This window comes from Sphingobacterium lumbrici (assembly GCF_006476045.1).
GTDB lineage: Bacteria > Bacteroidota > Bacteroidia > Sphingobacteriales > Sphingobacteriaceae > Sphingobacterium > Sphingobacterium lumbrici.
Window position 1 is genome coordinate 1 of the sequence record NZ_SRZY01000029.1, and the last position, 115,343, is coordinate 115,343.

Consider the following 115,343-nt stretch of genomic DNA (forward strand, 5'->3'; position numbering starts at 1 on the left):
GAAATAAAAACGAACGAAATCAACAAAAGAAGACAGTTGTATAATCAAGAAAAATTAATAAATTTATAACACGAAATCCTCCTTAAGGTTTTGAACAAAAATGTCCAATTTAGTTTGAAGACGTACACAACGACCAATTTGATTAAAAATTTGGACACAGCTTTCGAGCGTCGCTTTTTATTCAAAGTACAACTCAACAAGCCATCAGCTGTTATCAAAGCACAGATATGGAAAGCAAAGTTGCCTTTTCTTTCTAAGTCAAGCTGTCAGAGTTTGGCACAGCAATACGATTTTTCGGGAGGACAGATAGACAATATTGTCCGTAAGGTAGAAATACATCAGGTCATTCACAACGAAAAACTAAAACTCAGTTCTATCATAGAGTTTTGCGAAGCTGAACGTTGGGAAACTGCCAAAGTCGTTCAAAAAATCGGGTTTATCAACTAAGGCGACGTTCTATGTCGCTATGTTTTACTATCTTCATCGTCAAATTTAAGTATTATGTCAGTCAGAGAAACTCTTATCCGTCACAATTTGGTAATCAATAAATTACGAACTCGTCCGATGAGTTGGGAGGAATTGGATGATTTTTTGGCACAAGAATCAGAATTGCAGGAGTATAAGCTTCAAGTAAGTCAAAGGCAGTTCCAACGGGATGTCAATGATATTTTCGTTTTGTACGGCATTGAAATCAAAAACAACAAATCTTCAAAGAGATATGTGATTGTTACTTCTCATGAAACGGAAGCTCGCTCGTTGGAGGCTTTCGATGTATTCAATCTACTTAAAATGGGTGGTAATACGACCAAAGAAGTTTCCTTTGAAAAAAGAAGACCGTTAGGCACCGAACATCTTGCGGGTATTGTCCATGCAATCCGCAATACACTCTATATTAGTTTCACATATCATAAGTTTTATGAAATCGACAAAAAGACACGCCGAATAGAGCCTTATATGCTCAAGGAAGTCAAAAATCGGTGGTATGTTATCGGAAATGATGTAGAGGTAAATAAAATACGGATTTTTGCCCTCGACCGCATTGGAGAACTACACATTTTAAATAAAAAATTTACTCGCCTTAACTCCATCAACGTAGAAAGTATGTTCAATTCTTGTTTTGGCATCATCTTGCCCGAAGAAAACCAAAAAGTCGAAGAAATCACACTTTCATTCAGTGCATTTCAGGGGAAATACATCAAATCGTTGCCCATTCATCACAGCCAAGAAATTCTTGTCGACAACGAAAAAGAGCTACGAGTCAGACTGCACCTTTATATTACATATGATTTTGTGATGGAGTTGCTCTCTTTGGGACGTGAAGTAACTGTGTTAAGCCCCCCTTCTCTTCAAGAATTAGTAATCAAAAGGCACAAAGAGGTGTTGGGAAATTATAGTGATATAAAGAGAGAACCTGAAATAAGATGATATTTATCTATGTTTTTTATTGACCGTTCCAGTACCATTGGAAATTGACCAGTTTCCATCTTCCTTTGAGCGGAAGCTGAAAGATTTTTCGTCAACTATTGCATACTACTGACCACTATAATCATAGGCTTGTAATGATTGACGGCACATAAGCAAATGTTGCTTCTATTGGTCCTTTTAAATTTCATACAAAAAACCGACTTCGGAGGTTTTTTATACCTCTGCAAGAGCAAGTAGTTTTGAGGTACTAAATTCTATTTAGAGTGCCTCAAAACACAACTTGCTCTGAACAGGAGTTCAGAAAAATCCGTCCTGAGGAACGGATTGGGGTTAGCCGAAAAAACTGACCGCTTCCATTACAAAGTTCGCTCATACCATTTGAAATACAGCTATTTACATCCGTGACTTTGAACGCCAAATAGTGCCACTGACTGCCACCCTGATTAAGATTAGAACTGCTTTTATTTCCTTTGTGTATGGTTAGTTGGCTGATTGGTTACAGTCTTAATGATGCAACTAATCAGCATAAATCCCGACAGCAAACTTGCGTGATTGATTGCAGATGAATTACGGATTTTTCAGCTAATGAAACAGTTAATTAAGAGTATGGAGGTGCATAGGTACAACAGTATATGCAACTGACTATTCAGGTAACCAAACAGCTAATTTGAGATAACATTTAAAGCGAAAGATATGATACACGAAGAAAACAAAAAACAGCAACCCGAAGAACAGGATTTTATGGAAATGATTATCGGTAGCGACAAGAAAAATCCCCAACAGGAACAGCAAGCCGTAACACATCGGGACGACTTTACCGAAGACGAAAAATCCATAGAAACGGAAGATACAAAACCGACTGCAAGTAATACCAAAAGAACGACCTCAAAGCCAAAGAAGCTGACCAAAGAGGATTACTGCGGACAGTTCTTTAAAATTCCTAGGACAACGGCAAGCAAAGGCAAATCGGTCTATGTACGACAGGAACACCACGATACGTTCAATAGACTTACAAACATTATGGGCATTGACAAGCTGACGATTTATGCGTATCTGGACAACATTATCGAATACCACTTTCAGGAGTTCGGGGAGTTGATTAAGGAAATCTATAACGAGAAGCACAAGCCGTTGTTTTGATAACGGTGTGTTGTTGGTGGGCAGTGCGTTTCTTCCTCTTAAAATTGTTTTCAAAAGAAAAAAACAGAAAAAAAGAAAGCCATTCAATCAAGGCGGACAAGCGGAAAAACCAAAAGGAAACGGAATAAGTCCCGAAGGGTGGCAGGGCACGGCGAAGCCACCTTATTTGCCCTGCCATTATGCCGTAAGCTTTTGGTTGGGCGGTGCGGAGGGTGTCCGCCTTACCTTTGCTACCTTTTTGTTCTTTTTTTGGGTACAAGAATACAAAATAAAAGCCCCGATTTTTTTTGGGGGGCTTGATTTGTTGTTTTGTTAAATGCTAATCTCTTTTCAAAACTTCCCTTATTTCAATATTTCCGCCTACTTGGTCAAAAATCGGATTAGCTTTTGCGATTTCGACCGCTTCATCAATGGTTTCGGCTTTTACCACAACATAACCGCTAACAAATTCTTTGTTTTCGGTGTAAACTCCGTCAGTTACTTCCTTGTTGGACTTTACGATTTTTGCACTTCCTGCAAATGGCAAAAGCGTGTTGCCTTTGTCCACCAATTTGCTTTGTGAAGCAATTCCTGCTAACCAATTCATACGTTCCTGCATTTGTTCAGGTGTTGGTCTGAAGTCGGAAATGTCTTTTAATCTGAAAATCAATACAAATTCTTTCATTGTCTATAAAATTTAATTGTTTCTTGTAAGACAATTTCAAATTGCGGAACGTGACAGAAAGTAGAGAAGTTTTTAAATTTTCATCAATTTATCGGGGTCAACGACAGAAAAAATACTTGTGATTTTTCCGTATGGGTTTAGCTCAAATATCTGACAGTTTATCAAGGTTGTACCTCTATAAAATAGTAATGCAGATTGATGATTGATTTCTTCGATTTTGATTTCAAGGTCTTTTTGATGATTTTCATAAACGTAGGTCATCAGTTTAATGGTGTTGTCAATTCCCGAAGTCAGTTCAGCAATGACCTGTAATTTATTTCCTGCATCTGCCAAAACCTGCACTTCATCAGATAGCATTTGCTCCAACGTTTTTACATCGCCTTTACGGATTGCGGATACATATTTTTCTAAATATTTTCGGTCTTTTGCAGACGAAGTTGCGATTTCGGGTTTCCGCAATTTCAGTTTCTTTTTGGCTCTTGTGAGGATTTGTCGGGAATTTTCTACCGAAATTTCTAATATTTCAGCGATTTCATCGTGTTCGTAATCAAACGCTTCTTTGAGCAAAAAAACGGCTCTTTCTTTGGTATTCAAAGTATCGAGTAAAACGAACATTGAATAGTTAAGTATTTCGTCTAATTCAATTTTGCTTTCGCCTTGATTGGTAACGATTGGTTCGGGTAGCACAATTTTTTGTTGCCTTTCTCTGTCGTTTTTCTTTTTTAGGTTTATGGCTTGGTTGATGACCGATTTTATCAGATACGCATTTGGATTAGAAATTGAACTGACCTCTTTTGCATTGAATTTTATTAAAACGTCCTGAATTACGTCTTGACAATCGTCAATATTTCCCAAAATGTTGTAAGCATAAGGAAATAGTTTTTTGTTCAATGTGTTTAAATCGTCCATTTTTTGATTTTAGAGTTAGACAATTTCAAAGGTAATAATGTGACAGGTTTTGAGAAAATCTTTCAACTGTATTGTTTTTGCGTTTCGGTTTGCGTGAGGGATAGAAGCGGAAAGCCCACAGTGAAGTGCAATGGAGCAAGGACTTGTAGCGGATAGCCCGACCCGCTTGCATTTTTTGTGTTGGTTTTTGAGCGTTGGCAAAAATGCAAAGGGACACGCCCAAAACATAATAATCCCAAATCAAGTATTTAGCATCTGAACGCCAAATGCAACCTCTCACTGCAACAACTACAATCTATGTTCCTCTTCAAGGTAATTTTAAGAATGAAGCTGATAATCAGCTTTATTTTTTACGAACATAAAGGAGTATAGCGATGGAAAACAGTGAGAACAAAAAGGAAACTCCCGAAATCGACAAGACCATTTTGGAAATTAACGAGCAAAGGGAGCGTGAGAAAGAGGAAAAATTTGTAGATTTAATCATTGAGATTATTGTGTCTGCAACATTAAGGAAATACTATGAAAAGAGCGATAAGATACCTACGGTTCAGCCAACTCGGACAAAGTAACGGTTCCATCGAAAGACAGGAACTCTATACCGACCAATGGTTGAAATTCAATAATGTCGAACTGGTGGATACCTTTATCGACAGGGGCAAGAGCGCACGGACATTCGACCGCCCCGACTTCATTAAGCTGAGGGAGTTCATAACCAAGCATCATAAAACAGTAGATTACCTTTTGGTTGACCAACTCGACCGTTTCAGCCGTGATGCGGGGGAAGCAATGAGTATGGTCAAGCTCCTCCAACAGAAGTACAGCATACAGGTGGTAAGCGTGACCGAGGGGATTACCTTTGATTATGACACGCCCGGAAGTTTCTTCCGTGCAGGATTGCAGTTGTTGCTTGCGGAAGAGGACAATATTAATAGGAGTATCAAGGTCAAGGGCGGTATCTATACCGCAAAAGCCAAAGAGGGAAGATTTGTTTACAAGAATGCTCCGTTCGGGTACAGGAAACAGGGAGAGCGCAAGGAAAGACGATTGGTAATCGAGGAGACCGAAGCCAAGATCGTACGCTTCATCTACGATGCTTATCTAAGGGGTACACCGCTTTATCTGATAAAGGAGCAAGCTGGGCGGTTGGGTTTTCCAACAAAGGGTAATATGGCTATCGAACGTGTGCTTAAAAACCCGACCTATGCAGGCTTGCTGAAAGTGGAAGCCTATAAAGAGTATTCAGGTGGATTATTTGAGGCTATCCACGAGCCTATCGTTGACAAGACGACGTGGATGATGGTACAGGAGAAAATGAAACGCCCCGAAAAAACAAGGACGGTCATCGATGACGAAATCCCGTTGCGTGGCGTATTGAAGTGCCATTGCGGAAATCCGTTGTCAGGCGCACCGTCAAGGGGCAAATCGGGCAAGTATTTCTATTACTACAAGTGCAGGCATTCCAAGCACAATAATATCAGTGCAATAAAAGCCCACAATCAATTTTTGGAAGCCTGTGAGCTGATGAGCCTGCCGAGTGCAAGGGTAAGGAAGATCAGGACAGTGACCAAAAGTTCGCTCGATTTGGAAATGGAGAGCAACCGTAAAAAGGCAATCGAAAAGAAAAGACAATTGCAGGAGGTCGAGGAAAAACTGTTTTCTGTCGAGGAGAAATGGATAAAGAACGAAATCAATAAAGATACCTATGACCGTTGGTATTCGATATACAATAACGAAATACTGAACCTCAAAGGTGCAATAGAAAGGTTGAGCAATGACCAAAGCAAGGCGTTCAGCATCTTGGAAGATAACCTGAACCTATTGACCGATATGCGCCATGTATATTCCAAGTCCGACACCCTGCAAAAGAGGCAATTTGTAAACATGGTGTTCGACAGCAACCTGTACTACGAAAGCGGCATTTATCGAACACCCACCATGCTCGGCATCCTGTCACATAACCATCTGAAAATGAAAGAAAAGGGATTGCTGATTTACGAAAAAAAAGAGGGTCTTCTCGATGAAGACCCTCTCAGCGGAGAGGGCGGGATTCGAACCCGCGGTACCGTTAAGTACACACGCTTTCCAAGCGTGCTCGATCGACCACTCTGACACCTCTCCGATCGCGTGTGCAAATATATATATTTTTAGCTTTTATTTATATCTTTTTTCTATCACCATCGACAAACAACTATCTTCAATCATAACTATCTCCATATAATAGGTTTTAATAAAGATATTATTGTATGCGATTAAATTTATTTTTCTTTAGTCATATATCAAAAAAGCCGATCATTTCGATCGGCTCCCTATATCTGTATTAAAACAGAATTAAGCGTTATCCAAGTTTAATCCTTGTTTGTAGATAGCTTTTTTGATTTGCGTACGACGAGTTACAGATTTTTTCTCGTATGCTTGACGTGAACGTAGTTCGCGTAAAACTCCCGTTTTCTCAAATTTCTTTTTGAAACGTTTTAACGCCCTGTCTAAAGATTCTCCTTCTTTTACATTTACGATGATCATGCTGCTTATATACCTCCTTTCGTAGCCATTTATTTGTGAGCCACAAAGATAGAATTAAAATTTAAAATTTAAAAGTAAAAAACAAAAATACTTATAGTAATCTGTAACGTTCAATCAGATATGACAGTGGTTCTTCTTTTGTGCACAATGCAGTCTGCATTCCGCAAATCCGAGCTGTCTCCAAATGTTGCGGACTATCATCAATAAAAAGAGTCTCAGCGGGTATTAAATCGTTCTCTTCAAGTACTTCTACAAAAATATCCGAATTAGGTTTACGTTTACCCATCAGATGTGAATAGTAAGTCTTTTCAAAAAATGGACTATTATCTGATACACCATATACTGTCATGATATGATTCATGCACCAGGCATAATGCAACTCGTTATTATTACTTAGGAGAAACGTTCGATATTTTGCCTTGAGCGCCAATAATAACTCATGCGTTCCTTCGGGCACCCCCACTAACAGTGAATTCCACGCCACATCAATTTGTTGATCGGTCAATTCCGGCTTACCGACTTTTTCTCTTATTCCTTTTCTAAACTGTTGAACACTGGTTTCTCCCTTATCAAAAGCGTCAAAAAGTGAATCTTGTCCTCGATGTCCAAAAAAATCGTCTACGTTTTTGATTCCCAATGAAATAAATGCTTCACGCACCCGCGCAAAGTCAATCATAAAGATTACATTGCCGTAATCGAGTATAATATTTTTAATTTTTTGCATCTAAAAATTTTGTTTTCTCGTTACAAATATCGATAATTGCATCGTCAAAAGGGAACAACGTTTCAAACTTGACATTATATCAATACCCTGCGCCTATAGCTCAGTCGGTTAGAGTAGAAGACTCATAATCTTTTGGTCCCTGGTTCGAGCCCAGGTGGGCGCACTGGAAAATCCTCATAGAAATATGAGGATTTTTTTGTTTAGAACCTTATCTATTAGCGTTTTAATACAATCTTTGGAGTAAATGAACAGTTAAACATTTATGTTAATTACTCTTTTCTTTATATTCCAAATATAGCAAAAAATATGCTGTTTTTGGTTCAATCTTGGTTCACTTTTGGTTCAAAATATCATTTTGTTTCCATGTCCAACCCTCAATATCCTTTCTCTCATAAACCATTTTAAAGCTTTCTAATCCTCCATAATCCTAAACTCAACAAAAAACCTGCTTCCAATCTCAAACCTCTTTATATAGCTTATATTCCATCCAACTCACAGCGTGAAAATTTACACAGGTATACTCATGTAAATTTTGACGCCGTAATTTTTTAAAGATCTTGGGATAACGCTTTAAATCTTTCAATAAGAATAGGAAATCCTCGTTCCAACCAAAAATCACAAGACACATAGCCACTTGACATTCCTCCTTCATCATATCGTCTTACAAAGATATCGGTGCTTTTTTCAAGCTTCGAATTAGTGAGTTCCACAAATAGATTATGAAGTACTTTTTCTAAATCGTCTGTTGTCTTAATATTAATAAACGACACAATTCTTTCTTTCATCTCTTTCCATAACAATGGATCGCCACGTAAGCCCCATTGAAATGGTTCTATTTCAAAAATATTTGCGATAGTAATTTCTTTCATTTAATAAAATGTTATTCTTCTATAACAGATCCATCTTGTGAAACCCAAAAATGTCGAATACCCATTGATTTTAAAAAGGGCGTTAAATGACCAATTGATTTCCTGATGTTTAAATCATCAGGATGAGCGATAGCAAATGTACAATTTGGGTTTAGAAATTTGTCGTCAAGAATTTTAACTATGGCTTTTCCAAAATGAGTTTTGATTTGTCCACTATCGAAGTGCTTCCTTTTTTTTGTCGGAGAGTTATCTCCAGCTCTGGCTCCTTTGACTTCAATTAGGAGCTTGGTTTCGTTTTGAGTCGCAACAATGTCACAACCTCTTGTCTGACCTAAGCAATGGCTATCGATATTCCAACCAGTCTTAGTTAAATGCCCTATTAGCAGAAGAATTGTTTCGTCTTCTGTAAGCTTAATGTTATTATCCATATGTTACCTTATGTTTATAAAAAGTTCGGTCATATATTAGAGCGCAACCAATCCCATACACAATGCGTATTTTATGCTCCTTAGGCTATTTATTATTCAATAATAAAGAAAAATACTGATAATAGAGTTTTATCCCATAAGTGACGAAGAAATATCCCTCATAATAACCTATAATTTATCCACCCACGGCGTGAAAATTTACATTACTATACCCATGTATTTTTTCGTGCCGTCCTTTCATTTTGCATTATCCCATATTTTCCGCTCGCCGTCTGCGAGTTGAGCAAAGGTCGTTGAAGTAAAGTCCGCAAGGACGATTCAACGATATCTATGAAATAGACGAAGCCTGTTGGCGGTATTTTTGACTTATGGGATTGTGTGATGGGTATTTCAAAAATAGTGACAACAGCGAAGCCTTTGCGATCCGCAGGCGAGCCAAACTCTAAAAACATTTGGATTTTGAATGTTTATAAGGAACGCCATAATCATTCAAAAGACAAGATTGTTTTTATGGAGTGCAGGGATTACCAAACCATTAAGTATGACAAACAGCGAAGCTATAAATATGGAATTGTATGAAATACTATTTCATATTTATGAAGTTTGGCGTATCTTAATGGCGGTAATTCCGAAACGGAATGCCTTATTTCCCCCATAAAGTTTGTTAATTTGATTATGACTTATAATATCGAGTGGATAAATGATTGTATATCACAGAAGCCACTAAGCTATATTTTTTTCTGGAGAGAATTTCCATCAAATGGTGGAGAATTAACCGAAGCATGCTTTAGCCAATGGTAGTATTCTCCATTTATATTTAATAACGTAACTTTTAATACAGCAGAGCATTGGATGATGGCAAAGAAGGCACTGTTATTCGATGATAGTATTTCTTTTCAGAAAATAATTAAGGCAAACTCACCATCGGAAGCTAAGCAATTAGGCAGAAATGTTGTTAACTTCGACCAAAAAATTTGGGATCAGCATAAGTTTGAGATAGTAGTGAAAGGTAATTTCTTAAAATTTACCCACAATAAAGAATTACAAGATTTCTTACTTGGAACAAACGATAATATTTTAGTTGAAGCGAATCCTTATGATAGAATTTGGGGAATAGGTCTGAATGAGAATAGCCCTAACGTAAAAAATCCTTTAAGATGGAGAGGTCTAAATCTATTAGGATTTGCTTTAATGGAAGTAAGAGACATAATTAAAAATAGAATTAATCAGAAAAACCAATGAATTATCGGGCAATTTAATTCGTTGGGCACAATAAATCATCAACACTCACAGAAACCCTCAAAGTTTCAAGTGATGTGTTGATGATTGGTTATAGGTAGAGACTTCAAAATTATTTAATTTAAGGTATAAATCCCCCTATTGAGTTGCTGTATTATTCAATTTTTCATGATTTATACTTCTTTAAATCTTGTGTAAGTGGGTCTAAAACCATAACATAATCCTGAAATTCATGCAACAATTCAGACATGGTCTCTTCCCACATTATAGTGTACCAATCTGGATCTTTTGGTTGTTTAAGTTGTTGGTCTGCGGTTGCGACAATAAAAACTATTTGGTCGACAAAGAAATATAGGTCATCAATCACAAGACGGTTGTGCTTATTTAAGTGCTTGTTAATTATATCAATAGCAGCGTCTTCAACATATGAGACGTTTAAATACTGTAGACTAACTCTCCCATGTTCCCGAAACACTCTTTCTAAAATGGATGTTACATCTTTTTTGAAATCATTTATATCCATAAAAGTTGATGGACTAGTTGGTCTTATTTCCAAATCCTCCGGTCTGAACACATCCATTACGACAGTATCTCCATTTATTAAAGGGATAACCATATTAATTGACAATGCGTTAAAATGAAATGAGAGTGTTGCGTTTTGTATATTCATGTGTATAAAATTATAGACCGAATGCCCTAATCGATCTGGTTAATAAATAAAAGCGTGGGGCTATCATGTTTGTTACACATGACACACTTTTAAACTTCAATAATCTATCGCGTAAGTATAGTCTTTGGAGTCCATTGTGATAATAAAACGTATTTGTTTAGGTTTTTGTAAGGAATGCTCTGTTTTTAGCTCAAGGTCTAAGTTTAAATTTTTATCTGGTTGTAGGTTGACAGAAGTAGACGTAATTCGTCGACTAATATTTCTTTCATCCAATACAGAAGCGCTTTTAATAGAGACAGCTTTTCCAAAGTCATTAAAAAGATTAAATGCCAATTTGCCTGTATAAACCCCATTTTCATTGGATAGCTCGTCTTTCGTGATTGAAGCTAAGATGTAATCTTCCGGTTTCTTAACAAAAACAACACACCTGTCTCTTCCCTCTCCGAGACTTGCATCAATATAAACCTTTCCCTCATCCAAAGCGTAACATGTTGCTCCTGTCGTGCTTACAATCTGACCCCATTGACCAAGCTTGATAACATCGTTCCCCGTGTAGTTGGGATAATATACATCATACAAGATTGACTTATCAATCACAAAAGAAGGAGATGCGGTAGCGAGTATTTTGAAACTATGGTTTCTCAAAGTCTTTATGGTGTCTGGTGTTGTAAAACGTACCTCCTTAGCTCTAGTAGGAATGATCTTATAGGAATAGGTATATTCATATCCTTCATGCATTGATTTAGTTTTGGCTGTAACATAAAAAGTTCCTTCGGTTAGATATTGCTTTATACGGATAGTAGGTTCGCCATTAATAGGATTGCTTAAAGTAGCATAAGCATTGTTTGGCATGCTATATGAAAAAGCGGTATCGGTCGCATTAGTAGGTAAATAAGATACAACTTTGATTTTATAATCATATCCAGATTCGAGTTCTGCTCCGTAGCTTGGTTCAAGAGAGAGTTGTGTAGTTCTAATATGCTTAATGTCAAGCTGGAGTTGCTACCTTTGAGTGGAGACAGATTTGAGAAATAGATTTAAATTTGTTAACACATGAAAAGAGTATTTGACGATTCCTTTAAGAAAATGGCAGTAGAGCTTTCTTACAGCAAAGGTTCGGTATTAGAAGCAGCAAAAGAACTGGACATGGATGCCAGTAGATTAAGTAAATGGCGCATGGATCCCAGATATAATGGTGGTACCGTATTGCCTAAAAACGACAAATTGAGTCCTGAGGAGCAAGAAATCAGGGAACTAAAGAAGAGATTACGGGATGCAGAATTAGAGAACGCTATCTTAAAAAAGGCGGTGGCCATCTTTTCCAAGGGAGACTGAGAAAATACGAGTTCATACGTGAACATATAAATACCTTTCCAGTTGAAAAGATGTGCCATACGATCAAAGTTAGCAGCAGCGGATTTTATAAGTGGCTTATCAGACCACAAAGTATGCGGGAGAAAAGGACCGCGGAACTGTCTGCTCTGATAAAACAGGAATATGAGAACAGCCATCAGATATACGGAAGCCCCCGCATTACCCAGGAACTGAAGAAAAAGAACAAGCAGGTATCCAGGTCCTATGTAGCGCGCTTAATGAAGAAATTGAATTTAAGGAGCAAGATACGAAGGAAATATAAAGTGACTACCGATTCCAGCCATAAGTACGGGGTAGCTGAAAATCTCCTCGGTAGAGATTTTTCAGCGGGTGCATTATCCCAAAAATGGGTTGGTGATATTACCTATATAAAGACTGCTTCCGGGTGGACTTACCTTACTACGGTTATTGATCTGGCTGATCGGAAAGTTGTTGGATGGTCATTTAGTAATGACATGACTGCAGGTAATACCACGGTTAAGGCATTGGCAATGGCTATAAAAAATAGGGGAATAAAACCGGGGCTGATATTTCATTCCGACAGAGGGATCCAATATGCATGTGATGAGTTTAAGCTTATGCTAAGTAAAAGTGATATAAAACAGAGCATGAGCCGTAAAGGTAACTGCTGGGATAACGCTGTAGCTGAAAGCTTTTTCAAAACACTAAAAACAGAATGTATATACCATCATAAATTTGTCAACAGGGAGATTGCAAAGCTAGAGGTGTTCAGGTACATTGAAGGATTTTACCACGCCAAAAGGATACATTCTGCGATTGGATATAGAACTCCAAATGAAATGGAAATGTTCTACCGATCAAAACAGAAATTAGCAGCATAAAAAGTCTCCACTTTTAAGTTGCAATTCCAGACAAAGTATACTCTCTTTATCGTAAACTCAGAGTAATCTGAGTTCCTGTTACACAGGAAAACCAGCTACAGAACCCTGAATTCAATATACAAGCCAGGAAATCACTAACTTAAAATACTGATCTTCAAAAATTTAATACCCCATATATTTCGCGTGTAAGATCCGCTGAATAACACACCATTCTTGATATTCCGCTTCATTCCAAACGGTACGGAACTTATTCAACAGCTCAAACGAGTATTTTCGCAGTGCATCTAAATCTCGTTCAAGCGATTCAATATGCGGATACACACAATTTGTATCTTCTCTTTGTTTAGTGAATTGCATTTCCATAACTATTTATTAACTGAGTTAAAGTTAACAAGTTACCAATACACTAACACTTCATTACGATTAAATAATCATTAAATTTCCAGTATTCAGTGCCACTTATAATCTGTATCTTTTAACATAATTCATGAATATCGTGATATTAACAGCTATCAAATTATCTACTTCAATAGCTCCCTGTATCGCATAAGCGCTTCTACATAATAATAGTCTGCGTATGTCAGTGGTACATCCACTTCTGAATTAGCTAAAAGGTGTCCGACCGAGTGCATGAGGATAAAACCTCCATTACTACCTTTTTTTGCTTTATAAACATCCGAAGAAAGATTAGTTAGCATATTTTCAGCTGCCCGCAAATACTGATTTTGTTGTTCTCCGTCTACATATATTTGTAACTCAAGTAGTGCAGATGCAATAATCGCAGCCGCAGATGCATCTCGTTTAGCATCTGGAATATCGTCAGCATCAAAATCCCAATATGGCACACCGTCTTTTGGAAGATTTGGATGGTTAAGGATATAATTTGCGATGTTTACTGCCTGATTTAGGTAAATAGAATCCTGCGTATCCCGAAACATCATTACATAGCCATACAATCCCCATGCCTGTCCGCGTGCCCATGCAGTTTCATGTCGAGCACCCTGTGCAGTATGACGATGGCGCACAGCTCCCGTAATTGAGTCATAATCTACTACATGATAGGAACTGTAGTCTTCTCGGAAATGATTTTTAAGTGTCGTATTAGCGTGGATTTTAGCAATATTTGCAAATTTCGAATCACCGCTTTCCCGAGAAGCCCAATTTAGAAATTCCAGATTCATCATATTATCGATGATAACCGGAAACTGCCACTGATCAGTATGATGATCCCATGATCTGATAGCCTCAACAGCATCTTTATATCTCGATATTAAGGATTCTGCCCCCTGCAACATCACAGTTCTATAATTTGAATCGGGCATGATACGATTGGCATTTCCAAAACTACAATACAACATAAAACCCAGATCATGAGTACTTCTATTATCTTTTTCTCTTTCGAGCAACTGCAGTTTTTGCTTAGCAGCGACAGCTAAGGTCGAATCGCCAGAATATTCGTATAAATAGAGTAATGTTCCGGGGTAAAAGCCGGATGTCCACCATCTGGTTGAGCTGGTTGCCAGAGAATCTTGCTCTTTATAATAGGTCTTTGGTAACACTTGAGGAGGCAATCGCTTAGCCATAACTTGATATTGTTCTACGGCATTCCTAAGTTGTTGGTCTACAAAGTCAGCTGTCAAAAGTAGCTGACCTTCATTCATTGATGAGGTAGACTGGCATGCCAGTAATATCCCCGTTAAAGCTAAAAGTAAAACTGATTTTAATTTTTTCATAATCTACACACCATATAGTTTTGGTTAACAGCAACCAAGATAAAGAAAAATTAACTAGCATTCAAAGGATTTTATTAAAACATTTCTTAACGAACTCCTAAAGTATTTACTACCAAAAATCCCTGCATAACTTCCTCCAATGATAATGATATCAAAATTTTTAATTTCTTTCATCGTGAATTTGTTACTGCCTCTGTCATCCCTATCTCGTTAGGATTGTGACATTGAATATCTATCTTGAGTTACTTAAAGAATAGCAATTAATTCCATTTGGAAAATTAGTGTACAATTGCCCCCGGATGTATCTGTAAGGGGTTCAAAACCATAGGCCAACTGGTGTGGAATATATAACTTCCAAACACTACCAACCGGCATTAGTTGCAAAGCTTCCTGCCAACCGCGAATAAGTTCATACACAAAAAAGGCTTCCGGTTTATTACGCTTGTACGAGCTATCGAATACAGTGCCATCCAATAATTCTCCTTTATAATGGCAAATAACCTTGGATTGCATTTTTGGAATATCGCCCTCTCCTTGCGATATTACCTCATATTGCAATCCCGAGGACAAAACAATAACTTCTTTGCGAGCAGCGTTTTCCGTTAAAAAGAGTACGCCTCTATTTAAGTTTTTTTCCGCTAAATCCTTTATATGTTTTAGATATTTATTTGATTTCGCCATTTTTATCACTATCACTATAATCCATCCAATTGGAACCTTCATGATAGGCTACAATAGGAACAGCATTATTATAATCAGAAAGATCTGATAACAACTTTTTGATATCCATTTCCACATGTTTAAAGCTATTCTCAAACAGATCTGTGCGAAATCCTTTCTCTACCATGAGATCTACATACTGTAGACATACTAAACGAGCGATTACCTTACCAAGTACTACCATCTGTCTTTGCACCAGCGTATGTTTCAACGAAAAATTAAGATGTTTTTTTAAACGAGAAGCTATACGATTTGTGCTTTCAAACTGAGACATGAATAGATAGAAGTTTTCTTCCTTCTGCTTTTTCATCTGCTTAATAACGATTTCGGATATTTGTGTGTACAGCATCTCATTAGAACCTTCAAAAATTTGAAAAGGTCGACTATCTACGATACCCCTTCCTGCAATGTGATCGATCTTATAGCCACTAGAACCTGATAGCTGAACACATATCTGAGCCGATTCTTGCATAAGATCTGTTACGAGCGCTTTCATACTATTTGCTTCTAACCCTTTTGAAGACAGGTCGTATGATATTCCACTCATAGTGGCGCTGTGTGCACACATTCCTGAACACAACGTATAAGAAGACTGTATACGAGATAACTGGAATTGTACAGAATCTAAATCAATTAGTTTTTGTGCTCCAACCTTTCGGGCAATACAATGTGATAGCGCTTCGTCCAACATCCGTTGAATAAAGCCCATCCCCATACCTGGAAATTGTAAGCGGCTACGATGCAGAATATCAAGCATCATCTTAATACCTGTACTCGGCGGTTGCAACTTTTGATTAGCTGGGACAGTAAGATCAATTGTATTTAATCCATAAGGAATCATATATAGCCCAAGGTTATTGAAGTATTGTTCGACCTTAATCTTTTGTTCTGTCTTACTATTATCTGTAACAAAGAACTCGATATCACGAGCTAATTCTCCATTAGACAACTGTTTTCGGGCAGCAATTAACCAAAAATCGGCCATTCCTGTAAGTCCTTGCCAATGTTTCTGCCCTTTAAGCTTATATTCCCCATTATCCAATGTGGTAAAATTCGTACGCATATTCAATGCATCGCTACCAAAATCGGGTTCTGTTATCATTAGTCCACCCATAGCTCCATGTTCAATAAACCGTTGGAATATATCAGTCTGTATCTCAGGTAGACCATATTTTGCTAAGGGTTCTAAAAAAAGGGCAATATTTATCCCGAATGTTAGAGACAATGGAAGCGACTCATAAGAAGCTGCAGATAAGATACCCAAACACTCCTTCACTTTAATTCCACGACCATTAAATGCTTCTGGAACCGCAACAGATAACGGATTCAGTTCCATAATGTCCGTCCACACTTCAGGTGGTAAACCTCTCTCAATACTTAACTCATTTATATTAGATTCTTGGTGGAATAGCTCCACTAGCCGTTGCTTAAATCGACTAATAAAATCTTCATATCTTTCACTCATAAACTATAATCTTTCATTGTTTAATAACACGTTTTTAAATTTATAAAAATCTAACCAATAACACGATCAAATTTCGAAAAGACAGCAGAATACTCTGGAAAACCTTTCCCTTAAGGGCAGATAGATTTACAATGAGCACCCACGATTGCAAAATGAAATCTGCGATAACGAAACATGTACCCCGGTATATAATCCTAGTAAAGTGTGAATTCTACATGTTTCCTGAAAATGATATAACGTAGTTGGTAAAAAAAACGAGATCTTTATGCAATACGCTCCTCAACATTGATTCCCACCTTATTCACTGCATTCATCATAGGGTTATTTATGAAGCAACGGGAAAATACGCTGCTAATGCATGGGACAATAAAACTCACCCTCAAATAAGATATATGAAAAATACATTATACGAAAAAAAAAATGAAAAGGTAGAAAAGCTAGACATTTCTAAAACAGGTTTATTGTTTCTATCTTCCTTTCCTCCAAGAGAATGTGGTATTGCTACGTATACGACAGATTTAATCGTCGCTTTACAAAATAAATTCAATGGTTCTTTCGACATTCAGGTAGTTCCCTTGGAAACACAGGAAGAGCATTATCTATATGACAATGACCCAAAATTTATTCTCGATACGTCCAATAAAGGTTCCTATATCGAACTAGCAGATCACATCAATACTTCTCCAGAAATCGATATTGTATTCGTACAGCACGAGTTTGGTCTGTTCAGTCAGCAAGAAGATATGTTCACACTGTTCCTTCATCTTCTGAAAAAGGATATTGTCGTCACCTTTCATACCGTACTTCCTCACCCCTCAGCAGAACTGAGAGAACAGGTTAGGGCCATCACCCATGTCTGTAATTCTGTCATCGTCATGACAAATTCCTCCGCTGAAATCCTAATAGGAGATTACGACATTGAAAAAGAAAAAATAGCAATCATCCCCCATGGTACACATCTTTTGCCAGCACGGGATAAAGTTGAACTGAAAAAGAAATATGGATTAACCGATAAAAAGGTACTTTGCACCTTCGGTTTACTAAGTTCGGGCAAGAATATTGAAACCACGTTGAATGCACTTCCAGAGATCATACGCAAAAATCCGGACGTAATTTTTCTAATCATCGGAAAAACACATCCTTCCATCATAAAAAAAGAAGGCGAAGTTTACCGTGACTCGTTAGCTGCAACCGTCCAAAAGCTGCAATTGGAAGATCATGTAATTTTCGTTAATCAGTATCTTGCTACCGAAGAATTACTGGAATACCTTTTACTTACTGATATTTATCTATTCACCTCAAATGATCGAAATCAAGCAGTAAGCGGAACATTTTCGTATGCAATCAGCAGTGGTTGTCCCATTATCTCTACGCCTATACCTCACGTGTTAGAAGTATTAAAGAAGGATATGGGCATAATCATTGATTTCGAAGCAGCGGATCAACTGGCCGAAGCTGCCAACCGAATCTTGGAGAATAAAGGGATACTCGAACAACTCGGTCTTACTAATTTACAGAAGATGGTATCCACTTCCTGGCAAAATGCGGCACTATCTCACGCACAGCTTTTTGACACCTTCAACATCACCAATTCACCTTTGCAATACACCTTGCCAGAAGTCAATCTGGATCACATAAAGCGGATGACAACCGATTTTGGGATGATTCAGTTTTCAAAAACAAGTACACCTGACTTATCTTCCGGATACACATTGGATGATAATGCCCGGGCATTAATAGCCGTATGCCAACATTATGAACTGTATTCGAATAAAAATGATCTTCATTTAATAAAGATCTATTTGGACTTTATTTCATTCTGCTTTCAGCAAAATGGAACATTCTTAAACTATGTAGACAGTGATAAATTGTTTACCCCACAGAATGATGAAGTGAACTTGGATGATTCGAATGGCCGTGCTATGTGGGCATTAGGATATGTCATGTCGTTAACAAAAATATTGCCTAAGGAAATCTCCGATAAGGCGGGTGATTTGTTCGATAAGGCGTTACCCATGCTCGAAAAAATACATTCGACTCGATCCATAGCCTTTATTTTAAAGGGGCTTTGTCTAGTAGATACATTAGATAAAACAAAAAGCGTGAAAATGCTAGCTGATAGACTAGTAGCTATGTACACGAATGAAGCCGAAGAATCCTGGAATTGGTTTGAAAGTTACCTTACTTATGGTAATAGCGTATTGTCTGAATCGCTCCTCTGTGCGTATGCCTACACTGGCGAACAAAAATACAAAGAAATTGCACAGTCGTCGTTCGACTTTCTGCTCTCAAAAATTTTCAGGGATGACGAAATACACGTCATTTCAAATAAAGGATGGGCGCATAAATGGGAACCTGAAAACAAAAGTATTGGCGGTGAACAGCCAATAGACATTACCTATACCATCTTGGCTTTGAATAAATTTTATAACGTTTTCGAAGAAGAAGAATATGCGATTAAACTTAAACAGGCCTTTAACTGGTTTCTCGGAAAAAATCATTTAAAACAGATCGTGTACAACCCTGTTACCGCTGGTTGTTACGACGGTATTGAAGAGAAATACGTTAACCTTAATCAGGGTGCAGAATCTACTGTAAGTTATTTGATGGCGCGGTTAGTCATGGAGAAAAATACGCCTCATTTATTGGGTTCATAATGCGGTTTGACTTACTTCACACATCTTCGAGATTAATCCGCTTTTTATACCTCATATTCTTAAAGAAGGTTGGAGTAAGTCCCGTAACCTTTTTAAATTGAGAAGAAAGATGCGATACGCTGCTATAGTTGAGCATAAAAGCAATTTCCGTTAGACTTTTTTCATCATACATCAATAGCTCCTTCACGCGCTCAATCTTATGGAGAATGATAAAATGCTCGATAGTCATACCCAGAGATTCCGAAAAAATATTAGCTAAATAAGTATAATCGTATTGAAGCTTTTGACTTATATAATCGGATTTACGAATACTAGGAAAATCTGCGGTGTAATGTACAAGTTCAATCACAACATTCTTGATACGCTCAATAAGAATTGCCTTTTTATTGTCCATCAACTCAAGACCAGATCTTAATAATGCGGCACCTAAAAACGTTAACTCTTCCTGACTGAGCACTTGCTTAATTTCAATCTCACCTAGATCTATATTGCCATATAGAATACATAACTTATCCAGCTCTGCCCTTACCATCATCTTGCAGCGATTACTAACCATATACTTCACAAATATTTTCAAAGGCAACAACTTTAATCATTCAATATAGATTCTAAAGACACCAATAATAAAAGACATATATAACAATAAATACCTGAAAACCAATATATTTAACTATATTTACTAAACCATCCTTATAACAACGACAAGAACGGTATATATGACATCAGTCACCACATTATTCAAGCAAGAAAATACTACTTTCCCCTGTTATCTTTAAATATAGAGATTATATAAATATCAATACCGTCACAGAAAAAGCTAAAAAGGAATTATCCGCTGTAGTAGAAAATTGGAACACGATTAGAAAAATAATTAAAATATAAAAACCATGAGTAAAGAGAAGAAAACACCGAAAAATCCCAAAGATAAAGAAGTGTCAAATTATCAGAAAGAGAAAGACAGTACAACTAAAGAACCTCTCGTGTTAAACGTGAAAAAAGGAGGAAAATCATCTAAATAAAATAATACTGGAGGACTTCACGAAGTCCTCCAGTATTATTTTATTTAGATGATTCGGCAAGTTACTAGCTCGCTTAATGGGCAACCGCATCGGCTATAGCATCCCATAGTGCTATTCTTCTTTGAAGTGCTGTTTTTGCGACAACACGAATATCATTCCATTTTTGTGGATCGTCATTAGCCAACTCTTCAATCATCTGCATGGCTAATGGTCCATGTTCGTCACCATCTAGCTCAATATGACGTTTGAAATAATAGATTAGTTTACTCAAATCGGTTTCCGGAAAACTATGCTGAAATTCCGTTAATATCGAGGTAAACATATCCGGTATTAAATCCTCCCTTCCAAACGTAAAAGCAGATGCAATTTTATGCGCCTCACCTGTTTTAATAATTTCAAAAGTGAACCGCAAAAAATCCTTGATCCGGAGGTCCAAATTGGACCGTTCAATTGAATCAAAAATTTCACCCCCTTGCTGAATACGAATGACAAAATCTTCTATGCCCCTTACATCAGCGCCAATGGCCTGCATAGCATCTATATACATTTCATAATGACTGAGTCGCCTTCCATCCAAGTACTCGTCTGACTCTTCCGCTAAAACTATTTCATTAATAAGATAGCGTGTATTTGGTAAACGGCTTGCAAACCAAGGCACAGATGTGCAGGTAAGATTAATCTGCAAAGCTTTTAATAGTGACATAAAATCCCAAACAGCGTATACATGATATTCTGTAAACTGTTGTAAATCTTTAATGGTCCGTATTTCCTTATATAAAGAATGATTCAACAAGACTTCCTTCTGCTCTCTTATAAAAAGATGAATGCGCTCAATTTCGTTCATGCTACAAAATTATATTTTTTGAGGCAGATGCTCTACAAAAATAGCATATATTAAAGCAACCATTTTAACAGCAAATACCTAAACATTATTTTTCAGAGAGATTGACATAATAGCAATGTGAAATTTTATCTTTTGCCCATTCGTAGGCAATTTTACTACGAATGCCATTCGGACATAAGAAAACAATTTTTTTGGATTCATGTCCTAGATGAGTTTCCCAGCAATGCGGCAGATCATAAACCGAAATATGGAGAGCAGCCAAATTATTTTCCTCATGTTCGTGTTGTTCCTGCACATCCACCAGCAATAGTTCTTCCTGTTCTTTCCATTCCATTAACGTACGGAAATTAATCTTTCCGGCAGATACCTGCGATTGTGATAGTGTGCTATCCGACTGTATATTAATAACCTGTACCTGATTGGTAAAACTATCGATGAGCAGCATTTTTCCTGCTAGGCTATCACCAATACCGACAATAAGTTTAAACGCTTCGCTAACCATCCAACTTCCAACCACACCGACCAGCGGTGACCATACCCCCGTAATGGCACAGGGCGGTTGATCGCTTGGGTCGGGAAAGATATCCCGATATCCAATACGTTGTGAGGGGGTGAAAACACAAATCTGTCCTTCATAAGTTCCCAGGGCCCCACTGATTAAAGGTATCCGCATATCCTTACTGATATCGGCCAGTAGATACCGGGTATCAAAATTATCGCTTCCATCAATAAGGAGATCCGCTTGCGGAATGATCTCCTTAAAATTAGTGGCGGTAAGTCTTGCTTTTTGTGCAAACACGATCTGTTGTTGATATTGTTCATTCAACTTGTCCGCTAATATTTCTGATTTAAATAGCCCGACGTCGTGATAACCAAAGCTGGTCTGCCGAGCTAAATTAGACACCGACACACAATCGTCATCTATCACGGTAATCTTTCCTACACCTCCTGCAGCGAGAAAAGGAATCACCGCATTTCCGAGACCACCGGCGCCAACTACAACGACGTGAGCTGCCTCCAACTTTTCCTGTCCTACTAACCCAAACTCAGGGAGCGCTATTTGACGGGCAAAGCGATTATTATTGCTACGTAGCATAACACCTTTCCCAATCTTTCCAGACGGCTTCGTAACCCTGTCTTTCAATTACCTTAACCATTTCAAATGCAGACCGTTCGTCCGAAATTTCAAATTGTTCCAGTGCTTGGGGCTCCACTATATAGCCTCCAGGATTTGTTTTAGATCCAGCACTTAAACTTGTAATACCCAATGGGATAACATGATCCCTAAAATAAGGCTCCTCCCGTGTGGAAAGAGAAAGTTCAACCTGTTCATTGAACAATCGATACGCACAGATTAATTGAAGAAGTTCCCTATCCTTCATGTAGAATTGCTGTGTTTCTATTGTTCCGTCAACAGCATCTTTCGTTGAAATAGGCCGCAGGCGCGGAAAAGATAATGAATATTTTGTTTTCCAATAATGCTGTTCGAGGTACTGCAAATGCAAACCCGTAAAAAAAGCTTCTGTACGCCAATCTTCTAACCCGATCAATGTACCTAGACCGATCTTGTGAATTCCGGCCCGACCAAGACGATCTGGGGTATCCAAGCGGTATTGGAAGTTGGATTTTTTTCCCTTGGGATGATAGTTTCTGTACACGTCCTGGTGATAGGTTTCCTGATATACTAAAACTGCGTATAGCCCCTCCTTAATTAACCGTTGATAATCTTCCTGTTCCAGAGGCTGCACCTCCATAGAGATATTTGCAAAATGAGGTTTCAATTGGCGAATCGCCTGCTCCAGGAATTCTACACCTACAATTTTGCTCGCCTCTCCCGTTACCAATAAGACATGCTCATATCCCATACTTTTAATGACTTCTGCTTCCATATAGATTTCTCCCGGGCTAAGTGTACGACGCGGGATTTTGTTATCCATACTAAATGCACAATACGTACAGATGTTCTGACATTCATTACTGAGGTACAGCGGAATATACAATTGTATGGTTTTTCCAAAACGCTTCTGTGTGATCGCCTGACTTAATGTTGCCATCTCCTCCAGGTAATGAGCTGCAGCTGGAGAAACAAACGCTTTGAAATCTTCCAAAGATCGGTCATTTTTGGTCAAGGCGCTTTCAACATCCTTAGCAGTTTTTTGGTAAATACTTGATTTTACCGCGTCCCAATTATGATTTTGAAATAGTTCATGAAACATTTATACCCCCTCATTTCTTAAAAATGACGTCAATGGACTAGATGGCTGTGCAACCGTAGAGACTGCAGCAAGTTCGGCTTCGTATGCCTTTCTGCCTGCCTCAACCGCTAGTTTGAAAGCTTGTGCCATGCCAACAGGATCTGTCGCAACCGCTATAGCTGTATTGACTAATACCGCATCTGCCCCTAGCTCCATGGCAAATGCTGCATGTGAGGGGGCTCCTAACCCCGCATCTACAATAACGGGCACTCGACTTTGCTCAATAATAATAGACAAAAATTCTTTTGTCAATACGCCTTTATTACTTCCAATCGGTGCTCCCAGCGGCATCACCGCTGCAACACCTACTTCTTCAAGTCTTTTGCATAATACCGGATCAGCATGTATATATGGGAGCACAACAAAACCTTGTTTAACTAACTCTTCTGCTGCTTTTAATGTCTCAATTGGATCAGGTATCAAATATTTAGGATCGGGATGAATTTCTAATTTTACCCAATTAGTCTCCATGGCCTCTCTTCCTATTTGTGCCGCAAAAATCGCCTCTTTAGCGTCACGCGCTCCGGATGTATTAGGTAATAGGGCAGCTTGCGATTGTGGAATATGCTGCAGCAAATTATCTGAATGATCGGCTAAGTCTACCCGTTTGAGTGCTACCGTCACCAATTCACTCCCTGATGCTTCTATCGCATGCTGCATCAATTGAAGACTGCCAAATTTCCCCGTTCCGAGAAAAAGTCTGGATTGAAATATTTTATCTGCTATGTGCAACATCATCATGTGCTTTAAATTGTGAAAGAATCTGCTTCATTTGTACTACCTGTGCGAAGTTTGCATTTAAAAGTTCGGTAGAGAGGGCGACACCATACACACCCGTGGACTGAAGTGATAACAGGTCTGCCGTCTTAATACCTCCTACCGCAATAATAGGAATGTTCGAATATTCCAATTGACTCAAGATAGTAAGATAACCCGTAGAACCTAGAATTGGACTGAGGCGCTCTTTAGTCGATGTATAGGCATAGGGGCCTAAGCCGATATAGTCACAGCCTTCGGAAATTCGCTGCCGTACGTCTGCAATTGTATTTGCAGTTCCGCCGATAATTACCCCCTCCCCTAATTGTAACCGAGCGGTTGAAATATCGATATCTTGCAATCCCAAGTGTACACCATCTGCATCTACGTGTTGAGCCACCGATACCCAATCATTTATTATACATTTAGCGCTATACTGAATGCATAAGCGTTTTACCTGTTCGGCCAACACCCGAACTGCTTTTTCTTCTTGGTTCTTAAAACGTAACTGTATCCATTTAACACCTGCATCGAGCGCTTGATGAATACTTATTATCTGTTGTTCAGCTGTATCCCCTTGTGATATAAACTGTAATCGTTCTATATTCCTTTCCATAGTTTCCTAATTTTTAAGAATGTGGTATGTATGTTAGCTACTTGCCACAATCCCGACACCAATGCTATACCATCAAAGGGTTGAACAATTTCTGGAAACTGTATTATGCGTTCCAGGTTAATTCCTCCTAAGCCAATTTTTCGGATGCTATCTGCGTTGTTTTCAAATTTCGTCCGTTCGGATGCAGCCATCGCTGTATAGCCTGATTTACTGATGCTATTAAACAGCGGACTTACCAATATCATTTCGTATCTATCATTTAAGGTTTTCATGTCCGAATAATCATGTATAGCCGTTGAAAACCTATAATCACCTATTTCTTCTTGTTCAAAATATACTCCTTCTACACCACGCTGTTTTTCTTTAACGTGGTATCTTTTGAAACCCGTTTCATGGCGCCACTGTGCTGTGGTAAGCGGGAAGATGAAGCGATTATGAAAACGGGAAGGGATATGTTCATACACATACAGAATCTCTTCCCGAGTCATCTCCCGACGGAAATAAAGATCATCTAACCCCGATTCGAATAGGGTCAAAAGTACTTCATGTTCGTTGTCGAGCAGATGATCCGGAAGAATGGCCATTATAGATCCCATACACGTCTTTTATCCATAAATTTCGCTTCCCTGTTCTTTAAAAGCCGACGCCTTTTCAAACATACCTTCATCCGCCGCATCACGAATTTCCTGCGTAATTTTCATGGAGCAGAACTGAGGTCCGCACATGGAGCAAAAGTGTGCTATCTTAGCACCTTCAGCAGGAAGCGTTTCATCATGATAGGCACGTGCCGTATCGGGATCCAACGCCAAATTAAACTGGTCTTCCCACCTGAATTCAAATCGTGCTTTGCTCAAGGCGTTATCTCTATATTGCACTCCAAGATGTCCTTTTGCAAGGTCTGCTGCATGTGCAGCTAATTTATAGGTGATCACACCGTCTTTAACATCATCTTTATTGGGTAATCCCAAATGTTCTTTTGGAGTCACATAGCACAGCATAGCCGTTCCAAACCAACCTATCATTGCTGCACCTATGGCGGAAGTGATATGGTCGTAACCAGGTGCTATATCCGTAGTCAGCGGTCCCAATGTATAGAAAGGGGCTTCTTGACAATCCTTCAGCTGCTTCTCCATATTTTCCTTGATAAGATGCATCGGAACATGGCCTGGCCCTTCTACCATCACCTGTATATCGTGTTTCCAGGCAATTTTGGTCAATTCACCCAACGTTTCCAGTTCGGCAAACTGTGCCGCATCATTCGCATCGGCGATGCTTCCTGGGCGTAACCCATCTCCCAACGAAAATGCCACATCGTAGGCTTTCATAATTTCGCAGATCTCTTCAAAATGGGTGTATAAAAAATTCTCCTTATGGTGTGCCAAACACCATTTGGCCATGATACTGCCTCCTCTGGAAACGATCCCGGTTACACGTCTCACGGTCAATGGAATATAACGCAATAAGACACCCGCATGAATGGTGAAATATGACACGCCTTGTTCGGCCTGCTCGATAAGTGTATCCTTAAAAATTTCCCATGTCAGATCTTCTGCCTTACCGTTTACCTTTTCCAGTGCCTGATAGATCGGAACGGTACCAATTGGAACCGGAGAATTGCGAAGAATCCATTCACGCATCTCGTGAATATTTTGTCCGGTAGAAAGATCCATTATGGTATCGGCTCCCCAGCGACATGCCCATACCGCTTTTTCGACTTCTTCTTCAATACTTGAGGTAACAGCACTATTCCCGATGTTGGCATTAACCTTCACCAAAAAATTGCGTCCGATGATCATCGGTTCGCTTTCTGGATGATTGATGTTATTCGGTAAAATTGCCCGGCCCGCAGCAATTTCATCGCGCACAAATTCAGGTGTAACCATCCCCTTAGGTGTATTAGCCCCAAAACTTTCTCCTGTATGCTGCTGCAACAGGTCATGATCTTCCACCTGCTGTATGCGTTGATTTTCGCGGATGGCGACATATTCCATTTCTGGAGTAATAATACCTTGCTTAGCATAATGCAATTGCGTTACATTCTTCCCACTTTTTGCCCGAAGAGGCGGGTGCTGTATTGGAAAGCGGATAGCATCTAGTTGCGTATCTACTAATCGTTCCTGCCCATAGACTGAACTGATCTGCGGCAACTGCTCCACATCATCCCGATCGGCTATCCATTGTGTACGAATACGGGCAATACCTTCATAGATATTTATGGCAGCCTGGTCATCAGTATAGACACCGCTCGTATCGTACACGGCGACAGGGGCATTAGGAGAAACTTTGCCATTGCTCAATTTCGTATCGGAAAGTACGATTTCCCGCATACCGACCCGAATATCTGGTGTAGTTCCTTCAACATAAATTTTACGTGACCCCGAGATAGCTCCCGTTGTCAGTGCTCCTGATTGAGGTAGATTTTCTTTTTTCTTAGCCATTTCTATCCTCCCTGCGCAGCTTTTATTAATAAAATACGATCATTTTCCTGCAGCCTATAGCTGGCATGTTGAGATCTCGGAATAAGGTTGTCATTGACGGCAACACCTATCCCTTGGATAGCATCGCCTAATAGGGACTGCAGCAACTCTGTGAGATAGCATGTGCTGTCCACTTCGTGAATCTTGTTGTTTACATTTACTTTCATTTCCTGAATTTTTAATTGAAATCTTCAGAAATGAACTTGAATGGAGAAGGTATGTATGGGTTTAGAAAATAACCCTTTGATCAGTACATTTATATCAAAAACTCAAATTTTGATACACCTATCTTTTCCCTTCGCCGGTACTAACCGGATCAAGTTCTAAGGGTATAATCTCAGCACTAAGGCACCCCTAAAGATTTTGACCAAGTTCAGTGTTTTATTTAAGTTTTCAAAATTTTATTTAAAAAACATTTTAAACATTAAAAAAAATAGCCGTCAATAAAAATAAAAACGGAAATTTGTAGAAGATTAAAATTTGAGGTTGACATTCTGTTTTATTTTTAGTATCCTACCGATATATCAACTTTAAAAATAACTTATGGATACAAATTTCACAGTTAATGATGTTAGTCGATTTACTTATGACCTATTAATAGAATGGGGTGTTTCAGAATACATTGCCAGCTATCTCAATGCCGTATTATTATTAGTCACTACTGTTGTCATTACTTATGCTGTTCAATATTTTGTGCGACGTATACTACGTATCGTTCTTATTCGTATCATTAAAAAGAACAGGACTCCCTTTTTTCATTACCTTTTACAAAATCGATTCCCTCATTTCTTAGCACTCGTCGCTCCTTTAATTGTGATAAAATGGAGCATACCTGTCATCTTTGCCGATTTTCCTGCTGCAATAAGACCGCTAAATATTCTTTCCGATATATTTATGGTCTTCATGGTGATATGGATGATTATGAGCCTACTCCGTGCCGGAGGAGATTCTTTACGGATAAAGCCTGCTTTTAAAGAGAAACCAATAGACAGTTATCTGCAAATTATTCGAATTATATTATTCTTAATCGGGGCGGTTGTTATTTTTTCGACCTTAACCGGTAAATCTCCTGTCGCATTTTTCACAGCAATGGGAGCACTATCCGCGGTCCTACTTTTAATGTTCAAGGATACTATCATGGGTTTCGTAGCCAGCATACAAGTTAGCTCAAATGACCTGGTACGTATCGGGGATTGGATTACGATGCCCAAATACGGTGCCGATGGCGACGTAATACAGATCAACCTTACCACTGTAAAAGTTCAAAATTTTGATAAGACCATTACCACCATTCCGACGTATTCACTGATATCAGATTCCTTCCAAAATTGGCGTGGCATGCAGGAGTTTGGTGGCAGAAGAATCAAAAGATCCCTCTATATCAGGCAATCGAGTATACGATTTATAAAGCCGGAGGAAATAGACACATTCAAACAGATCCAATCCTTAAAAGGGTATATCGAACATAGACAGCGCGATATCGACAGAAGTAATGCGAGGAACGCGGTAGATAAATCGCTCCTGATCAATGGACGAAACCTGACAAATGCGGGGTTATTTCGAAAATATATTGATAACTACCTAACAGGTCATTCCGGAATCAACAAAGAGAAAACAATGATGGTAAGACAGCTTGCTCCTACTGCTACTGGGTTGCCTATTGAAATTTACTCTTTTGCCGGGACTACCAAATGGGTAGAATATGAACACATCATGTCAGATATCTTCGATCACATCATAGCTTCTGCTCCATATTTCGACCTACAAATTTATGAAATAGAAGGCGTGATGCCTACAGTAGATATGAGATAGGTGTATAAGAAAACTCTACATCTACAATAAAAAAGAGCCTTTTGGTAAAAAGGCTCTTTTTTATTGTCAGAATAATAAGACTACCACTTAATGATATCGTTCCCTAAGGTAAATACCATTAGCGCTACTAATATAAAAAAACCGACCATTTGCGCACGTTCCAAAAATTTATCACTTAATGGTTTACCTTGAATCATCTCTACTAATAGAAAGATAACGTGTCCCCCATCCAATGCCGGAATTGGTAGAAGATTCATGAATGCAAGAGCCATGGAGAGCATACCCACTAGATTCCAAAAGCGGTACCAATCGACATCAGTACCGAACATTTTAGCAATACCGACAGGTCCCGACAAGGCCTTATCCGCACGAACATCGCCTTTAAATATTTTACCAAAACCTTTGATATTGTCTGTAATGACCGAGAACGCTTTCTTTGTTCCTATTGGTAGTGCCTGCATAAGACTATATTCGGAAGTAATGAGCACCAAAGAAGGATCAGGTTTAATCCCAAATCCTAGTGTACCATCAGCAGAAACTTTACCATCCAAAGCTACTAATTGACCATCCCGAAAAACTTCCAATGCAATTGATTTTTCAGCCTGATTCAAAATAGCATCTTTAAATTGATCAAAATAAACGATAGACCTACCATTTACACTGACGATACTATCATTCTTTTGTAGCCCCATTTTTTCGGCTTCCGAAGCACCTTGAATTTGATCTATTCCCATCATTCTAAGACGCGGTTCCACGAATTCATTCGTTTTATGGTCGGCAACTTGATTTAAAATATCAGACGGAACCTGAATCTCCTGTGGAGTACCATCCCGTTCAATAGTCAATATCGCATCGCCCATTAGGACTTCAGAGCTAAATAAATCCTTATAATTAACGACAGGTCTATTGTTAATTTCTATTATTTTATCTCCGGCCTGAAGCCCGATTTCTTTTCCAATTATTCCTGGTACAATACCATTTGTCAATTTAGAGTTATCTATATCAGTTTGTCCATATTTGAAGGTCAACATCCAAAAAACCAGAACCCCTACAATCACATTGATGATTATACCGCCTAACATGACGATAAGGCGCTGCCAAGCCGGTTTGGAACGGAACTCCCACGACTTTGGTTCTTCTTGAAGTTGTGCCGTATCCATGGATTCGTCTACCATACCTGCAATTTTCACGTAGCCACCCAACGGCAACCAACCTATCCCATATTCACAACCTTTATAATTGAACTTAAACAACTTAACACCCCATGCATCAAAAAATAAATAGAATTTCTCTACTTTAATCCCAAACATGCGTGCCGCCAAGAAGTGTCCAAGCTCATGTAATATTATTAAAATTGACAGGGCTAGTATTACCTGTCCAACCATTACGAATGTTCCCATCTAAATATTTACTTTTTACTCTTTAGTATTAAATCTCGTGCCACAATCCTACTTTCGGAATCATAGGCAATATAATCGTCCAAATGGAGCGTTGTACTATTTTTCACCTGACATAATGTCTCTTCAATCACATCACTCATGCCCAAAAATGAAATTTCGTCCTTCAAAAAGGCATCCACTACGACTTCATTTGCCGCATTCAAGACACAAGCTCTATTACCTCCCTCACGCAAGGCTTGATACGCCATCTTCAAATTTCGAAATGTGTCTAAATCGGGCTTTTCAAATGTCAACGATCCGTGGTTCATAAAATCAAAACGAGGAAATGAGTTCGAAAAACGAGCAGGGTAAGTTAATGCGTATTGAATAGGAAGTTTCATATCAGGAAGCCCCATTTGTGCTTTCATCGACCCATCCTGAAACTGTACAATCGAATGTATAATAGATTGTGGATGAACAATGACATCTATTCTATCAACTTCCAAATCGAACAACCATTTCGCTTCGATCACCTCAAGTCCCTTATTCATCAATGAAGCCGAATCAATGGTAATTTTAGCACCCATTGACCAATTGGGATGCTTCAATGCCTGCTCCCGTGTTACATTTTCTAAAAAAGAACGGTCTTTCCCGCGGAAAGGACCTCCAGAGGCCGTAAGATATATCTTCTCAATAGGATTCAATTCCTCTCCGGCAAGACATTGAAAAATAGCAGAATGTTCTGAATCCACAGGGAGTAGTTTAACACCATGTTCTTTTGCCAATTCTACTACTAATGCTCCGGCCACCACCAATGTTTCTTTGTTGGCCAAAGCAATATCCTTACCATGACGGATAGCATTCACTGTAGGATGTAATCCAGCCGAACCGACCACTGCATTTAGAACAACATCAATCTCTTCTAATTCGACTGCTGCTTGCAATGCCTCACTTCCACTAAAGACTTCAATAGGTAGTCCTGCCAGAGATATTTTTACACGGAGATAATGCAATTCATTAACGATGACAACAATTTTTGGCTTAAATTCTAACGCTTGTAGAATTAATTGGTCGACATTATTACTTGCGGTCAATACAGAAACTTGAAAATTCGATGGAAACGCACGAACCACATCTAATGCTTGCGTACCTATGCTTCCGGTAGATCCCAGAATAGCTATTCTTTTTTTCTCCAATGCCTTTTATTCTCCTTTATATTATATTTTTGAATAGCTCAGGATCATCACCCCCTTTATATTCTTCGACCATATCCGTATAAGCAACGGCCATGGCCAAACTTACTAACGGAACTATTAAAAAAATACCAATTGCCGTAAAAAATAAAGCAATCATACCATAACTAAGATTCAAAAGTACAAAAGATATAATAGAGGTTAATGCCAAAAAGAAAAACAGTGTAACGATTTTGAAAAAATTACCTTTTGTAAATGCAACACTTAGTTTTACCGCCCTAAAGACATTCACATTCTTCTCCAATATAAAAAAAGGAAAAAATGTTATTCTCAAAAGCAAAACAGTGACAATTATCCCCGTCATAACCGGAACTATCTCAAAAGTGACGAAGTCCTTGTCCAAACCTAAATAAATCAAGGGAAAACAAATAATTCCCGATACCACTGTCACAATACCGGTTAATAGGGAACATAAAACAAGTCCGAATAAAAAATTGACAAATTGTTTTGTAGAAGGAATATAACGCATCAACGAGCTATGTTCCACACCCTGCGAAAGTAATATCGCCCGTTTAATCAGCACCAATTGCAGTCCAAAAAACAAAACAATACTCAACAGCATTAAGGTGACTTTTGCTATCAGATTTGACTCTAAGAAGTACGCAGGAAAATATGTAGCCAGCTGACTTATTACAAACAGAATAAAACACAGGCCGGCAATAGAAAAATAATGTTTTTTTAAGATATCTAAAGCTCTAAAAATAACATCGTTTGCTTTAAAAGTACTTTCTTTAAGGAACTCTAACATGTTGCTAAATAATAGTGCAAAGATGATATAATTTTTGGAATACAACAATCTTAAAACAAAAAGTTTAGAAGATTCTAACACATTTGTTTACTTCAGAATCGTAACAGTACAGTCCCCACCTATAGTCTAAATTATAGAACTTTCAGGCTTCCTAATTAAAGAAGCCTGAAAATTCTATTTAAATTCCTTTGGCACCGGCTTTTCCAATAAATATTGGTAGTAAAACCGTACCCTCTCATTAAAGTCATATTTTGATTTAGAACGTGCAAATCCGTGTCGGCTACCCGGGTATATCATTAACTCAAATGGCACCGCACGATCCGTAAGTGCATCCACCAATTGCATAGTATTCTGCATATGCACATTGTCATCCATATCACCATGCATAATGCGCAGTCCGCCTTTATATTTATCTACATAAGTTAAAATCGAACCATTTTTATACCCTTCAGCATTATCTTGAGGTGTGTCCATCCATCTTTCTGTATAATGAGTATCGTACAATTCCCAACCCGTAACCGGAGCGCCTGCAATACCATAATCAAAATAATCCGCTCCTTTTGTCAATGCCAGACAAGTCATATATCCACCATAACTATGTCCTGTAATCAATAATTTGTTTTTTGCAACCCAAGGTTTCGCTTTTAACCATTTTGCTACGGTAATGTAGTCTACCAGCTCCCAATTCCCCAGATTTCGATGCATTAACGCAACCCCTTGTTTACCGTAATGCCCCGATGCTCTATGATCACAAGCGATTTGGATTATTCCTTCAGCAGCCCAATATTGACTAGATGTACCTTTCCATGTGTTGCGTACAGATCCTGCATCAGGACCACCATAAATACTCATTACGACCGGATATTCGATTGTTTCGTCAAAATCGGTTGGATACGTAATAATTATAGGGAGGTCAAACTTACCATCATCAGATTTTATCGTAAAATATTCCGTTTTTCCAATTTTATAATCATCGAAATCAGCAGATTTAGTATCAGCCAACTCTTTTAATACCTTACCTTGATTATCCAATAAGGTAACCTTGTTCGGTGTCTTTACATTCGAATAGTTTGTGATGAAATATTTACCATCCGGAGAAACCTGCACATGATGTGTAAACTCACCAAAAGTCAACCTTTTGAAGTTTTTGCCAGAATAATCTACCCGGTATAAATCTACTGTTGCCGAATTTTCTTTACGGGCGGTAAAATAAATAACCTTATTCTTTTCGTCAACATGTTGCAAAGAAGAAACTTGCCAGTCTCCGCTAGTGATCGGATTCAATAATTTACCAGCTAATGTATAGAGGTAGTAGTGTGCCCACCCTGTTTTGTCAGATTTAAGAATATAATGCTTATTATCCGCTAGATAGGTAATTCGTTCATCATGATCCAGGTTGATCCAAGAAGATTGCTCTTCATTATAAAATTCATTCTTTGTTCCGCTCGTCGGATTTACGGCATAAAATTTTAAATTGGTCTGCTCCCTATTCATCCATTGCACCATGATCGTCTGGCTATTGAAACTCCAGTAAGGCTGACCGAAGTATTGGTCATCTTTCTCATTAAAATCTGCCCAAACTATTGGAGAACCCTCCACTTTTACAAAACCGATTTTCACCTCCGGATTATCCTGTCCTGCTTTGGGATAGCGAGTCTCTTCCAAGTAACCGTTTTGTCCTTTCGAAACATAAATTGGAAACATAGGCACCTTTGTATCATCGAAGCGCATAAAGGCTATTTGCTTGCTGTCTGGCGACCACCAAAAAGCTTTATAATTTGTGGGGCGTCCTAAAATTTCTTCATAATATACCCACGATGACCAACCATTATAAATTACATCTGTACCATCTGTAGTGTACTGTATTTCTTTTGTTCCCGATACATCGATACTAAACAAATTACTCTTACGTGTAAAGGCAATGTATTTTCCATCCGGTGACAATGTAGGATTCTGTTCTTCTACATCAGGTGATTGCGTTACTCTCTTCGCCGCTTGCTGTCCAAATTGAATGTAAATATCTTGCTCTTTGATAAATACCTTTACGTCTGAAGAAGGAGCTCGCTCATAGGCACTTCTTTCTCCCGTCTTTACATTGACCTTGTACGTTTTACGGTCATCTTTATCTATCTCTAAATAATGTTCAGTATCCGCCCACCCCGTATATTGATTAACAGGCTTTGTAACAGTATGACCATTGCCCCATGACTCATTAAAATTTAAACGCTTGGTTTGTGCTTCTAAGGAATGGACTACCATAAATAATGTCGCAACACAAATGCTGCATATCAATTTCTTCATAAAATCGAGTATAATATATTGAAAAACGAAATTAACAATTGTATTTCTATTACCATGTAACATATTTACAATAAAATTCTAACGAAAGATCTAATTCGCCTGAGATATAGTTCATGTGCAAACGGTAATCAAGATATCTTGAAATAAAAAAGCCACTTAAAAAGTGGCTCCATATCTAATTGATCGAATTACATTAGAACGAAAAATCATCTTTTTCTACTAATGCTCTATTACTTTCGTAGGCAGAATCATCTTGACTAGGCTCATATCTCTTCTCAATCACCTCTTGATTAGATTTAATGTACGCGACTACGTCTGTTAGTCCTTCTGCAAATTTCTCAAAATCCTCTTTGTATAAAAAAATTTTGTGTTTAATAAACTGTCCATCCTCAAAACGCTTTTTACTTTCTGTGATCGTCACATAATAATCGTTTGATCGCGTCGCTTTTACGTCAAAAAAATAAGTACGTTTACCCGCCCTCACCTTTTTTGAAAATACCTCTTCACGCTCTTTGTTTTCAAAATCTCCCATTAGTCTAGTAAGTATTTAAGTTTAAATCCTAATATTTTATGTTATAAATATATAATATTTAATTTCAAACGTCCAAATTTTATCCAAAAAAAGTGTTTTTTTATTTACTTATTTTAAATACAAAAGAAGTATGTTATTTTCACCGATGTTTTTAGGTCATTGACCGAAGTATAAATGAGGTATACCTAAATGCTATTAGTCATATCTGTAGCTATTTCTACATTTGGACAATAAACAACTAGCAAATGAAAACAAAGAGAAATTATCAGACACCTTCCCCCCCTCCAAATAACAGTAAAAGTGCCACCATTGTCGGGGCCTTTATTGTGTTATTTGGTGCATTTTTATTATTGAAGAATTTGAATTTAGGCTTTTTGATACCTTCCTGGTTGTTCGGGTTCCATTCGATATTGATTATAGTTGGACTTATAATAGGTGTTAATTCAAAATTTGAAAAGAAATCATCTTACATATTGATCGCAATCGGAGTCATTTTCTTGTTGAAAAATTGGATGGATTTTTCAACTGGGAGAGTACTTATACCATTATTGGCGATCGTATTGGGAATTTATATAATCCAACGAAACAGAAAACTGCCACCTGTACCGGACGGCTCTGACATACCTCCACCTCCTGCCACTCCATCCTTTAGAGATGAATTCGACTGGGATAAAAGAGTTGATGAGAATGACCCCATAAACGTCAATAATCCAGATCAAAGAACAGCCCCGCCCTTTTTTGCCCATACCAATGAGCAAAAGGAACATTCGAATAATCGATACGCAGAAAACTACCTTAAAGTAGATTCCATCTTCGGAAGTTCGAAAAAAATTATTCTATCCAAAAACTTCTTGGGAGGAAGTATGACCAATATTTTTGGCAGTACAGAAATAAATTTACTTCAGGCAGATCTTACCCAACCCATAGTCATTGATGTTTTTCAACTATTTGGAAGCACCAAAATTATTGTTCCACCACATTGGATGGTTTCGACAAGTATTTCGTCCATTTTAAGTGAAAATGACGACCGTAGAGTCATTATAAACCATCCATTTGACGAAAATAAAAATTTGTATATCACGGGAACTTCCATCTTAGGAAATGTAACAATAAAAAACAGCTAATTTGAAAAATGTCAAACTCTACTGAGGTATTAAAAATAAACAAAAAGCGTCTTATCCATCTGAGTTCATGGATAATTTTTGCTTTATACTTCGTTGTTTCGTATATGTTACTTTGGCTAGAGCACAGGTCTACCGACATATCTATTTACGAACCTCTCTTTGGTGCTTTATGCATTACAATTTGCTCATACCTAATATTCAGTTCATTACAATTTTATTTACCCAGAAAAAACCAATATCTTAAGATCTTATTCATCTGCTTATTTTTGACAGCAGTGAGCGTTTTTTTGCCCCTATATCTTATCAATCAAATATCAGATACTTTTTCTATTGCACATTATTATAAAATTCTTCCCTACCGTACGATTATCAATTTCTTGCTTTTATTCTGTATTCTAATAATCAATATCACCTGGAATATACAGGAAGAATATGAAGAAAATAAAAAACGTAAAGAAGAATCTGAACGTCTGGTACGTGAAGCTGAGCTTTATAACCTTCGCCAGCAATTACAACCGCACTTTTTGTTCAATAGCTTAAATTCGATTATTGCGTTAATTAGCACAAAACCGGATATGGCAAAAAAAATGACTTTTCAGTTGTCGGATTTCCTCAGGGGAACGATGCGAAAAGACGACAAACAACTTATTTCCCTTTCAGATGAAATCAAACATCTGGAACTCTATCTAGAAATCGAAAAAGTCAGATTTGGTCATAGATTGAATACGGCTTTCTATTATGAAGACAGTGTATTACAAGCAAAGGTTCCTGGCATGATCGTTCAGCCTTTAATGGAAAATGCAATTAAACATGGCCTGTATAATGTAACAGGCGATGTATTAATTGAAACTCATATCGCATTAGAGAATAAAATCTTGACCATTGAGATATCAAACCCTTTTGAAGCCGATCAGTACCAGAATAAAAAGGGAAACGGATTTGGGTTGACCAGTATCCACAGAAGATTATTTTTAATCTACAGCCGTACAGACCTTTTGAGTGTAAATAAAACAGAAACTAAATTTATTGCCCGCATAAAAATTCCTCAAAATGATTAAAGTAATAATAATAGACGATGAGCCTCTTGCTCGGATGATCATTCGCGATTATTTAGAACACGAAAACGATATAGAAATCATCACGGAATGTGGTGACGGTTTTGAAGGAGCTAAAGCCATTCAACAACACAAACCGGATCTGATATTTCTGGACATTCAAATGCCAAAATTAACGGGATTCGAGATGCTTGAGATTATCGACGAGCTTCCACACGTTATATTTACGACAGCCTTTGAGGAATTTGCAATACGTGCTTTTGAAAAAAACACCGTTGATTATCTCCTAAAACCCATCAGTCAGGAGCGCTTTTCAAAGGCACTGGAAAAACTCCGAAATATCCATAGCAACCAGCAACCGAAACAAAGTCTTCAGCAACTAAAGACAGATATTGAAGAAGAAACATTGGAACGAATCGTCGTTAAAAATGGAACGCAAATCAAATTGATTCCGGCACAGCAGATCATCTTTCTAGAAGCTTACGATGACTATGTTAAAATCCATACGCAAGACGGCATGTTCCTGAAAAACAAAACCATGTCATCTTTTGAGAAACAATTAGATAGTAAGCAATTTGTGCGTGTACACCGATCATTTATCATCAAAGTAGATCAGCTTGCAAAAATAGAACCTATGGAAAAAGAAAGTTACCGAGGTATATTGCTGAACGGAGAAAAAGTAAGTATTTCCAAATCCGGATACGCACGACTAAAACAAACGATTGGTTTATAGTACATTGTTTTTGTACTTTTGTATTATGAAACGAATAGTCAGTACACTGCTGTGTATAGTGGGATTTACTATATTAATAAAAGCACAATCCATCGAAGAGAGACATAACAGGGCCGTTTACAATCAAATTGAATACTTATTCAATACGAAGCAAATGGACTCCATCTATAATATGGCCGATGAAAATTTTAAAAAAACCATATCCTCTGTTCAGTTAAATGGAATATTAAACCAACTGCATTCGTTAGGCACAATAAAAAATGCAACCCCAGAAAAATATCAAAATGGTATAGCGGGATATAAAATAGAGATCGGAAACCAAAAATTATTATTCGTATTGGGTATAGATAGCAATTTCAAGTATCACACCCTCGCTTTTCAACCCTTTGAAGAAAAAGTAATAGAAAAAAAAGAACCGGTAATATCCAAAGTAGAAGTACAGAATCCCTTAGATTTTTTTATCGACTCTGTAGCACGCACGTACATCCAAAAAGAGAATACGCAGTCTTTGGCAATCGGTGTGATTCATAGAAACAAGATAAGTACATTTTTTTATGGAGAGACTGAAAAAAATAATGATACCCTCCCTACTGCGACCACCTTATATGAACTAGGATCAATTACGAAAACTTTTACCGCTACACTCCTGGCTGATTTAGTAGAAAAGAATATAATCAGCTTGGATGATAGTATCAGTAAATTTTTACCTGATTCGGTAAAGTCTAATCCCGACATACAAAAAATAACCTTTAAATCACTGGCAAACCATACTTCCGGGTTGCCACGTATGGCGTTAAACTGGAACACAGGCAGCAAATTCGTAGAAAGCGATCCTTATGCACATTATGACCAAACAGAGCTCTTCTGTTTCCTGAAAAACTTTAAAGCGACCAAGGAGGTCGGAGAAGAATACGAGTACAGCAATATTGGATATGGCCTATTGGGTGAGTTAATCACTATTATTACAAAAAAAACATACGCCCAAAATATTGAAGAGATCATTACCAAACCGCTACAGATGATAAATACCGTAGAGAAGGTAAATTCCAAAGAGCAACAACTTGTCAAAGTGTACAATGTAAAAGGAGATACTGTGCCTGCGTGGAACTTTATTTCTCTTGCGGCGACTGGTTCTTTAAAATCGACCATTCAGGATATGCTGTTATATGCCCGATCTCAATTTCAGATGCCTTTGTCCCCGTTGGAAAAAGCGATGGCTCTGACCAAACAATTCACTTTTTTCGTACCACCTAATACCGATATCGGGCTTGCGTGGCACATGTCGATGGTAGACGATATCATCTATTACAATCATAGCGGAGGCACCGCCGGAAGCAGCTCCTTTATCGGCATCGCTCCCGACGCCAAGTCGGCCATAGTTGTGCTGTCAAATTCCACGATTCCTGTAGAGGTTATCAGTGAAGAAATACTGAAAAAGGTAATTTTGACAAAGTAACTGTAGTACATATAAAAGTCAATCACCCGTAAATATTTTTTTACGTTAGGTATTGGCGAATGCAAAGCATTTTATCTAAGTTTGGTAAGAAAAGTTTTAATCTGAATAAATCGAATAAAGAGTGAAAAAACGTATAGCGATTTTTGCTTCCGGATCCGGATCCAATGCACAAAAAATAATGGAACATTTCAAGTATTCCAATGAAGTAGAGGTGGCACTTATATTGAGCAATAACCCTGATGCCTATGTACTTCAGCGTGCTGATAATTTCGAAATTCCCTCACATGTTTTTGACAGGCACGATTTTTACCAAACAACTGATATCGTAGAACTTCTGAAGAAGTTAGACATCAATCTCGTTGTATTAGCCGGTTTTTTATGGTTGATACCACAAAGCTTATTACAGGCATTCCCCAATAAAATCATCAATATTCATCCGGCACTTCTTCCGAAGCATGGCGGAAAAGGTATGTACGGCGATCGGGTACATCAAGCTGTCCTCAACGCTGGCGACATTGAACACGGGATCACTATCCATTTTGTAAATGAAAATTTTGATGAAGGCGAAGTGATTTATCAAGCTCGATTTAGAGTTGAACCCGACGACACATTGGAGATTATAAAATTCAACGGTCAGCAGTTAGAACATTTACACTACCCAAAAGTGATCGAAAATCTATTGAAAAAGTATGATTAGGTAATTGAACCAAGTCGCAGCAAACTCTCGTTCCAAAAAACTCATTCATCTTTTAGTATTCTATCCTGTTCAATATATAGATTCGTACTTCTTCGTATGCAAGGCTGAGGCTTCAAACTATTAAATTATTAAATTGATTAACAAACCCAGTACAGGTTCCATGATTTTTTGTATCTTTGCGGCTCCAAATAAAGAACAATGAATCATCCTGTTAAGATTAAAAATGCACTGGTTTCTGTTTATTATAAAGACAACCTAGCCCCTCTTATTCAACTTCTAAATAAATATGGAGTTACTTTCTACTCTACAGGTGGCACAGAAGCTTTCATCCGTGATTTAGGTATCGACGTAGCACGTGTTGAAGATCTAACGAGCTACCCATCTATTTTAGGTGGTCGGGTAAAAACGCTTCACCCAAAAGTATTTGGCGGTATCCTTTCCCGTCGTCCTTTAGAAAGCGACCAACAACAATTAAAACAATACGAAATTCCGGAAATTGATCTGGTTATCGTAGATCTGTATCCATTTGAAGCTACAGTTGCTTCTGGGGCTCCCGAACAAGATATTATTGAAAAAATCGATATTGGTGGTATTTCGTTAATCCGTGCTGCTGCAAAAAATTTCAATGATGTTGTCATCATATCTTCGAAAGCAGATTACACCGAACTGGAACAAATTTTAGCATCACAAGACGGTGTAACCACATTGGAACAACGTAAATCTTTTGCTAAACGTGCTTTCAATACATCTTCCCATTACGACACGGCTATTTTTAATTATTTTAATCAAGAAGAGCCTTTAGCCGTTTTTAAACAATCCCAACAAAAATCGCAGGTATTACGCTATGGAGAAAATCCACATCAAAAAGGAATTTTCTTTGGCGATCTGGATGCCATGTTTGACAAATTGAACGGGAAAGAACTATCGTATAACAATTTAGTAGATGTAGACGCTGCCGTTGCTATTATCGATGAATTCGAAGAGCCAACATTTGCGATCTTAAAACACACCAATGCCTGTGGAGTAGCTTCTCGTCCGACCGTAAAGCAAGCTTGGATAGACGCATTAGCTTGCGATCCGGTGTCCGCTTTTGGGGGCGTATTAATTACGAATCAAGAAATAGATGCCGAGACTGCCGAAGAAATCAACAAATTATTTTTCGAAGTATTAATTGCACCCTCATATACCGAACAAGCTAAATCAATACTTACAGCTAAGAAAAACAGGATCATCTTGGTACGAAAAGAAGTTAATCTACCTACAGATCAATTCAAGACGTTATTAAATGGTGTTATTCTCCAAGATAAAGATCACACTATCGAAGGACCAGAATTGATGACTGCAGTAACGAATATAAAACCAACGGCAGAGCAACTAGAGGATCTGTATTTCGCCAATAAAATTGTAAAACACACAAAATCAAACACCATTGTATTTGCAAAAAATGGAACGTTGATTGCATCTGGAGTAGGCCAAACCTCAAGAGTGGACGCTTTGAAACAAGCCATTGAAAAAGCCCATACATTTGGCTTTGATCTGAAAGGCAGCGCTATGGCTTCCGACGCATTCTTTCCCTTCCCCGACTGTGTAGAAATAGCAGGAGAAGCTGGGATAGCAGCCGTGTTACAACCAGGCGGTTCAATTAAAGATCAATTGTCTATAGATATGGCTAATGAAAAAGGATTAGCTATGGTCATTACAGGTGTACGACACTTCAAACACTAAAATTTAACATTGGCAAATAAAGAAAGGAGCTTGAAAAAATCAAGCTCCTTTCTTTATTTAACTAAACTTAACACCTTTGCTATCAATAATATTCCTTATCTTTAAAACGGAATAACGTTACTTATATTCGATTTGTTAATAATAATAGAAAATTAAACCCACTCCCTAGTAACAGAGTACTACAACTCTTAATGAAATCTACAATTAAATTCAACAACGTCAACACATTATTTTCCAAAGTATTAAAGGAAAAAATAAATACATATTTTAAAAATAATAATCTCAACAAAACTGGGGGTCGGAAAATTTTAGCTAAGGGAATTATACTTTTCTCTAGCTTTTTGGCAATTTACAGTATATTACTTTTAGTACAGCCACATTGGTCAATCAGCATTATTTTATGCGCTCTATTTGGGGTTAATCTTGCTACAATTGGGTTTAATGTAATGCACGACGCCGGTCACGATACATTCTCTAAAAACAAGAAATTCAACGACATCCTCTCCTATAGCCTCAATTTGATGGGGGGAAATATCTATTTTTGGAAGCTCAAGCACAATATAGCACATCACACCTTTACAAATATTGAAGGTGAAGACCATGATATCGATGTTAAATTCATGCGCTTACATAAAGAACAGAAGCATCAAAAACATCATAAATTTCAACAATATTATTTTCTTGCGCTATATGGCGTTTCCTATCTTGCCTGGATTTTTTATCAAGATTATGAAAAGTACTTTAGAGTCGCATTAGGAAAGAATAATAATATATTCAGTTTTCCACTACGTGAAAAAGTTATTTTTTGGATAAGCAAAGTCATCCATTTAACCCTATTCATTGTTTTACCCGTCATTTTCGTAGGATGGATCAAGACTATAATTGGTTTATTAATATTAGGCGTAGTTTGCGGACTGATCCTAGCTATTGTATTCCAATTGGCACACGTGGTTTCCGAAACAAGCTTTAATACAGTAGAAGACGATAATCGCAAGATAGAGAATGAATGGATGATTCACCAATTAAATTCCACGGCGAACTTTGCAACGAATAACAAGTTTTTAACTTGGCTATTAGGCGGACTAAATTTTCAGGTAGAACATCACTTATTCCCAAAAATAAGCCACATCCATTATCCGGCAATCAACAATATTATTCGTCAGACCTGTGTAGAATACAAAATTAACTATATCGAGTTCCCGACATTTGCAAAAGCCTTCAATTCACATATCAATGTGATAAAAGAAATGGCATCAAATAAATAACAAAAGGAAAAACTCATAAAACAATAAAGAAGCCAGTCTAGATTAGAGACTGGCTTCTTTATTGTTTTATGATAGTAAGTAAATCGAAATGATCTACGGCTCCAAAATAACTTCCGAGACCTGATTTCCTTGTTTAGAACTTCTATATTTATACTTAACCTTTTGATCTATTTTCAATACAAAGCCAACTAAATTATCATTAAAATATACTGTTTGCCTTGATAAATTATCGCGAATAAATCCATAATGACCAAGGTCATTATAATACGATACTTTGCCGAAATTGTATTCGTCTTCTACTTCCGGACGCAACAAATCCTCTTCCTTAAATTCATATTTCTTTAAAGGAGGAGTATCTGATATATTACCGTACTCGTCAACATATGCAAACATTTCTTCAAAAGACTTTCCCTTGTCGTTGTTTTGTTTGTTGAACTCTTTTTTCTCTTGCTTGTGTTGCTTTTTTAATTGCTTTTTCTTTGCTTGTTCTTTTTTTCTGAATGTAATTTGGCTTTGCCCCATTAAACGTGTATAATGTAAATAAATAAATTAAGATATGTCTTAGCGACCAACGGGCTTTATGAAACTTGTTGAAGACAGTTAAAGCGAGGTGATGTATAAGGCTTTCATACAAAGATACGGAATGTAAATGAAAAATCGAAAACTTTGCTATAGTATGTTATATATGTCTTAAAAGTTTTGTCATGTCAAAATACTTTTAACATGAAAATAGTGTATTACAAATAATTATCCCTATCCTTGTGATAATACTAATAAAAAAAATAATGAATACAGGAACTGTAAAGTTTTTTAATGAAACTAAAGGATTTGGTTTTATTACTCCAGAAAATGGTGGCGCTGATGTGTTTGTACACACTTCAGGATTAAAAAACCAAGTTAGAGAAGGTGATACCGTAACTTACGAAGTTGAGCGTACTCCTAAAGGTCTAAATGCTATTAATGTGAAATTGAGCTAATCGAATTTATATTTAATACTAAAAGCAACGGCTACCTAAATAGGTGGCCGTTGCTATTTAGTGCATTTTGATATCCCACACCTTCCCTCCTTTCAACACATCACATCCAATAACAATCAACAACTAGTTAAAGATCTGATTTTAACATTAAACTTAATTTAGTCTTAATGAGTCTGTCAAAGCAAATCTTTAGAATATTGTCTTTATTTTTATACGTAATACTCGTCCGATTTTCTAAAAGCAATATGCTTTTGCTAACCTTAAACTATTCTTTAAAGAAATAAAATATTTTTAAAATAAAAATAATCATAAAATTCACTACAAAAGAGAAGCTTTTTTATTTAAGGCACGTCATTTGTGCAGGTGTTAACTTAAAACAAACTAAAACTAACACGTAAAAGAATTATGAGAAGAACACCTTACACCACTTTTCTCGTCTTGCTAGTCATAACCTTTGTTCTGATTTTTGCAACGACATGTGCGGGGGCATTTTAAAGATTTCATATCGCGCACCTATTATCAATCACACTATTTTTTTAACAGAACCAATTACTGACAATATAGCTATTAATATTGTCAGTATATTGGTTTTTATTATTTGCGGTTTTCCCAAAAATCAGCATTCTTTATCCCCAACTCCTTCGGGTTAAAATCCGGGTTCATTATCCCCTTCTTACGCTTCGTTGTATAATCATTCCACACTTTAATTGCGGTTTTACTCATTAGCAGTATAGCAATTAAATTGACCCATGCCATCAGTCCGACGCCGATATCCCCAAGATCCCATGCCAGATTTGCACTTCTAACGGTGCCAAAATAAGTTGCTGATAAAAATAAAATACGAAGTGTCCAAATAAAAAATTTGGCACGTGTACCTCTAAATATATATGCAACATTTGTCTCCGCATAATAATAATAAGCCATAATAGTTGTAAAGGCAAAGAAAAACAGTGCTAAAGCCACAAATTGATTTCCGATAGCCGGAAAGTGATGTGATACGGCAGCCTGCGTAAATCCATCTGGATTTATGCCAGGAATATTGTCAACGATATAAGCCGTTGCATTCCCTGCGGTATCAAATGTCTCACCTACATTATACATCCCTGTAAACAAAATCATCAATGCAGTCGCGGTACATACGAATAATGTATCCACATATACGGAAAAGGCTTGAACCAATCCTTGCTGAGCCGGATGCTTTACTGCTGCCGCTGCTGCCGCGTGAGGTGCGGTACCTTGGCCAGCTTCATTGGAATATATACCTCTTTTCACTCCCCAGGCAATAGCCATCCCGATAACGCCCCCAAATGTTGCATCTATACTAAACGCAGCGTTAAAGATCAGTTTAAAAACAGCCGGAACTTGCGTAATATTAAGGGCAATAATTACAATAGCCATCAATATATAAGCCCCTGCCATAAAAGGCACAATAAATTCTGATGCTTGTCCCAAACGCTTTACGCCCCCTATGATAATTACAGACAGCAATATGACAATTCCGAGGCCTACCCAACTTAAGGTAAATTCAATATTTCCAATTTCAAAAACTGGATTTGTAAAATTAAATGCATTAGACAATGTACTGCTTACTGCGTTACTCTGTACACCAGGCAACAATAATCCTGTACTGATAATTGTTACTACTGCAAAAAGAACCGCATACCATTTCACACCCAACCCCTTTTCAATATAGTAAGCAGGCCCACCTCTAAATTCCCCGCCATCTTTCTGCTTATACACCTGAGCTAGTGCTGCCTCTACATAAGCAGACGCAGATCCAAAAAACGCAATGGTCCACATCCAAAACACGGCTCCTGGCCCTCCCATAAAAATTGCAGTGGCTACACCTACGATATTCCCCGTTCCTACCCTTCCGGAAATTGCTAAAGCAAATGCCTGGAAGGAAGAAATCCCTTTGTCGGATTCTTTTTTAGCGAAAAGCAGCCTCAGCATATCCCGTAAATAGGTAACCTGTAAAAACCTCGTGCGTATAGAAAAATATACGCCTGTGAATAAGCATAGAAAGATAAAAACATCACTCCATACCAAATTTGAAATCGATTTAACAATATTTTCCATCGTGTTGGCTATATCAAGTATAATTTTATAATTACTGTAAAGAAACTATTTTTTTAACAGAAATCACAAATAATAATTAGACGATCTAATCAAGCAAACGATTTAATATCGTTCCATAATTTAGAGAATAAACCCTATCTTTGCGGCATGATTAATGTGTCTAATTTATCGCTTCGCTTTGGCAAACGTGTGCTATTCGAAGACGTAAACTTAAAATTTACTACGGGAAATTGTTATGGTATCATCGGCGCAAACGGAGCCGGAAAATCGACATTCCTAAAAATTATATCCGGCGAAGTAGATCCAAGTACGGGATCGGTTGCCTTCACTCCCGGCGAACGCATGTCGGTGCTGAACCAAAATCACTATCAATTCGATGAATTTCCTGTTATTGAAACAGTAATGATGGGAAATCAAGAATTGTATAAGGTAATGAAAGAAAAAGACGCGATCTACATGAAAGAGGACTTCTCTGATGCAGATGGCGAGCGTGCCGGAGAACTAGAGAGCTTATTTGCCGAAATGGATGGATGGAACGCTGAAAGTAATGCCGCTACCCTTTTGAGTAACTTAGGAATTAAAGAGGATCTTCATTACAAATTAGTAAAGGAACTGGACGGTAACGAAAAAGTTCGTGTTTTACTAGCGCAGGCTTTGTTTGGAAAACCAGATATCTTAATTCTGGATGAGCCAACCAATGATCTAGACATTAACACAATTGCTTGGTTAGAAGATTTCTTAGCCAGCTATGAGGCTATTGTGCTAGTTGTATCCCATGATCGTCACTTCCTGGATGCTGTATGTACACATATCGTAGATATTGACTTCAGCAAAATGTCGATCTACTCGGGTAACTACACATTCTGGTACGAGTCTTCTCAATTAGCACTAAAACAACGTACCGATCAGAATAAGAAAATGGAGGATAAGGTCAAGGAACTGCAAGAGTTTATCCGTCGTTTTTCGGCCAACGCTTCTAAATCAAAACAAGCCACCTCACGTAAAAAAGCGTTAGATAAAATCAACATTGATGAAATCAAACCATCTAATCGGAAGTATCCGGCGATCATGTTCAATACGATGGATCGTGAGCCGGGAGATCAAATTTTACAAGTACAGGGTTTAAGCAAATCCATAAATGGTGAAGTCTATTTCAAAGACATCAGCTTTATGATTAATAAAGGAGATAAAATTGCTGTTCTCGCAGAAAATTCACTTGTTACTTCCGCTTTTTACGATATACTTGCCGGTCGTGACCAAGATTACAAAGGAGAATTCAAATGGGGGATAACCATTACTCCGGCCGATATGCCAATCGAAAATGCAAGCTTTTTTGATGGTAAAACAGACAATTTAATTGATTGGCTACGCGACTATACTGTGAAACCAGATTCTGATGAACAATTTATTAGGGGTTTTTTGGGTAAAATGTTATTTTCGGGTGAAGAGGTGCTAAAGAAATGCTCCGTACTGTCCGGAGGTGAAAAAATGCGTTGTATGTTCTCCAGAATGATGTTACAAGGAGCAAACTTCTTACTATTTGACGAACCTACCAATCACTTGGATTTAGAATCGATCACTGCATTAAACAATGGAATGAAAGACTTTAAAGGATCTATGTTATTCACATCTCGTGACCATGAATTAACAGAAACGGTGGCAAACCGTATTATCGAATTAACACCAAATGGTATTATTGACAAGTTAATGAGCTATGATGAATATATCAATTCGGACGTAGTAAAAACACAACGCGAAGAATTATATGCAAAAAAATAGATTTTAGCCTTATCTAATTCATATAATACAATTATAGTAGCCCTGCTGACAATATCAGCAGGGCTACAGTGCTATACATATCCGTGTATTTAATAATTACACGATATCTTCCAAAATGGATCGACAAATCTTAGCGTAAAAGATATTATAAATTGCTATCTTCGCAATCTTTTAAATTTATTTGCGGACGGAACTTCAGGATTACACATTAAATATTGTCATCCTGGAGGATCTCTCAACTGCATAGTTTTTTAGATCGTTATTCATTCGTGTTTATATTAAATTGCATAGAATGATTGCTTCGCAATTCCTATCGTAAGGATGACAAAAAATGCTAGCTTAACGATATGAACCACAGGCAGGCAACCGATCAATGAGTTAAAATCAACTAGGATGAAAACAATTATTCAGTTATATATAAAATCTTACCAAGGCCTATCCCCCGCTGCCTGGTTACTGGCATTAGTCATGTTAATCAACCGTACCGGATCCATGGTAATTCCTTTTTTAGGGATTTATATGTCCTCTGAATTAAATTTCAGTAAAACTCAGGTGGGATTAGTTTTAGGTTGTTTTGGCTTGGGATCAGTATGTGGATCATGGTTGGGAGGCTGGCTAACGGATCGTTTTGGCAATTTCAAGGTACAGACCTGGAGTTTAATCCTCACCATCCCCTTATTTCTGATCACGCCTCAGTTCCGAACATTCGAAAGTTTGGCACTGATGATATTTATACTAACATTAGTCGCCGATATCTTCAGACCGGCTAACTCAGTATCTGTCGCTAAATATGCCAAACCTGAAAATATAACAAAAGCATACTCGTTAAATCGTATGGCTGTAAATTTGGGATTCTCTATAGGCCCTGCTTTAGGCGGCTTTTTAGCTACCATTTCTTACGATTGGATATTTTACGGAAATGCGATAGCCGCTGGTGGTGCTGCCCTCGTTTTTATCTATTTTTTTAAGGATAAGAAAGGTAATAATAAAATTGAGCAATCGGTTAGAACAGAAATACCACACGACAAACCTGCTAAAAATGCGTACACCGATAGCTTATTTATATTATTCAATATCCTCTGCTGTCTTTTTTCAATGGCTTTTTTTCAGCTATTAAGTACTTTACCGCTATTCTATAAAGATGCTTATGCCATGAACGAAAGCCAAATCGGACTTATTCTAGGTTTTAGCGGTTTCGTTATTGTATTGTTTGAAATGGTGTTAGTCCATCTCGTAGAGCACCGTTTTACCGTAAAACAAATCATGTTCTGGGGAACAGCCATAGCTGGTTTCTCGTACTGGATGTTGAATTTGGATTTTGGAATCATCTGGCTCTACCTCGCGATGTTCTTCCTATCCGTTGGTGAAATGTTGACTTTACCATTTACTGCTACTATCGCGATACAACGGGCTTCGTTACAAAATCAAGGAGCTTATATGGGGTTCAATTCTCTGGCATTTGCAGCAGCGAATATTGTATCCCCCTTTCTAGGCACATTTACGGCAGAACATTTTGGTTATAATACACTATGGACTATCACCGGGATTATTCTTTTATGTACCAGTTTCGGATTCATCTGGGTCATTTCAAAAATGAAGAGCGAGTAAAAGATCTTATTCCTTAGCCCACATTTCTTTCATACGGCACTCGCGTAGCAATAGATCTACCCAATGTAATTTCATCCACGTACTCCAATTCACCGCCAAACGCAATACCTCGTGCAATTGTACTTACCTGGACATTGAATTCCTTCAGTTTGCGATACAGATAGAATATCGTTGTATCCCCCTCCATCGTAGCACTCAAGGCTAAAATAACCTCGCTAATCTCCCCATTTCTTAGTCTCTCAATCAACCCTTCTATCTTAAGATCGGCAGGCCCTATCCCATCCATTGGAGAAATCAGTCCGCCAAGCACATGATACACCCCCTGGTATTGATTTGTATTTTCAATAGCCATCACATCACGTGTATCTTCTACCACACATATTGTTGATTTATCCCGCTTTAACGACTGGCATATCTCACATATAGCTTCATCTGATACATTGAAACAAGTGCTACAATATTTAATATTTTCTTTAAGATTATTTAGAGACTTCGTAAAGCGGGATACCTCGGTATCCGATTGCTTTAGCAAATGCAAAACCAATCGCAATGCTGTCTTCCTTCCAATCCCTGGCAGCCTACCAAACTCATCAACAGCTTGCTCTAATAATTTCGACGAGAAATTCATGCTGTAAAAGTAAAAAGTAAATACTCAAAAATCAAAAGTAAAAAGTAAAAAGAGCACCTTTATTCTTCACTTTCAACAGTTCGCTAAAATTTATTATATTGTGAACATAACATTACTTTACAAAGAATGGCTAAAGAAAATAAAATAAGGAATTCATTTGCCAATAAAACTTGGCAAGAAATAAAAGTAAAAGACTCTTGGCAGATTTTCAAAATCATGTCAGAGTTTGTTGATGGGTTTGAAAAGTTGGCTAAAATAGGTCCTTGTGTATCGATATTTGGGTCCGCACGTACGGCAGACGAAAATAAATATTACGAAATGACAGTAGAGATAGCCCGATTACTAGCAGAAAAGGGATACGGTGTCATTTCGGGTGGCGGTCCGGGGATTATGGAAGCTGCCAATAAAGGTGCATATAATGCCGGAGGGAAATCAGTAGGCTTGAACATAGATTTACCCTTCGAACAATTTCACAATAAATACATTGACCGCGACAAATTATTGGAATTCAATTATTTCTTCGTCCGTAAAGTCATGTTCATGAAGTACTCACAGGGATATATTGTTATGCCTGGCGGCTTTGGTACGATGGACGAATTATTTGAGGCCATTACATTGATTCAAACCGGAAAGATTGCACGGTTTCCGATTGTATTAGTTGGCACAGCATATTGGAGTGGATTAATCGCTTGGATTAAAAACACTATGCTTACCGAAAAGAATATCAGCGAAGAAGATCTAAATCTTTATCGTTTAGTAGATACTGCTGAAGATGCAGTAGAACATATCTTCCGCTTCTACGATAAATATTTGTTGAAGCCAAATTTTTAATGACAGAGAGGGAATTATTCTGCACCTAAAACTCCATCGCAAGAAATATTAGAGAAACATGGCAGTCCGATCATCGATCGGGAACCGGGTAGATTACGGTAATCTAATGCTAAAAAAAGAGGCTGTATCATTGATAAAATGATCAGCCTCTTTTGGTATTAAATTTATTTAAGAATTGATCCAAATTTTTAGTTGAAACTGAATTTTAGACCAAATTGCATATAATATGTTGATGAAATCGTCTCGGTGGGTCGTTGTAATTCACGGACGATATCGCCGTTAGCATAACCCATGCGGAATGTTGGAACAGTGGATCCATTAGGATCAATACTCGAAGTATTAGCTGGTGTTAACAATATGTTATTGTTGATTTTGTAAATACCCCAGGAAGAGTTAAACAAGTTTCCGATATTAAACACATCCCAGAAGAATTCTAATGAGTTATTTCCACCAGTAATATTGCTAACTATTTGCTGAGATAATCTGAAATCAAATTGATGTCTCCAAGGAGCAATCGCACCATTTCTCTCCGCATATTTTCCTTTTCTGGATCTCAGGTAATCATCTCCTTCAATTAGAGCGAAAAATGCATCTGATTGCTCCTGTGCTGTAAATGCCTGATTACCGTAGTTACTGTTTCCTCCAGCAATAGGAAGGAAAGTGATTTCACTTGGATCATACGGAACGTAGATCAAATCGTTTGATTGACCGTCACGGTTGAAATCCGATCCGTAAGTGTATGAATATCTACCCATAGAACTGCCCGAGTAGAATAAGGTCATTGACGTTTTAAGGTTTCTAATCCAATTATTACTATAACCAACCACACCTGTTAATCGGTGAGGTAGAATATTAGACGTATAACTCAATTCTGGATTATTAGAATTACCATTGGATTGGGGAGGGATCGACCATAAATTTTGAATTTGGTCACCAGCACCGTCTCCATAATTTTTCGCTCCACTGCCAGTATAAGCTATCATTCCATTAAATCCACTTTCAAAGTTCTTTTGCAGTTGTAATGTAACCGAATAATAATGGCCTCCCTTAGCATTAGTCATTTGCGTCGGAATAAAAGCACTGCCACTAGGAACGATTTGTCCCCCAGAGTTAATGTTGTAGATATATTTATCAGCATTAGCATTCGGGTAGATAAAACGATGATCTCCATAACCTGATATATTCATCGCGGTTGGCTCTACAAGATTTACATTTTTAGCAACCACTGCATTGATATCTTGATTATAGATACCTTCAACTGTTCCGATAACTCCCCATGGCAATGTATAATCTACCGCTAAACTAGATTTCCACGTGGACGGGAATTTTAAATTAGCATCCATAGCAGATACGTTTGCTGGTAAAAAGGTACCTGCTTCTGGTAATGTAGCTGGATAATTAGCTCTGATATCGGGACTAAAGCTTGGCATATTCGGATCGCCTGCTGCGTAAGTTACTGTACTTTGTAACATGCCCGCGTCACTAGATTGAGCAACAATCCAAACAAATGGTATCCGACCTGTGAAGACACCTGTACCACCACGTACCATTAATGAACGATTCCCAAGCAGATCATAGTTAAATCCAAAACGAGGAGATACCAATAAACGAGCTTTCGGCATTGCTCCGGTGTTAAGTTGCAAACCGTTAGCAAAGGTTAGATCCGCAATCATCGGGTGTGTTTGCATTTCGGAAACATCAGGATATGTAGGCAGTTCTAAACGTAGCCCACCTGTTAATTTCAACTTAGAATTTACCGTATACTCATCCTGCAGGTAGAACGAATACTGGTTGAATTTGAAGCCGGGAAAAGCTTGTGATCCATCGGCTGTTAATGGAAAAGTTAATGCGTAATTAACTGGTTTAGCATCACCTGTAAAGTCTTCCCACGAATTAAACATATAATATCCCGCTCCAAAGCGTTGAAAGCCATTTACAGTTCTACTTGTTTCGAACTGTAAACCTCCAGTAAAATAATGATTATCTAAGGTGTAGTTAACATCGTAATTAGCTATCCAGGTTTTTACAGAACGCAAATTCCCGTAAGTAAACGGATCTGTACCAAAACTCGTTAAAACATTTCCATCTGCGCCAAAAATACCATCACGTATATCTACCAAAGGAAATACCTGACCGTCAAAACTTCTTGGTTCATCCTGATTCACATAAGAAGCACGTAATGATTGATATACATTTCCTATTTTACCTGTGTATTCTAATGTTCCAGAATAAAGATTTGTTTCCTGAAAGTAGTTTGAATTGCCAAAATGCAGAGCGTTTGAACCAGTCCTGTTAGTTGGATACGTCCCTGTATTAATATTGGACCCGGAGATCGAACTACTTAGAAAAGAAGGAGATTTACCTTGTACTTGGTTATATCTAAAATTAATTTTGTGATTTTCGGCAATATTCCAATCAAAACGAGCAAATAACTTATCGTTATTACTTTTACTAGAATAACCTTGGTAAGCACCCGGATCATAGCCATACGTATTTCTCAGATAGTTTGCAACGGAAGTCATAAAATCCGCTGTAGGTCGCGCGATATCACCTGTTGCGATACCATCCAATGACGCGACTTTTGTAGGTCCAGGCTCTGTTGTCTTATTTTGTTCTAAATTGACAAAGAAGAATAACTTATTTTTAACGATAGGTCCCCCCATACTAAATCCGTATTGCTTAACAGATAAATCGTTAATAGAGGTACTAACATCGTTTACACGAGTTCCCTGTTGCTGGTCAGAGCGACCTGTATAAAAAGCAGATCCGAAAAATTCATTTCTGCCAGAGCGCGTAACTGCATTGATCGCCGCGCCTGTAAATCCAGACTGTCTCACATCAAAGGGAGTAACATTTACCGAAATCTGCTCGATTGCATCGATTGATATCGGAGATCCATTTGCAGGAATATTCTGTCCAATTCCGAATTGATTGTTAAAATTAGCACCATCTACCGTAAAGTTGTTTGCACGATAGTTACCCCCTCCAATAGCGGTTCCGTTGGCTTGTGGAGTTAAACGTGTTAAATCGTTAACACTTCTTGTAATGGAAGGAAGGTTATCAATTTGCTGACGACCTACAACAGTAGAAGCGCCATTTTTTTCACTCTTCAATCTACGCCCCGTCACCGTGACCTCATCTAACGCAGTGGTGGTATCACCGAAAATTGGATTTAAAACAAATGGCTGTCCTAACTGTAAATATACATCTTCATATACAATGAGCTCCTGACCTACATAGGTAACTTCAATACGGTAAGGACCACCTACACGCATATTTGCTAAATTAAAACGACCCGCTACATTCGCCGAACCTGAATAGGTTGTTCCTGAAGGTAAGTGGGTCGCTTTAATCGTCGCTCCTGCTGTCGCATGACCAGTGGATTGGGTAACCACCCCCGTCATACTACTTGTTGTCACTTGAGCCTGAATCCTAACATAGCTGGCAAGAATCAAAGCGAAAAAAAGTAAAAGTTTTTTCATATTTCTTTTTAGATAGTTATATCAAGCACAAAATTAAGAAGAGATTTTTCAATATTACCCACTTGATATAGACTTAATATATACTTCACAAGTATTTAATCTCATTATTTTGACAGAGATCCTACTTACTTTCCAAAAACAAACAAAACACTTACACTTTTATCAGTTAAAACGTGATAAAATTTTACCATTATGAATTATGGAAAAGGTTTTTTTTAAAGATTACGAAAATGCGCTACATAATCTAACGCCACTATTTCTTCGCTCGCTCTACGGATGTTCTTCCGATTACCTGTTACTTCATATACAACGGTTAGATGTCCGTCATTCTTCTCGATCCCCTTACGGTTTAATTTCACACTATGCCTCGACATGAATTTTTCAAATTCATCCAAGTAGTCTATTTTGATATCTCTAAATGTCACATGTATTGTCCTCAGGTGGTAGATATTGGCCATATACAGTTCCAATTTTTGGAACAGTGAGAGAATAATAACCATACAAATAGTCAGCGCTATGCCAAATTGGAACTCGCCAAACCCAACAATCATTCCTATAGAAGCCATGGTCCATATCACCGCTGCCGTGGTTAATCCCTGCACACTGAACTTGCCTTGATAAATAACACCTGCTCCTAAAAAGCCTATCCCCGTAATGATATTAGCCGCTATCCGATCATCCGAAATATTACCCATTCTAGAGAGCAAGGTAAAAATCGTTGATCCAAAACAGATTAAGATCACTGTTCTGAAACCGGCAGATTTATTTTTAAATTCACGCTCAAACCCGATTATACTCCCGCAGAGAATAGAAATTAAAATAGCTTGGGTATTGTCATTGAATGTCCAGTCAAACATATCTGTTAATTTTAATTAATATACGCATAGGTAATTCCATCTCCTCCCCGATCAGCATGTTCATCTTCAAATCTATTCACATGGGTATACTTTCGCAAATAATCCCGAATAAACTTGCGCAATATACCATCGCCTTTTCCATGCACTATTTTTAGCGTTGGATACCCTATCATCACCGCACGATCCAACACCAATTCTATCTTGTGCAATGCGTCTTCCGTACGCATACCACGTACATCGACCTCCGGTTGAAAATCAGCTACCGAATCCGTAGAAAGGTTACTCTGCCGCTTTATAGCTTTCGACTTTTCCTTACCTCGCAATTTGGTAATACGATTCTTTTTCACTACCGTACGAAGTTCACCTAAAGCAATTATCAAGCTACTGCCTTTTGTGATTTCCAGAATCTCTCCCTCTGAACCTGAATCGTCAATCCGCACCCAATCCCCTATTTGCAGTTCTGAGTTTTCAACGTTCACAGGTTTAGGTTTACTAACTTTTTGAATTAAATCCGACGCATGTTTATCCAATTCTTGATTTAATTTGGATCGTATCTGTTTCGTTTTATCTTTCTCTGCCTGAGCCGATTTTATTTCAGAAATTGTATTCTCCACCAGCTTATTGGCATCCTTCAAAATAGATTTTGCTTCCTCTTTCGCTTTACGGATTATCTCTTTTTTATTCTCCTCCATATAGGCCTGCAATGACTCATATTTAGCCTTTAACTCCTCCAGTTCCTTTTCCCTCCGGTTTACAGCCTTTTTGGTGTCGTATATTTCCTGTTTATCCCGCTCTAGGTCTACCAAAAGGGTATCCACTTTCTTTTGCTGAACACCGATCTTCTGTTTTGCAGATTGGAGAATTTCCTTGGGTAAACCAATTTTTTGGGCAATCTCAAACGCATACGAACTTCCGGGTTTGCCCGTCTGGAGAATATACAGTGGTTTCATCTGTTGATTATCAAAGAGCATAGACGCATTTTCCAACCCTTCAGCATGACTTGCAAACAATTTTAGATTCGAGTAGTGCGTCGTGATTACCCCTCTTACCCCCTTTTTATTCAATTGTTCCAGCACAGCTTCTGCTATCGGCCCGCCAAATTGCGGATCCGTACCTGTACCGAATTCATCTATGAGCACTAATGTCCGTACATTTGCGAAGGTCGCAAAGTGCTTCATTTTTGAAAGATGTGCGCTATAGGTACTCAAATCACTCTCAATAGATTGATCATCGCCGATATCCGCAAAAATTTGTTTAAATATGCCTATTGACGTAGTTTCATCTGCGGGAATTAAAAGACCGGACTGCAGCATCAACTGCAATAGCCCGACCGTCTTCATACAGACAGACTTTCCTCCTGCATTAGGCCCGGAGACGAGAATAATGCGATCCGTACCATCAATTTTAATATTCAAAGGTACTACCGGATGTTGATTATCTTTTTTAGCGTTTAAAAACAACAAGGGGTGTCTGGCATTGACTAAATTGATATCTGCCCCTTTCGAAAGAAGAGGCATCACCGCGTCAATATCTATTGCAAATAACGCCTTAGCTCGTACAAAATCTAACTTGGTAAGCAGACCGTGGTAAGACATTAAGAGCGGTACATGTGGGCGCAGTTCACTTGTCAGATCGGTCAGGATACGGATCACTTCCCGCCGCCTCTCAAACTCCAAATCCCTAACCTTATTATTCAAGTGAAATACTTCTTCAGGCTCAATATAAGCAGTTTGACCGGTTGCTGACTCATCATGAATTAACCCCTTTACCTTCCGCTTATTTTCTGCAAGAATAGGAATACACAATCGGCCATCCCGTATCGTCAACCCACTATCGGCAGTCCATCCATTACTCTGTGCCTGTTTAAAAACAGTATCCAAACGTTTACGCGCTTCTTGCTCACTTTTCAAAATTTGCTGACTTAAATCTAGGAGTAAACGTGAGGCATTGTCTTTCATCTTCCCCCGATCATCCAATACCATTTCGATTGATCGTACGATTGATTTTTCAATCGGGAGATGTTCAAACAACAATTCGAGATGAGCATATTGACCTTCACGTTCATTGAAGTATCGGATAATGGCGTACACCGTACGAAGTGAGAGTAACATTTTGTACAATTCTTCTTCGAACAGAAAACTACCCTCTATCTTCGCCTTCTCTGCTAATGGCTTAATCGGATAAATATGATCTACAGGCAAAGGCGCATCGTGCTGCAAGATATTCTTAAATTCTTGAGTCTGACGTAAGAAGCGATCTATTTGATCTATTTTTACTTGAGGTTGAATTTTTTCAACCATCAATTTTCCGGCTTCACTCAGACATTTTTCTTTTATTAAATTCCGAATATCTGTGAAGCCTAACTTATCTGTCACATTTTGAGGATAAATCATACTTCTTACAATATTTTGGGCCGTTGCAAAGGCTTCAGCCTATGTGGAATATAACGCGGAACATTTCGACTGGTATCCGACCAAGGTTGTAGTGTCTCCAGATGCATTTCAACTGGCAACGTATCTACCGGAGATTGTTTAACGGGTTGATCTCTATTAAGCCGATCGTCATTAATCGGCGATATTGTATCAGTAAACGGTGTTTGAGGTACGGTCACAACCGGTGGTAAGATATGAACGCCATATACCTGGATACCGACACCAGAACGGGTATAAAACACCCTTGCAGATTCAATATATGTCATTTTGGTCGTATCCAATACCACATTGGAAATGAGGTTTCTCATATCATCCGCATTTTTTCGCAAGCGGTATACCCTATTGATACTATCCTGCAGATACGCATTACGCAACGAATCCTTGACCATAATCTCTTTATTATATCCTTCAAGTATTTCCTTCACACCAACATATAGTTTTTCCGTCAAATTGGGGTTCCCCATGTAGTGAGTAAGGTTATCAGCAAAAGTAGTCGAATCCAGGCCATATTTTTTGAAAATATCCTCATACAATACAGGTAAGACTTTCACCGCACTATCTTTGTTCAACGTAGAAAGATAACCGTCTATCAAATGCACCTCTGTCATCAGTTTGGTCATTTTCCGTTCAGACAATCTATTGTCAGCCCTCTTGTTGCAAGAAACAGCTAAAAGAAGCATCATAGCTAACGGCAACGCCAACAACCATGAAAATGGCACGAAGGTTCTTGAAGACAATTTAAAACATACTCTTTCTGAAAACACCTTCATAACTCTAGGTAATGCCAACAACCACGACAACCTCATGAAGGTTCTTGAAGACCATTGAACACAAACACTCCCTGAAAAAAACGAAGATATTATAACAAATAATAAGCGTTTCATTTTGTAAATTTGTACAAAAATACAAAAAGGCATTGTAATCATTGCTTTTAGATAGATCATTCCCAAAATATTATTGTATACATGAGCATCACGACGAATATAGAAGAAATACAACAAGAATTGGCTCCGCTAAGTGTGACATTGGTTGCTGTTTCCAAAACAAAATCCAACGAAGATATACTAGAAGCCTACAACACCGGACAGCGAATATTTGGAGAAAACATGGTCCAAGAGCTTGTAGATAAATACGAAGCACTTCCAAAAGACATCAACTGGCATTTATTAGGTCATCTTCAGACCAATAAAGTAAAATACATAGCACCATTCATTTCATTAATTCACTCCGTGGATTCCTTCAAGTTATTAAAGGAAATCAACAAACATGCAGCGAAAAACAATCGTATAATTGATTGTCTTTTACAGGTATTCATCGCAGAGGAGGAAACCAAATATGGGTTTGACCATGCTGAATTGATTGAAATGTTTCAGGAAGAGGAGTTTACCGAACTTAAAAATGTGCGCATTAGAGGTTTGATGGGTATTGCGACAAATACCGATAAAGAAAAAGAAATCAAGGAAGAGTTTTATGAATTAAAAATGCTTTTTGATGGTGTAAAACTGAGCTACTATCGTAAAGAGGATACGTTCGATACACTTTCGATGGGCATGTCGTCGGATTATAAGTTAGCAATAGAACGAGGTAGTAACATGGTACGGCTAGGGAGCACCATATTCGGGAAGCGTGTCGTTAAACATTTTAAAACAGTATAGATGGTCATTCCGTGGATGTATAAACTCATCTATATATTTTTAGTTTTTTTTATCTGGTCTTGTGGTATCGAGAATAACGACAAATCAGCTAAAAATAAACTGCCCTTTTCGGAAGACACCTTGCAATATAACTATTTATATTTCAGAGAGATCAGCCACTATTTCACCCTCAGAAATGACACCATCGATACGGCATTTTATTCCATCAAGTATCCTCAATTTAGTATTAACAAGTACAATGACATATTAAGATCCTATATACTTATTGAAGGAGAAAACAATGCTCAAGAGGCAGCGGGTAGCTTTATTATGGGGTACAATGAATTTGTAGAAGATGAAGCTACCATACAACATCACTTTGCCTGGTATCGCAAAATTGAGTGTTTGATAACGATGAATACACCATTATTTTTTTCCATGAAAAATAAACTCTCGGAATATACTGGAGGAGCACATGGAAATAATTACGTATTTTGGTCCAATTTTGATATTTTGAAAGCCGAAAAAATTGAGCTGAATGATATTTTGGCAAAGAATAAACAAGAAGAATTAACTAAAATTGCGGAACGGTATTTTCGAGAGGCAGATTCCATCCAAGATACCACATCATTGGACAGCTCCTATTTCTTTGAAGATGGCAAATTTAAACTCAATGACAATTTTGGTTTCACAGACAATCATCTTGTCTTCTATTACAACGAATATGAAATCAAGCCCTATTCGGAAGGTACAACGGAAATCCGTATTCCTTATCAAAAAATACACGGCTTATTAAACATTCGAGGCAAGCAGTATATCGAAAGTATTAAGAAAAATTAAAAAAACATATTATATTTAAGAATTAATGCAAGTATTCAAGTTTGGAGGCGCATCAGTGAAAGATGCAGAAAGCATAAAAAATGTAGCTGCTATCATTTCAAAATACAAAGATCAAGAGCTTCTTGTAGTCGTATCTGCAATCGGAAAAACGACCGACAAACTGGTGGAAGTAACTAAAAACTATGTGAACCAAACCGGAAATGCCTTTGTTCATCTCAATACCGTTAAACACGATCATTTCAATATATTAAAGCAATTATTCGAAACAGAGAATCACCCTATATTCGATGAAATTGCAAATTGTTTTGTTGAAGTGGAATGGATTTTGGAAGAAGAGCCCCAAGATTCTTTTGACTATCTATTTGACCAAATTGTTTCACTGGGTGAAATTCTTTCCTCTAAGGTATTAGCAGCCTACTGCCAGTTGAGCGACATCAGTACAAGATGGGTAGACGCACGCGATTATATCCTAACCGACAATACCTATACAGAGGCAAACGTAGATTGGGAAAAAACAGAGGATAAAATCCGCAGAGATATTCCATTTATATTAGATGAGCATGTCATTATTACACAAGGTTTTATTGGCTCCACATCGGAGAATTTCACGACAACATTAGGTCGAGAGGGTTCGGATTATTCAGCAGCCATCTTTGCGTCCTGTTTGAATGTAGAAGATATTACCATCTGGAAAGATGTTCCAGGAGTACTTAATGCAGATCCGAAATGGTTTGACCAAACTGAATTAATCCCCGAATTATCCTATACTGATGCGATCGAATTGACGTACTATGGCGCAACGGTAATCCATCCGAAAACAATAAAACCATTACAGAATAAAAAAATCACATTAAATGTACGTTCTTTTATTAATCCTGAAAAAAATGGAACGAAGATCCGTACAACTAATCAAACTTTACCGATACCTTCTTTTATTTTCAAGGTCAATCAGGTATTCATCAACATTCAGCCCCGCGATTTTTCTTTCATCGTTGAAGATAATTTAAGTCATATTTTTAGCTTATTCCATCAAAGCCGTATCAAAATAAATATGATGCATAACAGTGCAATCAGCTTTTCAGTGAGCATAGATGATACCGGCGAAAATGTATTGAAATTATTGGAAGATCTCGAAAAACGCTATAAAGTAAGCGTAGCTTCGGGGCTAGAATTGATAACAATTCGCTATTACAATCAACAAACTTTAGATAGAGTATTAGTAAATAAGGAAATAATTCGCGAACTTAAAGACAGCTATACCTGCCAATTGCTAGTGAAAAATATAGATGAATAAACGCATTTTAGATAAGGATATACAGCAGTTCATCAAAGAAAACAGAGAGAAATCACCTTCTGCTATTGCTTTGAAGAAAAGTCCTTTTCCGGATGTGAGTTCTTCAGAATTAGCCGCTCAGATTGATGGTTGGCAGCGTAGCGTTCGTAAATTGCCGACATGGGCTTTTTCCTCCCCTATTTATTATCCGGATAAGATCAATCTTGAACAATGTTCTTCTGAACATACTGCACTAGTAAAACAAACCCTAATAGCAAAAGGTACACGCGTTGTCGATATTACGGGCGGATTCGGAGTGGATAGCTGTTACATGGCGCAGGAAGCCCAAGTCGTCATTCATTGTGAACTCAATGAAAACCTATCCGAAATTGTAAAGCAGAATGCGATAGAGCTTGGTGTTCCAAACCTGATATGCATTGCGACAGACGGTGTAGCGTATATAAACCAACAGAAAGATGACACACTGGATTATATTTTCATCGATCCTTCCCGTCGGGTAAACCACGCAAAAGTTTTTTTATTAGAAGATTGTGAACCTAATATTGTGGGGCTACAAGATCTATTCTTTCAAAAATCCTATACCATTATCAGCAAACTATCCCCTTTAATGGACATATCGGCTGCCCTACAAAAATTACGGCATATTAAGCGGGTATATGTAATTAGTGTAGATGGAGATTGTAAAGAACTATTATTCGTACAAGAGCGGAATTATGAAGGAGAAGCGGTTATTTCGGCAATACGCATTTTTCAAGATCAGTTGCAGAGCCATTCATTTACGATGCAGGAAGAAAAAGTAACATTAATTCGTACCTCCGATCCCCTACACTATTTGTACGACCCAGATGTATCCGTTACCAAAGCCGGCGCATTCAAAACCATAGCCAAACGCTTCGATCTATACAAATTACATCAACACACACATTTATATACTGCCAACGACAGGAAAGATCATTTTCCCGGACGTATATTCGAAGTCCAACAGGTATATTCTCTCTCCGATTTCAAGAAAGAAAATAAAATCTATCAAGCAAATGTTGCTATAAAGAATTTCCCGGTCAAAGTAGTCGATATCCGCAAAAAATTTAAAATAAAAGACGGAGGTAAAGATTTCCTCTACTTTACAACGGATATGACAGGTAATCATATTGTTATTCATGCACGCAGAGCACAATAAAAGACAAAACCAGTCTTTATACATTCTATTCATATATTTAAAACACATTTTAAAGCATACGTACATACGCTTTAAGGTCTGACTAAACAGCCCAAACAAAATACATTTGATTATTGTTATTAAGTAGCATTAGCACTTTATATATGATCAAAAATCAGACGAAGGAAGGGATACTATCCCTTATTGGAAATACGCCTTTAGTGCATCTGGAAAACATCTTTGCAGAATACAATTTTGAGTTTTATGGTAAAATGGAAATGCAAAACCCGGGAGGAAGTATCAAAGATAGAACGTCTTATCGAATTATTACGCATGCATTCCAAGAGGGAAAAATAGGAAGTGACACCGTTATTATTGAGTCTACCTCTGGCAATATGGGAATCGGTCTGGCACAGATATGTTTATTTTTTGGTCTGAAATTAATACTCGTTGTTGACCCTCATATCAATCCACAAGCAGCCAGACTATTAAAAACATACGGTGCCGAATTCGTCACCGTCACCGAACATGATGGTAAAGGAGGTTATCTGAATACACGATTGAAAAAAGTCCAAGAATTATTAGCAAAGTATCCGGACTCTTTTAACCCCAATCAGTATCATAATCACGACAATCCCCTGGCTCATCGACATACCGTCAATGAAATTTACCAGTCCCTGGGTTATTTCCCCGACTATATACTCATTCCCACTAGCACCTGCGGCACACTGATGGGCTTCGCTAAAGAACTCCATCGTCAGAAGGCAAAAACCAGAGTTATAGCAGTCGATGCTGTCGGGTCGGTTATTTTTGACGACGATCCGCAGTTACGCCGTATTCCGGGCATAGGATCCAGCCAACATTCCAATTTTTTAGATCAGAATTTAATTGACCAAGTAATACACATCCACGATGAGGAATGTATTACGGGATGCCATGAGCTTCTGCAAAAAGAAAGTATTTTAGCGGGAGGCTCGTCCGGAGCTGTAATCTCCGCTATTGAAAAGATAGCAAACAAAATTGAGCGAAAGGCCTCTGTAGTCGGTATATTCGCCGATAGAGGCGAAAGGTATTTGGATACCATCTACAATAAGGAATGGATCAGCCGACATTTTCCGAATACCGTAAAAATAAAAAATGTATGATTTGGCAATCCAAACATATTACACAACACGGGTTAAAATCCAAAAAAATCATATTGGATCAAACCATCGAAATTAAGTACCTAAGCCCATCACCTGAAACAGAATATATCGCTATAATAGGTGGTGGTCCAAAAGGATTTTATGCCTTAGAAAGGCTTGTAACAGAACTAAAAGATGCCAAAAACGCTACAAATCTGGAGATTCATATTTTTAATACCAATTCCTTTTTTGCCTGTGGCCAAAACTATCACCCCGATCAACCCGACTACTTACTCATCAACTATGCGATCGGTAATATCGATGCGTGGGAAGCACCGCAGGCACTTCAAATCGTACCGCAGCGATTAAATTTAACAGAGTGGATCAAGCACCATAGACATCCGCACTGTCCGGAAGTCAATCCCAGGGACTTTGCCTCCAGAGAATTGGTTGGCTATTATTTAATGGACTGCTTTCAACATGTCCTGCAGGCTGTTCCGAAAAATGTTTCGATCCGTCTCATCAGCACGCAAGTCGAAGACATTAGAGAGTCGACCTCTACCTATATATTATATGCCCACGACCAACGATTACCTTTTGCATACGAATCTACCCTCCTAGTTACAGGAAATAGTTACCACAATTTCGATTTGGAAAACACACAGCAGTATACCCATATCACCCATTTCAATTCCGCCTACCCTATCCGACACCTGGATCTTATACCTGATCAGGCAGACGTCGCAATACAGGGATACGGACTTACTTTTACGGACGTTGCCCTACACCTTACCGAAGGCCGTGGCGGAAGATTCGAATATCAGCACAATGAACTGATCTATATTCCATCAGGAAGAGAACCTATACTTTATCCCTATTCCCGTAGCAATTTAATGATGATACCACGGAGCGGAATGCTACCCGAAGAAAAATATGAACTGCTATTTTTCACAGACCATTATATAGACAGCGTACAAATGCGCAACCGAGAAAATAAGATATCCTTTAAGAAAGATATCGTACCGATCCTAAAGAAAGAAATTCAATATGCCTACAACAGACTGGCGTGTGAGGATGATAGCCTAACGGAATTGGAAGTAATCGACAAACTTTTCTTTCCCAACAAAGATCTCGATAGTCAGCAGCTTGAGAACTACCATCAGTACATGCTGGAAATCACACAATATATCCAGGACGAAGCTGCAAAAGGAATTTCGAAAAGCCCATTCATGCTTGCAGTACACGCCTGCAGGGCATGTCTGCTTCAAATGGCAAAAGTGTACAACTTCTGTGGCTTGGATGGAAAATCGCACAAATATTTTGACAGAAAATGGTCTGGTAACATGAATAGGCTAAGTTTCGGACCTCCAACCGAGAATAGCAAGAAGATCCATGCATTGCTGAAAGCGGGGTACATACAAGCCAAGTACGGCAAGCTACCGGCGTTCCGGTTCAATTCCAATGGTCTGGAACTCTTCAATGATTATTACACCAAGACATTTCAATACCATATTGACGGCCGGATTGCCAAACCGAATTTAGCAGCGGCTAATCACCATCTGTACGGCAATCTGTTTAAAAGTGGAATGGTACAAGAGCTCATCAACGATGCATATCACACCGGATCAATAGCGATCCATCCCGATGGAACGCTAATCGGAAAAGAAAATTCAATGCTATATGTCTATGGTACGCCTACCGAAGGTAATGTGCTGGATAATGACACCCTTTCCCGAAAATCATATAATTTCGGAAATATCTGGGCGCATAAGACCGCTAGTTTAGTAACCACGAAGCACAAGAAAGAATATGAGTACAGCCTATAAGCATACACCTTTAACCCCTATAATAGTACCATGGGTGAATGAGATCATACGCAATAAACAATTAATACAAGAGGCGATAGAACAGCATCACTCCCCTATTAATATTCATCATCTGCGCAGTTTTGAAGAAAATATAACAGCCTTTAAAGCCGTATTTCAAAAATACGAACTCAAACACCAGGTATTTTTTGCACGCAAAGCGAATAAAGCTATTTCCTTTGTAAAATCCGCTAAAGAAATAGGTGCCGGAGTAGATACCGCAAGTTTTCGCGAACTAGATCAGGCGTTAAAAGAAGGTATCCCGCCCCACCATATCGTACTCACGGCAGCCGTTAAGAACAACAGGCTTATTGAATTAGCCATTAAAAATCAAATCCCTATCACGATAGATAATATAGATGAATGCAATCTCATTCATGAGATCTGTGAGGAACTCGATACGCAAACTCCTATCATAGTCCGAGTAAGCGGATTTGATTTTATGGGTCAAAAAATGCCGAGCAGATTCGGATTTGATATCGATCTGGCAAAGGAATTAATCAGTCAGACTTTGCCTTCGAGATACCCCCGATTCAACTATCTCGGTCTTCATTTTCATTTGAACGGCTATTCCATTCCGCAGCGTGGAGAAGCGTTATTGCAATGCATCGCATTAAGCGACCTCCTGCGTGCTCAACGTATTGAAACGCAGATCATCGATATTGGTGGCGGGTATCTGATCAATTACTTATCCTCCCGACAAGAATGGGACTCCTTTTTAGCAGAACTAAAATCGGCTGTGCTGTATCAACGTACCCCCATTACGTACGACCGGGATCCGCTGGGAATGACTATTTTGGACGGCCGTATTTACGGAGAACCTGCTGTATACCCCTATTACAATGAAGTGAATAAAGCTCAATTTCTGGAAGAGATCTTAATCTATAAAAATAAAGACGGGGTTCCTATCCATGAACTTATTCACGATCGTGAAATCGAACTTCGAATAGAACCCGGTCGCAGTACGCTCGACCAAGCCGGTATTACCGTTGCAAAGGTAGCTTTTCGAAAACCGGACACCAATGGCGAACTGTTGATTGGATTGGAAATGAACCGTACACAATTACGGAGTTCAAGTGCAGATTTCTTATTGGATCCCATTCACCTTCCGACAACAGAAGGCAGTGAGGAGGAATATTATGGATATTTAGTTGGGGCTTACTGCTTAGAACAGGAATTTATCCTGAAACGGAAGATCAAATTTAACACCTTTCCTCAAATCGGGGATCTCATTGTATTTGTCAATACTGCTGGTTATATGATGCATTTTTACGAATCTGAAGCACATCTCTTTGAACTAGCGAAAAACCTGATTTACAACCAAGACTTACAACAACTTATTGAAGATTAGCAAAAGTTAATCTTCAATATTGAGCAAGCTATGTTGGCTGGCTGTAAATAGATTTCGAAACACGATATTTAATTCATTTTCACGCTGCGCGGCATGAATCCCCGCCATTGGATACAATTCTACCACACTGCATTTTATCTCCTTTACGATAGTATATGCCTGTAAATGAATTTTTTGAAAGATAGTATCATTAGAGGGCTGTCCGACCTTAAAATTTTCCCAGGATGCTGCGCTATATTCATATATTGTCTGTATTTCCTGTTCTAAATATGTCCTTTTACGGTCTACGAGCTTAAAGCGGTCCTTAGCATACTTATCTGCCCAGGCCTCATTTTTTGATTTTTCAAAAAAGTATTTTTCTACTAAATCCAAAAATCTACGGTACATACCCATGTAATTTGCCAATAACGTAATCTCCGCAAAAGGCAAAAAAGGATAGGCAAACAAAGGGCTGGATGAAAAACGATGCTCGGGAGAGATGGTAAAGGAGTTTGATGGAGAAACCGATAATTTATCGATGGAAAAGCTATGGCTAGCTGTACATTCGAGCCCCATGGTATCCCAGTCGTAGTGGATCAATACATTATCCCGATCCACAAAGAACGAACGCACAACAGGATTACGCTCTTCATCAAGCAATGGTACACCATTTTTATGAATAAAACAATTCAAGGTAAAATGGGTAAGATGCGGTGCGCCAGTAGCATATTGCCATTGTCCACTTATTTCATACAGCCCATCCACGAGATTAGCTACTCCACCTACCCTTCCGCTGCCGCCCCAGCATACCTTCCGCTGCGAAAATATAGCTTTGGCGCTATCCGGTTGCAGGTAACCGGCAAACATATTCGCTCCGGAACACAGTGTAACCGTCCATCCTAGTCCTCCATCCAGATAAGCCAATTCTTCCAGCAACGTAAAACCTTCGGTGAGACTGAGCTCTAATCCACCGTAATTGCGCGGCACCCATATATTAAACCAATTCTGTTCATATATCATTTCCAACTGCTCAGCGACTAATCTTTTATGTTGTATGGACTGCGCTTGATAATCTTGTATCAGCGCCTTGTTTTTAGCGGATATCATAGCAAATTAATTAAGTTGAAGGCGCATGATCTTTTTCCATTTTAGAAAGCCAAATATGGCTACGATGAATAAAAATGAAGTAAGTGCAGCAAAAAGATAAAGATCCTTGTGGATCAAAAGAGGAACAGCAAAGAAATTACTGATATTTAGCAATATCCAATTCTCAATTTTCCGTTTGGCTAATAACCACATCCCTGCCCATGCAGCAGAAGTTACCCATGCATCCCACATAGGTACGTCAGAATCTGTAATTCCTTTTAAAATAAAATAGAAAAGAAAAAATCCACCGAACACAATGACACCTACTACCTGCCATTCTTTTTTACTGCAACTGCTGATCGGTCGGTCTTTGGCCACCTTGTTAGTCGTCCAGTACCACCAACCGTATATACTCATGATTAGGTAATACATATTAAGTGCAATTTCTGCATACAATTTTGCTCCAAACAAGACATACATACTCAATGTAATGGAGAGTATCCCAAAAAAATAATTTGATACTTTGTTGTTTTTGGACAGCAGTACCTGGATGATTCCAAATATAACAGATAATCTTTCCAACCAGGAAGTTTGCTGGAAAGCGGTAACGATATGTTCAATTATTATGTCCATTGAAGTGAGTTGAAGATAACTACACTTACGGAACTGCCTTAAGACATGATTTAGAAATTAATCCCTACGCCGGCATTATCCGGATCAGGTTCCTACCTGTTACAGGTATTGGGTATAATCTCAGCCTTTTAATAGAGTCATCTCTATTCTTAGCACCCCATAAGTTTGTTTAACTTATTTTAGTTTTAATACGGTATGCGTTTTTTCCCGTGTGTATGCACACAACTGTGGGTCATCGTTTAATGACTTTCCCCATGAAGGGATCATTTCCCTTAATTTCTTACGGTATTCATCTGATTTTGCCCGCTCCGGAAAACATTTTTTCAATAGCTGTATCATAATAGCTACCGAAGTCGAAGCACCCGGCGAGGCGCCCAATAGTGCCGCAATGGAACCATCCGCACTGGATACCACTTCCGTACCGAATTCTAATATTCCACCATGCTTAGGGTCTTTTTTAATTACCTGCACCCGTTGTCCCGCCTTTTCAATCGCCCAGTCTTCCAATTTGGCCGTCGGCATAAATTGTTTCAGCGAATCCAATTTATCCTTCGGTTTCTTCATTACTTCAGTAATTAAATACTTCGTTAATGGCAGATTATCCAATCCCGCAGAAAGCATAGGTTTGATATTCGACAATTTAATGGAGGCAGGTAGATCGAAATACGAACCTTTTTTCAAAAATTTGGTTGAAAATCCCGCATAAGGGCCAAACAGCAAAGCTTGTTTCCCATCGATATAACGGGTATCCAAATGTGGAACCGACATAGGAGGAGCACCAACAGAAGCTTTACCATATACTTTGGCGTAATGCTGATTGATTATTTCTTCATTCGTACAACGCAACCATTGACCACCTACCGGAAAACCACCATATCCCTTTGCTTCGGGGATGCCGGATTTTTCCAACAACAATAAAGAATGACCTCCTGCACCGATAAAGACAAATTTGGCGATAATCTCACGCTTCTCACCTGTTTTTAAATCTTTAACCTCTACCTCCCAACGTCCATCGTCCTCACGTTCTATATCTTTTACCTCCTGATTCAAAGAAAGTTTAATATTACCCTTTTTATCGAGGTGGTTTATTAAATCTTGGGTTAGCACACCAAAGTTAACGTCTGTACCAATCTCCATTTTAGTAGCAGCGATAGGCTCATTCGGATCACGGCCTTCCATCATCAGTGGAATCCATTCCTTCAGAAGCGACTTTTCCTCTGTATATTCCATTCCCTTGAACAAATTTTCCTTCGTCAACATTTCAAAACGGTTTTTTAGGAAATTTACATCTTTCTCTCCAAATACCGCACTCAGATGAGGCACCTGACGTATAAACTGTTCAGGATTGGCAATTACACCTTTTTCAACTAAATAAGACCAGAATTGTTTTGATACCTCAAACTGCTCTGCTATTTTAATCGCTTTGTCGATTTTTACAGAACCATCGGGTTGTTCGGGCGTATAATTCAATTCACATAGGGCAGAGTGACCTGTTCCGGCATTATTCCATGCATCCGAACTTTCTGCAGCAACAACATCCAAACGCTCTAATATCTCAATATTGATATCGGGATTTAATTCATTAATAAGTGTACCTAATGTAGCACTCATTATACCACCACCAATAAGAACTACGTCGACTTCAGTTTTTTGTTTTTTCTTGCCCATGTTTATTTAATTGGATGCAAAATTAACATTCAGAATTGGTTATTTCGAATCGTTTTGTCAAAATTCTTTCATTTCCCTAATGAAATTGTAAAAAGACATAATTTCCATTACATTTTTAGAAAACATCATACACTTCTACATCAATGTCGGCTATATTAATAAAAGTTTATTTTTGGATTATAAGCAGAATTTAACACTTTTGTGGTGAGGATGAATAACAATAATAATAACATACACATGAAATTACTTGAGGGAAAAACAGCTTTGATAACAGGAGCTTCAAAAGGTATAGGTCGTAAAATTGCAGAAGTATTTGCCCAACACGGGGCTAATGTAGCTTTTACCTATTTATCTTCAGTAGAAAAAGGACAAGCATTAGAACAAGAATTACAAGTTTTTGGAACACAAGTTAAAGGTTATCGCTCAGATGCTTCAAAATTTGACGAAGCAGAGAAGTTAATAGACAGTATAGTAGCCGACTTCGGCACCGTTGATATCGTTGTAAATAATGCAGGTATTACAAAAGATGGCTTATTAATGCGCATGACCGAAGAAAACTGGGATGATGTCATTAATATCAATTTGAAGTCTATTTTCAATGTATCGAAAGCAGTTTCCAAAGTAATGATGAAAAACCGCAAAGGAAGCATTATCAATATGAGTTCGGTAGTAGGGGTACAAGGTAACGCAGGGCAGGCAAATTACGCTGCTTCTAAAGCAGGTATCATTGGTTTCTCAAAATCCCTCGCTAAAGAACTCGGCTCCCGTAATATCCGTACCAACGTAGTTGCTCCGGGATTCATCCGTACCGAGATGACAGAAGTATTGGATCCCAAAGTCGTTGCAGGATGGGAAGCTAATATTCCATTAAAACGTGCCGGAGAAGCAGAAGATGTGGCCAACGCCTGTCTGTTCTTAGCTTCAGACCTTTCCGGATATATCAATGGTCAGGTATTACCGGTCTGTGGCGGTATGTTATAAGAAATACAGGATAAGTTACCTGCCAGTGGCAGGTAACTTATCCTGTAATATCGCATGTTTGTAAAATGGTAGCACATCTTTTTGATATTTCAGATGATCGTCAATTTAATGCAGTAGCATTGGATACATTCCGCTATCAATATGAACATACTTCAGTCTATCACCAATATGTTACCCATCTTGGTGTTCAAACAGACCGGATCGACCATTATACAAAAATTCCGTTTCTGCCAATCCAGTTTTTCAAAACGCAGTCGATTATCGTCAAAGACAAAACTCCGGAGATTACTTTTACCAGTTCGGGTACCACAGGTATGGTCTCAAGCCAACATCCCGTAGCCGATATACGGATCTATGAAAAGAGTTTTCGCAGCGCTTTTGAACTGTTCTATGGAGATGTGAAGAATACTGCTATACTCGCCCTCCTTCCGTCCTATCTGGAACGGGCAGGATCGAGCCTTATTTATATGGTAGACGATTTAATAAAATCTTCCCATCAGGAGGAAAGTAATTATTTTCTTTATAATCACGAAGACCTATATCAGGTATTACAAAAATTGCACGTCAAAGGCACAAAAACCATTCTCATAGGTGTCACGTATGCTTTATTAGATTTTATTGAAAAATACACGATCGACTTTCCTGATCTCATCGTAATGGAAACAGGGGGCATGAAAGGCCAACGCAAAGAAATAGTTCGCCATGAGCTGCACAAAATATTGTGCAAGGGCTTTGGTACTTCCACGATCCATTCCGAATACGGTATGACAGAGTTGCTATCGCAAGGGTATTCGTACGGACACGGCCTTTTTAAAACACCTCCGTGGCTGAAAATACTGATTCGGGATACCAACGACCCGTTGACATTGCTAGACAGCACAAAAACAGGAGCTATAAACGTCATTGATCTTGCAAATTATTACTCTTGCTCATTTCTTGCCACTCAAGATTTGGGTAGATATCACGAAAATGGTGATTTCGAGATCCTCGGTCGCTTTGACAATGCAGACATCCGGGGCTGCAACCTACTGGTTCAATAAGTTTTTCTTGATACCTTAGTATTACTGATACGCTTCAAAAACATTTTAATTTCGTATTTTTGCACAAAATCAAATTAGATGAATCTAGAGCAACAACTTATAGCACGCAGTGGAGGAACATGTGAATTATGTACAGACACGAAAAACCTTGCCGTATACGAAGTACCTCCTACTTCGGTAGCAAATAGCGACAACAGTATTTTAGTATGTCAGACTTGTCTGGCACAAATTGAAAAAAAAGAACAATTAAATCCAGAACATTGGAAAGTACTGTCGGACAGCATGTGGTCTGAATACCCTGCTGTACAGGTCGTAGCCTGGCGGATATTAAGCCGATTGAGAAATGAAAGCTGGGCTTCGGATAATCTGGAAATTCTCTATCTGGATGACGAAAATCTGGAATGGGCGAAGAAAACAGGTGACCACGAACAGGACGGTATTGTAGAATTTCACCAAGATTCCAATGGTACACGATTATATGAGGGCGATACCGTAGTTCTTACCAAAACCTTAGATGTTAAGGGCTCTTCTTTAAGCGCCAAACTAGGCACAGTAGTAAAGAATATAAAATTAGTAGCCGATAACACCGAACAAATAGAAGGAAAAGTAGAAGGACAGACGATTGTAATTCTAACTAAATATCTACGTAAAGGATAATAACAAAATAAGGTCTGCTAAATTTAGCAGACCTTATTTTTAATTTAATATCTTTTTGGATAATCTTCCATAAAATCAAATTGATAATCTTCGCGTCTCAGACTGTCAATAAGCTCTGTCAATAGCATCTGTCCTTTTTTATTCTGAAACATATCATCGTGCATCAGTAAAACCACGTTATTAGGTGTAAGGGAGCTCTTATTGTTCATGAAGTTCCGGATCCGATGACATATCTCTCCTACAGACTGTATCGGTTTGCCGGTCGAGCCATGGATTCTCCATTCTACATCCCACCCATAGATCTTATACCCGTTGGTATACAGTAAATCTGCTGTACTCGATCCACTTTGCAGATCGATCTTACGCACATCATCATATATCCAAATATTTCGACCGGGTAAACGAATAATCTTATGTGTTAAAGCCAAATCAGCCTCATTCTTTTCGAAATCAGCAAATGCCGTGTTCGGATTGCTATAAAACGCGTTGAATTTGTTCATTCCATGTGTATAGGAATGGTTATAACAGCCTACCAATGGGTTTGACCTGTATTTTTCAAGATCTCGCTTCAGACGCTTACTCATATTAGCATGTCGTCCGACCAAAAAAGCATTTATTTTTATATCCTTTGCCGTAGCAATAGAATCAATCGCTGCACTACCGATCAAAGGACCATCATCGAATGTCAGGTAGACATGCTTCGGTTTGTTATCAAATTCCCTTCGCAAAGAATCTTTTAAGCGTCTTTTCTGTACCTTAATATCGACAGGATTGATACTATCCAGATGGAATGTAATTAGATTCCTTTGTAAAGAATCCCATTTCGTAATCAGTAATGGGCTTTTCTTTGGCTCCGGCCGTACCACCATCGAATCAACATCAGCCGTATCGGCCGCTGCAATATAATCCAAGGTAGTGCTGGAGCTGTACTGGCATGACGTAAATTCCAATAAAGTAAGAATTGATAATATGAACAGCATGTTCCCTCTCCCGATCTTTGCCATTTTATACCACAAAATTAAAGTGTGCATTATTTAACCACAAAAATAGCTTTTTTCCCAGGACAAAACCAATCTCAATTAAAGTATTTTCCATAATTACCTTAAACATTAGAAAATTTTTATTGCAAAACGCACAAACATTTTCATTACGGCGAATTACGATTCGCACCTACCTATTTCATCCGTTGAAAAATGAGCTGATCCATTCCAGACCAAACTATATACATGATTAATATATACCAATCTTATAGATTTTATTACATTTAATAAATTAAACACCTTATCTTAGCTCCATACAACTATATTGTTAAAAAAAACATCCATGACAGATTGCCCGTCTCCGATAGCGATGGGTACTTTTACAAAAGTATATGATTAATTTAGACAAGATAAGTAAGGTATTTCACAAAAAAAATGGTCGGGTAGACGCATTAAAAGAGATTACACTACATATCGATAAAGGAGATATCTTCGGCATCATAGGTTCATCCGGAGCGGGAAAAAGTACCCTGATTCGCACGGTTAACCTACTTGAAAGACCAACCTCAGGACATATTTTCTGGGATAAGGTTGATTTGGCTAAGCTGGGAGACAAGGCGCTTATTCAAGTCCGCCGTAAAATTGGGATGATATTCCAACAATTCAACCTCCTCTCCTCTCGTACCGTATACGACAATATTGCGTTCCCACTCGAACTCGTCGGTGCGGATACCGAGGTGATCCGGAATAAGGTGGAGCGGTTGCTCGCACTGGTAGATCTGCTCGATAAAAAAGATGAATATCCCGCGAATTTATCCGGCGGACAAAAACAACGGGTCGCCATTGGAAGAGCCTTGGCATCAGATCCGGAAATATTGCTTTGCGATGAAGCAACCAGCGCACTCGACCCCCATACCACGCGGTCCATACTCGCTCTTTTACGAAAAATAAACCGCGAACTGGGCATTACCATCATCCTGATCACACACGAAATGGAGGTTGTACGCGCGATATGCAACCGGGTAGCCGTCATTGCTCAGGGGGAGATCATTGAACAGAATGATGTGGAATCCCTGTTTTTAAATCCACAAACACAGGTTACCAAAGATCTACTCAACCCATCCTTACGAATCGATTAACTTAAACAACTGCTATACATTATGTCTGAAGGAATATTTTGGTTACTATTAAAGGGCACTTGGGAAACTATTTTTATGACCTTTACATCTGGATTTTTCAGTTTTTGTATCGGTTTGCCCTTAGGCATCTTTCTATTTGTTACCCGCCCTGGTCAATTAATGGAAAATCGTTCGCTATACCGCACGACAGCCTTCTTTGTGAATGTGTTCCGTTCGATTCCATTTATCATTCTTATCGTCTGGATGATTCCTTTTACCCGTATGCTGGTAGGAACCTCCATCGGTATGCAGGCCGCTATCGTACCACTCAGCATTGGTGCAGCGCCGTTTGTCGCCCGCCTTGTTGAAAATTGCCTGTTGGAGATACCTCATGGTCTTATCGAGGCTGCCCGTGCCATGGGCGCTACTCCCATGCAGGTGGTGCGTAAGGTACTTATTCCCGAAGCATTACCCGCGTTGATCAACAGTGCCTCAGTCACCCTGATTACACTGGTAGGTTACTCCGCTATGGGGGGTGCAGTAGGTGCAGGCGGCCTCGGCCATATTGGTTATCAATATGGATACGTCGGATATGATACACTGATAATGAACATGGTGCTGGTGCTGCTCGTAGGCATTGTCTTCCTTATCCAGTTCACGGGCGACAGGTTGTCCAAACGCGTAGATCATCGCAAATAATTAATACATGATACAGTTAAAAATATAATATGAATACAGCTATCAAATCAATAATAGGCCTGGCGATCACTGCCATTGCCCTATCCTGCTCTTCCAATTCCAATAACAAGAATGTGCTGAAAGTCGGCGTACAAGCCGGACCAGAGTATGTATTAGCCGAAACAGCAAAGAAAGTCGCCAAAGAAAAATACAACCTGGATGTCGAACTCGTCACATTCAATGATTATGTCATGCCAAATGAAGCCTTGCGTCAAAAGGATATCGATGCCAATGTATTTCAGAACAGGCCTTACCTCGATGTACAAGCCAAAAACAGAGGGTATGACTTTGAAGTATTGGGCAATACCTTTGTCTATCCTATGGCAGGGTACTCCAAAAAAATAACATCCATTGAGCAGCTTAAAAACGAAGATACGATTGTCATACCCAATGACCCCACCAACCTGGGAAGAGCCTTGTTATTACTACAGGAAGTTGGTCTGATCAAGTTAAGGGACGGCAGCAATTTACTTCCCACGCTGCAGGACATTACGGAAAACAAGAAAAACCTGCGGATCCTGGAACTCGAAGCCCCCCAACTGCCACGTACATTGGACGATGATAAAGTAGCGGTAGCAGTCATCAATAACAATTTTGCGGCAAGCCACCAGCTCACGGCCAAAAAAGACGGCATATTTGTAGAGAGTGAAAAATCACCGTACGTAAATATCATCGTAAGCCGCAAAGACAATAAAGATGACATAAAGCTTGCCAATTTTGTAAAATCATATCAATCCGATGAAGTAGAACAAGCAGCAGAAGAAGCCTTTAAAGGAGGCGCTATCAAAGGTTGGTAAAAATAGATAATATTACATATCTTTAGCTATCAAGATTAATTTATGAACTTACTTAAAATAGGACTTGTAGTGGTACTTTTCGGTGGATTAACGTCCTGTGCGGAATTCATCGAATACCCATTGGAAGAAGAACAGGTTGACGGGGTAATACCTGAAATGGGATACGTCCTGGACAAAATTGTCAACTGCGAGTAAACAGATTTGTCACGACAGGTTTAAATCCGTATTGGTTAAACGGCAGCTCCCCTTGCAGATATTTTGAGCGTAAAATGGAAAAAATGTTTACTGATTCTGGAGTGAAAGCATGAAAGTTGCCTGAAACTCGTCTTTTACTTTAATGAGCCCACCAATCTTCTTCGGTGGTGAAAGGTTAAAATCTGCAAAAGTGAAGCATTTGCTCCCTTTCATTTGATAGATATTTCCTTTTTTGATGAATGAAAGGGGAATTTTAAACTCTTTAGTGGTACCCGCCAATTCAATAATAATGGTTCCGGTTACGGTATCTTCTCCTTCTGTAAAAGGAATCTGATCCAATGATTTGAACGAGATCGTCATGTAAGGATAATTCTCGGCTTTCAGTGTTTTTCTCAAATCTTTATTCAGGATATTATTCTCACAGTCGAACTCGTCTACCTTTACACGAATAGCTCCATCAAGATTAACTTTATAATCGGAGGTAATGACAGCCTTTAATGGCTTGGTCTCGGTCGGTTTCATGACTTTACATCCAAATTTATTAACATTCGAACTGCCATTAATAATGATATAACTGTTGCGCATTACCTTAAAAGTATACTCTTTTTTTGTGGTAGGAAATTCTGCAAAAGAGCTACTGAGAATAAAAACAACCAAGAGTATTAAATTTTTCATCGTAACAACAAGTAATCGTTATATTAATTAGTGGCATATCCTTATGAGATACGCCACTATGATAGTGTATTTTTTTAGAATGATATAGCAGCTTCTAATACGATCCCATTGAATTTGCCATTGTGGCGATAGTCTGTATTGTTGAAATCATTGTATTTCTGATTAACATACTCGCCTTTTACCATGATATTCTTTGTCATAAACCAACCCGCTCCCACGGCAAGGCGATCGATATTCACCTTTTCATCATGGTTATACAACTCGGATTGTACCTTATTATATCTTAATCCGGCGAAAAAGTTCTCGTAGCTTCCAAAACGATAAACCCCTTCTATGGCAAACTGATTAGCTGTGCGTGCTTCCACCTCGCCATCGGTTAATCCTTCATTTTTTGCATAACCTTTGGCAATTTCGTACGTTCCGAAAAGTTCAAATCCCTCAATTTTTGCAAATGCATTAATCATTACAGCATCGAGTTTACCGTTTAAATTAGGATTAAACCGTCCTGACGAATACATTGCGGTACCTGCTTTAGCAACACCGGCCGCTGTATAATATTGCTCCATGACATTTTGATAGTTTGACCCTGTGCGATCGCCTGCATAAAGGGTTAAACCTGTCCCGTTTGTTCCGGAATTGTGGTACAAGCTGCCTGATAAACGCACACGTGTAATATCATTTATTTGCTTGTCGAAACCTCCTTTAAAATAAATGGAAGGATTGCGTTTATCGGTTTCATCTGTATTGGTCGCCAGGGAATCTACACTACCTTTGATCATACCATTGGACAAACCTACCATACCAAATAAACCATTGTGCTGTAAATAGACCTCAGCAGCCATCTCGGTTGCGAACGCATCCATGATATTACCTTCCATAAAGGGGGAATAGGATGTATGTCCGCCATCAGGTCTGCGGAAGTGCACGTCACCATAGTTGATTTCCATGTGCCCTACCTTGATGGTGGTATACCGCATCAGATTATCCAATAAATCACTTTCTATAAAAGGAATCTTATCAACTTGAAGGTATCCTCCTTTTACATAGAATTCGTTGTGATGACGTGACGACAAATAGTTTGTAAGGTTCATTCGGATACCATCTGCCAGTTGTACATCGATATATAAATTAGCCTGAGAGGTCATGAAGCCCGGTTTTAGTGGAGCTAATGCATTTACCGCTGCAGGACCGCTATTCAAGGCTCCCGGATTCTCATTTTTTAAGGATTGGAACTGCATGGTAAAACCTGCACCCAAATTAAGTTTTCTACCGGTGTAGGGCTTATCGTAATCATCCTTTGTCGTTTCAAATACATGGATACCTTTTTTGTCGTATGACCTGAAAAATGCAGGTTCTCCAAAGGTCATGAATTTATCAACTTCTTTCTCCTCTTGTGCCAGACCCGCAAGCGGATTTAGTAACATTGAAAGGACGCATAGTGATAGTAAATTTGTAAATTTCATAATAGTATATTTTATCGTTAACAAGATTTAGTTTTTCAATTTTGTATCGTATGTAATCGTAATTTCATCGCCTGTTTTGATGGTGCCCATCATCACTGTAGGTGGAGTAACTCCATAGTTTGACATTTTGAATGTAGCGCTCCCTTTTACTGAAACAGTATTGTCCGAATTGACAGTAGCTGTGGATGACAGGGCCAACGGTTTTGATGTACTTCCTATCGTCAACGTACCATTGGTTTTGATGATATAATTGCTACCGGATTTGCTAACCGTACCCGATGTAGCCTTATACGTTATATTTTTATTCGCTGATGTATTCAATGCTTTGTAGGCATTTTTATCCAATCCTGATTTATTACTTTTTAGGCTGGTAGCATCTATGGTAAAACTCAATGCAGAAATGTCTGCGATCTGACCGTCCTTTAACGTCATGGTTACATGAGTCTGGCCATTGGACGACTTCATATTCCATTCGTGGAGTGTAGATGTACCATCGATAGTGACGTTACCACTATTGCCGGTATATCTGGTTTGTCCGAAGGTAGTTGTAATGGACAACAAGCCTACAAAAAGCAAAGCGCCAAGCAGGGAAATTTTCGTTTTTAATCGTGATGTGTTCATATATTTCATATTAATAATTATTAAATTATTGTTATGTCTTTCGTTTAATCAAAAGTAGGTAGGACGAACAGATTACCTCGTGCGGTAAGACAGCTCAAAATATAATATTCCTGACCTTTCTTGCGGAACCAGAACAACTCACAAACATCTGAAAATCAATAATATAAAATTAAAAAATAAGAATAAATAGCGTAGATAATGACGTAAGACACAATTACTTGTGATTAGATTGCAAATTCGTTAAGTTTGAGAGTACACATATATCATCAAATCATGTTTAAAAAAAGGATATCTTTGGTTTGGGTAAGTTTTTTTTACTAACTTTCTTAAAAAATATAAGGTGGCGATTTAGCTCTTTTATAATTATATAGATGCGTATCTCATATATAGATGTCCATACACACAGTAGAGATGAACGAGACGACGTGTTGTCCCTGCAAAACTGCATAGTCGCCAAAGATTATTTTCCTTCTGCTGTCTGCTCTGTAGGTATACATCCCCGGTATATTGATTTTGATTTTGACAAGCAATACAAAGCGTTGGAAACATATTCAGCAAGGGGCAACGTACTCGCCATCGGAGAATGCGGATTGGATAAACTCACTGAAACGGAGTGGGATAAACAAATCAGGTGTTTTGAACAGCAGATACAATTGGCAAATGATGTAGGTAAGCCCTTGATCATCCATTGTGTACATGCCTATCAGGAGATCTGCCAGATACTACTGCAACAAAAAGTGGCTGTTCCGGTGATTTTTCACGGTTTTAATAAAAATATAGCCTTAGCACGCCCCCTATTAAAGCAAGGCTATCTGATCAGTTTGGGAGCTGATATGCTGAAAGGGGCTAAAAATAATTTAATTACCGATCTGCCGCTGGATAAAATACTCTTAGAAACTGATGATAAATCTATTAGTATAGTAGATATTTATACGTATTTTTGCGCCGTCCGTAAAATTTCGATGGATCAACTCAGAAATCAACTGGCACAAAATTTTCAAAACGTATTTAAGTATTCCTATTTATAACTATGAAAGATTTATCTTGGTTATCAAGAACAGAGGCGTTGATAGGACGCGAAGCATTAGAGAAATTAGCCAACTCGCATGTAATGGTATTGGGATTAGGCGGTGTAGGTTCATTCGCAGCAGAATTTATCTGTCGTGCGGGGGTAGGTAAAATGACCGTTATCGATGGGGACACTGTAGATCCTACTAACCGTAACAGGCAACTTCCGGCTTTGGCGACCAATCACGGTGTATCCAAAGCACAAATTATGAAAGAACGGTTATTGGATATTAACCCCGAATTAAAACTGAACGTAGTAGAAGAGTTTGTAATTCCCGAACGTATTCCCGCTCTGCTGGAATTAAAACCGGATTACATCGTTGAAGCGATAGACAGTATCACCCCTAAATTATTTTTAATCCGATCTGCTTATGCGGAAAAAATCCCTTTCGTAAGTTCTATGGGCGCAGGAGGTAAAGTGGATCCAACAAAAATTAAGATTGCGGATATCAGTAAGTCCTATAACTGTAAACTTGCTCGCCATATTCGTAAAAAATTGCAGAAACACGATATACGTGAAGGGGTAAAAGTTGCCTTTTCAACCGAGCTGCCTGACAAGTCGTCTCTGTTGTACACAGACGGAAGTAACTATAAAAAATCAGCGTATGGCACCATGTCCTACCTGCCGGCAGCGTTCGGAGGTGCAATAGCTTCGGTCGCCATCCGTGAGCTGATTGATCGGAAAATAGGATAACCTATCTTCTTGCTTAACGTAATCCTATAGTAAAATTAACAACAATATAATTTATCGTCACACAACTTAATCAACCTACCCGCATAAAAACACTAAAATATTTAGTACGTTTGTATCCATGGAATATGCTATTGTCGATATAGAAACTACGGGCTCTTATGCAGGAGGAAATGGGATTACCGAAATAGCAATCCTTGTGCATAATGGACAACATCTGATTGAAAAATTCCAGTCTTTAGTAAACCCACATCAACCTATCCCCTATCATATTCAGGTATTGACCGGAATAAGTGATAAGATGGTCGAAAATGCCCCATGTTTTCATGAACTCGCACCGAGGATATTGGCATTATTAGAAAAGCGTATTTTTGTAGCCCATAATGTCAACTTCGACTATTCTTTTATTTTTCAGGAACTCAAATTAGCCGGGTTCAACTGGAAAGCCCCTAAGTTATGTACTGTTAGGCTTGCCCGCAAGATAATCCCTAATCTAGCGTCCTATAGCCTGGGCAAATTGTGTCAAAATCTCGGAATCGATATACAGGATAGACACAGAGCTATGGGTGATGCACAGGCAACAGTGATTTTGTTCGAAAAATTACTACGTGAGGATAAAGAAGGACTCATTTTATCTACCCTCAAAAAGACAAAGGAACATCGTCTTCCGACACATATCGATGAGGAGGATTTTTTAAAATTACCCGAATCGGCCGGTATATATATCTTTCGGGATAAACATGGAAAAATCGTCTATGTGGGCAAAGCTATCAATATTAAGAAGCGCGTGTTAAGTCATTTTACAGGCAATAACGGCACCTTAAGACGACAGGCTTTTATCAGTGAGATCTGTTCCATAGACTTCGAAGAAAGCGGAACTGAACTCATGGCTTTACTCATGGAATGCCAGATGATAAAGAAGCACTGGCCTCCGCATAACAGCGCACTGAAAAAGTATGAACCCAAATTTTGCTTGATGCAGTATGAAGACCAGAAAGGATATCTGCGTCTATTGGTCTCCAAATTCAGTAAAAACGCAGTAGCGGTGCAATATTTCGAAAGAGCTTCTGATGCAAACCAACTCCTTCTGCAGCTTATAGAGCAGTTCAACCTCGATACCAAAATATGTTCTTTTTATTCGACGGCCGCTGAAATAAAGCACAAAGTGGCCTATGACAATTTGCCTTCTGTAGAAGAATACAACGAAAGGGTACAGCAGGCAATTGATTACGTTAATGGAAAAAAAAGTACATTTCTATTAGTGGACCAGGGGCGACATCTGGATGAAAAGTCTTACATCTATTATAAAAACAACACGCTGCATGCTTTTGGTTTTATTGATGCCTCAAATCAGGCTGGCCAATTGGAAGATTTAATAGCAGAACAAGACCGCTGCACGAGTAACTATTACATGACAAGCCTTGTTCTGCAATATGCCGAAAGATTTCCGGGTAAGATAACCACACATCCGGACTAATCCATTTTGCCCACGACGATTTTCACTAATTTAGAATAGTCAAAATAACGTATAGCAATATCCTGCACGTTAGCCGGTGTTATTTCTTGTATCACCTTATTATAGTAGCTGTAATAACTTAAATCCAGTCCCGAAAAATAAACTGCCTTAAACTTATCGACGTGCGAAAATATACTTTCTAATGACCCCAACATAACACCCAACAAGTAATTACGCACCAACTCCACTTCCTTTACCGAAGGTTGACGTTGTTGAAGATTCTCGAATTCATTTTCAATCTCTGTCAAGGCAGCTTTTGTTACCGCTGTGCCCACTTCTGAAGCGATGGTAAAGAAACCTCCATATTTCAAATTCCCTACTGCCGAACCTATGCTATAGGTATAGCCCTTATCCTCACGGATATTTGCCATCAAACGGGAACCAAAGAAACCGCCCAGTAAGGTATTTACAAACTGGACTGCCGGAAAATCAGCATGCGTTCTATTTATCATCAATCCACCCATACGAATGGCGGATTGCAACGCTTCTGTTTTCGATTCCAAAATAAGCTTACCTTCTGGTATAAGCAGTTGAAGGGAATGCGGTTGTACAATCCCGGGCGCTGTACCCCAATCGTCAGAAAACAATTCATCGACCAATCCAAGTACCGCATTATCTACATTTCCGGCGATAAAGAGTGTACAGTTGCTCGGCCTAAACTGTTTATAGTAGAGTTCCAAAAGCGCTTCCCTACCAATGGTATCGTAGGTCTCCGGTGTCGGAACCACTCCGTACCGTGTAGTACCAAATACCTGTTGATAAAATAAGCGCCGGGCAACAAAATCGTTCTTCTGCAATGAAATCAGTAAAGACTGTTTGTTATTACGAATATAGGTATCCAGCTCTTTCTGCGGCATGATACTATTCGTTAAAATATCTTTGACCAAGGGCAACACCTTATCCACATATTTGTGCATGGTATATAACGTCAGCGCAGTATGGTCAAAACTGTATTCAGGCATCAAATAGGCACCATAAAAATCAATATGTTCCGCTATCTGGGCACTGGTATAGGTCTTTGTTCCCTCTTTGAGCATCGAACAAAGTACTGTGTTTAACAGTGGATTTTCAGCATCATCAAATACGTTGTCAAATACAAACTCAAATTTTATTAAATCGAGCTCTGCTGCCTGAAAAACAAAAGCTTTTAATCCATTAGTGTATCCGACAGACTCCGGATGAACCAACGTAAGGTCCTTAATAGTCTGGAATTCGGGAGCAGCAAATCTATTCAGCATGTTGCTCTCCTTTCGCGTGATATATCAAAGTTGACGAGTTTTCTTTTCTAAAAATTTGATTCGCTATTTTTCGGATGTTCTCCTTGGTGACGGACAGATATTTACCGACTTCTTTGTTATAATCGGCCGCATCTCCCAATAATTCGTAGTATGCCAGATTCATCGCCTTATCGAGGATTGACAACTCAGCGAAAAGCATAGTGGATTCAATCTTGTTCTTTACTTTTTCCAATTCCTTATCTTCTACCTCTTTCGCTTTCAAGTTCTCTAATGCTTCCCATAAAGCAGCTTCTGCGTCAGAAAGGGAAACATTGGCCGATGGTTTACCTTCTACGATAAAAAGATTATCATCGATACTTCCAATCACATACGCATTGACTTCACTAAACAATTGCTTGTCTTTTATCAGCGAACGATATAGACGAGAAGAGGCTCCCCTGGAAAGAATATCGGACATTAAATCCATGGTCTGGTAGTCTTCGGACAGCCTCCCCGGGCCATGAAATGCGATATATAGGCTATCTACGGGCACATCGGCTTCTACTTCTTCCCTTCTTGCTTCCAGCTGTTCGGGTTCCTGCGGAAGATTTCGATCATACGGAATACCTGCAGGGATATTTCCAAACCATTTTTCAGCTAATGATCTGACCTGTTCGAAATGCACATTTCCGGCCACGACCATAATGGCATTGCTTGGGGTATAAAATTTATTAAAAAATGCTTTAACATCTTCGATCCTGGCATCCTCAATATGCTTCAACTCTTTACCAATAGTGGCCCAGCGATAGGGATGCACTTTGTAGGCTAGTGGCCGTAACCGCAGCCACATATCGCCGTATGGCTGGTTGAGGTAACGTTGCTTGAATTCCTCGGAAACCACCTGCCGTTGCACTTCCAGACTTTGTTCACTAAATGCTAGGCTTAACATCCGATCACTTTCCAACCAAAAAGCGGTTTCCAGGTTATTGGCCGGGAGCGTCAAATAGTAGTTTGTAATATCATTGCTGGTGAAGGCATTGTTCTCTCCTCCGACTTGTTGCAAAGGACTATCGTAATCCGGAATATGAACCGACCCTCCGAACATCAAATGTTCGAAAAGGTGAGCAAATCCTGTTTGTTCAGGAGACTCGTCGCGAGCACCTACGTTGTATAAAATATTGACAACTGCCATGGCTGTAGTATGGTCTTCATGTACCAATACGTTGAGGCCGTTATCCAATTTAAATCTGTTGAAATTTACCATCTAATGTATGTGTGAATTAGTTCACCCAATTGATATCTTTTTTTAATAAATCTAAAGTATCTTGTTCTGCCGACCCTGGTTCGGCTTTAAAATCATAATACCAATTTGCCTGTGCGGGTAAGCTCATCAATATAGATTCAATACGTCCATTTGTTTCTAATCCAAATTTAGTACCCGAATCGTAAACCAAATTGAATTCGACATAACGACCGCGACGCAGCAACTGCCAATCCTTTTCGCGTTGGCTGAAATCACGTGTGCGGTGCTTATTTACCAGGTCTGTATAAGTAGGTGCAAATATACGACCTAAATCACACGAAAAATCAAAAATCTGTTCAAAGGTCAATCCGGTTTTTTCAGGTGTCAGTTTATCGTAAAAAACTCCTCCTATGCCCCGCGTTTCATCACGATGCTTGATAAAGAAATAGTTGTCGGCCCAGGCTTTAAAATCGGAATAAAAATGAGGATGATGTTTGTCGCAAACCGATTTAAGCTGTTGATGAAAAAAACAGGCATCTTCCTGTACCACATAATGTGGGGTCAAATCTATACCACCACCAAACCATCTGGTCTGTTCATTTAGTTCAAAATATCGGATGTTCATGTGGATGATCGGAACATGCGGATTATTGGGATGAATAACGATGGAAACTCCTGTGGCGAAGAATTCATCTTCTTCAACCCCGAAAGCTTTCTTAATCGCTGCAGGCAGTTTGCCGTGTACTGCTGAAAAATTGACGCCCCCCTTTTCAATGATATTTCCATTTTGCATGATCCGCGTGCGACCACCGCCACCGCCATCACGTTCCCATAATTCTTCCTGAAATTTTGCGCCTCCATCCAACTTTTCCAAGGCTTGCGTAATTTCATCTTGTATAGTCTTGTAGGTATCTGCTATATGTCCTTTTGAAATCATTGCTATGTTAATTTTTCAGCTAATTTTGACACTTCAAGTGTAGCTGGCTGGTGGTTGTATAATACCTGGTATACCATATTACAAATCGGCATTTCTAACTCATTTTTATGGATGATGCTCTGGATACAATCAGAAGCATAGTATCCTTCGGCGACCATATTCATTTCCAGCTGAGCAGATTGTACGGTGTACCCCTTACCTATCATATTACCAAAGGTACGATTGCGGCTGAATTGCGAATAGGCAGTTACCAAGAGATCGCCAAGATAGACGGAAGCGTTTATTTCGCGGTCGGCGGGATCAATCTCCTGTACAAAATATTCCATCTCCCGAATGGCATTTGAAACCAATACAGCTTGAAAATTATCTCCGTACCCCAATCCGTGGCAGATCCCTCCGGCCAAGGCGTATATATTTTTTAAGACTGCACCATATTCAACGCCCAAGACATCATCCGAAATATTGGCATTGATATATCTGTTAGATAGCAAATTTGCAACGATTCGTGCCTTATTTAGATCTTTAGAGGCAAAGGTGAGGTAAGAAAGCTTCTCCTGAGATACTTCTTCGGCGTGACAGGGCCCACCTATTACGACAATATGATCTAACGGGATGCCATACCTTTGATTAAGGTATTCTCCAACGATTAAATTTTCATCAGGAATTATTCCTTTAATAGCCGAAACGATAATTTTCCCTTCCAGATCTTGTTTTTCTACCCCTTTTAGTGCAAGCTTTAAGTACGATGCAGGTGTATTTAAAATCACAATATCGGTAGACTGTATTACTTTTCGCGCATCGGACAACACATGGTCCTTATCTAACTTTACCTCCACTGCACTAAGATAAGTCGGATTATGCCGGTATCTATTTATGTATTCCACATCCTCTTCCCTACGTACCCACCAAAAAACTTCTTTTTCTAATTTATTGTCCGCTAACATCTTGACCATCGCGGTAGCCCAACTACCACTCCCTATGACACTAACTGTATAATCAGATATTTTTTGCATATTCAAAACCATGCGCAAAGATACTTAATATTACGTGAAAGACTATCGATTATCCCCCTCATTATATCGAGTCAGGTACAACTGAAGCACCGTACCAATATTAAAAAGTCTTTTTTTAGTTGTTCTTATTATCTTTGCCGGGAGTTCATTACTACTATCTAAAGTCTCATATCTATTATCTAACATCTACTCGCTACATGACCACTGAAAAGGAAAAAATGCTCAACGGAGAAGCCTATTTTGCAACTGATAAAACACTTTCTGAAGACAGAATACATGCGCAGACATTATGCCACAGGTTTAATCAACTGGAACCTAAACAGATAAAGGCAAAAAAACAAAATCTAAAAGATCTCCTGGGTAAAACAGGAAAGATGTTTTACATAGAACCTCCCTTCCGATGCGATTACGGTTATAATATTGAAATCGGCGAAAATTTTTACGCCAATTATAATCTCACCATCTTGGATTGTGCCCCGGTTCGCATTGGCGACAATGTGATGATAGCACCGAATGTCTCTTTATTCACGGCCGGGCATCCGATTCATCATGAATTGCGTAACTCCGGGCTGGAATACGCTAATCCGATTACAATCGGTAACAATGTATGGATTGGCGGCAATACGGTTATCAACCCTGGTGTAACTATTGGTGACAATACAGTTATCGGCTCGGGATCAGTGGTTACCAAAGATATTCCCGCAAATGTAGTAGCTGTAGGCAATCCGTGTCGAATTCTCCGAGCAATCACCGATGACGAAAAGTTACTTATTTAGATGGCAGCAATATATCGACCACTTTTTCACCTAATCGGGTGATATCTGATTTTAAGCCCACCATAACTGTTAACACATGGACCGGATTACCTTGTATCTTATTTACATTGTACAGATACCCTATTTCCGCACCAAGGAAAAAACCTTTGAATTTATAATCAGCACCTACTCCCAATTTAGTACCAAATGTCATGGAATATTTACTTTCCATAACGACCTTATTCCCTACGTCATTAGCGCGGGGCTCATTAACCAAACCTATTGTCGGCCCCAGGTATGCATAAGTATTCAATAAATCATATTGCCTGCGTGTGCCTCCGGCAAGGCTAAGCATATAAAAATTGGACCTGCCATTTTCAACTATTCGATTATAGTCGGAATCATTTATCAATTGGTCATAGTTAAACGACATCAAATACAAAGCAGGATAAACGTAGTACCGTGGATTCTTTAACGCAATATCTAATCCCATGCTCCCTGCGAACAACTTTGAAGACAGTACGTTTTTCGTTTTGCCCAGTGGAATACCAATTCCCGTACCTGCGAAATAATACACTTTCTTATAATGTAGCGTATCCGTTCCGCTTTGTGAAAAACAAGGGTTATACGAAAAAACAATAGCCAGAATAACAAATAGACTTTTCATCAATCTTCTACATGGTTTGTTATGGAACAACAAATTACACCAAAAAGTTTGGAAGAAGGAACTTAAATGCTATAAATAACTTTTGCTCTGTGGCCCCTGATTAAAAATCAAATCTATAATACTCAGTTCGGGGATAAAACCTGTCCTATCATTGAATACTTGATAATATGGCTTTGATATTTCAAAAACAGACGGCTTTTTGGGATGGATAAGACCTCTGTAATCCAACATTCCGGAAGGAACCTTCTCATAACTATCCGTAAAGGAAATATTTCTCTTAACCTTCAATAACTTAAGGATTAATTCCAACTGCGACAGATTATAATCAAACAAAAACTCATATTTTTTTTTATAAAACGCTTCAAACTCATCCTCATAAAACTCAAAATATGCCGAACTTCGGTATGCAGTCTGTATACTTTGCCAATGTAATCTCTGCCAATCGTGATCATAGTTGATTCGGATATCTTTCATAGCTACGTGCTCCTTGCGACCATGTACTATGGGAACAAACAGTTCCAGGATCCCACTTGCGGTAGCTATCTTCGCACGGGTACGGTACGTTTGTTTTGGGTAGTGCTCATATTGATCCAAAACAACAGGAAGATCATGTTGATAGATTGCGTGAAAATAAGATACCGGAGGAAGGTAAGTTGCCGATAATAAGAGTTGACTGAACATAAACTAAAATTAACTATAAATTATGGCACAAAAATAGCTTTTATATACAACTTTATCTAAGTTTGTATCCGAAATCATATACTTCAAACCGTATTGATGAATAAAAAGATTGTTTCAGGTTTACTATTTAGCTTTTCTTTATTGCCTTTTTGGGTGTTGTACATTCTATCTGATTTTTTATATTTCATCATTTATTACGGTGTAAAATATCGAAAACCAGTCGTTATTACCAATTTAAAAAACTCTTTTCCGGAGAAATCAGAAGTTGAGATTCAGCAGATTGCGAAGAAGTTTTTTCGTTATTTTCCCGATATCATAGTAGAAGCTTTAAAAATGCGAACCATTACAAAACAACAAGTAATCAATCGTATTGAATTATTAAATCCCGAAGAAGTGTACAAGCATTTTGAAGCCGGAAAATCTGTAATCGGCGTGACAGCACATTATGGAAATTGGGAGTTGGGAATCTACCGTATGTCGATTATGACGGAACACCCTTGCCTTATCATTTACAAACCACTGAACAACAAATGTTTTGATCAGGTACACAATAAAGTACGTACACGATTCGGCGCGACAATGGTACCTATGAAACAAATTCTACGTCACCTGATAAAGTTAAAAAATCAACTAAACATGAGCATGTTTGTAGCCGATCAAACTCCCCTCCATCAAGATTCCGACTATTTTTTGGATTTTTTGAATCAAGATACATTGGTTCATACCGGCACCGAACGTATTGCTAAACTAACCGGAAATCCGATAGTATACTGTCACATCGGCAGGAAAGAAAAAAGAGGTCATTATTATTGTAAATTTACTACTTTAGTAGAAAATCCCTCGGTATACCAAGAACATGAAATAACGCAGATACACAATAAATTCACAGAAAAAATGATTCGTGAAGAACCTGCATATTGGTTGTGGACACATCGCCGTTGGAAAAGAACAAGAACAACTAAAAAATGATAGAATATCCTAAAGTTGCTGTTGTCATATTAAATTGGAACGGTAAATTTTTCTTAGAGAAATTTTTGCCTTCCGTGTACAATAGTACTTACCCTAATATTGAATTTATTATCGGAGACAATGCCTCTACAGATGATTCTGTAGCCTTTGTCAACGAATATTATCCAACAATCCGCATCATACAAAACGATGATAACTATGGATTTGCAGGTGGATATAATAAGGTACTTCAACAGGTGGAAGCTGATTATTTTGTCTTGCTTAATTCGGATGTGGAAGTAACTCCTTCTTGGATAGAGCCGGTTATTGAACTGATGCAGAAAAAAGACTTTATAGCTGCACAACCTAAAATCAAAGCCTATCATCAACGGGATCATTTCGAGCATGCCGGCGCTGCCGGGGGGCATATCGATTGCTTCGGATATCCTTTTTGTAAGGGGCGTATCCTCAGTATTACCGAAAAAGATGAAGGTCAATATGATGTGGAAAATGAGGTTTTTTGGGCAACCGGAGCTGCACTTTTTATTAAATCGAGCGCCTGGCATGAAGCAGGTGGATTTGACGCTGATTTTTTTGCGCACATGGAAGAGATTGACCTATGCTGGCGACTCAAAAAAATGGGCTATAAAATTGGGTACACCCCTGCTTCTGTTGTATATCATGTAGGTGGCGGAACACTAAATACAAGCAACCCCCAAAAGACTTATCTTAATTTCCGTAATAATCTACTTATGCTCCAGAAAAACCTTCCTTTTTGGCATGCGTTAGCAGTTATTTGGATTCGCTTGTGGCTGGATCTTGTTGCATTGCTACATTTTCTTGCCGAAGGCAAACCGCGAGACGCATGGGCTGTAAGCCGTGCCCACCAATATTTTTTCATGTATTTCTTTAAAACAGTGTTAAAAAGAAGAAAATATAATGCAATAGAAAATAAAGCAGGACTTTATAAAAAATGCATAATTTTGGATTTTTACACGAACAAAATACAAAAATACAGCAATCTTTCTGCGGATAATTTTTATAAAAACTAGCGATGCCGAATTTTAATAATCCCAAACTTCTATCGCTAAATTTTAATGGACTAAAACATGTAGTTTAAAATCATTTTCCCCTTAAAATTTCTTATTTTCGTAAGCTATGTCGCAAGATATTCAAGATAGAATCTTAAAATTAACAACAGAACTAAATGCGTATAACTACCAGTACTATGTATTGGCAAATTCTGTCGTTTCTGATTTTGATTTCGACACAAAACTTAAAGAATTAGAGGCATTAGAAAACGAGTATCCCGAATATCGAGACCCCAACTCTCCAACATTAAAAGTGGGCGGAGATATCACCTCCAAATTCAACACCGTGGCACACCGCTGGCCAATGCTATCGCTGAGCAACACCTATAATGAGCAGGAGCTTAGGGATTTTGATGAGCGGGTACAGAAAGCCATAGGTCATCCTGTAGATTACGTCTGTGAACTCAAATTTGATGGGCTTTCGATATCTATCACATTTGAAAACGGTAAACTAGCCCGGGCTATCACGCGTGGCGATGGCACCCAGGGTGATGAAGTAACCAACAATGTAAAAACTATCCGGAGCATCCCCCATCAATTAAAAACCGGAGCAGCATACCCAGCCTCTTTCGATATTAGGGGGGAAATATTTATGCATAAATCAGCTTTTTTAAGGCTCAATAAAGAACGGGAAGATATTGGAGAGCAAATGTATGCAAATCCAAGAAATTTTGCTTCGGGAACGATCAAGCTTCAAGATTCGGGCGAGGTTGCAAAAAGACCGTTGGATTGTTTCCTTTACTTCTTGTATATCGAAAATAGAAATAAAATTTTCACTACACATTGGGAAAGCCTTCAAGCAGTAAAAGAATGGGGATTTCCGGTATGCGATGAAACAAGATTATGTACTTCGATAGATGAAGTGCTAAATTTTATTCATTATTGGGATATTCAACGACACCAGTTGACATACGATATTGATGGAATCGTCATCAAAGTAAACGAATACGCCTATCAGGAGGAATTGGGATTCACAGCAAAATCGCCACGATGGGCTACGTCCTTTAAATTTAAAGCCGAACGGGTAGAAACGATTCTTAACAGCATAAGTTATCAAGTAGGTCGTACAGGCGCGGTAACACCGGTAGCCAACTTACAACCTGTTTTATTGGCAGGTACTACGGTAAAACGTGCCACACTTCATAATGCCAATGAAATAGCTAGGTTGGATTTACATACGGGAGATACAGTCTTTGTAGAAAAAGGGGGGGAAATCATTCCAAAAATCATAGCCGTTAATCCCGAAAAAAGACCTGCAGACGCTACGGCGATCATCTATCCTACGACATGCCCCGAACCCGAATGTGGCGCTACGTTAATTCGTCGTGATGGCGAAGCGGTACATTATTGTCCGAATGAAGACGGTTGCCGACCGCAGATCGTTGGTAAAATGCAACATTTTATCGGACGCAAGATGATGGACATTCAAGGATTGGGCAAAGAAACCATTGAGACTTTTTATCGATTGGGTTTAATTCAACGCATATCAGATCTGTATTCACTAGCTACCCGACAGGATGAATTAGTCCATCTGGAAAGATTTGGTCAAAAGTCCATTGAGAATATGATTGCCGGATTGGAAAAATCGAAGGAAAAACCTTTTGAAAAAGTCTTGTTTGCGTTAGGAATCCGGCATGTGGGTGAAACCGTGGCAAAAAAACTGGCGCTACATTTTAAATCACTTGATAATCTAAAAAATGCCAGTATCGAAGATATAGCGAATGTCCAAGATGCCGGAATCCGGATTGCAGAAAGTGTGTATGAGTATTTACATCAGGACACTCATCTCACCGAACTCGATAAACTGGCGCAATATGGCTTAAATTTTGCTATAGAAGAAAAAGAGCTCCTTTTAGCGGGCGAGAACCTATCTGGAAAAACATTTTTGATATCCGGTGTATTTGCTGATTTCTCAAGAGAAGAATTAAGTGCTTTGATTGAATCTCATGGTGGTAAGATGCTAAGCAGTATCTCTGCAAAATTAAACTACCTGGTGGCCGGAGATAAAATGGGACCATCTAAACTCGTCAAAGCAGAGAAACTTAAAGTTCCTGTTATTTCAGATCAGGATCTGTTAAAAATGATTAATAAAAATTAAACAATTATATAATACAATTTATTCGACATGAACGAGCTTCACGGTGCAGGGGTGGCATTGGTTACACCATTTAATGCAGATGGAACGATTGACTTTGAAACGTTAGGAAAACTAATAGAGTTTCAAATTGCAGAAGGAATGAACTACTTGGTATCATTAGGCACAACTGGCGAGACTGCCACATTGACGGCTGAAGAACGAAAACAAGTTTGGGAGTTTACGGCGACAACAGTAAACGGAAGAATCCCGTTGGTAGCGGGAATCGGTGGTAATAATACCGTAGAAATAGTAAAGCAAGTTCAAGAATTTAGCATTCAAGGATACTGCGCAATCCTATCGGTATCACCTTATTATAACAAACCAACTCAAGAAGGGATTTACCAACATTACAAAGCCATTGCCGAAGCTTCAGCTTTGCCGGTAATACTGTATAATGTACCGGGACGAACGGGAAGTAATATAAGCTCAGCTACGACCATCCGCCTGGCAAAGGATTTTAGAAACATCGTAGCGACTAAAGAAGCCTCAGGCAGCTATGCACAATTCTCTGAAATACTACGTGACAAACCAGAAGACTTCTTATTGATTTCGGGAGATGATCCTGCAACTCTTCCTATGATGGCACTGGGTGCAGTCGGAATTATCTCTGTGGTCGGCAATGCATTTCCTAAAAAAGTAAGCACATTGGTAAAATTGTGTGCCGATGGAAATTACCCTCAGGCCCGTACGATTCACAATGAGTTACTTAAAATTACAGATTTATGCTTTGTAGAAAGCAATCCATCCGGCATAAAATATATCTTGAAGCAAATAGGAATAGGTAGCGATGATGTACGTCTACCCTTGGTACCTATCGGAGAAACGACACAAAAAGATATTCAGAACGAGTTACAACGGATGAATTAAAATTCTTAATGACCAAACATTCTATTATCTTTATTCCTGTAAATAGATTTATGATGGCGGAAATCAATAGTAAAGCTAAAAAATCCTCAGGTGTAACGAAAATAATAAGCTGGCTTTTGTTGATTTTTTTTCTTGGTTTAAGAGCTTTCACCTGTTATAAATATTATTTTATAACAGGTGAAGGCTTGACAGAAATGAATGTATGAACAAAAAAGCCTTTATCTTACTAACGCTATTCTGCTGTGCGTTATCGACAGTCGAGGCACAACGAAAAAAAAGGGTGCGTGAAGGCTTTGAACGATCGCCACAGCAAGAACTCGTTTATGATAATAAGAACTATTTAGATGTTATAAATACAGTACAACTCTTTCCTGCAGAAAAAGAAAACCAGTTGCCTATATATACTTTGGGCAGTCAGGATCAGCTGTTACTTTCTTTCGATGATTTACGGGCCGATGTGAGGAGTTATTATTACGGCATCGAACATTGCAATGCCAACTGGGAACCTAGTCGTGTATCACCATTAGATTACGCGGAGGGATATAACGAGGATCGTCTTGATAATTATTCCCAATCGCAGGGAACATTCCAAGCCTACACACATTATAAAGCAGCTTTCCCAAATGAATATATAAGACCTAAAATTGCTGGAAATTACTTATTAAAGGTATATGAAGATGCCGATAAAACCCGATTGGTCGTAACGAGGCGCTTCTACGTCGTACGTCCCTTGATTCAGGTTGAAACCGAAATCCTTCCTTCGGTACAGGTATCGAAAAGGATGTCTAATCAAAAGATCGATGTATCGATCAAAACACCTTCGTTAACCATTCCCAATCCTGAACGCGATATCCAGGTACATGTATTTCAAAATCAACGTGAAGACAATAAAATGGTTTTAACCAGACCTATGTTTATTGGGAATCATGAAATTAAATATAACAACAGCGAAACCTTGGATTTCCTGGGGAATAATGAATTTCGATTTGTGGATTTACGCAGTTTTCGATTAGGCTCTAACCGGGTTCAACATATTCAAAACGACAGTCTCATCTCAGTAAACATATTAGTCGATGAGGACATACGGAATATCACCTATGCGAGTACGTATGATGAAAATGGAAAGTTCTACATACGCAATCTGGATTTTGAAAATGGAGAGATCCAATCTGACTATGCTGATGTGCATTTTTCACTACAGACTAATCAGAAGATAACGGGAAATATCTATCTTGTCGGTGGCTTCAATAGCTTTCAACGAAATGAGTACAATAGACTAACCTATAATCCAACTTCAAAAAACTGGGAGGTTACGTTGAAGTTAAAACAAGGGCTATACGATTATGAATATGTACTCGAAACTCCGGAAGGCGAGGTCGTAACCAACGCGTTTACAAATAGTTTTTACGACACCGGAAATGATTATCTGGTATTAGTGTATCATAGACGTATAGGAACATACTGGGATGAATTACTAGGTGTAGGGACAGCATCTATTCATAATAAAACAAACAAAAATTAACGATAAGGTGGTAGAAAAAGACGAGAACAAACAACTCAAAAGAGGATTAAGTAACCGACATATACAGCTCATCGCATTAGGAGGAGCCATTGGAACGGGACTCTTTCTGGGAATAGGGAAGGCGGCAGTATTGGCTGGTCCTTCGGTTATACTAGGCTATGCTATTTCCGGAGTTATTGCATTTTTTATCATGCGCCAACTAGGAGAAATGGTAGTAGAAGAACCCGTTTCGGGAAGTTTTAGTTACTTCGCCAATAAATACATTGGGCCTTTTGGCGGGTTTTCATCGGGTTGGAATTATTGGGTATTGTATATATTGGTTAGTATGGCCGAGTTGACTGCCATTGGTATATATGTACAATTTTGGTGGCCGGAAATTCCACTGTGGGTATCCAGCACCTTCTTTTTTATCGTCATTAATTCGATTAATCTAGCCTCTGTAAAAGTATACGGAGAAACTGAATTTTGGTTTTCTATCGTAAAGGTTGCAGCGATCATCGCTATGATCCTATTTGGATCGTATTTATTAATCAGCGGATCAGCAGGAGAACGAGCGACAGTAGAAAACCTATATAACGATGGCGGATTTTTCCCAAAAGGCTGGCTTACCAATGCGCAGGACGGTAGCTATCAGGGGCTGCTCGCCGCAATGGTCATGATTATGTTCTCTTTTGGAGGACTGGAGTTAGTTGGGATCACGGCTGCCGAAGCTGAAAATCCGGAAAAGAATATTCCCCGAGCAACAAATCAAGTTTTGATTCGTATTTTGATATTCTATGTAGGTGCTTTATTTATCCTATTTTCTTTGATGCCGTGGAATGCTATTACCGCCGATACCAGTCCATTTGTAGAGGTATTTAATGCCTTGAACAGCTTTGAATTTACACTTTTCGATAAGACATATTACTTTACCACGATCATTGCCAATGTACTGAACATAATCGTACTGACGGCAGCACTATCCGTCTACAACAGTTGCGTATACAGTAATTCGCGAATGTTATACGGCTTGGCAGAACAAGGAAACGCACCACAATTTTTGAAAAAATTGAATAAAAATCATTCGCCAATTGCAGCCATAATCGCTTCTGCAATTTTGGTCGCGGTATGTATTGTTATTAATAAGATCATTCCCGAAAAAGCGCTGGAGATTTTAATGTCATTAGTCGTATCTACCCTTGTAATCAATTGGATAATGATATCATTTACACACATCTTTTTCAAAAGACAGAAAATAAAGGATGGCGTTAAAACAAAATTCCCCTCGCTGTTCTACCCTATTAGCAACGTGATTTGTTTGGTGTTTTTGTTTGGTGTTTTGGTAATGATGTGGTTCACCGGGCTTAAGATATCTGTCGAGCTTATTCCGATATGGTTATTAATACTTTGGTTGAGTTATCTGATGGTGAAAAGAAAAAAAGCAAAGTCGTAACCTGTCGATAGAGGTCGTCTCCTACATTTGTCTTGGACAAAAACAGGAGACGACCTCTATTTTATACCATTCCTGTTAGAATAATGTTTTGGCAATACCGCCATCTAGTGGAATAGAAGCCCCTGTCAAAAAGGAGGCATACTCGGAGGCAAGAAACGCGACCAGATAACCATATTCTTGCGGATCCCCTAACCTGTTCATCGGTATAGACTGTATTCTTTTTTGTTTTACCTGATCCAGTACAATCCCTTCTTTCTCTGCCTGCATCTCCATAAGGTTATTTAATCTATCGGTATCGAAATATCCGGTAAGGATAGAATTGACCGTAATACCGTCTGCAGCAACAGCATTAGACAGAGATTTACTCCAGCTGACCAAAGCTGTCCGCATGGTGTTAGATAGCACCAAACCATCTTGCGGTTCTTTGACCGTCATGGATGAAACATTGATGATCCGTCCAAAGCCTTGTGCTTTCATATAAGGCAAAGCTAGATTTGTCATAAAAACAGCATTTTGAAATAACAATTCAAAAGCCTGCTGATAGTCCTCTTCTTGTTTTGACAACAACGTTCCTGCCTGCGGCCCATTTGTATTATTTATTAACACATCAATAGTATGTGTTCTAAAAAAATCGGTAAGGGTCTTTTTGTGATCAGCATAATCATTAAAATTAGTTACAATGTATCCGTGATTTTGCCCCTGACTCCTATCTAACGCTGTCAGAGTCTCTTCCAATTTTTCAGCCGATCTCGACATCAATGTAACATCGGCACCACAGTGTGCCAATTGTATTGCTATAGCCTTTCCCAGACCCGATGAACTGCCACCTACTAATGCTCTTTTTCCCTTTAATGATATTTGCATAAATTTAATTCCTTAACGTATATCTTCTGACTTGTCACAACAATAAAAAACTACAGGGCGCCCACATTGATACTTTTAAAACAAAGATTGTCAATAAAAAAATCACTTTCAATAAAAAAATCCAAAAACTGTTATAACACCACACTCACTAAATAGTTTTTCGAAAATATCAGGCTATTCGTATTCAAAAAGCTTATATAATTTTTGACCAAAAAATTACTTTTTAGAAAAAATTTCATTATATTTACCTAAGTCAGTTTTATAAACCTTCTTGTTATGCAGACGAAAACGGAATACCTAATCTGGGACAAAATCGTTAATAGTGCCAAACAACGTTTTGACTTTGAGCTCTACGCTACTAAATTGGATCCAGATACGCTAGACAAGCTTATTCTTCATATTATCGTAGGATTTGCTTCAGGAGAGTGCCATGAAAGCATCTCCACAAACCTTCACAATGAATTAGTTCATATCGGTATCGATGTGCGAGACGAAATTATAGATACTATTGTAGCAGACAAACACGTTGTATTTAGTGGGGAAATCTATGCGGCCTACCTCACCTTTTCGATGTTGGAAGATGGAAACAGCGAATTTGAGATATTAGGTTGTGTCACCGATTTATTAGAAAATCCTCGCATATACTAAACCGCGAATAAATTCTGTTCTGTTTTTAATCTAAAAAGGCCAAAATTTAAGTTTTGACCTTTTTAGAATTCTACTGAGATTAAGGCATTCAATGGTATCAAAACACCACTTTTAAGTTGAATATAATTGTCTGTCAATGACCAAACCGTAGTATCAACGCGTTTTGGTCCGTCTTCTGTCTGAAATATGATAGAGACTTTTGATTTAAACTCATTACCTAGCCTTTGTGCATTACTCAGCTTTTGATTCAACTCCTCTACTCTATTTATCTCCGCCGGAATAATTTTATACTTACCAATTTCTTCCTTTTCTATCAATGTACCTATCATAATACTCTTATTTTTTACTAGATATTACTTATGCTTTAACGATATAAACTTAGATAAATTTGCTTTTATTTGCAATTCTAATTTCGTTGAAAATAAAAGCAAATTATTCATCAATGTACATTTTAATAGTATGAATGAGCGCTACGCGGTTTTCGATCCCTGCCTACCGGCAGGCAGGTCTCCTCTTCCTTTAAGAACTTATTTACTGAGGAAATATAAAAACCTATTCCTTTAGATACCACTCACCCCTCCGGAAACCACTAATTTCATGGCATCCGTCGCATTCATATCCAGTTTACGTACACGTTCGTTTTTCACTATAACAACCTGTCCGGCAAACGAATAGGAATATGGAAAATAAACAACAACTTCGTCCTTCAATCCCAATTTACTAAGATCCCGCTGTGTAAGAAATCCGATTTTCTTCATTCCTGTTTCATTTACTTCTACCAATACCGGTTCGTTAAATTTCTTGGCATCGCCTACAAAAGCTTCCGTAAAATCCTTAATTGACGAATACAAAGTATTAAATAAAGGTATACGTTTTATAGTACGGTTAAGCCAATGTCTAATGGGATCGGTAACGAGATTGGTAAATATAACCCCCACAATAATTAATAGTATAATGACCGTCAAAATGCCAATACCCGGAATATATAAAGGGTGACCTTCCTCATCTTCTAAAAAATGTTGTGTAATATTCAATGTATTATCTAAAGAGGCTACTATCCAAATGATGAGGAATACCGCTCCAGCCAGGGGAACCACCACCAAAGTTCCTTTGATTAAATAATACAGTAGTTTCTGAAAAATTTTCTTTATCATAATTATTCGTAAAAATAAACTCTTTTCACCCGCGATGAAATCCCTACTAACAGTTCATAAGGTATAGTCTCGATATCCTTAGCTGTCTGTATCAAATCCGGGAAAACGATCACCTCATCTCCTTCATGTGCGGTGATATCAGTTATATCCAGCATGCACATATCCATACAAACGTTGCCTATTGTAGGTACAATTTGTCCGGCGATCATCATTTTTCCTATTCCATTTCCTAAACGGCGGTCATACCCATCAGCGTATCCTATTTTGACGGTTGCGATACGGCTATCACGTTTCAGGACTCCTTTCCGATCATAACCAACAGTCTCTTCTTTATTTAATTTTTTTATTTGTGAAATAGTGGTTTTAAGTGTGCTGACCGACTCCAAATGCAGTCCGTTATCTGACAGGTCAATACCATAGAGCCCTATTCCCAATCGCACCATATCCAATTGTGCGTCCGGCCAATTTACAATCCCCGTTGTATTACAAATGTGTTTCAAAACCGGGTAGCCCAAACCTGACTCCAATCTGTCTGCCAAGGTTTTAAATTCCTGAATCTGCTGCGCTGTAAATTCCTTTTGAGTAGTATCGCCAGAAGCAACCAAGTGCGAAAACACGGATACAACTTTGATCTGTGGACTCTTTTGAAGTGTAATAAGTGCATCATCGAATTCATTTGCCATGAATCCTAATCGGTGCATACCGGTATCCAGCTTGATATGTATCGGATAATCTACAAACTGAATATCTGCCAAAAATTGAAGAAAAGCATTTAAAATCCGTTTGGAATATATCTCCGGCTCTAATTGATAAGTTATCATATCATCAAACGTACCTTCATGCGGACTCAATACCATTATCGGCAAGGTTACACCCGCCTTTCTTAACTCTACCCCCTCATCGACAAAAGCTACAGTAAGATAATCTAATTTATTAAACTGTAAGACATTCGCCACCTCAAAACCTCCGCTTCCGTAAGAAAAGGCTTTGACCATCGCCATTAATTTTACGTCTTTCCGTAATAAGGAGCGGTATTGTATGAGATTGCTTTCAATGGCTTTCAGATTAATCTCCATAACCGTATCATGGGACTTTTCAACTAATTGTTGACTTACCTCTTCCAGATGAAACTTACGCGCCCCCTTAATCAGAATTGCCTCATTACTAAAATCAATTCGCGGTAAGTCAGCTATCAACTCTGCTGTAGATTCGTAGCACAACACCTCCGAATTTATCGCTGTTATAATACCAAATAAAGAACGATCAATCAGAACAACCCGTTTTAATAACTGATTATTCAGCAAACGAATCAGTTTATCCATTATTTTGGTTGTAAACTTTGCGTCTGCAAAGCCGCTTAATATCAATGATTTTTGCGTGTGCTGATTTTGCTGATTCAAAAAATCCAATGCGATCTGTAAGGATGCTAAATCATTGGAATAAGTATCGTCAATAATGCTACAATTATTCTTCCCTTTCTTTAATTGCAGACGCATTTCCAGTGGTTTTAATCCCTTTATGCGTTGCTCAATAACAGAGAAGTCATATCCCAATTGTATCATAACTATTATACAGGTAATGGCATTCTCAACGGAAGCCTTATCTTGAAAAGGGATCACGAAATCAATCTCCTCTTGCTGGTATCGTGCAGTTATCTTTGATCCGGCATGATCGGTTGAAATATTTAGAATCCGGAAATCGTCAGACTCATTCGTTCCCCAAGTGAATCCGCTCCGGATGCTTTTGGCATCGGGTACGTAATTAGAAGAAAACAAAATTTGTGTAGCATGCTTAAAAAGCTTCCATTTCTCAATTAATTTGTCATTTTTGGAAGAAAAGCCTTCCAAATGTGCTGTACCGAGGTTGGTCAATATACCAATGGAGGGATCTATCATTTGCTGCAAGGCCTCCATCTCCCCCGGTCGACTGATCCCCGCTTCAATAATGGCTAACGTATGATCTGCCTGAAGATTCCAAACCGAAAGTGCAACCCCCAGTTGTGAATTATAACTCTTTGGACTTTGATATACGTTGTACTCAGCAGTCAACAATTGATACAACCATTCTTTGACAATAGTTTTACCGTTGCTTCCGGTAATGCCAATGACCGGTATATCGAATTGTTTCCGGTGAACTGCCGCCAACGCCTGAATTGCTTTAAGTGTATCTTCCACCCAAATAAAATTGGCATCGGGATACGGTGAAATCGAAAAACCAATATCCGAGATCACGAAACTTCTGATACCTTTATCATACGCATCTGCAATAAACTGATGCCCATCCCTGCTACTTTTAATCGCAAAAAACACACTCTCCTTCACATCACGAATCTTTCGGCTGTCATAGACCAATTCACTTATCGTCCAACTGTCGTCAGCAAGAAAATAGTGTTCAGATGAAAGAATTTGTAATACCGAAGTTATTGTGTACATAGTGAAATATTGTTACGAATTTCATCATTATTTTTAATAAGTTAGGTATTTTTTGAACATTTGTACAAATGAATGACCGTTATACAAACAAAAAAATCTACACTCCGCATCAGGCTAAATTAAAAGCCGAAAATTATTGCGCGTATCAAGAACGGGCACAACAGGAAGTAAGAGACAAATTGTATGAGTGGGGGTTACACTCCGATGATGTAGAAAACATCATTTCGGAGCTTATTTCAGAAAATTTTTTAAATGAGGAACGGTTTGCTATGGCGTACGCATCCGGAAAATTTAGAATAAAAGGCTGGGGAAAAGTAAAAATCAGGCAACATCTTAAGCAAAAAAAAATACCAGAAAAATTAATTAAAAATGCAATTAACGCGATAGACGGCGAAGAATACAACCAAAAAATCAATCACTTAGTAGATTTAAAAACGAAAAACGAAAAAAAACCATACAATATTAAGCTAAAAACCAAACTATACAATTATCTCGCTGCTAAAGGTTATGAAAACGATATCATCTTTCAGAAAATACATGAAGATTCCTAAATTCGCCCCTATAAACCACAACAAAATACAGCCGGTTATAACCCCTATAAATCAAATGGTAAAATTTATGGATAATAGTGCATATATTTTCTGATAAAATTCATTTTTACAACTACTTTAACACATCAATTATTAACAGTTAAACAGTTGTAACAAAGACACTTCAATAATATTTATTGATTATTTTTCAACTTTTTCAGGCCTTAATTTCTTATATTTGCAGACAGCGAACAGTTAATTGCGCCAAGTGGGATAATTCCTGTGTTAATTCGTTAAAGGAACTCGCTGCTGGACATAAAAAATGGGTATAAAAAAGCTAACATACGTACTAATGACTTTAGGATTTTTCCTAATTTCGTCAACATGCGTTTATGTTGTGTCCGAGAAGAGCTTTTACGATACCGAACATGCTGAAAATACAAATACACAATCTGCCGACGACACAGACAGCGAACGACAGCTAGATGATGATTACGTTATCACTAATATGTTAACTCCTGTAGAAAGCAATTTTCTTTACGCCCTTTATTATCACCCCGGCGACACAAAAGTAAAGCATATCCTCATAAGGCTTCATTGCCCACCTCCAAACATTTCCTAGCATTTCTTCATTTATCATCGTGAAATATTGATGGGCAATAACGCACAGGTAATATTCCGTCACGAAGTAATAATACACGATGAGATAATACCTGATTTCGTACGGCAACGCTTAGAAATAGTTATTTCATACTGCTTAATCTAAGAATATATAATAAAATAATTTTTTAAAATGAAACTATCTATAGCAAATTTAACTTCAGTATTGGCATTGGCCTTTGGAACATGTACAATAGTAAACGCACAACAACTGAATGAGCAAGAATTAAAACTTAATATTGATAAAATTTCTAATTCAACAGAACGCATCAAAGCCCTTGAACCGGTTACATTCGTTTACAATACCGATAAATATAAAAAACTAAACTTACCTACCGGAAATCAATACGGTTTTCTAGCAAGCAATGTGGAAAGTGTATTTCCAGATCTGGTACAGGCATCTTCAAAATTTTATAGTAGCGGAAAAAACACCTCAAAGGTTGCAAAATATGAAGAGGTAAACTTAAATGATCTTATCCCTTTATTGGTTGCAGCCCTAAAAGAGCAACAAGCGCAAATTGAAGCACTACAACAAGAAGTAAATAACTTAAAATCAAAATAAAGTTGCAATAGAAAGCCAAGATGTCCTTGGGATACATTCCTCCGGACAGCTTGGCTTTTTTTCTCTACGCCTTCACCCCTGCTTTCCCATTACCTTCAAAGTGAAAAAGCCTCCAAAGTATAATTATTTCTGATTCAATCACATTACTATATCTCACAAATCAAGGGAAAAATAATTTAGAAAAAACACCTTTTTATTTTGGAGATTTAGCCGAAAGCTCTATATTTGCACCACGTCAAGCGAAAGTAGCTCAGTTGGTAGAGCACAACCTTGCCAAGGTTGGGGTCGCGAGTTCGAATCTCGTCTTTCGCTCAGTTGCCTAGGTGGTGGAACTGGTAGACACGCAGGACTTAAAATCCTGTTCCCGTTAAGGGAGTGCGGGTTCGATTCCCGCCCTAGGTACTTCAAAAACCTTCTCTATTGAAAATAGGGAAGGTTTTTCTGTTTTAGAGAGTATTCCTGCACATAAAACAGCACATAGATTTAACACGAAGCTAAGGATGGATCAAATTTTGGATTGCTTTATATCATCCAGAGGGCATTAAATAAAGAAAAGCGAGACAATTATTGCTCGCTTTTCCTGTTAAGTACCCAGCGCCGGAGTCGAACCGGCACATCCGAAGATATTGGTGTTTGAGACCAACGCGTCTACCAATTCCGCCAGCTGGGCTTGCTGTATCTTGATGACGATGCAAATATAGGCTTTCTACATTATTTTCCAAAAATATTTTAGCACCATTTGTTAAACCTATTGATTATTAAAGTGATTCATTTTTATCCCTTCCATAAAAGGTTATACAAACTTCTCTACTCATTATCCGCGAGGGTCGAAGCACAAATAGTACGGCTCAGGGAGCCCCATCTACTGACTAAAAAATGAAAGCAATGGCTGTAGCAAAAGCGGTTATCACGAAAGAAAATCCTATGCTGTAATTTTTCGCTACATCATCATTGATAGCAGTTAATTTGATTTCGCTACCGGAATCAACATTTGTTTAATTACGGGAAAGCGAAATACGATAGTGATCCAAAGTACTATTTGAACCGTCACCGCCATTGCTATAGGTTCATCATGTTGCAAATGTGATGCAATAGCACCACCCATATATGCTACAAGAAGCAACGCACCGATGAATCCTGTTCTCGGAATAAGAAACAAAATAAGCGATAAAATTTCGATCACACCTATCAGAAGATAGGTATCCGGAGCAAAGCCCATTGCAGCTGCCTGTGCTAAGGTAGATTCGTCCTGCACAAGTTTCATAAAGGCACTAAAGGCAAAAAGCAGTCCTAATATAATGGTCAACGTCCATCCTGCTCTTTTGATTGTTTTTCTAGACATGGTGTTATTTTTTATTTATGTTAAATTATTCCTGTTACAAATGCTTCTTTCGGCAATCTCACTTTTTGAACGTAGAGTTGCATCCCTGCAGAGGAAGCAGGCAGATTAATAGTTTCTACAATTTGATTAAGCAGATCGGTCGATACATTTTTTTTACTGTATTTTTTGGTGGCATATTGCCAATTAAGTGTTTCTATTAAACTCATTATTCTATTTGTTTTTGATTATGTGGACAAAGTTCCTTAAAATTTGTTTACTTTTGTCACTAACTAACAAAAAGTAATAGTAACATAGAGGTAACAAAGTAGGTATGACGGAACAAATTCACACACAAACAGCCTGCACCAGAGCCATCATGGCCGTACACGATGCCATGTATGTTCTCGGAGGGAAATGGAAAATCTCCATTGTAGCGTCGCTCCTATTTGGAAAAAAAAGATACTCTGACATCCTGAGAGATGTAGAGGGAATTTCGGGCAAAATGCTCAGCCGGGAGCTGAAAGAAATGGAAATGAACCAACTCATCAAACGGACAGTTGCTACCACGCAACCTATTACAGTTATCTATGAACTTACCGAATATGGAGAAACAGTAAAACCCGTTATTAATGTGCTGGCACAATGGGGTACCTATCACCGAAAAAAAATAATTGGAAAGTAATTATCTTATACCTAAGATAATAATTCCGCAAAAAATTAAATTCATATACAAGAAAAAAAAGCTTTTTCAATAGTATATTTTTCCCATTAAATGATTAGCTTGTATTCCTAACGAAGAAATAACCTATACAGATGAAAAGAGTAGTAATAACAGGATTGGGGACGATAAATCCCTTAGGAAATGATATCCGGACATTTTGGAATAATGCGATATCCGCCAAGAGTAGTGCTCGTTTAATAAGCAGGTTCGATGCGTCAAAATTTAGAACACAAATTGCATGTGAGGTTCAGAATTTTGATCCAACTACATATTTAGACCGCAATGAGATTAAGAGGAGCGATTTATTCACACAATTCGCCTTGTATAGTGCCACACAGGCGTTAGAAGATTCCGGCTTAACTGTTTCCTCCATGAATCCTTTCGACATCGGTGTTATTTGGGGAGTGGGACAAGGTGGAATGGGAACATTTGAAACCGAAGTAGAAAACTATGTGCAGGGAAATTATATACCCCGGTTCAGTCCATTTTTTGTACCCAAGTTAATTGTCAATATGGCATCAGGGATGATATCCATGAAATTTGGCTTACAAGGAATTAATTACACCACCGTTTCAGCCTGTGCGACGTCCAATACAGCAATTATGGACGCATTCAACTACATCCGCTTGGGTAAAGCAAAGGTATTTATTACCGGAGGATCGGAAGCTCCTATAACTGCAGCCTCCATTGGCGGTTTTTCGGCGATGAAAGCCATGTCTACCCGAAATCACGATCCACTTACAGCCAGTCGCCCTTTTGATCAGGATCGGGATGGCTTTGTTATGGCTGAAGGAGCAGGTGCATTAGTATTAGAAGAATATGAGCATGCCAGGAAAAGGGGTGCAAAAATCTACGCAGAATTAGCCGGTGCGGCGATGACAGCCGATGCTTATCACATGACATCCCCGCATCCTGAAGGTCTTGGTGCAGCCAAAGCAATGGAATTAGCGTTAGAAGAAGCTCAATTGAACACTTCGGAATTAGGTTATCTCAACCTACATGCTACTTCTACTCCCGTAGGTGATATCAGTGAATTAAATGCCGTTCATAAGGTTTTCAAAAAATCAGAAAATATGGTCGTCAGCTCGACTAAATCAATGACTGGTCATCTGCTCGGAGCCGCAGGTGCTATAGAAGCTATTCTAGCCATCAAATCTATTAACGAAAGTATTATCCCTCCTACCATTAACATCGAAAATTTAGACATCAATATTCCGGAAGGTATACGGATTGTCGTAAACGACGCATTAGAAAAGCGGATAGATGCGGCAATGAGCAATGCTTTTGGATTTGGGGGGCATAATTCTACTGTGATATTCAAGAGATTTCAATAAGTTTTTTCTCATTTGGGCTTTCACGTATTCCGGGACTGAATAAACCGGTACCGTATCCGAGTAACGTTCGCAACCTGAACGGCAGATTGTGTCAAGATATCACGATACAGGGCCCCTTCGGCCTGCAGGGCATTACCGCAAGCGCACTATATAATGAAACCTATCTATAGGAAAAAAAATAATCATACACATAAAAGCACAATTATTTGTACATTACACTCGCTTATAAGCAAAAAATATGACGACCAATTTTAGACAAGATTTTATATAACATAAAACACAACAAGTATTAACGAAGTGATGTATAATAAAGTCCTTTTAGCTATCCTCTCTCTTTTGATGACCTACTATGGTGCTATTTCACAAGAATACAAAAATGAATTTGGTATAGTAAGCGACAATGATGCCTATCTTTGGTACGGGCAAGACCGTTATTATACCAATGGCTTATTCATTTACTACAGGCGGGCTATTGACCAGGACAAGCTCAAAGGTAATCTCGAAAAATTAACCTATGAATTATCTGTCGGGCAGAAGATGTACACCCCACTATCTGGATACGGGCCCGATCCGAGAGTACACGACCGACCTTTTGCGGGCTATCTTTATGGAAAAGCACAGGTAAACCTTTTCTATCAAAAGGAACAGGTGTGGAAGGTAGGATTGGCATTGGGAACCTCTGGTCCTAATTCCTTGGCAAGTGGAACTCAAAATCTAATACACGCCACTGTAGGGTTATACGAAACAAGTGGATGGGATTATCAGATTCAGAACGAAGCAGCGGCAAATCTGGATATACAATACACGGCATTATTACACCGAAACAACGCCAAGTCAGTCGATTTTTCGCTAGAAAGTTATGCCCAATTGGGAACCGTATTCAACGGTGCAGGTCTAGCCTTGGTATTTAGAACAGGTCACATCAATCAATTATTCCACTCGTCTTATCACAATGCCCGTATCAGTCAAAACAGCAAAACGAAACAATTGTACGAGCGGGAGCTGTATTTTTATGCCAGACCCCAATTTAACTATGTGGCATACGATGCTACCATACAAGGTAGTCTATTTACAAACAACAGTCCGGTAACGTTTTCTGTTAGACCGTTTGTATTTGAACAAAAAGTAGGTGTTAATTATTCAACAGCCCGTTTTACACTCGACTACAGTCTAACCTTTCGCGCGCGGGAAATCAAAAGCAATGCCAGACCACATCAATACGGCAGCATAACAGCGTATTATCGCTTCAATTAATCAGCTCTAAACTACTTGTTAAGTAGGGCTTCTGTTAACCACATCGGTTTTACTTTTAAAATTTCGTGATGAACAGGACAGTTGTCCGAATGCGCCCCACGGAGATAACCTATACTCATCAAAAACTCGTTAACAATTTCTCCACCGGTAAATTTGAATATCTTCTTAAAAAGCTTTACCCACTCCTCTTTGGTTTTAGGGTGATGGTGTTCCAGCCATTTTTCAAAGCTTCCGTATTCCTGTTGCAATTGAAGAATTGTTTTGGCATTTTCTATCGCTGCATTCACTTTTAACCGATTCCGGATTATGCCGGGGTCGTTCAATAGGCGCTCGCGATCCTGTTCGGTATAGGCCGCTACTGCCGCAATACTGAAATTATCATACGCTTTCCGAAAACTAGCTTCTTTTTTCAGAATAGTTTCCCAGCTTAATCCCGCTTGGTTGATCTCCATAATCAAACGGCCAAACAGTTCATTATCGTCATGAATAGGATATCCATAATGATTATCGTGGTAGTTTTTGTGGAGGCTTCTGCGTGGCTCAGCCATGCCCGGTATATATTCGCAATAACTCATGTTTAATTCTATTGTATTTGTCTGCTTACTGATTAGACAGCATTTGTATTGTGTAAACGTACGTATGTACCATCATATCTCAAACTTAGAAAAAATTTGCGTTTACATACAATTATAGACAAACTTATCTCATTTTTGGTTATTATTGTATAAGGATCTACCGTATAGGTTTAACATGCTGTCGATACCCGTTTATAAACCTTCCAAACATTTTGTTATGCACGTTAATAACACACACGAGGAAAAAGAAAGCCTCACCAAACGAAAGTCTACCTTGGGTATACGTTTATTTTTTATTTATCTTTTCTGCTATGCAGGTTTTGTCGCTATCGGCGTATTCCAGTATGAGCTGTTATCAATTCCGGTACTCGGTGGACTTAATTTAGCTTTAGCCTATGGAATCGGATTAATCCTATTTGCCGTTATTCTAGGTATCGTATATAACTATTATTGCAGTAGATACGAAGATGAAGCCGATCAGGATACCGAAGTTGAAAAGGGAGGAACGGCATGATTTACGACATTTCCTACACTGCATTATTCTTTTTCTTTGTTTTTGTCGGGTTGGTTATCGGTCTTTCGTTTTATTTTGGAAGAAAGGCCAGTTCATCCTCTTCTTATTACGCAGCCGGCGGAAAGATACATTGGGCTGTTAATGGGATCGCCTTTGCCGGAGACTATCTGTCGGCGGCATCTTTCTTAGGGATATGTGGTATGATTGCTATATCAGGCTTTGACGGATTTCTATATGCTATTGGCTTTCTGGCAGGTTGGATCGTAGCCTTGTTCCTCATTGCCGAACCCTTCAAGCGCTTGGGAAAGTTCACCTTTACCGACGCGCTAAATGCAAAATTTAATTCACGAGCAATAACCTTGTCTGCATCGGTCAGCACATTGATCATATCGGTATTCTATCTTATTCCCCAAATGGTGGGCGCCGGCGATTTAGTCATGCCACTCCTCGGCTTACCACATTGGGCCGGTGTGATACTTGTCGGGGCGATTGTGATCATCATCGTTGCCAGTGCGGGCATGGCTTCTACAACCTATGTCCAGTTTTTAAAAGGTGGCTTGCTAATCGTGCTCTCCGTTGTACTCACCTTTTTCATCTTAAAAAACGGACTGACGCTAACCCCTGATTTTAAAGGAGAAAAATACCATAGTTTTATGGAACTGACACCTCAGGTGGACAACGGCAAGGTGACAGATGTCTCCGGTTGGGAGATTGTTACCCAGCAGGCTGTTGGCAACAAAACATTTGTAAAACTTTCACAAAACGGGGTTGAAAGATGGTTTGATTTCACACAGGACGACAATAAACCCTTACTCAAGGAAACCCTGACCGTGACACAACTTGCCAACGGGCAACAGCTGTACAACGGAGAAGCTCGGGAGAAACGTCGTTTCTACCAAGTAGGAAATATGAGCAAAATCGTGGTTAATGGACAAGAGGTCGATAAAACTGGACCTCTCGGCCCTTTCGAATTTCTATCTACACTGCAAGAAAGCGAAATCGTCCGGTTCCTTCAGGTGAAATTTACAGACGGTAGCGATCAGGTATCGCTCTATTATCCACAGGTTACAGCAGGTAAAACATTTATGCTTCCCGGACTCAAATACAAAATCGGCCGCGACGCAAATCTGTGGAGCAAACTGGATTTTATTTCACTGATGTTAGCCCTATTTTTGGGTACAGCCGCCCTGCCGCACATCCTGATTCGTTATTACACCGTCAAAACACCGCGTGACGCACGTAAGTCTACTATTTTAGCTATCGCAGCCATTGGTGGCTTTTATATCCTTACCTTGTTTATGGGACTGGGAGCTGCCGTTAACGGTGTTTTAGATGTAGAATCGAGCAATATGGCTGCGCCGTTATTAGCACGTGCATTCGGAGCTGCATTATTTTCGATTATATCCGCTGTAGCTTTCGCCACCGTACTCGGTACCGTAGCGGGTTTGATTGTCGCGTCCTCCGGGGCGATAGCACATGATTTTATTGATATCTACCTCAAGCGAAATCTGAGCGATAAGAAAAAAGTAAAAGCCGGAAAGATTGCTGCCTTCGCTGTCGGTATTTTCGCTATTCTTTTGGGGATGGCATTCAAAGGAATAAATGTCTCTTTCCTGGTCGGTTGGGCATTTGCCATCGCAGCATCGGCAAATTTGCCAGCCATCCTATTCTTACTTTTTTGGAAAAGAACTTCGGAAACCGGAATAGCAGCCTCTATCATCGTAGGGATAATAGCCTCTTTAGCCATTATTCTTACCTCTCCCACCATGTGGGATCGCTACGGATTAGACCCTGCAAATGCAATACATCAACTGGAAAATCCGGCCTTGATCTCATTTCCACTTGCTGTCTTGACGGTCTATATGTTTTCTATATTATATCCAAAACGACAAAAAGATACCAGTCTGGCAGCTGGTTAAATTAGTAGGGTTCTTCCATATTTGTCCAAGATAAATATGGAAGAACCTATAAGATCATTTGCTAGCTTCCTTTTATTGCAACTCCTATAGTTTCCAACCATTTTTTTACCTGATCCGCACTTTCGCGGCTTACCAAAATTTCCTCGCCCGACGCTATACCCTCTTTCAGTATGATTCTCATTTTACGGCTAGGTAGCATCTTCTTGTTTATGTTCGGGCAAGTGGGATAGTTGGTTCATGATTATTTCTTTGCATTATCCTGTAGGCCCTTGCGAGGATCTATAACCGGCAATATAATACCATCTAAGGAGGTATCTCTAAATTTATCCATTAGTAGCCCTCTAGTAGTTGAATAGGCTATTGCCTTTATGCTATCCGTCAAATTCTGATCTATTTGGAGAACATCATTTTCGTCTATGTGGTGTAATTCTTCAAAATTTTGAACAACAAAAACATATTCGACTGCAATCACCGCTTTTGCCACTACAAAATCATCAAGAGAAGCCAATCTTGTAATAGATATATCAAGTCTAGTTTTTATTAATTTGTTATCCGTATTAAAACTAAGTTCAGCTTTATTATCCATTACAAATTGAACTTCTTCATCAGAATTATCAGTCTCTTGAATGTCCTCAATATTCAGCTTCAATAATTTATATGAAGCAAACTGGATAAGCTCAGGCTTAAATAAACTATTCATTGACTACTGTTTTATAATCTTGTGAAAACTTAATGCCAGCGATAGGTACAATTTTGCAACTAGTTTTAGAGGTTTTAGTTTCCCAACTTTCTGCAGGGGCTTTTACAAAATCATGATCTATATGTTTGCGCTTTTGAGGAACAGTAATCAATTGTACTCCCAATTCTACCTGCAATTTACACAGGGATTTAAGCGTAAAGTTATGACCACCATTAAGCCACTTAGATATTTCCGATGGTCTTTTATCTAGCTTTTGTGCCAAATCACTTTTTGTCAAATCCTGATCAACCAAAGCTTCACTAATCCGCACCATTAAATCAGCATATATACTAGAAAATAATTTGATATCTTCTGGTATATCATGCAGCATATTTTTTACAATCTGACTTTTCATAAAATTACAATATCAATTCGTCGTCACCGTATTCATCTATCAGTTCCGAATCACTTATAGACAGAATACCATCTCTCAATGCATTTTTTATTTTATTCGTATAGGTTTGGGCTTCATAAAATTTCATCGAAAGATCTTTACTATCTTGTGCACTTTGAGAAGTTTTCATCCCACCGTTATATAATACAACAATATTCTCCAATATCCTATAGCAATACAGTCTAAGAGGAAACCCCGGATAAAAATTATCTATTTGTAAAACACCATTTACTTGTCTTCCGCTTATATAGGGCAATGCCTGTGCCTCTTTTTCAAATCGATTAAAGAAAACTTCCTTTGCTCCGTGCACGTCTGCTATCTCGTTAACGACAAACTGCAATAAAAGTTTAGTAGCTCCCTCCAATTCAGCATTTCCAAAACTCCCATATTTTTCAAAGAAACGATCTGCCTCCGTATATGCATCCGGATTATCCACGTCCTTTCTGATTGAATAAATCGTACATTCGTTACCACGATACCATTCTTCTATAACAAATGTACTCATAATTTATTCATATCAAAATTTAATTTCACTTATAAGTGAAAAGCAATTCTTTTTTTACAGAAATACAACATCGGTATAAGATAAAACAAGCAGAGTCATAATTCGATTTTGTATACATCAAGTTATTATTACCAAATATAGTAACCAGAAATCAGATAAGCTAATAAATTTAGCAAAATTATAAACCCTATGCTGTCTCGGTTATTGCCAAAATATCAGATCCGTCTATCCGTGCTTTTTTAGCAATGAAACGGTTGGGGCAAAACATAAAAAGTAAATAACTATATGCGACCGATAGACAATGGAAATACCCCGATTTCGTAACTACTTTTTTTGGGTTTTGCCGACACCTTTTTCTGAAATTGTGATCAGTAATCTGCTAAAAGTAAGCACAGTTTGTGAAATACCAATCGTTATTTCACGTCCTCGTGTGTTCGCTGTTGTATAACTAACCTTAATCGCACCATACAGGAATTGAAATAAATAATGTTCCTACACAGGAGGGAGATTGGATCTGGACCTTAATCGCACCATACAGGAATTGAAATAACCTCGTGTCCTTTATTCCTAAACGCGTTAGCAACACCTTAATCGCACCATACAGGAATTGAAATTTGCTAAGGCAACCGGGGTAGGCGTTTTAGATCGGTACCTTAATCGCACCATACAGGAATTGAAATTTGGAACAATCTCACTTATAATGAAGGAATGTTGGAACCTTAATCGCACCATACAGGAATTGAAATTTGCAACAAACACAACATTGAGCCTATGCAGTACATACCTTAATCGCACCATACAGGAATTGAAATAAGGTAGTTGTTGCGGAAAATGTAAAAGGCTTGATGACCTTAATCGCACCATACAGGAATTGAAATAAACGTTCACGATTATCAAGTTGACTGATGAACGTGACCTTAATCGCACCATACAGGAATTGAAATTCTGTGACCAATCCGATATATCTCTCACGACCTTTTACCTTAATCGCACCATACAGGAATTGAAATCGTGTTGATTGCTACGAAAAACACCTGCAGAAAGCCACCTTAATCGCACCATACAGGAATTGAAATTAATACTCCTTGTAGTATTATAGTATTAACTGTAATTGTGAGCCAATTGGTATCTCAGACTGCTTCGTCATACTTCCTCGCAGTGACGAAGGGAATACTTCCCTTGCCTACATTTGAATCTAGTGATGCAACCATAGCGTGACCTTTTACGTCTTTAGGACATGAAAGGTTTAGTAGATGCTTCCGTATATTTTTCACCGATTCTTTTTCGGGATTTACCGAATAATTGGAGGTGCTGGTCTAATCGCCATTCCTTAGTGGGGATTTCTACCCTACTTTTGAACCATACAATACGACATAACAAATTTAAAACATAAAAACTACTGACATGAAAACAACCATCATCACCACCATCGCAACAG

Annotated in this window: 109 protein-coding genes, 5 tRNA genes, 1 pseudogene, 1 CRISPR repeat array and 1 riboswitch (1 of these 117 running past the window's edge); of the genes and pseudogenes, 57 read left to right on the forward strand and 58 right to left on the reverse strand. The window is 38.5% G+C overall.

What is annotated here, in order from left to right; all coding sequences use genetic code 11:
* The first annotated feature begins 114 nt into the window (after positions 1–114).
* The 3 genes from E4F24_RS10905 to E4F24_RS10915 all read left to right on the forward strand — a co-directional run bounded on the left by E4F24_RS10905 (position 115) and on the right by E4F24_RS10915 (position 2,565).
* Positions 115–447, forward strand: coding sequence for an ATP-binding protein (locus tag E4F24_RS10905; protein WP_140938733.1), 333 nt, complete (start codon positions 115–117; stop codon positions 445–447).
* A gap of 54 nt (positions 448–501) precedes the next feature.
* Positions 502–1,425, forward strand: coding sequence for a helix-turn-helix transcriptional regulator (locus tag E4F24_RS10910; protein ID WP_140938734.1), 924 nt, complete (start codon positions 502–504; stop codon positions 1,423–1,425).
* 693 nt (positions 1,426–2,118) lie between these two features.
* Complete coding sequence (locus E4F24_RS10915; RefSeq protein ID WP_140938735.1) at positions 2,119–2,565, forward strand: DUF3408 domain-containing protein; 447 nt, start codon at positions 2,119–2,121, stop codon at positions 2,563–2,565.
* A 319-nt stretch (positions 2,566–2,884) separates the two neighbouring features.
* Here the strand turns inward: E4F24_RS10915 and E4F24_RS10920 are convergent, their stop codons facing one another.
* Positions 2,885–3,229, reverse strand: coding sequence for a YciI family protein (locus E4F24_RS10920; protein WP_140938736.1), 345 nt, complete (start codon positions 3,227–3,229; stop codon positions 2,885–2,887).
* A 72-nt stretch (positions 3,230–3,301) separates the two neighbouring features.
* Positions 3,302–4,138, reverse strand: coding sequence for a sigma-70 family RNA polymerase sigma factor (locus E4F24_RS10925; RefSeq protein WP_140938737.1), 837 nt, complete (start codon positions 4,136–4,138; stop codon positions 3,302–3,304).
* A 374-nt stretch (positions 4,139–4,512) separates the two neighbouring features.
* Between E4F24_RS10925 and E4F24_RS10930 the strand changes: the two genes are divergently transcribed.
* Together E4F24_RS10930 and E4F24_RS14155 are read left to right on the forward strand one after the other, a co-directional pair.
* On the forward strand, positions 4,513–4,707 hold the full coding sequence (locus E4F24_RS10930) for a hypothetical protein (RefSeq protein ID WP_140938738.1): 195 nt from the start codon (positions 4,513–4,515) through the stop codon (positions 4,705–4,707).
* A pseudogene (locus E4F24_RS14155) lies at positions 4,658–5,446 on the forward strand (recombinase family protein); the annotation flags it as partial. The gene E4F24_RS10930 and the pseudogene E4F24_RS14155, both read left to right, overlap by 50 nt.
* A 725-nt stretch (positions 5,447–6,171) precedes the next feature.
* On the opposite strand, the gene E4F24_RS10940 reads toward E4F24_RS14155, so the two are convergent.
* The 3 genes from E4F24_RS10940 to E4F24_RS10950 form a co-directional block, all read right to left on the reverse strand.
* Positions 6,172–6,256 (reverse strand) — tRNA-Ser (locus E4F24_RS10940).
* 210 nt (positions 6,257–6,466) lie between these two features.
* Positions 6,467–6,658: a 30S ribosomal protein S21 gene (gene rpsU, locus E4F24_RS10945; protein WP_140938739.1), complete on the reverse strand. Its 192-nt coding sequence runs from the start codon at positions 6,656–6,658 to the stop codon at positions 6,467–6,469.
* A gap of 91 nt (positions 6,659–6,749) precedes the next feature.
* A complete protein-coding gene (locus E4F24_RS10950) occupies positions 6,750–7,382 on the reverse strand; it encodes an HAD family hydrolase (RefSeq protein WP_140938740.1) in 633 nt (210 codons plus the stop codon).
* Between the two features lie 89 nt (positions 7,383–7,471).
* Between E4F24_RS10950 and E4F24_RS10955 the strand changes: the two genes are divergently transcribed.
* Positions 7,472–7,545, forward strand: a tRNA-Ile gene (locus tag E4F24_RS10955).
* A 385-nt stretch (positions 7,546–7,930) separates the two neighbouring features.
* On the opposite strand, the gene E4F24_RS10960 is transcribed toward E4F24_RS10955, so the two are convergent.
* Positions 7,931–8,251, reverse strand: coding sequence for a hypothetical protein (locus E4F24_RS10960; RefSeq protein ID WP_140938741.1), 321 nt, complete (start codon positions 8,249–8,251; stop codon positions 7,931–7,933).
* 11 nt (positions 8,252–8,262) lie between these two features.
* On the reverse strand, positions 8,263–8,679 hold the full coding sequence (locus E4F24_RS10965; RefSeq protein WP_140938742.1) for a hypothetical protein: 417 nt from the start codon (positions 8,677–8,679) through the stop codon (positions 8,263–8,265).
* An 813-nt stretch (positions 8,680–9,492) separates the two neighbouring features.
* Here E4F24_RS10965 and E4F24_RS10970 point away from each other — a divergent pair.
* Positions 9,493–9,921 (forward strand): riboflavin biosynthesis intermediates N-glycosidase, encoded by a 429-nt coding sequence (locus tag E4F24_RS10970; protein ID WP_216629169.1) that lies wholly within the window; start codon positions 9,493–9,495, stop codon positions 9,919–9,921.
* 163 nt (positions 9,922–10,084) lie between these two features.
* Here E4F24_RS10970 and E4F24_RS10975 read toward each other — a convergent pair whose 3' ends face one another.
* Positions 10,085–10,588 (reverse strand): hypothetical protein, encoded by a 504-nt coding sequence (locus E4F24_RS10975; protein ID WP_140938743.1) that lies wholly within the window; start codon positions 10,586–10,588, stop codon positions 10,085–10,087.
* Between the two features lie 96 nt (positions 10,589–10,684).
* On the reverse strand, positions 10,685–11,440 hold the full coding sequence (locus E4F24_RS10980) for a hypothetical protein (RefSeq protein WP_140938744.1): 756 nt from the start codon (positions 11,438–11,440) through the stop codon (positions 10,685–10,687).
* Positions 11,441–11,641: 201 nt separating this feature from the next.
* On the opposite strand from E4F24_RS10980, the gene E4F24_RS10985 reads away from it, so the two are divergent.
* Positions 11,642–12,804 (forward strand): IS3 family transposase gene (locus tag E4F24_RS10985; RefSeq protein WP_140938745.1). Its coding sequence is split into 2 segments (ribosomal slippage): positions 11,642–11,879 and positions 11,879–12,804, totalling 1,164 coding nucleotides; the frame shifts between segments, so codons are not numbered across the junction.
* Positions 12,805–12,966: 162 nt separating this feature from the next.
* Here the strand turns inward: E4F24_RS10985 and E4F24_RS10990 are convergent.
* The 4 genes from E4F24_RS10990 to E4F24_RS11005 all read right to left on the reverse strand — a co-directional run bounded on the left by E4F24_RS10990 (position 12,967) and on the right by E4F24_RS11005 (position 16,722).
* The gene (locus E4F24_RS10990; RefSeq protein WP_140938746.1) at positions 12,967–13,167 is read right to left on the reverse strand and encodes a hypothetical protein; all 201 of its coding nucleotides are present in this window, start codon (positions 13,165–13,167) and stop codon (positions 12,967–12,969) included.
* 158 nt (positions 13,168–13,325) lie between these two features.
* A complete protein-coding gene (locus tag E4F24_RS10995; protein ID WP_140938747.1) occupies positions 13,326–14,537 on the reverse strand; it encodes a glycoside hydrolase family 88 protein in 1,212 nt (403 codons plus the stop codon).
* Positions 14,538–14,783: 246 nt separating this feature from the next.
* On the reverse strand, positions 14,784–15,218 hold the full coding sequence (locus E4F24_RS11000) for an FKBP-type peptidyl-prolyl cis-trans isomerase (RefSeq protein WP_140938748.1): 435 nt from the start codon (positions 15,216–15,218) through the stop codon (positions 14,784–14,786).
* A complete protein-coding gene (locus E4F24_RS11005) occupies positions 15,202–16,722 on the reverse strand; it encodes an acyl-CoA dehydrogenase family protein (RefSeq protein WP_140938749.1) in 1,521 nt (506 codons plus the stop codon). Before E4F24_RS11005 ends, E4F24_RS11000 begins: the two co-directional genes overlap by 17 nt.
* Before the next feature lie 392 nt (positions 16,723–17,114).
* On the opposite strand from E4F24_RS11005, the gene E4F24_RS11010 reads away from it, so the two are divergent.
* The gene (locus E4F24_RS11010) at positions 17,115–19,379 is read left to right on the forward strand and encodes a glycosyltransferase (RefSeq protein ID WP_140938750.1); all 2,265 of its coding nucleotides are present in this window, start codon (positions 17,115–17,117) and stop codon (positions 19,377–19,379) included.
* 16 nt (positions 19,380–19,395) lie between these two features.
* On the opposite strand, the gene E4F24_RS11015 is transcribed toward E4F24_RS11010, so the two are convergent.
* The gene (locus E4F24_RS11015) at positions 19,396–19,914 is read right to left on the reverse strand and encodes a helix-turn-helix domain-containing protein (RefSeq protein ID WP_216629166.1); all 519 of its coding nucleotides are present in this window, start codon (positions 19,912–19,914) and stop codon (positions 19,396–19,398) included.
* A 352-nt stretch (positions 19,915–20,266) separates the two neighbouring features.
* Between E4F24_RS11015 and E4F24_RS14075 the strand changes: the two genes are divergently transcribed.
* Positions 20,267–20,398, forward strand: coding sequence for a hypothetical protein (locus E4F24_RS14075; protein ID WP_262709000.1), 132 nt, complete (start codon positions 20,267–20,269; stop codon positions 20,396–20,398).
* Positions 20,399–20,471: 73 nt separating this feature from the next.
* On the opposite strand, the gene E4F24_RS11020 is transcribed toward E4F24_RS14075, so the two are convergent.
* From E4F24_RS11020 to thiS, 8 genes are all read right to left on the reverse strand, one after another.
* On the reverse strand, positions 20,472–21,242 hold the full coding sequence (locus E4F24_RS11020; protein ID WP_140938752.1) for a DUF3050 domain-containing protein: 771 nt from the start codon (positions 21,240–21,242) through the stop codon (positions 20,472–20,474).
* 85 nt (positions 21,243–21,327) lie between these two features.
* The gene (locus E4F24_RS11025) at positions 21,328–22,338 is read right to left on the reverse strand and encodes a HesA/MoeB/ThiF family protein (RefSeq protein ID WP_140938753.1); all 1,011 of its coding nucleotides are present in this window, start codon (positions 22,336–22,338) and stop codon (positions 21,328–21,330) included.
* On the reverse strand, positions 22,328–23,458 hold the full coding sequence (gene thiH, locus E4F24_RS11030; protein WP_140938754.1) for a 2-iminoacetate synthase ThiH: 1,131 nt from the start codon (positions 23,456–23,458) through the stop codon (positions 22,328–22,330). The genes E4F24_RS11025 and thiH overlap by 11 nt, the downstream gene beginning before the upstream one ends.
* Entirely contained in the window at positions 23,459–24,232 is a 774-nt protein-coding gene (locus E4F24_RS11035) for a thiazole synthase (RefSeq protein ID WP_181182464.1), read from the reverse strand.
* The gene (gene thiE / locus E4F24_RS11040; RefSeq protein ID WP_140938755.1) at positions 24,213–24,869 is read right to left on the reverse strand and encodes a thiamine phosphate synthase; all 657 of its coding nucleotides are present in this window, start codon (positions 24,867–24,869) and stop codon (positions 24,213–24,215) included. Before thiE ends, E4F24_RS11035 begins: the two co-directional genes overlap by 20 nt.
* Positions 24,854–25,465, reverse strand: a complete 612-nt coding sequence (locus E4F24_RS11045; RefSeq protein ID WP_140938756.1) for a beta/alpha barrel domain-containing protein — start codon at positions 25,463–25,465, stop codon at positions 24,854–24,856. The genes thiE and E4F24_RS11045 overlap by 16 nt, the downstream gene beginning before the upstream one ends.
* Before the next feature lie 9 nt (positions 25,466–25,474).
* Entirely contained in the window at positions 25,475–27,307 is a 1,833-nt protein-coding gene (thiC, locus tag E4F24_RS11050) for a phosphomethylpyrimidine synthase ThiC (protein WP_140938757.1), read from the reverse strand.
* A gap of 2 nt (positions 27,308–27,309) precedes the next feature.
* Positions 27,310–27,513, reverse strand: a complete 204-nt coding sequence (thiS, locus tag E4F24_RS11055; protein ID WP_140938758.1) for a sulfur carrier protein ThiS — start codon at positions 27,511–27,513, stop codon at positions 27,310–27,312.
* A gap of 109 nt (positions 27,514–27,622) precedes the next feature.
* Positions 27,623–27,712: riboswitch (TPP riboswitch) on the reverse strand.
* 177 nt (positions 27,713–27,889) lie between these two features.
* Here thiS and E4F24_RS11060 point away from each other — a divergent pair.
* Entirely contained in the window at positions 27,890–29,158 is a 1,269-nt protein-coding gene (locus E4F24_RS11060) for a mechanosensitive ion channel family protein (protein ID WP_140938759.1), read from the forward strand.
* An 80-nt stretch (positions 29,159–29,238) separates the two neighbouring features.
* Here E4F24_RS11060 and rseP read toward each other — a convergent pair whose 3' ends face one another.
* The 5 genes from rseP to E4F24_RS11085 all read right to left on the reverse strand — a co-directional run bounded on the left by rseP (position 29,239) and on the right by E4F24_RS11085 (position 35,371).
* Positions 29,239–30,558, reverse strand: a complete 1,320-nt coding sequence (gene rseP / locus E4F24_RS11065) for an RIP metalloprotease RseP (protein WP_140938760.1) — start codon at positions 30,556–30,558, stop codon at positions 29,239–29,241.
* Positions 30,559–30,566: 8 nt separating this feature from the next.
* A complete protein-coding gene (locus E4F24_RS11070) occupies positions 30,567–31,733 on the reverse strand; it encodes a 1-deoxy-D-xylulose-5-phosphate reductoisomerase (RefSeq protein WP_140938761.1) in 1,167 nt (388 codons plus the stop codon).
* A gap of 16 nt (positions 31,734–31,749) precedes the next feature.
* Complete coding sequence (locus E4F24_RS11075) at positions 31,750–32,538, reverse strand: hypothetical protein (RefSeq protein ID WP_140938762.1); 789 nt, start codon at positions 32,536–32,538, stop codon at positions 31,750–31,752.
* A gap of 174 nt (positions 32,539–32,712) precedes the next feature.
* Positions 32,713–34,839 carry a S9 family peptidase gene (locus E4F24_RS11080; protein WP_140938763.1) on the reverse strand — a complete coding sequence of 709 codons (2,127 nt, stop codon included), beginning with the start codon at positions 34,837–34,839 and terminating at the stop codon, positions 32,713–32,715.
* Positions 34,840–35,032: 193 nt separating this feature from the next.
* Entirely contained in the window at positions 35,033–35,371 is a 339-nt protein-coding gene (locus tag E4F24_RS11085; RefSeq protein ID WP_140938764.1) for a DUF3276 family protein, read from the reverse strand.
* A 245-nt stretch (positions 35,372–35,616) separates the two neighbouring features.
* Between E4F24_RS11085 and E4F24_RS11090 the strand changes: the two genes are divergently transcribed.
* The 7 genes from E4F24_RS11090 to E4F24_RS11120 all read left to right on the forward strand — a co-directional run bounded on the left by E4F24_RS11090 (position 35,617) and on the right by E4F24_RS11120 (position 43,426).
* Positions 35,617–36,495: a LiaF transmembrane domain-containing protein gene (locus E4F24_RS11090; RefSeq protein WP_140938765.1), complete on the forward strand. Its 879-nt coding sequence runs from the start codon at positions 35,617–35,619 to the stop codon at positions 36,493–36,495.
* 275 nt (positions 36,496–36,770) lie between these two features.
* Positions 36,771–37,553, forward strand: a complete 783-nt coding sequence (locus E4F24_RS11095) for a sensor histidine kinase (RefSeq protein ID WP_235891206.1) — start codon at positions 36,771–36,773, stop codon at positions 37,551–37,553.
* The gene (locus E4F24_RS11100) at positions 37,546–38,283 is read left to right on the forward strand and encodes a LytR/AlgR family response regulator transcription factor (RefSeq protein WP_140938767.1); all 738 of its coding nucleotides are present in this window, start codon (positions 37,546–37,548) and stop codon (positions 38,281–38,283) included. The genes E4F24_RS11095 and E4F24_RS11100 overlap by 8 nt, the downstream gene beginning before the upstream one ends.
* Before the next feature lie 25 nt (positions 38,284–38,308).
* On the forward strand, positions 38,309–39,739 hold the full coding sequence (locus E4F24_RS11105; protein ID WP_140938768.1) for a serine hydrolase domain-containing protein: 1,431 nt from the start codon (positions 38,309–38,311) through the stop codon (positions 39,737–39,739).
* 121 nt (positions 39,740–39,860) lie between these two features.
* The gene (purN, locus tag E4F24_RS11110; RefSeq protein ID WP_140938769.1) at positions 39,861–40,436 is read left to right on the forward strand and encodes a phosphoribosylglycinamide formyltransferase; all 576 of its coding nucleotides are present in this window, start codon (positions 39,861–39,863) and stop codon (positions 40,434–40,436) included.
* A gap of 198 nt (positions 40,437–40,634) precedes the next feature.
* On the forward strand, positions 40,635–42,161 hold the full coding sequence (purH, locus tag E4F24_RS11115; RefSeq protein ID WP_140938770.1) for a bifunctional phosphoribosylaminoimidazolecarboxamide formyltransferase/IMP cyclohydrolase: 1,527 nt from the start codon (positions 40,635–40,637) through the stop codon (positions 42,159–42,161).
* Between the two features lie 191 nt (positions 42,162–42,352).
* Complete coding sequence (locus tag E4F24_RS11120; protein WP_140938771.1) at positions 42,353–43,426, forward strand: fatty acid desaturase family protein; 1,074 nt, start codon at positions 42,353–42,355, stop codon at positions 43,424–43,426.
* 93 nt (positions 43,427–43,519) lie between these two features.
* Here the strand turns inward: E4F24_RS11120 and E4F24_RS11125 are convergent, their stop codons facing one another.
* The gene (locus E4F24_RS11125; RefSeq protein WP_235891207.1) at positions 43,520–43,948 is read right to left on the reverse strand and encodes a cold-shock protein; all 429 of its coding nucleotides are present in this window, start codon (positions 43,946–43,948) and stop codon (positions 43,520–43,522) included.
* 263 nt (positions 43,949–44,211) lie between these two features.
* Here E4F24_RS11125 and E4F24_RS11130 point away from each other — a divergent pair, with 263 nt between their 5' ends.
* Positions 44,212–44,403 carry a cold-shock protein gene (locus E4F24_RS11130; protein WP_136821091.1) on the forward strand — a complete coding sequence of 64 codons (192 nt, stop codon included), beginning with the start codon at positions 44,212–44,214 and terminating at the stop codon, positions 44,401–44,403.
* Positions 44,404–44,997: 594 nt separating this feature from the next.
* Here the strand turns inward: E4F24_RS11130 and E4F24_RS11135 are convergent.
* Positions 44,998–46,482, reverse strand: a complete 1,485-nt coding sequence (locus E4F24_RS11135; protein ID WP_140938772.1) for an alanine/glycine:cation symporter family protein — start codon at positions 46,480–46,482, stop codon at positions 44,998–45,000.
* Between the two features lie 147 nt (positions 46,483–46,629).
* Here E4F24_RS11135 and E4F24_RS11140 point away from each other — a divergent pair, with 147 nt between their 5' ends.
* Positions 46,630–48,261, forward strand: a complete 1,632-nt coding sequence (locus E4F24_RS11140; protein ID WP_140938773.1) for an ABC-F family ATP-binding cassette domain-containing protein — start codon at positions 46,630–46,632, stop codon at positions 48,259–48,261.
* A gap of 393 nt (positions 48,262–48,654) precedes the next feature.
* The gene (locus E4F24_RS11145; protein ID WP_140938774.1) at positions 48,655–49,869 is read left to right on the forward strand and encodes an MFS transporter; all 1,215 of its coding nucleotides are present in this window, start codon (positions 48,655–48,657) and stop codon (positions 49,867–49,869) included.
* Positions 49,870–49,882: 13 nt separating this feature from the next.
* On the opposite strand, the gene recR is transcribed toward E4F24_RS11145, so the two are convergent.
* Positions 49,883–50,497, reverse strand: coding sequence for a recombination mediator RecR (gene recR / locus E4F24_RS11150; protein ID WP_140938776.1), 615 nt, complete (start codon positions 50,495–50,497; stop codon positions 49,883–49,885).
* A 126-nt stretch (positions 50,498–50,623) separates the two neighbouring features.
* Here recR and E4F24_RS11155 point away from each other — a divergent pair, with 126 nt between their 5' ends.
* A complete protein-coding gene (locus E4F24_RS11155; protein WP_140938778.1) occupies positions 50,624–51,328 on the forward strand; it encodes an LOG family protein in 705 nt (234 codons plus the stop codon).
* A gap of 188 nt (positions 51,329–51,516) precedes the next feature.
* Here the strand turns inward: E4F24_RS11155 and E4F24_RS11160 are convergent, their stop codons facing one another.
* The 4 genes from E4F24_RS11160 to E4F24_RS11175 all read right to left on the reverse strand — a co-directional run bounded on the left by E4F24_RS11160 (position 51,517) and on the right by E4F24_RS11175 (position 58,869).
* Positions 51,517–54,810 (reverse strand): TonB-dependent receptor, encoded by a 3,294-nt coding sequence (locus tag E4F24_RS11160; protein ID WP_140938780.1) that lies wholly within the window; start codon positions 54,808–54,810, stop codon positions 51,517–51,519.
* Positions 54,811–55,025: 215 nt separating this feature from the next.
* Positions 55,026–55,667 (reverse strand): MgtC/SapB family protein, encoded by a 642-nt coding sequence (locus E4F24_RS11165; RefSeq protein ID WP_140938783.1) that lies wholly within the window; start codon positions 55,665–55,667, stop codon positions 55,026–55,028.
* An 11-nt stretch (positions 55,668–55,678) separates the two neighbouring features.
* Positions 55,679–58,060 (reverse strand): endonuclease MutS2, encoded by a 2,382-nt coding sequence (locus tag E4F24_RS11170; RefSeq protein ID WP_140938785.1) that lies wholly within the window; start codon positions 58,058–58,060, stop codon positions 55,679–55,681.
* A gap of 5 nt (positions 58,061–58,065) precedes the next feature.
* On the reverse strand, positions 58,066–58,869 hold the full coding sequence (locus E4F24_RS11175; RefSeq protein ID WP_216629167.1) for a DUF4296 domain-containing protein: 804 nt from the start codon (positions 58,867–58,869) through the stop codon (positions 58,066–58,068).
* 195 nt (positions 58,870–59,064) lie between these two features.
* Here E4F24_RS11175 and E4F24_RS11180 point away from each other — a divergent pair, with 195 nt between their 5' ends.
* The 7 genes from E4F24_RS11180 to E4F24_RS11210 all read left to right on the forward strand — a co-directional run bounded on the left by E4F24_RS11180 (position 59,065) and on the right by E4F24_RS11210 (position 67,363).
* Positions 59,065–59,754, forward strand: coding sequence for a YggS family pyridoxal phosphate-dependent enzyme (locus E4F24_RS11180; protein ID WP_140938789.1), 690 nt, complete (start codon positions 59,065–59,067; stop codon positions 59,752–59,754).
* Entirely contained in the window at positions 59,755–60,573 is an 819-nt protein-coding gene (locus E4F24_RS11185; protein WP_140938791.1) for a DUF3298 and DUF4163 domain-containing protein, read from the forward strand.
* Positions 60,574–60,598: 25 nt separating this feature from the next.
* On the forward strand, positions 60,599–61,867 hold the full coding sequence (locus E4F24_RS11190; RefSeq protein WP_140938793.1) for an aspartate kinase: 1,269 nt from the start codon (positions 60,599–60,601) through the stop codon (positions 61,865–61,867).
* Entirely contained in the window at positions 61,860–63,044 is a 1,185-nt protein-coding gene (locus E4F24_RS11195) for a THUMP-like domain-containing protein (RefSeq protein ID WP_140938795.1), read from the forward strand. Before E4F24_RS11190 ends, E4F24_RS11195 begins: the two co-directional genes overlap by 8 nt.
* A 143-nt stretch (positions 63,045–63,187) precedes the next feature.
* On the forward strand, positions 63,188–64,168 hold the full coding sequence (gene sbnA, locus E4F24_RS11200) for a 2,3-diaminopropionate biosynthesis protein SbnA (RefSeq protein ID WP_140938797.1): 981 nt from the start codon (positions 63,188–63,190) through the stop codon (positions 64,166–64,168).
* The gene (locus E4F24_RS11205) at positions 64,165–65,973 is read left to right on the forward strand and encodes an FAD/NAD(P)-binding protein (RefSeq protein ID WP_181182450.1); all 1,809 of its coding nucleotides are present in this window, start codon (positions 64,165–64,167) and stop codon (positions 65,971–65,973) included. Before sbnA ends, E4F24_RS11205 begins: the two co-directional genes overlap by 4 nt.
* Positions 65,957–67,363: a type III PLP-dependent enzyme domain-containing protein gene (locus tag E4F24_RS11210; RefSeq protein WP_140938801.1), complete on the forward strand. Its 1,407-nt coding sequence runs from the start codon at positions 65,957–65,959 to the stop codon at positions 67,361–67,363. The genes E4F24_RS11205 and E4F24_RS11210 overlap by 17 nt, the downstream gene beginning before the upstream one ends.
* A gap of 6 nt (positions 67,364–67,369) precedes the next feature.
* Here the strand turns inward: E4F24_RS11210 and E4F24_RS11215 are convergent, their stop codons facing one another.
* The 3 genes from E4F24_RS11215 to E4F24_RS11225 form a co-directional block, all read right to left on the reverse strand.
* On the reverse strand, positions 67,370–68,449 hold the full coding sequence (locus E4F24_RS11215; protein WP_140938803.1) for an acyl-CoA dehydrogenase family protein: 1,080 nt from the start codon (positions 68,447–68,449) through the stop codon (positions 67,370–67,372).
* Between the two features lie 6 nt (positions 68,450–68,455).
* The gene (gene pnuC, locus E4F24_RS11220; RefSeq protein ID WP_181182451.1) at positions 68,456–69,061 is read right to left on the reverse strand and encodes a nicotinamide riboside transporter PnuC; all 606 of its coding nucleotides are present in this window, start codon (positions 69,059–69,061) and stop codon (positions 68,456–68,458) included.
* Positions 69,062–69,235: 174 nt separating this feature from the next.
* Complete coding sequence (locus E4F24_RS11225; protein WP_140938805.1) at positions 69,236–70,729, reverse strand: malate:quinone oxidoreductase; 1,494 nt, start codon at positions 70,727–70,729, stop codon at positions 69,236–69,238.
* A gap of 237 nt (positions 70,730–70,966) precedes the next feature.
* Here E4F24_RS11225 and fabG point away from each other — a divergent pair, with 237 nt between their 5' ends.
* From fabG to E4F24_RS11240, 3 genes are all read left to right on the forward strand, one after another.
* Complete coding sequence (gene fabG / locus E4F24_RS11230; RefSeq protein ID WP_140938807.1) at positions 70,967–71,710, forward strand: 3-oxoacyl-[acyl-carrier-protein] reductase; 744 nt, start codon at positions 70,967–70,969, stop codon at positions 71,708–71,710.
* A gap of 65 nt (positions 71,711–71,775) precedes the next feature.
* Positions 71,776–72,750, forward strand: a complete 975-nt coding sequence (locus tag E4F24_RS11235) for a LuxE/PaaK family acyltransferase (RefSeq protein ID WP_140938810.1) — start codon at positions 71,776–71,778, stop codon at positions 72,748–72,750.
* A gap of 78 nt (positions 72,751–72,828) precedes the next feature.
* The gene (locus E4F24_RS11240; protein WP_140938812.1) at positions 72,829–73,407 is read left to right on the forward strand and encodes a PhnA domain-containing protein; all 579 of its coding nucleotides are present in this window, start codon (positions 72,829–72,831) and stop codon (positions 73,405–73,407) included.
* 44 nt (positions 73,408–73,451) lie between these two features.
* Here the strand turns inward: E4F24_RS11240 and E4F24_RS11245 are convergent, their stop codons facing one another.
* Positions 73,452–74,438 carry a polysaccharide deacetylase family protein gene (locus E4F24_RS11245; RefSeq protein WP_235891208.1) on the reverse strand — a complete coding sequence of 329 codons (987 nt, stop codon included), beginning with the start codon at positions 74,436–74,438 and terminating at the stop codon, positions 73,452–73,454.
* A gap of 341 nt (positions 74,439–74,779) precedes the next feature.
* Here E4F24_RS11245 and E4F24_RS11250 point away from each other — a divergent pair, with 341 nt between their 5' ends.
* From E4F24_RS11250 to E4F24_RS13825, 4 genes are read left to right on the forward strand one after another with little or no spacing between them, the layout of a single operon-like run.
* On the forward strand, positions 74,780–75,526 hold the full coding sequence (locus tag E4F24_RS11250; RefSeq protein WP_140938814.1) for a methionine ABC transporter ATP-binding protein: 747 nt from the start codon (positions 74,780–74,782) through the stop codon (positions 75,524–75,526).
* 21 nt (positions 75,527–75,547) lie between these two features.
* The gene (locus tag E4F24_RS11255) at positions 75,548–76,204 is read left to right on the forward strand and encodes a methionine ABC transporter permease MetI (RefSeq protein WP_140938816.1); all 657 of its coding nucleotides are present in this window, start codon (positions 75,548–75,550) and stop codon (positions 76,202–76,204) included.
* A gap of 29 nt (positions 76,205–76,233) precedes the next feature.
* A complete protein-coding gene (metQ, locus tag E4F24_RS11260) occupies positions 76,234–77,040 on the forward strand; it encodes a methionine ABC transporter substrate-binding lipoprotein MetQ (RefSeq protein WP_140938818.1) in 807 nt (268 codons plus the stop codon).
* A 42-nt stretch (positions 77,041–77,082) separates the two neighbouring features.
* Complete coding sequence (locus tag E4F24_RS13825) at positions 77,083–77,235, forward strand: hypothetical protein (protein ID WP_181182452.1); 153 nt, start codon at positions 77,083–77,085, stop codon at positions 77,233–77,235.
* A gap of 87 nt (positions 77,236–77,322) precedes the next feature.
* Here the strand turns inward: E4F24_RS13825 and E4F24_RS11265 are convergent, their stop codons facing one another.
* The 3 genes from E4F24_RS11265 to E4F24_RS11275 all read right to left on the reverse strand — a co-directional run bounded on the left by E4F24_RS11265 (position 77,323) and on the right by E4F24_RS11275 (position 79,994).
* Positions 77,323–77,910, reverse strand: coding sequence for a YceI family protein (locus tag E4F24_RS11265; RefSeq protein WP_140938820.1), 588 nt, complete (start codon positions 77,908–77,910; stop codon positions 77,323–77,325).
* Between the two features lie 74 nt (positions 77,911–77,984).
* Entirely contained in the window at positions 77,985–79,373 is a 1,389-nt protein-coding gene (locus E4F24_RS11270; RefSeq protein ID WP_216629168.1) for a hypothetical protein, read from the reverse strand.
* A gap of 27 nt (positions 79,374–79,400) precedes the next feature.
* Entirely contained in the window at positions 79,401–79,994 is a 594-nt protein-coding gene (locus E4F24_RS11275; RefSeq protein ID WP_181182453.1) for a YceI family protein, read from the reverse strand.
* A gap of 371 nt (positions 79,995–80,365) precedes the next feature.
* On the opposite strand from E4F24_RS11275, the gene E4F24_RS11280 reads away from it, so the two are divergent.
* The 3 genes from E4F24_RS11280 to E4F24_RS11290 all read left to right on the forward strand — a co-directional run bounded on the left by E4F24_RS11280 (position 80,366) and on the right by E4F24_RS11290 (position 83,230).
* Complete coding sequence (locus E4F24_RS11280) at positions 80,366–81,022, forward strand: TatD family hydrolase (RefSeq protein ID WP_140938824.1); 657 nt, start codon at positions 80,366–80,368, stop codon at positions 81,020–81,022.
* A 2-nt stretch (positions 81,023–81,024) separates the two neighbouring features.
* Positions 81,025–81,756: a tRNA threonylcarbamoyladenosine dehydratase gene (locus E4F24_RS11285; RefSeq protein WP_140938826.1), complete on the forward strand. Its 732-nt coding sequence runs from the start codon at positions 81,025–81,027 to the stop codon at positions 81,754–81,756.
* A gap of 118 nt (positions 81,757–81,874) precedes the next feature.
* A complete protein-coding gene (locus E4F24_RS11290) occupies positions 81,875–83,230 on the forward strand; it encodes an exonuclease domain-containing protein (protein ID WP_140938828.1) in 1,356 nt (451 codons plus the stop codon).
* Here the strand turns inward: E4F24_RS11290 and E4F24_RS11295 are convergent.
* From E4F24_RS11295 to E4F24_RS11310, 4 genes are read right to left on the reverse strand one after another with little or no spacing between them, the layout of a single operon-like run.
* Positions 83,227–84,507 carry a M16 family metallopeptidase gene (locus E4F24_RS11295; RefSeq protein WP_140938830.1) on the reverse strand — a complete coding sequence of 427 codons (1,281 nt, stop codon included), beginning with the start codon at positions 84,505–84,507 and terminating at the stop codon, positions 83,227–83,229. The genes E4F24_RS11290 and E4F24_RS11295 overlap by 4 nt on opposite strands.
* On the reverse strand, positions 84,497–85,750 hold the full coding sequence (locus tag E4F24_RS11300) for a M16 family metallopeptidase (protein ID WP_140938832.1): 1,254 nt from the start codon (positions 85,748–85,750) through the stop codon (positions 84,497–84,499). Before E4F24_RS11300 ends, E4F24_RS11295 begins: the two co-directional genes overlap by 11 nt.
* Before the next feature lie 16 nt (positions 85,751–85,766).
* Positions 85,767–86,666, reverse strand: a complete 900-nt coding sequence (gene hemF / locus E4F24_RS11305) for an oxygen-dependent coproporphyrinogen oxidase (protein WP_140938835.1) — start codon at positions 86,664–86,666, stop codon at positions 85,767–85,769.
* 2 nt (positions 86,667–86,668) lie between these two features.
* The gene (locus E4F24_RS11310; protein WP_181182454.1) at positions 86,669–87,679 is read right to left on the reverse strand and encodes an NAD(P)H-dependent glycerol-3-phosphate dehydrogenase; all 1,011 of its coding nucleotides are present in this window, start codon (positions 87,677–87,679) and stop codon (positions 86,669–86,671) included.
* A gap of 197 nt (positions 87,680–87,876) precedes the next feature.
* On the opposite strand from E4F24_RS11310, the gene E4F24_RS11315 reads away from it, so the two are divergent.
* Positions 87,877–88,455: a sugar O-acetyltransferase gene (locus E4F24_RS11315; RefSeq protein ID WP_140938837.1), complete on the forward strand. Its 579-nt coding sequence runs from the start codon at positions 87,877–87,879 to the stop codon at positions 88,453–88,455.
* On the opposite strand, the gene E4F24_RS11320 is transcribed toward E4F24_RS11315, so the two are convergent.
* On the reverse strand, positions 88,448–89,101 hold the full coding sequence (locus E4F24_RS11320) for a hypothetical protein (protein ID WP_140938839.1): 654 nt from the start codon (positions 89,099–89,101) through the stop codon (positions 88,448–88,450). The genes E4F24_RS11315 and E4F24_RS11320 overlap by 8 nt on opposite strands.
* A gap of 69 nt (positions 89,102–89,170) precedes the next feature.
* Positions 89,171–89,782 (reverse strand): WbqC family protein, encoded by a 612-nt coding sequence (locus tag E4F24_RS11325; RefSeq protein ID WP_140938841.1) that lies wholly within the window; start codon positions 89,780–89,782, stop codon positions 89,171–89,173.
* 96 nt (positions 89,783–89,878) lie between these two features.
* Here E4F24_RS11325 and E4F24_RS11330 point away from each other — a divergent pair, with 96 nt between their 5' ends.
* The 6 genes from E4F24_RS11330 to E4F24_RS11355 all read left to right on the forward strand — a co-directional run bounded on the left by E4F24_RS11330 (position 89,879) and on the right by E4F24_RS11355 (position 97,779).
* Complete coding sequence (locus E4F24_RS11330; protein WP_140938843.1) at positions 89,879–90,751, forward strand: lysophospholipid acyltransferase family protein; 873 nt, start codon at positions 89,879–89,881, stop codon at positions 90,749–90,751.
* Positions 90,748–91,782, forward strand: coding sequence for a glycosyltransferase family 2 protein (locus E4F24_RS11335; RefSeq protein ID WP_140938845.1), 1,035 nt, complete (start codon positions 90,748–90,750; stop codon positions 91,780–91,782). The genes E4F24_RS11330 and E4F24_RS11335 overlap by 4 nt, the downstream gene beginning before the upstream one ends.
* A 106-nt stretch (positions 91,783–91,888) precedes the next feature.
* Positions 91,889–93,919, forward strand: a complete 2,031-nt coding sequence (ligA, locus tag E4F24_RS11340) for an NAD-dependent DNA ligase LigA (RefSeq protein ID WP_140938847.1) — start codon at positions 91,889–91,891, stop codon at positions 93,917–93,919.
* A 27-nt stretch (positions 93,920–93,946) separates the two neighbouring features.
* Positions 93,947–94,825, forward strand: coding sequence for a 4-hydroxy-tetrahydrodipicolinate synthase (gene dapA, locus E4F24_RS11345; RefSeq protein ID WP_140938849.1), 879 nt, complete (start codon positions 93,947–93,949; stop codon positions 94,823–94,825).
* 202 nt (positions 94,826–95,027) lie between these two features.
* Positions 95,028–96,347 carry a type IX secretion system plug protein gene (locus E4F24_RS11350; protein WP_140938851.1) on the forward strand — a complete coding sequence of 440 codons (1,320 nt, stop codon included), beginning with the start codon at positions 95,028–95,030 and terminating at the stop codon, positions 96,345–96,347.
* Positions 96,348–96,354: 7 nt separating this feature from the next.
* Entirely contained in the window at positions 96,355–97,779 is a 1,425-nt protein-coding gene (locus E4F24_RS11355; RefSeq protein WP_140938853.1) for an amino acid permease, read from the forward strand.
* Between the two features lie 75 nt (positions 97,780–97,854).
* Here E4F24_RS11355 and E4F24_RS11360 read toward each other — a convergent pair whose 3' ends face one another.
* On the reverse strand, positions 97,855–98,643 hold the full coding sequence (locus E4F24_RS11360) for an SDR family oxidoreductase (protein WP_140938855.1): 789 nt from the start codon (positions 98,641–98,643) through the stop codon (positions 97,855–97,857).
* Between the two features lie 276 nt (positions 98,644–98,919).
* Between E4F24_RS11360 and E4F24_RS11365 the strand changes: the two genes are divergently transcribed.
* Positions 98,920–99,291, forward strand: coding sequence for a hypothetical protein (locus E4F24_RS11365; protein ID WP_140938857.1), 372 nt, complete (start codon positions 98,920–98,922; stop codon positions 99,289–99,291).
* A gap of 62 nt (positions 99,292–99,353) precedes the next feature.
* Here E4F24_RS11365 and E4F24_RS11370 read toward each other — a convergent pair whose 3' ends face one another.
* The 3 genes from E4F24_RS11370 to E4F24_RS11380 all read right to left on the reverse strand — a co-directional run bounded on the left by E4F24_RS11370 (position 99,354) and on the right by E4F24_RS11380 (position 102,877).
* Complete coding sequence (locus tag E4F24_RS11370) at positions 99,354–99,620, reverse strand: hypothetical protein (protein ID WP_181182455.1); 267 nt, start codon at positions 99,618–99,620, stop codon at positions 99,354–99,356.
* A gap of 231 nt (positions 99,621–99,851) precedes the next feature.
* Complete coding sequence (locus E4F24_RS11375; RefSeq protein WP_140938862.1) at positions 99,852–100,445, reverse strand: DUF502 domain-containing protein; 594 nt, start codon at positions 100,443–100,445, stop codon at positions 99,852–99,854.
* Positions 100,446–100,447: 2 nt separating this feature from the next.
* Positions 100,448–102,877 carry a bifunctional UDP-N-acetylmuramoyl-tripeptide:D-alanyl-D-alanine ligase/alanine racemase gene (locus tag E4F24_RS11380; RefSeq protein ID WP_140938864.1) on the reverse strand — a complete coding sequence of 810 codons (2,430 nt, stop codon included), beginning with the start codon at positions 102,875–102,877 and terminating at the stop codon, positions 100,448–100,450.
* Between the two features lie 68 nt (positions 102,878–102,945).
* On the opposite strand from E4F24_RS11380, the gene E4F24_RS11385 reads away from it, so the two are divergent.
* The 4 genes from E4F24_RS11385 (at position 102,946) to E4F24_RS11400 (ending at position 105,031) form a co-directional block, all read left to right on the forward strand.
* Positions 102,946–103,428, forward strand: coding sequence for a regulatory protein RecX (locus tag E4F24_RS11385; protein ID WP_140938866.1), 483 nt, complete (start codon positions 102,946–102,948; stop codon positions 103,426–103,428).
* 772 nt (positions 103,429–104,200) lie between these two features.
* Positions 104,201–104,629, forward strand: coding sequence for a tail fiber domain-containing protein (locus E4F24_RS11390; protein ID WP_140938868.1), 429 nt, complete (start codon positions 104,201–104,203; stop codon positions 104,627–104,629).
* A 239-nt stretch (positions 104,630–104,868) separates the two neighbouring features.
* Positions 104,869–104,941: transfer RNA gene (locus E4F24_RS11395), tRNA-Gly, on the forward strand.
* 5 nt (positions 104,942–104,946) lie between these two features.
* Positions 104,947–105,031: transfer RNA gene (locus E4F24_RS11400), tRNA-Leu, on the forward strand.
* Positions 105,032–105,217: 186 nt separating this feature from the next.
* Here E4F24_RS11400 and E4F24_RS11405 read toward each other — a convergent pair.
* The 3 genes from E4F24_RS11405 to E4F24_RS11415 form a co-directional block, all read right to left on the reverse strand.
* Positions 105,218–105,299: transfer RNA gene (locus E4F24_RS11405), tRNA-Leu, on the reverse strand.
* 291 nt (positions 105,300–105,590) lie between these two features.
* Positions 105,591–105,971: a DoxX family protein gene (locus E4F24_RS11410; protein ID WP_140938870.1), complete on the reverse strand. Its 381-nt coding sequence runs from the start codon at positions 105,969–105,971 to the stop codon at positions 105,591–105,593.
* A gap of 20 nt (positions 105,972–105,991) precedes the next feature.
* Positions 105,992–106,177, reverse strand: coding sequence for a nitroreductase family protein (locus tag E4F24_RS11415; protein WP_140938872.1), 186 nt, complete (start codon positions 106,175–106,177; stop codon positions 105,992–105,994).
* A gap of 104 nt (positions 106,178–106,281) precedes the next feature.
* On the opposite strand from E4F24_RS11415, the gene E4F24_RS11420 reads away from it, so the two are divergent.
* The 3 genes from E4F24_RS11420 to E4F24_RS11430 all read left to right on the forward strand — a co-directional run bounded on the left by E4F24_RS11420 (position 106,282) and on the right by E4F24_RS11430 (position 109,259).
* Positions 106,282–106,632 (forward strand): winged helix-turn-helix transcriptional regulator, encoded by a 351-nt coding sequence (locus tag E4F24_RS11420; RefSeq protein ID WP_235891209.1) that lies wholly within the window; start codon positions 106,282–106,284, stop codon positions 106,630–106,632.
* A gap of 131 nt (positions 106,633–106,763) precedes the next feature.
* A complete protein-coding gene (fabF, locus tag E4F24_RS11425; protein WP_140938874.1) occupies positions 106,764–108,005 on the forward strand; it encodes a beta-ketoacyl-ACP synthase II in 1,242 nt (413 codons plus the stop codon).
* Between the two features lie 300 nt (positions 108,006–108,305).
* Positions 108,306–109,259, forward strand: a complete 954-nt coding sequence (locus tag E4F24_RS11430; RefSeq protein ID WP_140938876.1) for a lipid A deacylase LpxR family protein — start codon at positions 108,306–108,308, stop codon at positions 109,257–109,259.
* Between the two features lie 11 nt (positions 109,260–109,270).
* Here the strand turns inward: E4F24_RS11430 and E4F24_RS11435 are convergent, their stop codons facing one another.
* On the reverse strand, positions 109,271–109,834 hold the full coding sequence (locus E4F24_RS11435; RefSeq protein WP_140938878.1) for a DNA-3-methyladenine glycosylase I: 564 nt from the start codon (positions 109,832–109,834) through the stop codon (positions 109,271–109,273).
* A 217-nt stretch (positions 109,835–110,051) separates the two neighbouring features.
* Between E4F24_RS11435 and E4F24_RS11440 the strand changes: the two genes are divergently transcribed.
* Entirely contained in the window at positions 110,052–110,348 is a 297-nt protein-coding gene (locus tag E4F24_RS11440) for a DUF485 domain-containing protein (protein ID WP_140938880.1), read from the forward strand.
* Positions 110,345–112,267 (forward strand): solute symporter family protein, encoded by a 1,923-nt coding sequence (locus E4F24_RS11445; protein ID WP_140938882.1) that lies wholly within the window; start codon positions 110,345–110,347, stop codon positions 112,265–112,267. Before E4F24_RS11440 ends, E4F24_RS11445 begins: the two co-directional genes overlap by 4 nt.
* Positions 112,268–112,508: 241 nt before the next feature.
* Here the strand turns inward: E4F24_RS11445 and E4F24_RS11450 are convergent, their stop codons facing one another.
* The 3 genes from E4F24_RS11450 to E4F24_RS11460 are packed head-to-tail and all read right to left on the reverse strand — an operon-like array spanning position 112,509 to position 113,905.
* Complete coding sequence (locus E4F24_RS11450) at positions 112,509–112,967, reverse strand: hypothetical protein (RefSeq protein ID WP_140938885.1); 459 nt, start codon at positions 112,965–112,967, stop codon at positions 112,509–112,511.
* Entirely contained in the window at positions 112,960–113,361 is a 402-nt protein-coding gene (locus E4F24_RS11455) for a helix-turn-helix domain-containing protein (RefSeq protein ID WP_140938887.1), read from the reverse strand. The genes E4F24_RS11450 and E4F24_RS11455 overlap by 8 nt, the downstream gene beginning before the upstream one ends.
* A 4-nt stretch (positions 113,362–113,365) precedes the next feature.
* Positions 113,366–113,905, reverse strand: a complete 540-nt coding sequence (locus tag E4F24_RS11460) for a hypothetical protein (RefSeq protein ID WP_140938889.1) — start codon at positions 113,903–113,905, stop codon at positions 113,366–113,368.
* Between the two features lie 451 nt (positions 113,906–114,356).
* Positions 114,357–114,981: a CRISPR direct-repeat array (repeat unit 30 nt; unit sequence ACCTTAATCGCACCATACAGGAATTGAAAT).
* A 328-nt stretch (positions 114,982–115,309) separates the two neighbouring features.
* Between E4F24_RS11460 and E4F24_RS11465 the strand changes: the two genes are divergently transcribed.
* Positions 115,310–115,343, forward strand: partial view of a nuclear transport factor 2 family protein gene (locus E4F24_RS11465; protein WP_140938891.1) — the 5' portion only. The gene runs 395 nt beyond the window's last position; the window shows 34 of its 429 coding nt (coding positions 1–34); its start codon is at positions 115,310–115,312; its stop codon lies off the right edge, out of view.

What these genes read in the sequence shown, in the direction of transcription:
- E4F24_RS10910 (WP_140938734.1), top strand. Translation starts at nt 502, where the DNA reads ATGTCAGTCAGAGAAACTCTTATCCGTCACAATTTGGTAATCAATAAA.
- E4F24_RS10915 (WP_140938735.1), top strand. Translation starts at nt 2,119, where the DNA reads ATGATACACGAAGAAAACAAAAAACAGCAACCCGAAGAACAGGATTTT.
- E4F24_RS10920 (WP_140938736.1), bottom strand. Translation starts at nt 3,229, where the DNA reads ATGAAAGAATTTGTATTGATTTTCAGATTAAAAGACATTTCCGACTTC.
- E4F24_RS10925 (WP_140938737.1), bottom strand. Translation starts at nt 4,138, where the DNA reads ATGGACGATTTAAACACATTGAACAAAAAACTATTTCCTTATGCTTAC.
- E4F24_RS10930 (WP_140938738.1), top strand. Translation starts at nt 4,513, where the DNA reads ATGGAAAACAGTGAGAACAAAAAGGAAACTCCCGAAATCGACAAGACC.
- rpsU (WP_140938739.1), bottom strand. Translation starts at nt 6,658, where the DNA reads ATGATCATCGTAAATGTAAAAGAAGGAGAATCTTTAGACAGGGCGTTA.
- E4F24_RS10950 (WP_140938740.1), bottom strand. Translation starts at nt 7,382, where the DNA reads ATGCAAAAAATTAAAAATATTATACTCGATTACGGCAATGTAATCTTT.
- E4F24_RS10960 (WP_140938741.1), bottom strand. Translation starts at nt 8,251, where the DNA reads ATGAAAGAAATTACTATCGCAAATATTTTTGAAATAGAACCATTTCAA.
- E4F24_RS10965 (WP_140938742.1), bottom strand. Translation starts at nt 8,679, where the DNA reads ATGGATAATAACATTAAGCTTACAGAAGACGAAACAATTCTTCTGCTA.
- E4F24_RS10975 (WP_140938743.1), bottom strand. Translation starts at nt 10,588, where the DNA reads ATGAATATACAAAACGCAACACTCTCATTTCATTTTAACGCATTGTCA.
- E4F24_RS10980 (WP_140938744.1), bottom strand. Translation starts at nt 11,440, where the DNA reads ATGCCAAACAATGCTTATGCTACTTTAAGCAATCCTATTAATGGCGAA.
- E4F24_RS10990 (WP_140938746.1), bottom strand. Translation starts at nt 13,167, where the DNA reads ATGGAAATGCAATTCACTAAACAAAGAGAAGATACAAATTGTGTGTAT.
- E4F24_RS10995 (WP_140938747.1), bottom strand. Translation starts at nt 14,537, where the DNA reads ATGAAAAAATTAAAATCAGTTTTACTTTTAGCTTTAACGGGGATATTA.
- E4F24_RS11000 (WP_140938748.1), bottom strand. Translation starts at nt 15,218, where the DNA reads ATGGCGAAATCAAATAAATATCTAAAACATATAAAGGATTTAGCGGAA.
- E4F24_RS11005 (WP_140938749.1), bottom strand. Translation starts at nt 16,722, where the DNA reads ATGAGTGAAAGATATGAAGATTTTATTAGTCGATTTAAGCAACGGCTA.
- E4F24_RS11010 (WP_140938750.1), top strand. Translation starts at nt 17,115, where the DNA reads ATGAAAAATACATTATACGAAAAAAAAAATGAAAAGGTAGAAAAGCTA.
- E4F24_RS11015 (WP_216629166.1), bottom strand. Translation starts at nt 19,914, where the DNA reads ATGATGGTAAGGGCAGAGCTGGATAAGTTATGTATTCTATATGGCAAT.
- E4F24_RS14075 (WP_262709000.1), top strand. Translation starts at nt 20,267, where the DNA reads ATGAGTAAAGAGAAGAAAACACCGAAAAATCCCAAAGATAAAGAAGTG.
- E4F24_RS11020 (WP_140938752.1), bottom strand. Translation starts at nt 21,242, where the DNA reads ATGAACGAAATTGAGCGCATTCATCTTTTTATAAGAGAGCAGAAGGAA.
- E4F24_RS11025 (WP_140938753.1), bottom strand. Translation starts at nt 22,338, where the DNA reads ATGCTACGTAGCAATAATAATCGCTTTGCCCGTCAAATAGCGCTCCCT.
- thiH (WP_140938754.1), bottom strand. Translation starts at nt 23,458, where the DNA reads ATGTTTCATGAACTATTTCAAAATCATAATTGGGACGCGGTAAAATCA.
- E4F24_RS11035 (WP_181182464.1), bottom strand. Translation starts at nt 24,232, where the DNA reads ATGTTGCACATAGCAGATAAAATATTTCAATCCAGACTTTTTCTCGGA.
- thiE (WP_140938755.1), bottom strand. Translation starts at nt 24,869, where the DNA reads ATGGAAAGGAATATAGAACGATTACAGTTTATATCACAAGGGGATACA.
- E4F24_RS11045 (WP_140938756.1), bottom strand. Translation starts at nt 25,465, where the DNA reads ATGGGATCTATAATGGCCATTCTTCCGGATCATCTGCTCGACAACGAA.
- thiC (WP_140938757.1), bottom strand. Translation starts at nt 27,307, where the DNA reads ATGGCTAAGAAAAAAGAAAATCTACCTCAATCAGGAGCACTGACAACG.
- thiS (WP_140938758.1), bottom strand. Translation starts at nt 27,513, where the DNA reads ATGAAAGTAAATGTAAACAACAAGATTCACGAAGTGGACAGCACATGC.
- E4F24_RS11060 (WP_140938759.1), top strand. Translation starts at nt 27,890, where the DNA reads ATGGATACAAATTTCACAGTTAATGATGTTAGTCGATTTACTTATGAC.
- rseP (WP_140938760.1), bottom strand. Translation starts at nt 30,558, where the DNA reads ATGGGAACATTCGTAATGGTTGGACAGGTAATACTAGCCCTGTCAATT.
- E4F24_RS11075 (WP_140938762.1), bottom strand. Translation starts at nt 32,538, where the DNA reads ATGTTAGAGTTCCTTAAAGAAAGTACTTTTAAAGCAAACGATGTTATT.
- E4F24_RS11080 (WP_140938763.1), bottom strand. Translation starts at nt 34,839, where the DNA reads ATGAAGAAATTGATATGCAGCATTTGTGTTGCGACATTATTTATGGTA.
- E4F24_RS11085 (WP_140938764.1), bottom strand. Translation starts at nt 35,371, where the DNA reads ATGGGAGATTTTGAAAACAAAGAGCGTGAAGAGGTATTTTCAAAAAAG.
- E4F24_RS11090 (WP_140938765.1), top strand. Translation starts at nt 35,617, where the DNA reads ATGAAAACAAAGAGAAATTATCAGACACCTTCCCCCCCTCCAAATAAC.
- E4F24_RS11100 (WP_140938767.1), top strand. Translation starts at nt 37,546, where the DNA reads ATGATTAAAGTAATAATAATAGACGATGAGCCTCTTGCTCGGATGATC.
- E4F24_RS11105 (WP_140938768.1), top strand. Translation starts at nt 38,309, where the DNA reads ATGAAACGAATAGTCAGTACACTGCTGTGTATAGTGGGATTTACTATA.
- purH (WP_140938770.1), top strand. Translation starts at nt 40,635, where the DNA reads ATGAATCATCCTGTTAAGATTAAAAATGCACTGGTTTCTGTTTATTAT.
- E4F24_RS11120 (WP_140938771.1), top strand. Translation starts at nt 42,353, where the DNA reads ATGAAATCTACAATTAAATTCAACAACGTCAACACATTATTTTCCAAA.
- E4F24_RS11125 (WP_235891207.1), bottom strand. Translation starts at nt 43,948, where the DNA reads ATGGGGCAAAGCCAAATTACATTCAGAAAAAAAGAACAAGCAAAGAAA.
- E4F24_RS11130 (WP_136821091.1), top strand. Translation starts at nt 44,212, where the DNA reads ATGAATACAGGAACTGTAAAGTTTTTTAATGAAACTAAAGGATTTGGT.
- E4F24_RS11135 (WP_140938772.1), bottom strand. Translation starts at nt 46,482, where the DNA reads ATGGAAAATATTGTTAAATCGATTTCAAATTTGGTATGGAGTGATGTT.
- E4F24_RS11140 (WP_140938773.1), top strand. Translation starts at nt 46,630, where the DNA reads ATGATTAATGTGTCTAATTTATCGCTTCGCTTTGGCAAACGTGTGCTA.
- E4F24_RS11145 (WP_140938774.1), top strand. Translation starts at nt 48,655, where the DNA reads ATGAAAACAATTATTCAGTTATATATAAAATCTTACCAAGGCCTATCC.
- recR (WP_140938776.1), bottom strand. Translation starts at nt 50,497, where the DNA reads ATGAATTTCTCGTCGAAATTATTAGAGCAAGCTGTTGATGAGTTTGGT.
- E4F24_RS11155 (WP_140938778.1), top strand. Translation starts at nt 50,624, where the DNA reads ATGGCTAAAGAAAATAAAATAAGGAATTCATTTGCCAATAAAACTTGG.
- E4F24_RS11160 (WP_140938780.1), bottom strand. Translation starts at nt 54,810, where the DNA reads ATGAAAAAACTTTTACTTTTTTTCGCTTTGATTCTTGCCAGCTATGTT.
- E4F24_RS11165 (WP_140938783.1), bottom strand. Translation starts at nt 55,667, where the DNA reads ATGTTTGACTGGACATTCAATGACAATACCCAAGCTATTTTAATTTCT.
- E4F24_RS11170 (WP_140938785.1), bottom strand. Translation starts at nt 58,060, where the DNA reads ATGATTTATCCTCAAAATGTGACAGATAAGTTAGGCTTCACAGATATT.
- E4F24_RS11175 (WP_216629167.1), bottom strand. Translation starts at nt 58,869, where the DNA reads ATGAAGGTGTTTTCAGAAAGAGTATGTTTTAAATTGTCTTCAAGAACC.
- E4F24_RS11180 (WP_140938789.1), top strand. Translation starts at nt 59,065, where the DNA reads ATGAGCATCACGACGAATATAGAAGAAATACAACAAGAATTGGCTCCG.
- E4F24_RS11185 (WP_140938791.1), top strand. Translation starts at nt 59,755, where the DNA reads ATGGTCATTCCGTGGATGTATAAACTCATCTATATATTTTTAGTTTTT.
- E4F24_RS11190 (WP_140938793.1), top strand. Translation starts at nt 60,599, where the DNA reads ATGCAAGTATTCAAGTTTGGAGGCGCATCAGTGAAAGATGCAGAAAGC.
- E4F24_RS11195 (WP_140938795.1), top strand. Translation starts at nt 61,860, where the DNA reads ATGAATAAACGCATTTTAGATAAGGATATACAGCAGTTCATCAAAGAA.
- sbnA (WP_140938797.1), top strand. Translation starts at nt 63,188, where the DNA reads ATGATCAAAAATCAGACGAAGGAAGGGATACTATCCCTTATTGGAAAT.
- E4F24_RS11205 (WP_181182450.1), top strand. Translation starts at nt 64,165, where the DNA reads ATGATTTGGCAATCCAAACATATTACACAACACGGGTTAAAATCCAAA.
- E4F24_RS11210 (WP_140938801.1), top strand. Translation starts at nt 65,957, where the DNA reads ATGAGTACAGCCTATAAGCATACACCTTTAACCCCTATAATAGTACCA.
- E4F24_RS11215 (WP_140938803.1), bottom strand. Translation starts at nt 68,449, where the DNA reads ATGATATCCGCTAAAAACAAGGCGCTGATACAAGATTATCAAGCGCAG.
- pnuC (WP_181182451.1), bottom strand. Translation starts at nt 69,061, where the DNA reads ATGGACATAATAATTGAACATATCGTTACCGCTTTCCAGCAAACTTCC.
- E4F24_RS11225 (WP_140938805.1), bottom strand. Translation starts at nt 70,729, where the DNA reads ATGGGCAAGAAAAAACAAAAAACTGAAGTCGACGTAGTTCTTATTGGT.
- fabG (WP_140938807.1), top strand. Translation starts at nt 70,967, where the DNA reads ATGAAATTACTTGAGGGAAAAACAGCTTTGATAACAGGAGCTTCAAAA.
- E4F24_RS11235 (WP_140938810.1), top strand. Translation starts at nt 71,776, where the DNA reads ATGGTAGCACATCTTTTTGATATTTCAGATGATCGTCAATTTAATGCA.
- E4F24_RS11240 (WP_140938812.1), top strand. Translation starts at nt 72,829, where the DNA reads ATGAATCTAGAGCAACAACTTATAGCACGCAGTGGAGGAACATGTGAA.
- E4F24_RS11245 (WP_235891208.1), bottom strand. Translation starts at nt 74,438, where the DNA reads ATGCACACTTTAATTTTGTGGTATAAAATGGCAAAGATCGGGAGAGGG.
- E4F24_RS11250 (WP_140938814.1), top strand. Translation starts at nt 74,780, where the DNA reads ATGATTAATTTAGACAAGATAAGTAAGGTATTTCACAAAAAAAATGGT.
- E4F24_RS11255 (WP_140938816.1), top strand. Translation starts at nt 75,548, where the DNA reads ATGTCTGAAGGAATATTTTGGTTACTATTAAAGGGCACTTGGGAAACT.
- metQ (WP_140938818.1), top strand. Translation starts at nt 76,234, where the DNA reads ATGAATACAGCTATCAAATCAATAATAGGCCTGGCGATCACTGCCATT.
- E4F24_RS13825 (WP_181182452.1), top strand. Translation starts at nt 77,083, where the DNA reads ATGAACTTACTTAAAATAGGACTTGTAGTGGTACTTTTCGGTGGATTA.
- E4F24_RS11265 (WP_140938820.1), bottom strand. Translation starts at nt 77,910, where the DNA reads ATGAAAAATTTAATACTCTTGGTTGTTTTTATTCTCAGTAGCTCTTTT.
- E4F24_RS11270 (WP_216629168.1), bottom strand. Translation starts at nt 79,373, where the DNA reads ATGAAATTTACAAATTTACTATCACTATGCGTCCTTTCAATGTTACTA.
- E4F24_RS11275 (WP_181182453.1), bottom strand. Translation starts at nt 79,994, where the DNA reads ATGAACACATCACGATTAAAAACGAAAATTTCCCTGCTTGGCGCTTTG.
- E4F24_RS11280 (WP_140938824.1), top strand. Translation starts at nt 80,366, where the DNA reads ATGCGTATCTCATATATAGATGTCCATACACACAGTAGAGATGAACGA.
- E4F24_RS11285 (WP_140938826.1), top strand. Translation starts at nt 81,025, where the DNA reads ATGAAAGATTTATCTTGGTTATCAAGAACAGAGGCGTTGATAGGACGC.
- E4F24_RS11290 (WP_140938828.1), top strand. Translation starts at nt 81,875, where the DNA reads ATGGAATATGCTATTGTCGATATAGAAACTACGGGCTCTTATGCAGGA.
- E4F24_RS11295 (WP_140938830.1), bottom strand. Translation starts at nt 84,507, where the DNA reads ATGCTGAATAGATTTGCTGCTCCCGAATTCCAGACTATTAAGGACCTT.
- E4F24_RS11300 (WP_140938832.1), bottom strand. Translation starts at nt 85,750, where the DNA reads ATGGTAAATTTCAACAGATTTAAATTGGATAACGGCCTCAACGTATTG.
- hemF (WP_140938835.1), bottom strand. Translation starts at nt 86,666, where the DNA reads ATGATTTCAAAAGGACATATAGCAGATACCTACAAGACTATACAAGAT.
- E4F24_RS11310 (WP_181182454.1), bottom strand. Translation starts at nt 87,679, where the DNA reads ATGCAAAAAATATCTGATTATACAGTTAGTGTCATAGGGAGTGGTAGT.
- E4F24_RS11315 (WP_140938837.1), top strand. Translation starts at nt 87,877, where the DNA reads ATGACCACTGAAAAGGAAAAAATGCTCAACGGAGAAGCCTATTTTGCA.
- E4F24_RS11320 (WP_140938839.1), bottom strand. Translation starts at nt 89,101, where the DNA reads ATGAAAAGTCTATTTGTTATTCTGGCTATTGTTTTTTCGTATAACCCT.
- E4F24_RS11325 (WP_140938841.1), bottom strand. Translation starts at nt 89,782, where the DNA reads ATGTTCAGTCAACTCTTATTATCGGCAACTTACCTTCCTCCGGTATCT.
- E4F24_RS11330 (WP_140938843.1), top strand. Translation starts at nt 89,879, where the DNA reads ATGAATAAAAAGATTGTTTCAGGTTTACTATTTAGCTTTTCTTTATTG.
- E4F24_RS11335 (WP_140938845.1), top strand. Translation starts at nt 90,748, where the DNA reads ATGATAGAATATCCTAAAGTTGCTGTTGTCATATTAAATTGGAACGGT.
- ligA (WP_140938847.1), top strand. Translation starts at nt 91,889, where the DNA reads ATGTCGCAAGATATTCAAGATAGAATCTTAAAATTAACAACAGAACTA.
- dapA (WP_140938849.1), top strand. Translation starts at nt 93,947, where the DNA reads ATGAACGAGCTTCACGGTGCAGGGGTGGCATTGGTTACACCATTTAAT.
- E4F24_RS11350 (WP_140938851.1), top strand. Translation starts at nt 95,028, where the DNA reads ATGAACAAAAAAGCCTTTATCTTACTAACGCTATTCTGCTGTGCGTTA.
- E4F24_RS11360 (WP_140938855.1), bottom strand. Translation starts at nt 98,643, where the DNA reads ATGCAAATATCATTAAAGGGAAAAAGAGCATTAGTAGGTGGCAGTTCA.
- E4F24_RS11365 (WP_140938857.1), top strand. Translation starts at nt 98,920, where the DNA reads ATGCAGACGAAAACGGAATACCTAATCTGGGACAAAATCGTTAATAGT.
- E4F24_RS11370 (WP_181182455.1), bottom strand. Translation starts at nt 99,620, where the DNA reads ATGATAGGTACATTGATAGAAAAGGAAGAAATTGGTAAGTATAAAATT.
- E4F24_RS11375 (WP_140938862.1), bottom strand. Translation starts at nt 100,445, where the DNA reads ATGATAAAGAAAATTTTTCAGAAACTACTGTATTATTTAATCAAAGGA.
- E4F24_RS11380 (WP_140938864.1), bottom strand. Translation starts at nt 102,877, where the DNA reads ATGTACACAATAACTTCGGTATTACAAATTCTTTCATCTGAACACTAT.
- E4F24_RS11385 (WP_140938866.1), top strand. Translation starts at nt 102,946, where the DNA reads ATGAATGACCGTTATACAAACAAAAAAATCTACACTCCGCATCAGGCT.
- E4F24_RS11390 (WP_140938868.1), top strand. Translation starts at nt 104,201, where the DNA reads ATGAAACTATCTATAGCAAATTTAACTTCAGTATTGGCATTGGCCTTT.
- E4F24_RS11410 (WP_140938870.1), bottom strand. Translation starts at nt 105,971, where the DNA reads ATGTCTAGAAAAACAATCAAAAGAGCAGGATGGACGTTGACCATTATA.
- E4F24_RS11415 (WP_140938872.1), bottom strand. Translation starts at nt 106,177, where the DNA reads ATGAGTTTAATAGAAACACTTAATTGGCAATATGCCACCAAAAAATAC.
- E4F24_RS11420 (WP_235891209.1), top strand. Translation starts at nt 106,282, where the DNA reads ATGACGGAACAAATTCACACACAAACAGCCTGCACCAGAGCCATCATG.
- fabF (WP_140938874.1), top strand. Translation starts at nt 106,764, where the DNA reads ATGAAAAGAGTAGTAATAACAGGATTGGGGACGATAAATCCCTTAGGA.
- E4F24_RS11430 (WP_140938876.1), top strand. Translation starts at nt 108,306, where the DNA reads ATGTATAATAAAGTCCTTTTAGCTATCCTCTCTCTTTTGATGACCTAC.
- E4F24_RS11435 (WP_140938878.1), bottom strand. Translation starts at nt 109,834, where the DNA reads ATGAGTTATTGCGAATATATACCGGGCATGGCTGAGCCACGCAGAAGC.
- E4F24_RS11440 (WP_140938880.1), top strand. Translation starts at nt 110,052, where the DNA reads ATGCACGTTAATAACACACACGAGGAAAAAGAAAGCCTCACCAAACGA.
- E4F24_RS11445 (WP_140938882.1), top strand. Translation starts at nt 110,345, where the DNA reads ATGATTTACGACATTTCCTACACTGCATTATTCTTTTTCTTTGTTTTT.
- E4F24_RS11450 (WP_140938885.1), bottom strand. Translation starts at nt 112,967, where the DNA reads ATGAATAGTTTATTTAAGCCTGAGCTTATCCAGTTTGCTTCATATAAA.
- E4F24_RS11455 (WP_140938887.1), bottom strand. Translation starts at nt 113,361, where the DNA reads ATGAAAAGTCAGATTGTAAAAAATATGCTGCATGATATACCAGAAGAT.
- E4F24_RS11460 (WP_140938889.1), bottom strand. Translation starts at nt 113,905, where the DNA reads ATGAGTACATTTGTTATAGAAGAATGGTATCGTGGTAACGAATGTACG.